This is a genomic window from Actinoplanes sp. CA-142083, assembly GCF_050942195.1.
Classification (GTDB): Bacteria; Actinomycetota; Actinomycetes; order Mycobacteriales; family Micromonosporaceae; genus Actinoplanes.
The window spans coordinates 8631687-8743877 of sequence record NZ_CP192076.1 but is presented as its reverse complement, the minus strand read 5'-3'; the positions used below and the strand labels follow the sequence as shown (position 1 = coordinate 8743877).

Below are 112191 nucleotides of genomic sequence, written 5' to 3'. Positions count from 1 at the left end.
GGGCGAGCGGGACCCACGCCGGGAGCGCGATCACCGCCAGCACCGCCCAGCAGGCCAGGCCCAGGCGCCAGTCGCCGAACGAGTCGGACAGCGGGACCGTGGCGGCTGCGGCCAGGGTCGCGCCGAGGTTGAGCGCCACCGTGTAGAGGCCGGTCATCGTGCCGACCTGGTTCGGGAACTGCTCCTTGACGATCATCGGGAGCAGCACGTTGACGACCGCGATGCCGGCCAGCGACACGATGCTGAGCAGCAGGAACAGGGCGGTCCCGGGCACGTAGGCGCGCAGCGCCAGGCCGACCGCGAGCACCGCGAGGCCCGCGAGGATCACGCGGGCGGGTCCGAAGCGGCGGGCCAGGCGCGGCGCCGCGAGGCCGAGGATCGCGAAGCAGAACGCCGGAATCGACGTGAGCAGGCCGGCGACCGACGAGCTCATGCCGAGCCCGGAGCGGATCTCGCTGAGCACCGGGCCGACGCTCGTCACCGCCAGCCGCAGGTTGACCGCGGCCAGCAGCAGGGCACCCACGGCGATCAGACGCGCGCGGGTTTTCCCGCTACGAGCAAGTGTCAGCTCCTCTTCAGCAATCACCACTTACACATCATCGGCATTACCGGCCGGAAACGCCTGGCCGAGTAAGGGCTCTCACACCCCCTGCTCCTTCTCGACCTGCTGGTTCCACTCGCGCTTCGACGACTGCCAGCCGTCCTCGTTCAGGCCGAGCCGCCAGTAGCCCGAGATCGACAGCTGCTCGAGCGGGATCGCGCAGTCCTTGCGGAGGTACGCGCGCAGCTCCTTCACCAGGCTCGCCTCGCCGTGCACGAACGCGTGCACCTTGCCCTCGGGGAACTCGCAGTCGCGGACCGCGGGCACCAGCAGCGAACCCGGGCGGGCCGAGCCCCGGTGCAGCCAGACGATCTCGGCGTCGGCGACGGTCTCCAGCTTCTGCTCCTCGTCGGGGCCGGACACCTCGATGAACGCGCGCACGGTGGCGCCGGCCGGCATGCCCTCGAGCGCTGCGCCGATCGCCGGCAGCGCGCTCTCGTCGCCGGCCAGCAGGTGCCAGGCCGCCTCCGAAGAAGGCGCGTAGGCGCCGCCCGGGCCCATGAACAGCACCTGGTCGCCCGGCTTGGCCTGTGCGGCCCACGGCCCGGCGATGCCCTCGTCGCCGTGCACCACGAAGTCGAGCCACATCTCGGGTACCGAGGGGATCCACTTGCGCACGGTGTAGGTGCGCACCACCGGCCACTCCTCCGCCGGCATCGTCTCGCGGATCACGCCCTGGTCGAACGGCTCCGGGTAGGTGACTCCCGGCCGGGGGAACAGCACCTTCACGTAGTGGTCGGTGTACTCGCCCGCCGTGATCGCCCGGAGCCCCTCGCCGCCCACGACCACACGGATCATGTGGGGGGTGAGCTGCTCCACGCGGGTGACCGTCGCCCGGTGAGCTGGCCGTGCCGGCCTGTTCGGCATGCTGGTCCTCTTCCGCTCGGATGATCGCCCGCCTCGTCGTCGGTAAGGCTACCCTCACATGCGGAAGGGCGGCCCGCCGAACCGGCAGGCCGCCCTTGATCAGGCTGTTTGATCTACTCCCAGGGTGTCCCCGGGCGGCGGCGCCGGGTCAGCGCCATCACCGTGAGGCCGGCCAGCATCAGCACCACCGCGGCGCCGAGGAAGGCGACCGTGTTGCTGCCGGTCAGCGCCAGCACCCCGCTCTTTTCCTCGCTGGTGGTCTTGGCGGCCACCTGCTGGGCGGTCGGCGGCTCGAGGCCGGAGTTCAGCTGACCGTCGTCGTTGGAGTAGGTGATGTCGTCGGCCGCCTCGGTGCTCTTGCTCGCCTTCGGCTTCGGCTTCGCTTCCGAGGTCTCCTCGCTCTGAGTGTCGTCGGTCGCGGTTTCGTCGTTGGTCGCCGTCGCGTCGCTTTCTTCCGTACGGGTGGAGGTCGGCGCCGTCGTCTTCGGGGCGGACTCGGCCTTCTTCGTGCCGGTCGTGGTGGCCGGCTTCCTGGTGGTCGGGGTCGCCTTCGGCGTGAAGTCGTCCTTGGTGGTCGGCTGGGTGGCCTGGGTCGTCGGGGCGGTCGTGGCCGGGGCGGTCGTGGCCGGGGCGGTGGTCGGAGCCGTGGTCGCGCCGCCGCCGTTGTTGTTCCCGCCGGTGTTCCCGCCGCCGGTGTTCCCGCCGTTGTTGCCGCCGCCGTTGTTGCCGCCGCCGGTGTTCCCGCCAGTGTTGCCGCCGCCGTTGTTGCCGCCGCCGCCGTTGTTGCCGCCGCCGCCCTGGTTGGCGCCGCGGACCGTGATGCGGACGGCGTCGATGGCCGGCGTCTCGTTGGCGCGCTCCATCATCGGCACCCGGTGCGAGCCGTCACCGGCCCACGAGGCGCACTGGGCGGTGCCGATGGCCGGCATGCCCGGCACCTGGATGGTCACCGTGTCGGGGGCCTTGCCGCCCTTCTGGTCCTCGGTCGCCACGAAGAACGCGGGGACCGGCGCGGGGTCGGGCGCCTCCCGGGTGCTGGTCAGCATGCGGCAGGCGGTGTGGAAGTGGCCGCGCTCGATGCCGTTCTGCAGGACCGAGCTCTCCACGTAGTACCCGCCCTTGCCGGCCGCGAGGAACCGGTCGCGGATCAGGTTCCGCGTGCTGACCTTGAGCGTGAACGGCGTGTTGACCGTGACCGTGCGGGGCGCCTGAGTGATCAGCAGCGACGAGTTGTTGGCCGCGCTGGACACCTCACCGAACTCGGTGGAGACGCAGCGGTCGCCCAGCTGGAAGCCGTCGTGCTGCGGGAGCTTGGAGTCCACGCACGTGTCGGTGAGGATCACCTGGCCGTTGACCACCTTGCCCGCGCCGCTGCCCTCGGGGGCGTCGTTCTCGGCGGCGCTGGAGATCGTGGTGAACGCGACGACCGCGCCCAGCGCGGCGATGACCGCACCGACCGCGAGGAGCCGCCGGTTGCCGCCGGATGGTGCGGCAGCACGGCGGTAAGCCGACCTACGCATGCGCGATACCTCTTTTTCGAAGAATCCGTCCGGCCCCTGAAACCGGCCTTCGAACGGTATGAGTCGCGCCGCGAAATAGCAATTCAAGCTGCGAATTTGATGAATTCTTGTCCCAAACTTAAAGAAGAAATATGGCGCCGCCCGCGAACCCCGAGCATCCTCCGAACGGATGATGTCCGGGGTTCAACAAGATCACGAGATTTTTCGCTGACCAGCGAACTTAGATGAACGACAATCTACGGACCGTCACCGGTCGGCTCCGGCATTCAATGTAACCCAAGATCGGCTTCCGGTGCCTCAAAAGCACCTGTGAGTGTCGCCGCCTAATGGTGTGGCCAAAGGCCCCGTGATTCGTATGCCTTTCGCAATGCCGGCAGATCGTCGGTCATGATGCCGTCCACGCCGAGGTCGATCAGGCGGGTCATCTCGGCGGGCTCGTCGATCGTCCACACGTGCACTTGCAGGCCGAGCCGGTGGCAGTGGTCGACGAACCGGCGGTCGACCACGGTGACCCGCCCGTGCCGCACCGGCACCTGGGCCGCCACCGCCGTGGCCGGCAGCCGCAGCGGCGCCCGGCCCCACGACGCCAGCCGCAGCAGCGCCACCGAGCGCATCCCGAGCGACGTGGCGACCCTCGGCCCGGCCAGCTTCCGCAGCTGGGCCAGCCGCGCGTCGCTGAACGACGCGAGCAGCACCCGGTCCTCGGCGCCCGCGCCCCGGATCGTCGTCACCGTGGGCTCGACGCCGTTGCCGGCCTTGACGTCGATGTTGAAGCGGACCTCGGGCCAGGCCGCGAGCGTCTCGTCGAGGCGGGGGATCGCGGCCGCGCCGGCCACCCGGACCGTGGCGAGGTCGGCCCAGCTCAGGTCGGCGACCCGGCCGGGGTGGCCGGTCAGCCGGGCGAGCGTGTCGTCGTGGAAGACGACGGGTACGCCGTCGGCGGTCGCGTGCACGTCGGTCTCGATGTACCGGAAGCCCAGCCGGACCGCGCGGGCGAACGCCTCGGCGGTGTTTTCGTCGCCGATCGCCGCGCCGCCGCGATGGGCGAAGGCCAGCGGAGTGGGCGCGTCCAGATAAGGGAGCACGCGGGGATCGTACGGTGTGAAGATGGCTAGTTTCGACGTCATCGTGGTCGGCCTGGGCGGGATGGGGAGCGCCACCGCGCTCCGGCTCGCTTCCCGGGGCGTACGTGTGCTCGGCCTGGAAAGGTTTGATCCCGCCCACGCGAGGGGCGCCAGTCACGGCGGGTCACGGATCATCCGGCAGTCCTACTTCGAGGGCGCCGAGTACGTGCCGCTGCTGCTGCGCTCCTACGAGCTGTTCGAGGAGCTCGCCGCCGACGCGGGACGCGACGTGATCAGCCTGACCGGCGGCCTGATGATCGGCCTGCCGGAGAGCCGCACGGTCGCCGGCAGCCGGGCCAGCGCCGAGCGGTGGGGCCTCGACCACGAGATGCTCGACGCTCAGGAACTTCGCCGCCGTTACCCGACCCTGGCGCCGCAGCCCGGCGAGGTCGCGCTCTTCGAGGCCAAGGCCGGTTTCGTCCGTCCCGAGGCGACCGTCGCCGCGAACCTGGAGCTGGCCGCGCGCCGCGGCGCCGACCTGCGGTTCCGCGAGCCGATGACCTCGTGGACGCGGGACGGAGACGGCGTGCGCGTGGTGACCGCCGAGGGCGAGCACACCGCCGGGCATCTGGTGATCACGCCGGGTCCGTGGGCGCCCGAACTGCTCGCCGACCTGGATGTGCCGTTCCGGATCGAGCGGCAGGTGCAGTTCTGGTTCCGGCCGCGTGGCGGGGTCGGACCCTTCCGGCCGGAGCGGCATCCCATCTACATCTGGGAGGACGCCGGCGGCGGCCAGATCTACGGCTTCCCGGCGATCGACGGGCCGGACGACGGCGCCAAGATCGCCTTCTTCCGGCGCGGAACGGAGACCACGGCGGACGCCTTGGACACCGCGGTGCACGACGATGAGATTGCCGAGATGGCCTCATATTGCGGGGTGCGCCTGCCCGATCTGCCGGGCGAGTTCCGGCGCGGCGAGCCCTGCCTCTACACCACCACGCCGGACGAGCATTTCGTCATCGGTCGGCACCCCGAGCACCCGGCCGCGGTGACCGTGGCCTGCGGTTTCTCGGGGCACGGATTCAAGTTCGTCCCGGTGGTGGGCGAGGTCGTGGCCGACCTGGCGACCACCGGCACGACGGCGCATCCGATCGGACTCTTCAATCCGTCGAGATTCGCCGGGAATCGTCCAATTTGAGGTAAATAAACCGGACTCGCTTACGCGGCTCTGCGCACTGTCCTACCTTGGGGCACGTCCAAGTGGGGCAAATCATCCGAAATGGAGCGCAGAACTGTGTTCTCATCACGTTCCTCTCGAGTCGCTCGCGGCGGCCTGATCGCCGCCCTCGCCTTGTCCATAGCAGGGGGCGTCTCGCCCTCCGGCGCGTTCGCCGCGGACGACGAACCGCTGATCTACTACCCGACCTTCTCCGGGGCCTCCAAGACGCTGGAGCGCAACGGCAGCGCCGACATCCTCACCTCGTCCGGCCGCCTCCACCAGCGCATCCTGCGGCTCACCGCCGGCGGGTACCGGCAGGTCGGCTCGGCCTGGTCGCGGACCAAGCTCGACCTCGGCGAGTCGTTCGAGTCGACGTTCAAGGTCTACCTGCACCACTTCCAGCCCGGCGCGGACGGCATCGCGTTCCTCGTGCAGGACGACGGCCCGCGGGCGCTCGGCGGCTGGGGCGGCGGCCTCGGCTACCGCGGCATCGTGCGCAGCGTCGCGGTCGAGTTCGACACCTTCCAGAACTCCACCGACCCGAGCAACAACCACCTCGCCGTGGTCATGGGCGGCAACCCGGACCACCACTCGGCGGTCGGCGAGCCGTCGATCCCGCTGTACGGCAAGCCGTTCCTGGCCCGGGTCAACTACGACGCCGACAGCAACGACCTGCGGATCTACGTGAAGTCGCTGCGCGCGGGCTCCGAGGAGGAGCTGGCCCTGCAGACCACCGTCGACCTCGCCGACGAGGTCGGCTCGAGCTCGGCCTGGGTCGGCTTCACCGCCGCGACCGGCAACGCGCTCTCGAAGCAGGACATCTACTCGTGGACGGTCGACGGCTCCGGCGCCTGATCGGCCTCATCGCGGCCGGGGTCCCCGGCGGCGCCGGCCGCGCCTCCTGCACCACCTCGCAGCACCCCACTGAGCCTTGGAGAACTGCCATGTCCACGGTCCCCTACGTCAGCCCATCGGCCGGAACGGAGACCGAGCTACCCCAGGTGGTCGTCCCGTCGGGCGAGCCCCTGGTCAGCGTCATCGTCCCGGCCCTCAACGAGGCGCGGAACCTGCCGTACGTGCTGGCCCGCCTCCCCGAGGTCGACGAGGTGATCCTGGTCGACGGCGGGTCCACCGACGACACGGTCGGCGTCGCCCGCCGCCTCATGCCCGGCATCCGGGTCGTCACGCAGAACCGCCGGGGCAAGGGCAACGCGCTGGCCTGCGGTTTCGCGGCCGCGACCGGCGACATCCTGGTGATGATCGACGCGGACGGGTCGACCGACCCCAAGGAGATCCCGAGCTTCATCGCGGCGCTGCGCGGCGGCGCCGACTTCGCGAAGGGCTCCCGGTTCCGCGGCTCCGGCGGCAGCGCCGACATCACGCGCCTGCGCCGGGCCGGCAACAAATGCCTGAGCATGCTGGTCAACGCCATGTTCCGCACCCGGTACAGCGATCTCTGCTACGGATACAACGCCTTCTGGGCCCGGCACCTCGACGTGTTCGGCCTGGACAGCACGACGCCGGCGCCGGTCAGCGGCGACGGCCGGCTCTGGGGCGACGGCTTCGAGATCGAGACCCTGCTCAACCTGCGCGCGGCCCGCGCCCGGCTGCGCATCGTCGAGGTCGCCAGCTTCGAGCAGGCGCGCATCCACGGCGAGAGCAACCTCAACGCGATGACCGACGGCCTGCGGGTGCTGCGGACCATCGCCCGGGAATGGCCCCGGCGCAACCGCTCGGCACGGCGGTCGGCCCGCCTCGCGGAGCGCGCCCGGTGAGGATCGGCGTCGTCACCAGCGCGTACCACCCCGACGTCGGCGGAGTCGAGACGCACTGCCGGCGGCTCTGCGCGGCCCTGGTCGCGGCCGGCGACCAGGTCGAGGTGCTCACCCAGCACGTCACCGCGGTCGAGGAGACCCTCGACGGGGTGCTGGTGCGCCGCTTCCCGCTGACCGTGGCCGCGTCGAACTACCGCTTCTCGCGGGCGCTGTGGCCGTGGCTGCGCGCCAACGCCGGCCGGTACGACCTGCTGCACGCCCACAGCTACCACGCGCTCGCGGCGCTGCCGGCCGCGCTCACCAACGACACGCCACTGGTCTTCACCCCGCACTACCACGGCACCGGGCACAGCCTGCTGCGCGCGGCGCTGCATCCGATCTACCGCCCGGTGGGCCGCCGGATCGTCGCCCGGTCCGACCGGCTCATCTGCGTCACCCGGGCCGAGCGCGAGCTGCTGACCAAGCACTTCCCGGAGGCCGCCGACCGGATGGTGGTCATACCGAACGGCACCGACCCGGTTCGCGTGGCCGAGGCCACCCCGGCAGACAAGAAGGGGCGCAGCATCCTCTGCGTCGGGCGGCTCGAGCGCTACAAGCGGGTCGACCGGGTCATCCGGGCGATGGTCCACCTGCCCGCCGACCACCGGCTCGACGTGGTCGGGTCGGGCCCGGCCCGCGAGGAGCTGGAGCAGCTGGCCGGCCGGATCGGCCTCGGCCGGCGGGTGGTCTTCCACGGCCGGCTGGCCGACGACGCGTTCGCGGTGCGGATGGCGGTGGCCGCGGCGGCCGTCTCGGCCTCCGGGCACGAGGCGTTCGGCATGGCGGTCGCGGACGCGCTGACGGCGGGCATCCCGACCGTGGCGTCGTTCATCCCGGCGCACCGGGAGCTGGCCGCGATGGCCGGCGACGGGGTTCCGCTGTGGCTGGTCAACCCGGACGACGAGGCGGCGCTCGCCGACGCGCTGCGGGTCGCGGCGTCCACCCGGCGGGTCGCGCACGGCAGCAACGCCCTGCCGACCTGGAGCGATGTGGTGCTGTCCACCCGGGAGGTGTACGCGAGCGTCGCGCCCCGGATCCGGCTGATCCAGCAGGGGGCCGGCGACCGATGACGCTGACCGCTCCTCGGGTCTCGCCGGCGGAAATCTCCGAAAAATCGCCCAAGTCCTGGCAGCCTGCGGCCTGCGCCGCCTCCCTGACCGCCGCGGGAGCGGCCGGGGCGGCGGCGCTGGTCACCGCCGACCGCGCCGCCGAGTGGGGGAGAGGTGGCGCGTTCGGCTGGTTCTGGCTCGGCATGCTGGTCTTCACGCTGCCGGCCGTCTGGTGGGCGTGCCGCCGCGCCACCGGCCCGATGCTGCGGGTCGCCGTGCTCGTCGCGTACGCGTGCTTCACCTATCTGCCGAAACTCCTGCGCAACCCGACCGGCCCGCTGTACCACGACGAGTTCGCGCATTGGCGGCAGAGCCGCGAGATCCTGCTCGACGGCCGACTCTTCGACCCCAACCCGATCGTCCGGGTGATCGGCGACTTCCCCGGCCTGCACGCCATGGTGGCCGGCATCTCCGCGCTGACCGGCGCGTCGACCTGGCATGCCGCGCTGCTCGTGCTCATCGCCGCGCACGTGCTCGTGGTGCTCGGCGTGGCAGTGCTCGCCGAGGAGCTCTGGCGGGACCGGCGGATTGCGGCGGTGGCCGCGATCGCGTACACGCTGAACAGCTCTTTCTTGTTCTTCGACACCCAGTTCGGGTACGAGTCGCTGGCGATACCCCTGATGATCTGGACGCTCGTCGGGCTGCTGCGCGCGATGCGCGGACCGCGCGCCGACTGGATCGTCACCACGCTGATCCTCGCCGCCGCGACTGTCGTCACCCACCACCTGACCGCGCTCGGCCTGGTCGCCATCATGATCGTCTTCGCCGCCGCGATGACCGGGCGCCGCGGCGCCGCCCCCGCCGCCTGGACCGCGTGGGCGCTCGCCGCCGCCACCGCCGGCATGGTGACGGCCTGGCTGTTCTGGGTCGCGCCGAAGACCGCCGGCTACCTCGACCCCTACCTCGGCAAGGCGCTCGACCAGATCGCCGGCATGCTCAACGACAGCGGATCGGGCGGGCGCACCCTGTTCAAGCAGTCGGTCGCGCCCTGGTGGGAGCAGAAGGCCGCGTTCGCCGCGCCGATGCTCGCCCTGGCCGCCATGATCGCCGCGGCCTGGCGGCTGCGCGCGCGCCGCTCGGCCGACCCGCTCACCCGCGGCCTCGCGCTGGCGGCGTTCCTGATCGGCGCCTGCTACTTCCCGGCCGCCGTCCTCATCCTCACCCCGTCCGGCGCCGAGGGCGCGCGCCGCTCGTGGGCGTTCAGCTACCTCGGGATCGCCCTGGTCGTGGCCCCGCTTGCGGTCGCGCTGCTGACCCGGGCCGCCCGGTTCGCCGGGCCCACACTGGTCGCGCTGTTCGCGGTCATGCTGGTCGGCAACACGGCCGCCGGGATGAACCCGTCCTACCGCTTCCCCGGGCCGGCGGCCTACGGCTCCGACACGCGCTCGCTCACCCCCGAGGTGGTCGCCGCCTCGAACTGGCTGCGCGCCACCCAGGGGCGCGGCCTGCGGATCGTCGCCGACCGTTACTCCGGGCTCATCTTCGGCTCGTTCGGCGGGCAGTTCCCGGTCACCGGCTCGGTCACCTTCCCCACCTACGACCTGTACCTGGCGCAGCCCGGCACGCCCGTCCCGCCGGGGCTCATCACGCAGCTGAGCTCGTGGAACTTCCAGTACCTGATCGTCGACCGGCGGATGGCCCGGGAGGTGCCGGAGATCGGCATCTACTTCGAGACCAACGAGCCGATCCCGCACGACGGGCGGCCGGCCTTCACGCTCGGTCAGCTCACGAAGTTCGACCACCTGCCCTGGACCATCAAGATCTACGACAGCGGGGACATCGCGATCTACCGCTTCGACTTCTCCCGGGTGGCGTCGTGACGACCCCGCGGTTGCTCGGCGCGGCCGGCCTGTCCCTCGGCGCGCTCGCGTTCTGCGCGCTCACGCTCGGCCGGTTCTGGCTGATGGGTCTCTTCCTGGCCGGGGCGCTGTTCGCGGCCGGTGAGCTGTGGGTGCGCGCGCTGATCCGCTCGACGCTGCCGGCGCTGTTCCGGCTCGGGCTCGGCGTCACGGCCGGCCTGATCAGCCTGCCGCTGGTCGCGCTGGTGCTGCACCTGACCGGCGTGCCGATCCGGGGACTCTCGCTGACCGCCGGGCTGGCCGCGCTGACGGCCGGGCTGGGTGGGGTGGCGCTGCTGCGGGAACGGTCCGGCGCCGCGGTGGCCGATCCGCGCTTCGCGCGCACGCTCGCCGCGGTGGCGATTCCCGGGGTGGTCGCGCTGGTCGTCGGGGCTTCGGCCGCTTTCGCGTACGTCCGGATGCCGCGCCCGCCGCAGGCCGGTTTCACCAGCGTGGCGCTGGGCGGGTGGGCCGCCGACATCTCCCGCCCGGTGACCATCCCGGCCCGCGGCCTCGACGTGCCGATCCGGGTCTCGAGCGCCGGCCGTCCCGCTGCCGTCGGGGTCCTCGCGGTGCGCATCGGCGATCTGCCCGCCGGGCCGCCGCAGCAGGTGATGCTCGATGCGGACAGCACCCGCGCGGTCCAGGTGCACGTGCCGGCCCCGCCTCTCGGCTGCCCGCACCGGGTCGAGATCGCGCTGGGACCGGCGAGCACGGTCTTCTGGGCCCGCGCGCGGGGGAGCGGGCCGTGTTAGGGCGGGTGGGGCGGGACTCGCTGGCTCGTAACAGTGTGCTGATCATGGCGAGCACGGTCGGCACCAGCGGGCTCGGCTATCTCTACTGGATGGTCGCCGCCCGCGAGCTGCCCCGCGCCGCGATCGGCACCGCCACCGCGCTCATCTCGGCGGCCACGGTGGTCAGCATGATCGCCAACCTGGGCCTCGGCCACATGTTCATCCAGCGCCTGCCGGGTGTGCCCGCCGCCGCCTGGTCCCGCATCGTCAGCGCCGGCCTGCTCCTCGGCTGCGCAGCCACCGCCGCCGCCTCCATCGCGGCCGTGCTCGTGCTCCCCCGGCTGGCCGGCAACTTCGGTTTCCTGCACGAGCCGGCCGGCGCCGCCGCGCTGATCGCCACCGCGGTCGCCCTCACCGCGTCGATGCTGCTCGACTACGTCTTCGTGGCCCACCGGGCCAGCCAGGGCATGCTGTGGCGCAACCTGGCGCTGGCCGGCGGCAAGGTGCTGGCCCTGCTCGGCCTGACCGCCGCCGGCCTCTCCACGGCCTCGGCGGTCGTGCTCGCCTGGACGCTTCCCTCGCTGGCGGTCAGCGCCTACACGCTGAGCCGCAGCCTGCCCCGCCTGCGCCCCGGATACCGGCTGGCCGGCGCGGGCCTGGCCGCCGAGTTGCGGTACGTGCGCGGCTCGCTCACCGGCCACCATCTGATCAACCTGGCCCAGGCGGGCCCGAGCGCCGTGCTCCCGGTGCTGGTCACCGCCCGCCTCGGCGCCGCCGACAACGCCCACTTCTACATGGCCTGGATGACCGCCTCGGTGCTGTTCATGGTGTCGCCGGCGGTGGCCGCCGCGCTGTACGCCGAGCGCACCAACGCCGCCGGCCGGTCGGCCTCGCTGCCACGTGCCGCCCTGGTCGTGCTGGTCGTCATCGGCGCCCCCGCCGCAGGTCTCTTCCTGGCCGGCGGCCGGATCCTCGCGCTGTTCAGCCCGGCCTACGCCGCCGGCGGCGGGATCCTGCTGAAGATCCTGGTCCTGGCCGCGATCCCGGACGCGATCACCAACCTGGCCGTCGCGCACTGGCGATCGCAGGGCGCGCTGCGCCGCTGCCTGCGCCTGAACCTGCTGATGGCCGCCACCTGCCTGGCCCTGACCTGGCTGTGGCTGCCGTCGCTGGGCATCGAGGCGGCCGGCTTCGCCTGGCTGACCGGGCAGGCCGTCGGCGCGCTGATCGTGGTCGCGCACGCCGTCCACTCCCGGCTCGTCCGCCGGGAAGCGCCCGGCCCGATGCCTCGCCCCCGGCCGGCGCGTGGCCATCGGCCACCGGTGCACCCGGTCGTGCGCGGGCGCCCCGCCATGCAGCTCAGCAACCGCAACCGCCGCCCCTCGCCGCACTCCCGACCCCGTTCGCGAACATGGAGGGCCCCGTGAGGATCCTGCAGCTGGCCAATCTCTACGCGCCCGTGATCGGCGGGCTCGAGCGCAGCATCGCCACCAGCAGCGAGGAGCTGGTGCGGCGCGGGCACGACGTCACGGTGCTCACGCTGGCCACGGCCGAGGCGCGGGACGGCGAGACCCGCAACGGCGTCCGCGTGATCCGAGTCCGCAGCGTCGCCAACACCCTGCTGCCCCGGATCAACCAGGACCCGGCGAAGCCCTTCCACCCGACCGCGGCCGACCCGCTGACCACCTCGGACATCCGGCGCGAGCTGTGCGGCGGCGACTACGACGTGGTGCACAGCCACGACTGGCTCATGTACTCCTACCTGCCGCTGCGCTTCCGCAAGGAGGGGCGGCCGCACGTGCACACCGCGCACGACTTCGGGCTCGCCTGCGTGAAGAAGACTTACGCGCGCAACGGCGGCGGGTGCCTGCCCGGGCCGCGGCTCTCGCGCTGCGTCTCCTGCGCGGCCGGTCAGTACGGACGGCCGCGGGCGGCGGCGCTGACCGCGGCGCTGCGGGCGCACCGGCATCAGGGGATCGACGCGCTGACCGCGATCTCGCCGTCGGTGGCCGAGGCGCTCGACCGCGCCCGGCTCCCGGAGGGCCTGCCGGTGCGGGTGGTGTCGAGCCTGGTGCCGGACGGGCTGGACGAGCTGGCGCGCAACACGCCGCGACCGGCGTGGCTGCCGGGCCGGCCCTACCTGCTGTTCGTCGGGGCGCTCGGGCCGCACAAGGGCGTGGACGTGCTCTTCACCGCGTACCGGAAGCTGGTCGCGACCATGGACGACGCACCGGACCTCGTCTGCGTGGGTACCCCGCGGGCCGACACCCCGCCGATCCCGCCGGGCGTGCACGTGCGCCACGACGTGCCGCACGCCGAGGTGATGGCCGCCTGGCACGGCGCGGCGGCCGGCGTGGTGCCGTCGATCATGGAGGCGATGGGTCAGGTGGCGGTGGAGGCGCTGCTCGCCCGGACCCCGCTGATCGCCTCCCGCACCGGCGGCCTGGCCGACATGATCCGCGACGGGGAGAGCGGCCTGCACGTCCCGCCGGGCGACGCCGAGGCGCTCTACGAGGCCCTGATCCGGCTGCTCACCGAACCCGCCCTCGCCGATCGGCTGCGCTCGGCCGGATACCGGCGGGGGCTCGACTACACGGCGGCCCGCGTGGTCCCGCAGATCGAGGAGATCTACCGTGCCTGCATCGCGTGACCTCAAGCGGATCCTGGTCGTGGGCTCCGGCTGGCGGTTCACCTCGGGGATCAGCTATTACACGTGCCGGCTCGCCAATGCGCTGAGCAGCCGGTATGACGTCGGGGCGATCCTGATGCGTCAGCTGTTGCCGACCCGCCTCTATCCGGGGCGTGCGCGCGTCGGCGCGTCGCTTCACTCCCTCAGCTACGCCTCGCAGGTCCAGGTTTTCGACGGCGTCGACTGGTGGGGGCTGCCGAGCCTCCTGCGCGCCGTCCAATTTATCCGGAAATTTCGCCCGGACGTCCTCGTGCTCCAATGGTGGACCGGGGCCGTTCTGCACTCGTACCTCGCCCTCTGCCTCGCCGCCCGGCTGAGCGGCGCCCGGGTGGTGATCGAGTTCCACGAGGTGCAGGACACCGGCGAGGCCGCGCACCGCTGGGCGTCGCTCTACGTGCGCAAACTCATCAAACCCCTGCTGCGCGCGACCGCCGGCGTCGTCGTTCATTCACGCTTCGATCAAGAGCAAATGCAGCGCACGTACGACTTGAGCACCGTCCCCCAGGTGATCGCGCGCCATGGCCCGTACGATCATCACGAATCGACGGCCCGGCGGCCGGTCGCCCAGGGTGAGCCCCGCCGCCTGCTGTTCTTCGGGACGATTCGGCCCTACAAGGGGCTCGAGGACCTGATCGACGCCTTCGCGCTGCTGCCCGGCGACTGCCGGCTGACCGTGGTCGGCGAGACCTGGGAGGGCTGGCAGCTGCCGCTCGACATGATCGCCGTCTCGCCGGCCCGCGCGCGGATCGAGCTGGTCAACCGCTACGTGAGCGACGCCGAGGTGAACGACTTCTTCGCCGCCGCCGACGTGGTCGTGCTGCCTTACCGGCGCAGCTCGGCGAGCGGCCCGCTGCACATCGCGATGAGCCACGGCCTGCCGGTCGTGGTGACCGCGGTCGGCGGCCTGGTGGAAGCGGCCGGCGACTATCCGGGCGTGCGTTTCGCCGAGCCGGGGGATCCAGCGGCCTTGGCCACGGCGATCCGGGAGGCGTTCCCGCTGATCGGCACGCGACACGCCGACCCGTGCACGTGGGAGAGCACCGTCGCCGCCTACGACAAGCTCCTCACCGAGATCGGCGTCCACGCGCCGTCGTCTGCGCCCGTGCCCGCGCCGGCTCCCGTGCCCGCGCAGGCTCCCGTGCCCGTGCCCGCCCCCGCGCCTGCTCCCGTGCCCGCGCTGGCTCCCCTGCCCGTGCCCGCCCCCGCGTCTGCGCCCGCGCCGGCTCCCGTGCCCGCCCCCGCGCCTGCGCCCGCGCAGGCTCCAGATCTTGATGAGTTGCCGCGCGAACCGCACCCCAGCTCATCGGTGATGACTTCGCGCTCGGAGCGCGCCGCGACCAATCAACGCACCTAGAGGCTGTCAGGCCAAGATCGCCGGTCCGCCGCCTGTGGACGACCGCGCAAAATTGTCATAGCCGACTGCTTCACTGGCGCCCCACCCAGTGCCGGGGCGGGGGAGGCTTGTGGGCGCCGCGGAGATCAAAAAAGCTTGGCGGGCGTGGGCGGCGGCGCGGGCGTGGGCGGCGGCGCGGGCGCTTGTCGGCGTAGGCACGGCGGGCTTGCGTTCGGTGGGGGATGCGCCGCCCACCGGCTGCTGAGATCTTGAGGAACTGCGGTTCGGGGTTCGCGCGAACTCAACACCGTTCGACGCCAATCGTGGCCGACGCCCGGAAATATGCGGTTATTTCTGGTGGGGAACCCGTCGTTGTCCCGCAGCGTGACCGCTATGTCCACTGGCCGGGAAAGTCAGCCGGAATGCGGGACACGGTCCCATCATCTGGCAGTTGTCACCACATGGCGGGATCCGTGAGCTCTGGTCCGAAGCCGCGCCCAGCCATGGCAAACAAGCCGGCCTATCACCGCGGACGGCGGACCTGGGCGACGGAACGTCCTTGGAACGCGGCGCCGCCCGCCTCCGGATTCGGAGGCGGGCGGCGTCTTTCGAGGGTGTGCCCGGTCAGGAGGCGGTGACCAGCACGTCGTCGAACCAGACCGTGCCGGTGTTGGCGCCCGACTTCAGGTGGATCTGCATGCTGGCCGAGCCGGCCGGGGCCACGCCGTCGATCGCGAGCTTCGTCCAGCCGGTGGTGCCGGCCGGCAGCGAGACCGACGAGCCGCCGCCGAGCCACTTGTCGTTGATGTCGAACCAGCTCAGCGCGATCTGCGTGGCGCCGGTCGCCGCGTTGCCCTTCGCCCACACCTCGCCGTGCCACTTCTGGCCGGGCTGCACGGGCGTGATCGGCGCGACGCGGAAGGACGGCGAGCCGGCCGAGTTCTTGCCGGTGTTGGTGAGCGTGACCGACCACTTGCCGGTGCGCGCGGCACTCGTGGTCTTCACCGCCTGACCGAGCTCCGGCATGAAGGCGCGCCACGGGGTGAGCCCGGCCGCGTTCTCGAAGCTGTTGTCGCTGAGCGTGGCCGGCATGGCCGTGTTTGTCCACGCCGCCTTCACCACGGCCGCGGCCGCCTTCGCGGTGCCGTTCGTGCGGTACAGGCCGTAGTTGTACTGGGCCTGGAGCTTCGCCACCGACGAGTCGGGGATCGCGCCGGGCGCGAAGTCGGTCAGGGTCCACGGCGCGACCGAGTCGACGCCGGCCACGTCGGCGGCCTGGAAGACGCGGGCCAGGAACGCCGCCTGCTCGCCCTCGGTGTTCTGCAGCGTGTTGAGGCCGGCCTCGCCGATCACGATGGGAGCGGGGGAGACCGCGGACTGCGCCTGGCGGATCATCGCGAGCGCCCGCTCGGAGTTGCCGTAGAAGTGGAAGTCGTAGTAGTCGATCGGGGTCGCCGCCAGCGCCGCCTTGATCTTCGCCATCCCGGTGGCGCCGGCCGCGCCGTCCACCGAGAAGGTCAGCGGCATGGTCGGGAACGCCGAGCGCATGGCCGGGACGATCTTCTTGGCCCAGCCCACCGCGGCGGCGTTGGTGGCGTCGAACTCGTTCTGCAGCTCGACCGAGATGACCCGGGCGTCGTCCTTGTACGGCTTGAGGAGCGCGGTTGCCCAGGCGGTGCTGCCGGCCACGTCGGAGTAGCCGTCCCACCAGTCGAAGAGCGTGAACTTGACGGTCAGTCCGTGCGCGGCGGCCAGCTTCACGAAGGTGGCGAGCCGGTCGGTGTAGGTGGCGCTCGGCGCCGGGTAGCCGAACGTCGACGGGAAGATGATGGCCCGCACGCCGGTCGCGCCGAGCGCCTGCGCCTTGGCCAGGTCGGCGTCGACCTTGGTGGCGTCGAAGCTGCTCCACATCTTCGACCAGCCGGCCGTCGACGGGTAGTAGTTGATGACCTTGGCGGTCTTGACGGCGGCGAGGCGGGTCGCGAGCGTCGGGGTCGCCGCGGTCTTGACCACCGGCTTGACGACCGGCTTCGCGGCGGGCTTCGCGACCGGCTTCGCGGTGGGTTTGGCGGCCGGCTTGGAGGCGGTGGGCTTCGCGGCCGGCTTGGCCGCCTTGGCGAACGCCGGGGTGTTGGGAAGGGCAAGGCCCAGCATGACCGTCGAGGCGATGACTGCGGCGCGGCGGCGGGAGAGCTTCACTCGGGGGGCCCTTCGTTCAGGTATCAGTTCGGGAGCGGCCACTCCAATCGGCGGGTTGCATCTGGGGTGTCGAGGTTTGCTGATTGCATCGACGGTGCGGCTCGGTGGCGGGAAGGTTGTCCGCACCACAAACGACATCGGTACGTCGATTTCTCGTGTGCCCTGAGCTGCGGCGATGTGCCAGAAGTCGGTGATTTCCGGCAGAGCCCGCCGGTTGCGGGCCAGTTGCGGGCACGCCGGATCAGCCCGTGGCGGTCCGGTTTACGGCGCTTCGGGTGCGGTGTGGACGGCGAACGGTTGCGAAAAGGTTCGGCGGTCAGAGCTGCGGATAGGTTCGTGGCGTATAGACGCGGGCCGAGCCGTCGGCGCCCGCGACCGCGCGGGTCTGCGTCGAGCCGATCAGCAGCAGGCAGCGCATGTCGACGGTCGCCGGGTCGAGGTCGGCGAGCGTGGTGACCCGCACCGACTCGGTGGGGCCGCCGACGTCCCGGCCGATCACCACCACGGTTTGCGGGTCGCGGTGCTCCAGCAGCAGCGCGCGGGCCCGCACGAGCTGCTCGGTGCGCGACTTCGAGGCCGGGTTGTAGATCGCGATGACCAGGTCGGCGCTCGCCGCCGCGACCAGCCGCCCCTCGATCACCGACCACGGTTTGAGCCGGTCCGAGAGCGAGAGCACGCAGAAGTCGTGCCCGAGCGGCGCGCCGACCCGGGAGGCGACCGCCTGCGCGGCGGTGAGCCCCGGGACGATCCGCACCGGCACGTCCTTCCACTCGGGGTCCTCGGCGACCTCGAGCACGGCCGCGGCCATGGCGAACACCCCCGGGTCACCTGCCGAGACCACCGCGACCCGGCGCCCACGCTTGGCCAGATCGAGCGCGAACGCGGCCCGCTCGGCCTCGACCCGGTTGTCGGACGGGTGCCGCCGCTGCCCCGCCCGCAACGCGACCCGGTCCAGGTAGGGCCCATAGCCGACCAGGTCGTCGGCCTCGCCGATCACCGCGCGCGCCTCGGGCGTGAGCCAGCGCGGATCCCCCGGTCCGAGCCCGATCACGGCGACCCCGCCCGTTGGCGGAAGCAAGCTGTCCCCGCCGCCCGCGAGAGGGCTGTCCCCGCGAGCCGGGCGCGGGCTTACCAAGCCGGGCGCGAGCGGGCTTACCAAGCCGGGCGCGGGCGCCGGCTCGGGTGACGGGAGGGAGGCGGCGACGAAGGCGGTCGCGGCCGGGCTGGGTAGCAGTGCGAGGGAGAAATAGGGCACCGAGTCGGGTTCAACCTCGGCTAACGGCGCCGTGCGCTCTCCGGCGGTGGTCGCGCGCTCGACATACCAGGCGTCGTCCAAGCGGCCCGCCCGCTCAAGGGCCTCGCGCACGTTGGGGAAGGTGCGGCCGAGCTTCATGACCGCGGCCGACTCGGTGCCGGCGAGGCGCGCGGCCAGGTCGGCCGCGGGCAGGGTGCCCGGCAGGATGGTCAGCACCTCGTCGCGTTCCATGAGCGGCCGGCCCAGCGCGGCCGAGGCGGCGCTCACCGACGTGACGCCCGGGACGACCTCGGTCTCGTAACGGCCGGCCAGCCGCTTGTGCATGTGCATGTAGGAGCCGTAGAAGAACGGGTCCCCCTCGGCCAGCACCACCACGTCGCGCCCGGCGTCGAGGTGCGCCGCGAGCCGCCCGGACGCCTCGGCGTAGAAGTCGTCGATCGCCCCCTGATAGCCGCCCGGGTGGTCGGTGGTCTCGGTGGTGACCGGGTAGACCAGCGCCTCCTCGACCTGCCCCGGCCGCAGGTACGCCTCGGCGATCGCCCGCGCGTTGCTGCGCCCGTGCCGCGCCGAGTGGTAGGCCACCACGTCGGCCGCGCCGATCAGCCGCGCCGCCTTGACCGTGATCAGCTCGGGGTCGCCCGGGCCGACGCCCACACCGAAGAGCCTTCCTGGCATGGGTGTCACTCCGCTTCCGAGGCGAGGGCGTTGACCGCGGCGGCCGTGATGGCACTGCCGCCCCGCCGGCCCCGCACGATCAGATACTCGAGGTCGGAGGCCGCCAGCGCCTCCTTGGACTCGGCCGCACCGATGAACCCGACCGGAATTCCCAGCACCGCCGCCGGCCGCGGCGCGCCCTCCGAGATCATCTCCAGCAGCCGGAACAGCGCCGTCGGCGCGTTGCCGATCGCCACCACGGCCCCGCCGAGCCGGTCACCCCACAACTCGAGCGCCGCCGCGCTGCGCGTGGTCCCCAGCTTCTCGGCCAGCCCCGGCACCGCCGGATCCCGCAGCGTGCAGATCACCTCGTTGCCCGCCGGCAGCCGCTTGCGCGTGACCCCCGAAGCCACCATTTCGGCATCACACAGAACCGGCGCCCCATCCAGCAGAGCTTTCCGAGCCACCGCCGCGACGTCAGCGCTGAACCCGATGTCCCGGGTCAGATCGACCATCCCGCACGCATGGATCATCCGCACCGCCACCCGGGCCACGTCATCGGGCATGCCAGAAAAATCCGCCTCGGCCCGAATCGTGGCGAACGACCGGCGGTAGATCTCCGCCCCGTCGCGCTCATATTCCCGATGCATCTAACTAACCCCTCCGCGCCGAGGTGATGATCTCCGCCAGGCGGCGGTGGGTGGATATGTCCCGTTCCGGCCGTGCGGCGCCGGCCTCGTCGCCAGGGCCCGCGCTGCCGCCGGCCCGGACGACGGCGTAGCCGGGAGGGGTAGCCTCCACCCGCACATGTGCCACCGAAGGCGAGCCGCATCCGCGTGGGCAGCCGACCCAGTGCACGGGCAGCCCCTCGTCGAAGCGGGTGGTGGCGAGGGCGTCGGCGCGCACATCGGCAAGCGACTTGGCGCACCCCGGCCGTCCGGCGCAGGCAGTCACCCCCGACCAGCGCGAATCCGCCTCGACCGCCAACCCCGCGTCGGCCAGCGCACCGAGCCAGGAACCCGCCGCCTCCGGCGACAAATCGGGAATCACGACCCCACGCGAGGCGGTCAGCGCAAGCCTGGGCGCATCACTCAAAACCTTCATCTGTACGCCGGTGAGCCGCCCCAAAGGCACGATCGCCCCCGCGGCCACCAGCCCGCCACCCTGCTCCACGACACCCACCAGCGAGCGCTGTTGTGGTATTTCGTATTTTTCCGGTTCGGTGCACGGCAGGCGCAGGGCTGCGGCGACGTCGGTGGCGATGCGGCGTGGCCCGTCGGGGATCTCGGCCAATCTCCAGGCCGTCACTCCGGCTGCCGCGCGGGCCGCGAGGAAGGCGTGGGCTCCCGCCAACAGCGCCTCCACGACGCGGTCGGCGGGAACACGCAGGCCCACGTCACGCCCGGCGAACACGATCGCGAAGTCGTCCGCGAACGGTGACGGTGACCCGTCGGGTCGGGCCGCGGTGTCGGACAGCGCGGGCGAGGGCGCGGCTGCGTGGGGCCGTGCGGCCGTTTGGGCGAGGGCGGCGATGTCGGCGATCAGGGGGACATCGCCGATCGCGAACAGGAAGCGGCCGGGGAGGGCGGCCAGGGCCGGGTCGGCGCACAGGGCCTGGTCGAGCGACTGCACGAGGGCGCGGAGAGTGGCGCTCGCGAGCGGGGGTGCGGCGATGTTCCGTACGGTCTCGTGGGTTTCTGAAGGCAGCAAGCCGGCGGCGTGAAGCCGGGCCGCAAGTTGCGCCGGGTCTGCCCCGTTCAGGGCGCGCAGCTGGACATTTGCCCGGGAAGTCAGCTCCAGGCCGCCGTCGCCCCACTCTTCCGCGATCTCGGCCAGCGAAGACAACTGGGCGCCGGTGAGCATGCCGCCGGGCAGGCGGACGCGCGCGAGCGGGCCGTCGGCGGCGGCGTGCAGCCGCAGCGCGCCGGGGCAGGCGTCGGTCTCGGATGCTCGGATGGGGCGAGTCACGGCCCGGATACTACGAGGGAGGACCGACAAGAACGCAGCCTCGGGTCGGCATCGTCACACACGCGACCCCGGCTTGACGGCGCGTGGCGCGGCCCGGAAGGCTGGGGCCCACGAGCGGCGACGCCGCGGAGGAAGCCGGTGTGAGTCCGGCGCGGTCCCGCCACTGTCACCGAGCCCACCAGGCCCGGGAGCCAGGAACTCCGGTCGCTGCTGTTCCTACTATCCGGGGCGCGGACCCCGGTGGGGAGTGCGCGTGTTCCTGCTGCTGTCGACCTCCGACACCGATCTGCTCAGCGCCCGGGCCGGCGGCTCGCACTGGCACCTGGCCAACCCGGCCCGCACGAGCGCCGACGACCTGCCCGCGCTGCTGGCCGATGCCGAGCTCGTCGTGGTGCGCATCCTGGGTGGGCGCCGGGCCTGGGAGGAAGGGCTCGACGCGCTGCTCGCGGGGCCCGTCCCGGTGGTGGTGCTGGGCGGCGAGCAGGCGCCGGACGCCGAGCTGATGAAGCTCTCGACGGTGCCGGCGGGAGTGGCGGCCGAGGCGCACAAATACCTCGCCTACGGCGGGGCCGCCAACCTGACGGCGCTGCACGACTTCCTCTCGGACACCGTGCTGCTGACCGGGAACGGCTTCGCGGCGCCGGCCCCCTCGCCCGACTGGGGTGTGCTGCCGCGCGAGGCGGCCGAGATCGACGGGCCGGTGGTCGGGGTTCTGTACTACCGCGCTCACCACATGGCCGGCAACACCGCCTTCGTCGGGGCGCTGTGCCGGCAGATCGAGGCCAAAGGCGCGCGCCCACTGCCCATTTTCACCGCATCATTGCGTACGGCGTCGGAAGAGCTCCTCGCCGAGATGCGCAAGGCGGACGCCCTGGTCGTGACCGTGCTCGCCGCAGGCGGCACGAAGCCCGCCACCGCCGGAGCCGGCGGCGACGACGAGGCCTGGGACGTCGGGGTCCTCGCCGGGCTGGACGTGCCGATCCTGCAGGCGCTGTGCCTGACCAGTGGCCGCGCCGCGTGGGAGGCGAGCGACGACGGGCTCACCCCGCTGGACGCGGCGACGCAGGTGGCGATCCCCGAGTTCGACGGGCGGATCATCACGGTGCCGTTCTCGTTCAAGGAGCTCGACGAGGACGGGCTGTCGGTCTACGTGGCCGACGACGAGCGGGCCGCCCGGGTGGCCGGCATCGCGGTGGCGCACGCGCGGCTGCGGCACATCCCGCCCGCTTCTCGGCGCATCGTGCTGATGCTGTCGGCTTACCCGACGAAGCACTCCCGGATCGGCAACGCGGTCGGCCTGGACACCCCGGCGTCGACGGTCGCGCTGCTGGCCGCCTTGAAAGACGCCGGCTACCAGATCGGTTCCTTCGGGGAGTACGACGGGGACGGGCTGATCCATGCGCTGATCGCGGCGGGCGGCCAGGATCCGGACTGGCTGACCGAGGAGCAGCTCAGCGGCAACCCGGTGCGGATTCCTGGGGACGCGTACACGGCGTGGTTCGCGACCCTGCCGCAGGATCTGCGCGAGAGCGTCGAGCGGCACTGGGGGCCGCCGCCGGGCGAGCTCTACGTCGACAACGGCGACATCGTGCTGGCCGCGCTGCGCGACGAGAACATCGTGGTGATGGTGCAGCCGCCGCGCGGCTTCGGCGCCAACCCGGTGGCGATCTACCACGACCCCGACCTGCCGCCCTCGCATCACTACCTGGCGGCTTATCGCTGGGTGGCCGACAGCTTCCGGGCCGACGCGGTGGTGCACGTCGGCAAGCACGGCAACCTGGAGTGGCTGCCGGGCAAGAACGTCGGCATGTCCGCTTCGGACGGTGTCGACGCGGCGCTGGGCGACCTGCCGCTGATCTACCCGTTCCTGGTCAACGACCCGGGGGAGGGAACTCAGGCGAAAAGGCGGGCGCACGCCACGCTGGTCGACCACCTGATCCCGCCGATGGCGCGGGCCGAGTCGTACGGCGACATCGCGCGCCTGGAGCAGCTGCTCGACGAGCACGCGTCGATCGCGACGCTCGACCCGGCCAAGCTGCCGGCGATCCGGGCGCAGATCTGGACGCTGATCCAGGCGGCCAGGATGGACCACGACCTCGGGCAGTCGCTGCGGCCGGCCGACGAGGAGTTCGACGAGTTCATCCTGCACATCGACGGCTGGCTGTGCGAGGTGAAGGACGCGCAGATCCGGGACGGCCTGCACGTGCTGGGCCTGGCGCCGGCCGGCGAGGCGCGGGTCAACCTGGTGCTGGCGATGCTGCGGGCGCGGCAGATGTGGGGCGGCCAGGTGGCGGCGCTGCCGGGCCTGCGGGAGGCGCTGGGCCTGAGCGAAGGCGCTTCGACGGCGGAGACCGACCGGGTCGAGCAGCAGGCCCGCGCCCTGGTGACGGCGATGGAGGAGGCCGGCTGGCCGCTCGACGCCGCCGCTGTGCTGGCCGCCTCGGGCGACATTTCGGAAATGTCCGGACCGGCCAGAGCGGGTGAAGGCGGCGCGGTCGAGGGCGGCGCGGTCGAGGGGCGCGTGCGGGCGGTGCTCGAGTTCGCGGCGCGTGAGATCGTGCCGCGGCTGGCGAAGACCACCGACGAGATCGGGAACGTTCTGCATGCGCTCGACGGCGGCTACGTGCCGGCCGGGCCCAGCGGCTCGCCCCTGCGCGGCCTGATCAACGTGCTGCCGACGGGGCGCAACTTCTACTCGGTCGACCCCAAGGCCATTCCGTCCGCGCTGGCCTGGGAGACCGGTCAGGCGATGGCCGACTCGCTGCTCGCCCGCTATCGCGCCGACTACGGTGACTGGCCCCGCTCGGTCGGCCTCTCCGCCTGGGGGACCAGCGCCATGCGCACGGCCGGCGACGACATCGCCGAGATCCTCGCCCTGATCGGCGTGCGCCCGGTCTGGGACCCCGCCTCCCGCCGGGTCACGGGCCTCGAGCCGATCCCGCGCGAGGAGCTGGGCCGCCCTCGGGTCGACGTCACGGTCCGCATCTCCGGGTTCTTCCGCGACGCCTTCCCGCACGTCGTGGCGATGCTCGACGACGCGTTCCGGATGGTCGCCGAGCTCGACGAGCCGGACAACCACGTCCGCGAGCACGCCATGCGCGACCGCGACCAGCACGGCGACTGGCGACGGGCCACCATGCGCATCTTCGGGTCGCGCCCCGGGGCGTACGGTGCCGGAATCTTGCCTTTGATCGACAGCCGCAACTGGCGCGACGACGCCGATCTGGCCGAGGTCTATGCGGTCTGGGGCGGTTACGCCTACGGGCGCGAGCTCGACGGTGTGCCCGCCCGGCCGGACATGGAAAACGCCTATCGCCGGATCGACGTCGCCGCGAAGAACATCGACACCCGCGAGCACGACATCGCCGACTCCGACGACTACTTCCAGTACCACGGCGGGATGATCGCGACGGTCCGTGCCCTCACCGGGACGGCGCCCGCCGCGTACGTCGGCGATTCCACCAACCCGGACGCCGCACGGACCCGCAGCCTGACCGAGGAGACCGCGCGGATCTTCCGCGCCCGCGTCGTGAACCCCCGCTGGATCGCCGCGATGCGGCGGCACGGCTACAAGGGAGCGTTCGAGCTAGCCGCCACCGTGGACTATCTCTTCGGCTACGACGCGACGGCCGGCGTCGTGACCGACTGGATGTACGAGCAGCTCGCCGCCACCTACGCGCTGGACCCGGAGAACCAGAAGTTCTTCCAGGAGTCCAACCCGTGGGCGCTGCACGGCATCACCGAGCGCCTGCTGGAGGCCGCCGACCGCAAGCTCTGGGCGGCGCCGGCGCCCGAGACGCTGAGCGCGCTGCAGGAGCTCTACCTGTCCACCGAGGGCGACTTGGAAGACAACGAGTAGGGGTCCTCGGCCGGCACCCAGACGCCGGGCTCGTCGAGGCAAAGCCGGCCGACCGAGCGGGTTAGCGCGTCGGCGAGCGCCCGCACCGCCGGCCGCTGCTCGTCGAGGCGGCTGACCAGCGACCACGTCCAGTACGGCTTCGGCTCCTCGATCGGCCGGATCACCAGGTCGGGCGGGATCGGGGCGTTCTGGCTCTTGGGGTTGTTGACCACCGGGCGGCGCAGCCGGCGCACGTGCTCGAAGAACGCGGGCCCGGTGACGCCGCCCTCGGGGACGCGCACCGCGTGGGCGCCCGTCTCGGCGGCCATGGCCGCGGCCCAGCGGTTCCACGACGACCAGCTGGTCTCGTCGGCGTCGATCAGCACGACCGTGTCCTTGGCCCGCACCGCCGCGTCGTCGGCGCCGGTGCTGATCGCGTAGAGCCGGTCGACGCCGAGCAGGCGCGCCTCCAGCTTGCCGTCGTGCAGCGTCTGCGCCGGCGCCCAGCAGATCGCCAGGTCGAGGGCGCGCTCGGCGACCCGGGCGGCCTGTGCGTGCGAGGGCATCACCCACGCGTCGACCACCAGGTGGGCGACGCCGGCCGCGCGCTCCTCGAGGTCGGGCGGCCGCCAGTTCACGTAGCCGAGGCGCACCGGCTCACTGGCGGCCAGCCCTTGCGCCGTACGCCGCAATTGGTCGGCTTGTTCGAGAAGCGCCACCGTGCGCGGCAGCAACGCCGTCCCGGCCGCGGTCAGGACCACCGTGCGCCGGTCGCGGTCGAAGAGCCGGGTGCCCAGATCGCGTTCCAGGGCCTTGATCTGCTGCGACAGCGACGGCCCGGCGATGCGCAGTCGCTCGGCCGCCCGGGCGAAGCTCAGCTCCTCGGCGACCGCGACGAAGTAGCGCAGCTGGCGTAGCTCCATCCCGCCAGCGTACGGCGCTGGTAGGCGCAGCCTCTCAGCCGAGAGAAAAGTAGACGTGTCAATCACTTTGCGGCGACCGATAGTCGACTCAGATCCGAGATCGAAGGAGCAGGACATGTCCAAGGTTGCCGTCGTCACCGGTGCTTCGCAGGGCATCGGCGCCGCCACCGTCGCCGCCTACCGCAAGCTGGGCTGGAACGTGGTCGCCACCTCCCGCACGATCAAGCCGTCCGACGACCCGGGCGTGCTCGCGGTGCCGGGCGACATCGCCGATCCGGCCGTCGCCGCCCGGGTGATCAGCGCCGGCCTCGCCGAGTTCGGCCGCATCGACACGCTGGTCAACAACGCCGGCGTCTTCATCGCCAAGCCGTTCACCGAGTACACCGCCGAGGACTTCGACCAGATCACCGGGGTCAACCTGCGCGGGTTCGTCGCGATCACCCAGCCGGCCGTCGCGGCCATGCTCGAGCAGGGCGGCGGTCACGTCGTCACGATCAGCACCACGCTGGTCGACCACGCCAACAGCAACCTGCCGTCGGTGCTGGCGTCGCTGACCAAGGGCGGCCTCAACGCCGCGACAAAATCCCTGGCCATCGAGTACGCGGGGCGCAAGGTCCGCTTCAACGTGGTGTCGCCGGGCATCATTCGTACGTCGATGCATCCGGCCGAGACGCACGAGTTCCTCGCCGCGCTGCACCCGGTCGGCCACATGGGCGACGTCTCTGACATCACCGATGCGATCCTCTACCTGGAGAACGCCTCGTTCGTCACGGGCGAGGTCCTGCACGTCGACGGAGGTCAGAGTGCCGGTCACTGAAGCCCTCGACGCCTGGCAGCGCGGCATCGCGGCGCACGAGCCGCACAAGGTCGCGGCCCTCTTCACCGAGGACGCGATCTTCCAGGGCTTGAAGCCGTACACCGTGGGCCGCGACGGCGTTGCCGCCTACTACGACTCACAGCCGTTGGGGATGACCGTCGACTATCGGGTCATCACCGAGAAGGCGCTAGGAGACGTCGTCGTCGGCTGGGTGGAAGCCGACTTCCACTTCACCGACGAGGACCCGGTCCTGCTCAACCTCACCGTGGTGCTGAAAGACGGCCTGATCACTCACTACCACGTGAGTCATCGCGTCTAAGTAGGTACGTATCCATGATCCAGCCGTGGCGCTCGCGTGCCGCGGCCCGGGTCTTGGCGATCTCCTCGCCGACATCGCCCACCCGGCCGGAGGCGAGGATCTCGTCCTCGGTGCCGATGTAGGCGCCCCAGTAGATGTCCGCCTCGGGGTGGGCGGCGAACGCCTGCTGCGCGTCCAGCATGACGACCACGTCGTCCACCCCGTCCGGCCAGCCCTCGGCGAGCCGCCGGCCGGTCGTCACCTGGAACGGCTGCCCGACCCGGTTCAGCCCGATCCGGTGCTTCGCGGCGAGCGCCGACACGCTGCTGATGCCGGGGACGACCTCGTACTCGAACAGGGTCTGGCCGCGGTCGAGGATCTCCTCGAGGATCGCGATCGTCGAGTCGTACAGCGACGGGTCGCCCCAGACCAGGAACGAGCCGGTCTCGCCGTCGAGCAGGTGCTCGCTGATCAGCGCCTCGGTGACCTGGGAGCGGCGGCTGCGCCAGTCCGCGACCGTGCCCTCGTAGTCGACCGGCCGGCGGTCACGGTCGGGGTCGCGCCCCTCGGCGATGCGCCGGCTGGGCCGCCCGTACGCCTTCATGAGCCGGCGCCGCAGCTCGATCATGCTCTCCTTGGCCTCGCCCTTGTCGAGCACGAAGAACACGTCGGTCCGCCCGATCGCCTTCGCGGCCTGCAGGGTGAGGTGGTCCGGGTCGCCCGCGCCGATCCCGATCACGTAGATCTTCCGCACGATCGCACGTTATCCCGCCAGCGCCCGAAGCGCCCGAGCGGACCGGCTCCCGGCGTCAGCCGTCACGAACACGACCTGCTGATCATCGTCCGGCACGGCCAGCACGTCACAGTTGACCCGCAGCCGCCCGGCGACCGGGTGATCGATGGTCTTGCTCCGGTGGCCGGGTTGCCGCACCGGGTCGCTTGCCCACAGCGAGCCGAACTCGTCGCTGCGCCGGAGATCGGCGATCAGGCCCGCCAGCCGCTCGTCGCGCGGATAGCGCCGGGCCGCCGCCCGCAGTCGGCTCACCGCGATCGCCCCGAACTCCTCGGCGCCGCTGGTCTCGAACGGCACCCCCTCCAGGAACCGCCGCCGCGCCAGGTTGCGCGTCGGCCGGAAACCACCCAGCAGGCGCTCGGCCAGCGGATTCCAGGCGATCACGTCGTAGGTGGCGTCGGTGACGATGGCGGCCTCCTCCACGCGTCCCAGCATGGCGGCGATGTGCGGTCGCACGCGCCGCGAGGGCCCATCGGCGGGCGCCGGCGGCCTGCCGGCCAGGCGGAAGAGGTGGTTGCGCTGGGCGGGATCCAAGCGCAGGGCGGTGCTCAGGCCTTCCAAGATCCGAGGCGACGGGTACGGGCCGCGGCCCTGTTCCAGACGCACGACGTAGTCGACGGACATGTGGGCCAGCGCCGCCACCTCCTCGCGCCGCAGGCCCGGAGTCCGACGCAGGCCGTCGCCGGGCAGACCCGCGTCGGCCGGGCTCAGCCGCTCGCGGCGGTCGCGCAGGAAGCGGGCCAGTTCTGCTCTCGCCATCTCCGCCTCCCTGGTATCGGTCGTCCCTGGCAGCGATTCCGTGGCCGGGGCATCGTCGTCGCCATGACGAAGACTTCCACGGCGCTGGTGACAGGTGCCAACAAAGGGATCGGGTTCCACATCGCGCGGCTGCTTGCCGATGCCGGCGTGACGGTCTACGTGGGCTCGCGTGACGCCGAGCGGGGCTCTCGCGCCGCCGCTGAGATCTCCGGGGAGCTGGTCGTTCTGGATGTCACCGATCCCGGCAGCATCGAGGCGGCCGCGGCGCAGGTCGGCGAGCTCGACATTCTCGTCAACAACGCCGGGATCCTGGTGGACGGCGAGGCGCCGCCCGGCAGCAGCGTGGACGCCTTCCGGCGCACGTACGAGACGAATGTCTTCGGTGTTCTGGCCGTCACCAACGCGTTCCTGCCGGCGTTGCGCCGGTCGCCGCACCCGCGGATCGTCAACATCTCCAGCGGCACCGGCTCGATCGCCGGGAGTGCCGATCGTCCGGGCAGCGGCGGGTCGGCGGCCGCCTACCGGTCGTCCAAGGCGGCTCTCAACGCGCTGACCCTCTTCTACGCGCAGGCGCTGCCCTCCTTCCGGGTGAACGCGCTGGCGCCCGGCCTGCGCCGTACGGATCTCAATGATCGTGCGAAGAACGCCGACGGTGACCCATCGGAAGCCGCCGCGGGGGCCGTGCGTCTGGCGCTGCTGCCGGACGACGGCCCGAACGGCGGTTTCTACTCGTGGGACGGAACCGCGATGCCGTGGTGAGTTTCAGTACCGTCGATGTCCATGGGGAGCGAGCCGACCGCCGGGGCACTGCTCGCCGCGGGGAGCGAGGCCCTCGTCGAGGCCGCGTTCCGCACCGGTGACTACCTGCCCGCCCGCCAGTTGCTGGAGGCCGCCCGGCTGCGTGCGCGGGAGAACCGCGACCGGATCGACGAGGCCGCGGCGCTGACCCGGCTCGGCATGCTGCTGCACTTCCAGGCGCTCGGCGGCGACCTCACCCGGGCCGACTGGGCCGCCGAGGAGCGCCTGTTCCAGGAGGCGCTCGCCATCCAGCGCGAGGCGGACGACCCGGCCGGAGCCGCCGAGGCGCTTTTAGGGCTGGGGCTGGTGCATCAGGTGCTGCGCGGCGACTGGCAGACCGCGCTGCCGTTCTACCAGGAGGCGCTCACGCTCGCCGAGCGGTACGCCGACGAGATGGTGCGCTCCGAGGTGCACCGGCACCTCGGCTTCTACTACGTCTACGCGGCCGGCGACCCGATCCAGGGACTGCGGCACCTGCGCATGTCGCAGGTGCTGCGGGAGAGGTACGGCGATCCGCGGCGAGTCGCCACCGGGACGCTCGCGCTGGGGGAGGCCGAGCTGGCCGCCGGCAACCGGGCCGAGGCGCTGCGGCTGCTGCGGGAGGCGGTGCACCAGGCGCGGTCGGCCGGCCTGAGCGCGCAGCGGATCGGCTGGGCGTCGCAGGCCCTGAACGACGCGCTGGACGCTAGAGATCCTTGATCATCTGCTCGGAGGCCAGGCTCATGTCGAGCGAGTCGGCGAAGGCGAGGGCCTCGACGCGGCCGGGGACGCTCAGGCCGATCCGGGGCACGCCGTGCCGGGCCAGCTCGGCCTCGGTCGCGGCCATCACGCGGCGGCCCAGGCCCTGGCGGCGCCGCTCCCGGGCGATCTCGAGGTGCAGGACCAGGCCGATCGTGGGGCGGTCGGGGGTGGGCAGCGAGCACCACACCCAGCCGACCTCGTCGCCGTCGATATGCGCGGTGCGCAGCAGGATGCCCTCGGTGGCCACGCCGGCGGGCGCTGTCCGGCCGGCCGTCCGCATCGCCCGCTCGGTGTCGGCGGACGGGTCGCGCACGAGGGCGAACGGGTCGTTGGCGGCGAGGTCGGCGACGTGCTCCTCGTACGTCCGCTGGGTCATCGGCGTCAACGTGAGATCGCCGTCGCCGGCTGTCTCGGGGACGATCGGGCGGGCCCGCACCTGGCTCATGATGCGGTAGCCGAGCCGCTGGTAGAGGCGGCGGGCGCCGACGTTGTGGCCGAATACGTGCAGGCCGATCCGCTTGACGCCCCGGGCGGACAGGTCGGCCTCGGCGGCCTCGATCATCCGGCTGCCGTAGCCGCGGCCGCGCAGCCCGTCGGCGACCTCGATCTCGGAGAGCCAGGCCATGTCGGGGTAGACGGTGCCCGGCATCGACATCCACAGGAAGCCGACCTCGTCGCCGCCGTCGACCGCCTTGCGCAGCAGCTGTCCCTCGGTGGCGACGCCGTCGGGCAGGCCGGCGCTGATCTGGTGGGCGGACTGGCCGAGCGCCCGATCGGGGTCGACCCCGAAGTTCTGCACGACGTCGCGGGCGAAGTTCGCCGCCATCGCCGGGCGGCGGGCCTCGAGCTCGTCCGGCGTCAGATCGATCAGCTCAACCGCCATGAGCATGAACTCTTTCACGTCCCGCCCCGGTCGGCGACCCGGCTGTCCAGCGTTCGTCGGATGCACGACTGATCGACCGTGGTCAGTACCGCGACATGTGTAACTTGACCGACAGACAGCTGGTCATAGGGGGCGGCCTTGACCCAGCAGACCTCCTACCATCCGGTCATCGGCATCGACCTCGGCACGACCTCCTGCACCATGTCCGTCTGGAACGGGAGCGAGCCGGTCGTCATCCCCGACCCGCTGTCCTCCATCGTGACGCAGGACGCGGCCGGCCAGATCGTCGTCGGCCGCCAGCCCGAGGACGACGCCCAGCCGGTGATCGCCGGCATCAAGCGTGAGCTCGGCAGCGACGAGCGGGTCCGCCTGCGCGGCCGGCAGTACCGCCCGCCCGAGATCTGCGCGTTCCTGCTGATCGAGCTGAAGCGGCGGGCCGAGGCGTTCCTGGGCGGCCCGGTCCACGACGCCGTCGTCACCGTCTCCGGGTCGGCCGGCGAGCCGCAGCGCCGCGCGATCCGGGAGGCGGCCGGCCTGGCCCAGCTCAACGTGCGCCGCCTGCTCGACGACCCGGTCGCGGCCGCCGTGGCCCTCGGCGCGGACGACCGGGAGCGCACCTACGCCATCTACGACCTGGGCGGGGGCACCTTCGAGACCGCAATCGTGCGGATCAACCCGGACGGCGTGGCGGTGCTGGGCGGGGCCGGCGACCCCCGGCTGGGCGGCGACGATTTCGACGAGCACATCATCGGGTACGCCCTGCGGCAGATCCGCGAACGGCACCACGTCGACCTGAGCCGCGACGACCACATCCGTACCCGCATCCGCCGGGAGGCCGAGCTCCGCAAGCGCGAGCTCTCCACCGCCGTGAGCACGGTCCTCGAGCTGCCGCTGCTGACCGCCACCGTGAGCGCCGGCGTGTCCCTGTCCCGCCGCGGCTTCGAGGCGATGATCGAGCCCGACGTGACCAAATCTCTCGGCCACCTCACCGCCGCCCTCGCCTTTGCCGAGGCCGAGCACGGCGTCGGCCGCGACGGGGTGGACCAGGTGGTGCTCTCCGGCTGCTCGACCCGCGTCCCGGCCGTCCGGGACCGCCTCTGCGGCTACTTCGGGCTGGGCCCGGGCGACATCCGCACCGACCTCGACCCCGGCCACCTGAACGCCCTCGGCGCCGGCCTGATCGCCCGCGAGTTCGAGCCCGCCGTCACCTTCGAGGGCTCCCGCCCCGGCCTGCTGGGCGCCAACCTCCGCCTGCGCGCCGAGATGGCCGACCCGAGCCCGGCGCCGTCGCCCGCCGCCCCGGGCCCGCCCGACCTGCTGCCGGGCGTGCCCGCCGAGACACCCGCCGACTTCCGCCCGGTCGCCGACGCCACCCACCGGCTCCTGGCCGGCGACGGGACGCGCCCGGCCCTGCGCGCCGCCTACCTCTCCTTCGTCGCGGCCATCCACGCCGCGGCCCCCGACGACCGCCTGGCCGAGCTGGGCGACCTCCTCACCGCCGAGTTCGCCCGGCTACGGTGAGCGCATGTTGATCAGCTGTGGTCTGCCGGTGTCCGGAGCGTGGGCCACGCCCGCGTCGCTCGGGCGGTTCGCGAGGCTCGCCGAGGAGCTCGGATATCACGGACTGTGGTCGTTCCAGCGGCTGCTCGCCGGGCGCGAGCAGCACATGGCGCCCGTCTACCGGAGCGTGCTCGACCCGCTCGTCGCGCTCGGCTACGCCGCCGCGTGCACGGAGCGCATCCGGCTCGGCGTGTCGGTGATCAACCTGCCGTACGTGTCGCCGGCCTATCTCGCCAAGCAGGCCGCGACCCTCGACGTGCTCTCCGCGGGACGTCACGACCTCGGGCTGGGCACCGGCTGGTCGGAGCCCGAGTTCCGGGCGACCGGCTCGCGTCCCGATCCGCGCGGCCGCCGCATCGAGGAGTACCTCGCGGTGCTGCACACGCTCTGGAACGACGAGGTGGCCGCCTTCGACGGCGAGCTCTACCAGGTGCCCCCGAGCACGATGCGGCCGCGGCCGGTGCAGGCGGGCGGCCCGCCGGTGCTGCTCGGCGGGACCGCGGACGCGGCGCTGCGGCGCGCCGGCCGGATCTCGGCGGGCTGGGTGACCAGCAGCCGGAGCAGCCTGGACGACGTCGCACGCGGGGTGCAGATCGTGCGCCGGGCCGCCGAGGAGGCGGGTCGCGACCCCGACCTGGCCCGGATCGTGGTCCGCGGGAACGTGCAGGCCGGCCGCCGGGACGACGCGATGCCGCTGTCGGGCGGCTGGGAGCAGATCCGCGGCGGCGCCCAGCTGTACGCGGAGGCGGGCGTGACCGAGCTCTTCTACGACCTGAACTGGGATCCGCTGATCGGCGGGCCGGACGCCGACCCGGTCGCGGCGGGGGAGCGGGCGGAGGAGATCCTCACCGCCCTCGCGCCGATCAACTTCGGGGAGTAGGGATGACGCGCGTCGAAGTCCGGTAATCGCCGGGAATGGCGACCCAATCGTAATCGGAATGGCGCGGCGGCCGACTTCATGGAGTAACGGTGATCAACACGGAACCGTGCCTCGGCGGGGCCTCGCGCCGTCGATCCCGCCCCCGTCCCGTCGATCGGCCGTAGATCTTCCGTGTGGAAGCGCTCACCGCCGCAGGATCCGACGGTGGGGGGTCCCCATGATCGACATCACGGCGAAACCCGGGCGAAACAGCGAGCCGCAAACGCAGGAACCGGACTTCGATGACTTTGCGCAACAGTACGATTGCCCTTTGAGTTGTGATTTCGGACATACCACCCAGTCTTGATCGTCAAGATAGGCGGTTTGTCTACTCAAGTAAGTGTTCGTGCCCTGCTAGGAGGACGCCCGGTGTGATCCGGGTGACGAGCGGCTTTCAGCGGGCTGTTATTCATTCGATGCGTCAACTCATTTCCTACGAGCCAGTTCCGGACTAGTTTGCCAACCGCAGCATCCGAATACCTCTCACGCACGACGCATGTGAGGGTGTGTCGTTCATGGAGGTGATCAAGCGTGGAACCGCTGATCGAAGAGGCGGGTGTGGAGCGCGTCGGCGCCCCTATCGACGCGATGACCACGCCGACCGGCGAGGCGAAAAAGGTGGAGACCCGGCGTAAGTCGCCGACCCAGATCGCCCTGGCGCGCCTGCGCAAGGACCGGCTGGCCATGGTCTGCCTGGGCATCTTCCTGTTCTTCGTCGCGATCGCCGTGTTCGCGCCGCTGCTGGCCAAGCTCGAGGGCCAGGACCCCACCACGCTGCACCAGGACCTGCTCGACCAGTACGGCCTGCCGACGATCTCGGCGACCCCGGACCACTGGTTCGGCGTCGAGCCCCGGCTCGGCCGCGACCTGTTCGCAAGGTTCGTCTACGGCGCCCGGCCGTCACTCATCGTGGCGATCTCGGTTACGGTGATCACCGGCGTGGTCGGCGTGATCATGGGTCTGCTCGCCGGCTTCCTCGGCGGCTGGGCCGACCGGATCATCTCGTGGATCATCGACTTCGTCCTGAGCCTGCCCTACCTCCTCTTCGCGATCGCCGTCCCGGCCGTGCTGCTCACGATCTTCGTGGGCGACGCCACCGAGGCCGGCACGAGTGACGTCACCAAGGCGCGGTTCGCGTCGCTGATCCTCGTGCTCTCGTTCTTCGGCTGGGCCAGCCTGGCCCGCCTGATCCGCGGTGAGGTGCTGTCCCTGCGCGAGCGCGAGTTCATCGCGGCCGCCAAGGTGCTCGGGGTGCCCACCCGCAAGGTCTTGTTCAAGGAGTTGCTGCCGAACCTGGTGGCGCCGATCATCATCTCCACTTCGCTGGCTCTGCCGACCTACATCGTCGCCGAGGCGGGTCTGACCTTCCTCGGCGTGGGTCTGGTCGAGCCGACCCCGTCGTGGGGGCTCACGATCGCCTACGCGACGACCTACTACCGGGCCGACCCGCTCTACCTGTGGCTGCCCGTCCTGGCGATCAGCATCCTGGTGCTGGCGCTGAGCTTGCTCGGTGACTCGATCCGAGACGCTTTCGATCCCCGCACCCGACGGTGACCCCGTCGACGCCCTGTAAAGAAAGAGGAGAAATGGCAAGGCGCTTCAAGGTGGCCGTGGCGGCGACAGCAGCCGTGGCCCTCGGACTGTCGGGCTGTGGTAGCCCGTCGTCCAAGAATGATTCGGGTAAGGCCGACACCGGCAAGATCTCGGCGCAGCAGAGCGCAACCGACCCCAACGCCAAGGGCCCGGCCCCGGAGGCGCCCGGCGTCCACAAGGGCGGCACGATCACGATCTACGCCCAGTCGACGCCGTCGACCTTCGACCCCACCGACACGTACTACACCGACTCGAACGAGATCGAGAAACTGACCTTCCGTACCCCGACGCAGTACGCGGTCCGGAACGGCCAGCCGGTCCTCGTCCCCGACCTGACCGACCTCGGTACGGTCTCGGCGGACAAGCTGACGTGGACCTTCAAGATGACCGGCACGTACAAGTACGAGGACGGCACGGACGTCAAGGTCGAGGACCTGGCGTACGCGATCAAGCGCTCGTTCGCCCACGACGTCTTCCCGAACGGCCCGGCCTACCAGCTGAGCTACTTCAAGGACGGCGACAAGTACAAGGGCCCGTACACCGACGGCGACACCTACGCCGGCGTGGAGACCCAGGGCACCGACACCCTGATCATCCACCTCGCCAAGCCGTTCTCGGACCTGCCGTTCTACATGACCTTCCCGATGTTCACGCCGATCCCCAAGGCGAAGGACACGAAGCAGGACTACAAGAACCACCCGCTGTCGACCGGTCCGTACATGTTCGACCAGTACGTCGCCGGCACCTCGCTGACCCTGAAGAAGAACCCGAACTGGGACCCCAACACCGACGCCGTGCGCCACGCGTACGCCGACGCGTGGAGCTTCAAGTGGGGCGGCGAGCTCGTCTCGACCCAGCAGAAGGTTCTGAACAGCAACGGCGACGACGCCAACGCGCTGCAGTACGAGGAGATCGACGCCTCGCTGATCCCGCAGCTGACCGGCGACAAGGCCAACCAGCTGATCAAGGGTGAGAGCCCCTGCCTCTACGTGCTGAACATCGACACCCGCAAGATCACGGACCTCAAGGTCCGCCAGGCGATCGCCAAGGCGATGCCGTGGGACGCGCTGTCCAAGGCGAACGGCAACAACGACTACAGCGCCGAGCCGGCCAGCACCTTCCTCCCGCCGGGCGTTCCGGGCCACACCAAGTACACGCCGTACCCGGACCTGACCGGCACCGGCGCCGGTGACGCCGCGGGCGCCAAGGCGCTGCTCACCGAGGCCGGCAAGGTCGGCTTCGAGGTCAGCTGGTACTACGACAACACCAAGCCGCTGCCGCAGCAGATCTCGAACATCCGCGCCGACGCCCTCACCAAGGCCGGCTTCAAGGTCAAGGCGATCGGTGTGGCCACGGCCGACCTGCGCGCCAAGATCTCGGACTACAGCGCCCCGGTGAACCTGGCTCAGGGTCCGCGCGGCTGGTGCTCCGACTGGCCGACCGGCTCGTCGTGGCTCCCGGTGCTGTTCGAGTCCCGCTCGATCAGCGACGGCATCAGCTGGGGCTTCCAGCAGGACGCCGCCCTCGACAAGAAGATCGAGGACGTCGCGGCCCTGCCGACCGACGAGGCCACCGCCAAGTGGGCCCCGCTGGACCAGGAGATCATGGGCAAGTACGTCGCGCTGCCTTGGTACTACACCAAGATGGCCGTCATCGCCGGTAGCAACGTGGGCGGCGCCGTCGGCGACGCCACCGTGGGCATGCCGTTCTTCCCGGAGATGTACCTGAAGAGCTGACCTCGGTCAGTCCTTCAGCCGGTGGCTCGGCCGCTTCGCGGCGGCCGGGCCACCGGTAACGCCTACCTTCGTTCCCCCAGTTCCCGATCTCTACATCTCCAGAGGTGCCCGCCGTGCTGCTGTACATCCTGCGACGCGTGATCAGCGCGATCTCGGTCGTGATAGTCACAGTGGTGGCCAGCTTCTTGCTGTTCTTCGTCGCGCCGACCGACCCGGCCGGTGTCATCTGCGGCCCGCGGTGCACCCCGGAGCGGCTTCAGAACATCACCGACAGCCTCGATCTCGACGAGCCCGTGGTCACCCAGATCACCTCGTACTTCAAGGGCATCGTCGTCGGCCGCGACTACACCACCGGCGGCGTCACCCGGCACTGCGATGCGCCCTGCCTCGGCTACTCGTACGTGCTCGGCGTGCCCGTCACCGACATCCTCGCCAAGGCCGTCCCGGTCACCCTCTCGATCGTCATCGGCGGCGCCACCATCTATCTGCTCTTCGGCGTCCTGATCGGCACGACCGCGGCCAGACTCAGAGGGACCACCCTGGACCGCGTCGCCGTCGGCGGCTCGCTGGTCCTCGGCTCGGTCCCGTACTTCATCGTCGCCCTGGTCATCGCCCTGTACGCCACGTTCCTGCCGAAGACGCAGTACACGCCGTTCTTCGAGAATCCGGTCTCGTGGGCCAGCGGTCTGCTCGCGGCCTGGCTCTGTCTCGGCCTGACCAACTCGGCCTCGTACACCCGGTACTCCCGGGCCTCCATGATCGAGGCCCTGGGGCAGGACTACACCCGTACGGCCCGGTCGAAGGGCATCTCGGAACGGCGCGTGGTCTACCGGCACGGCCTGCGGGCCGCCATGACCCCGGTCATCACGATCTTCGGTGTCGACGTCGCCTTCCAGCTGGTCAACACGATCTTCACCGAGCGCATCTTCCAGCTGCCCGGCCTCGGCCTGCGCCTGCTCAACGCGTTCAACCAGTACGACCTGCCGGTCCTGATGGGCGGCGTGGTCGTTGGCGCGACGGTCCTGGTAGTCATGAACCTCGCGGTCGACATCCTGTACACCGTCCTCGACCCCCGGGTGCGGCTCGGATGAGCGGCCCAGCACAGCAAGGCGGCAACATGACCGATCAGACTGTCCGGGCCCCGCAGACGGTCACCCGCGAGCCCCGCGCCCGCCGTGAGGGCGAGGAGGCGTACCTCGAGGTCCACGACCTGCACGTGCAGTTCCCCACCGCGGACGGCAAGGTGCAGGCGGTCCAGGGCCTGAGCTACTCGCTGCCGCTGGGGCGCACGCTCGCGATCGTGGGCGAGTCCGGCTCCGGCAAGAGCGTCTCCAGCATGGCGATCATGGGCCTGCACGACCGCAAGTCGACCTGGATCTCCGGGTCGATCAAGGTCGGCGGCAAGGAGGTCGTCGGCATGTCGGAGAAGGAGCTGATGACCTTCCGGGGCGCCGACGCCGCGATGATCTTCCAGGACCCGCAGTCCTCGCTGCACCCGTTCTTCACGATCGGCGACCAGATCACCGAGTCGTACAAGGCACACAACAACGTGTCGAAGAAGGCGGCCAAGGCCCGCGCGGTCGAGATGCTCGGCCGGGTCGGCATCCCCAACCCGGCCCGCCGCGTCGACCAGTACCCGCACGAGTTCTCGGGCGGCATGCGGCAGCGCGCGATGATCGCGATGGCGCTGGTCAACGACCCCAAGCTGCTGATCGCCGACGAGCCCACCACGGCGCTCGACGTGACCGTGCAGGCGCAGATCCTGGACCTGATCGCCGACCTCCAGCGCGACTTCGGCTCGGCGGTCGTCTTCATCACCCACGACCTCGGGGTGGTGGCCGAGATCGCCGACGACATCCTGGTGATGTACGCCGGCAACGCGGTCGAGCACGGGCCGGTCGACAAGATCCTCGGCACGCCGCTGCACCCGTACAGCTGGGGCCTGCTGGAGAGCATCCCGGCGGTCTCCGGCACGCCCGGCCCGCTGCACCCGATCCCCGGGTCGCCGCCGAGCCTGCTCGCCATGCCCAGCGGCTGCGCGTTCCACCCGCGGTGCGAGTTCCGCGAGCGGGTGGGCGGCGACCTGTGCCGGACCCTCAAGCCCGAGCTGATCCCGCGGACCGCGGACCAGGGCCGCACCTCCCGGTGCCACCTGAAGGAACCCGACAAGGTGTTCGAGACCGAAGTCCTGCCCCGGCTGCCTTAGGACCACTGACGATGACCACTCCTACCACCACCGCCAAGTCCGGCGTCCGCTCGGTGGAGGGCGCGCCCCTGCTCGAGCTGAACGACGTCAAGATGCACTTCCGGACCAAGGGCGACGGCCTCCTGGCCCGCGGCACCAAGTGGGTGCAGGCCGTGGACGGCGTCAGCCTGACCGTGCAGCCCGGCGAGACGCTGGGCCTGGTCGGCGAGTCCGGCTGTGGCAAGTCCACGACCGCGCGGCTGATCACCCGGCTGCTCGAGCCGACCGCCGGCGCGATCAAGTATCAGGGCGTCGACATCGCGCACATGTCCGAGCGGCAGCTGCGGCCGTACAGGCGCGAGATCCAGCTGATCTTCCAGGACCCGTACTCGTCGCTGAACCCGCGGCACACGGTCGGCACGATCGTCGGCACCGCGCTGCGCACGCACGGCATGGTTCCCAAGGCCGGCGAGCTTTCCCGGGTGCAGGAGCTCCTCGAGGTCGTGGGCCTCAACCCCGAGCACTACAACCGCTATCCGCACGAGTTCTCCGGCGGTCAGCGGCAGCGCATCGGCATCGCCCGCGCGCTCGCCGCCCGGCCCAAGATCATCGTGGCGGACGAGCCGGTCTCCGCGCTCGACGTGTCCATCCAGGCCCAGGTGATGAACCTGCTGGAGAACCTCCGCAAGGAGCTGGGCATCGCGTTCGTCTTCATCGCCCACGACCTCGGCGTGGTGCGGCACTTCTGCGACCGGGTAGCGGTCATGTATCTCGGCCGGGTGGTCGAGGAGGCGCCGCGGGACGCGCTCTACGAGAAGCCGCAGCATCCGTACACGCAAGCGCTGCTCTCCGCGGTGCCGGACATCGCCGTGGTCCGCGGCGTGCCGCCGAAGCAGCGGATCCGCCTGGTGGGCGACGTGCCCAGCCCGGTCGACCCGCCGTCGGGCTGCCGCTTCCGCACCCGGTGCTGGAAGGCGCAGGACATCTGCACCACCCAGGACCCGGCTCTCGAGGTGAAGGCGCCCAACCAGGAGGTGGCCTGCCACTTCGCCGAGCCGCCGGTCGAGTCGATCGTCGCCGAAGCGGTCTAGTGGTCGCTCCGCCGAATCCGTCCGTCTACCGCACCCGGGCCTACCGCACTCGCCAGCGCGTCATCTACGCGCTGGCGGCGGTGGGCCTGGTGCTCGTGGGCTACTTGATCGGGCGCTGGCAGGACACGCCGGCGCCGGCCGCCGCAGTGCCCGTTTTGTCGGCATCGTCCGCGCCGCCTCCCGAGACGCAGGCCCCGACGACACCGCCGCCGTCACCGACGGTCTACGAGAAGCTCCAGGCCGAGTCGGGCGGGCTCACCGGCATCCAGGCCCAGGAGACCACCGACGAGGGCGGCGGGCAGAACGTCGGCTGGATAGCCAACGGCGACTCGATCCGGTTCGACGGCTACGACTTCGGGCCGGTGCCGGCCACCAAGGTCGACGTGCGGGTCGCGTCGGCGGCCGACGACGGCGGCCGGATGGACATCCGTCTCGACGCGCCCGACGCGACGCCGATCGGCACGATGCGGGTGACCCGCACCGGCGACTGGCAGCAGTGGCGTACCGACGAGGTCACGCTCACCCCCGTCACGGGTGTGCACACGGTCTATCTGACCTTCGCCCGCGACGGGGACGGCGAGTTCGTCAACCTCAACTGGCTGCGGTTCCAGCACTGACCTCGATCTTCCGCGGCGCCGCCTTCTCCTTGACCGGAATGCTCAGCGTGAGCACCCCGTTCTCGTAGCGGGCGTCGAGCCGGTCGGTGTCGAGGGTGTCCGAGAGGAACACCTGGCGGCTGACCGGGCCCACCGGGCGCTCGGCCGCGACGTACTGAACGTTCTCGCCCTCGGCGCGCTTGCGCTCGGCGCGGACGGTCAGGACCTTGCGGTCCACGGTGATGTCGATGCCGGCCGGGTCCACGCCGGGCAGGTCGATGTCGATGTGGAAGGTGTCGTCGATCCGGTACGCGTCGAGACGCGCGCCGGTGCTGCGGGACGACGAGTTGATCACGCGGGCCGTGAGCCGGTCGAGGTCGCGGACGCTCGCGCTTGTGAGCAACATGGGTGGTTCCTCCAGCTTCAAGAGTTGAGCGGGGTGGGCTCAACCTCCGGCTTCAACCGAGATTCTCGCTGTGGAATTCCCCAGGCACGCGCGTGGGGCGGGTCATCGTGACCCGCCCCACGTCGTGGAAAGAACGAACTACTTGAAGAACGCCGGACCGGGTACGCCGACGCCGGTCTCCGCGTCGTAGCCCCGCGTGCTGTGGATCGTCGTCGTCTGCACGTCGACGGTCTGCAGCTGGTAGGTCTTGCCGTCGGCCGCGTCCACCCCGTTCACGAAGTTGGCGCGGGCCTGCAGCACCGGCTTCTTCGGCGCGGTGATGTCGGTGATCTTGTTGGTGTTGATCGCCCGGTAGTAGGCCGGGTTGGCGAAGCCGACCGGGTGGCGCAGCTTCTGGCTCTGCACCGCCTGCAGACCGGCCAGCAGCGGCGACGCCAGGCTGGTGCCGCCGATGCGGTACTCGTCGTAGTACGTCCCGTCCGGGAACTCCTGGGTCTGCCCGACCCGGAAGCCCGTGTTCGGGTCGCCCGGCATCGAGATGTCGGGGACGGTGCGCATCCGGGTCGCCCCGAAGTACTTCGAGATCGAGTCCGGTACGACGCCGCGCTGGTAGAACGGCTGCGCGAACAGGATGCTCGTGCCGCCGCCACCGCCCGAGGAGTACGCGGGGGCGCCCCACGACTTACCGTCGGCCGACAGCGCCTGGTACGCGCTCTGCCAGCCGTGCTCCCACACCCGCTTGCCGTGCTTGTCGATGCCGACGCTGGTGCCGCCGACCCCGGTCACGTACGGCAGGTCGGCCGGGAAGTCGACCGTCTTGAGCTCGGGGTGGGTCCCGCCCTGGGTCTCGTCGCCGGCGTCGCCGCTGGAGAAGTCGACGGTGATGCCGGTGAGCGCGGCCTCGAGCGAGAACTGCTGGTAGAAGTCGATGTACTCCTGGCCCAGGTCGGCCAGCTTGTCGGTGCCGGTGCCCCACGAGTTGGTGACGATGTCGGCCACGTGGTTGTCGATCGTGGTGGCCCACGCCTCGTCGAGGCCGGTGGAGCAGTCCGCGCCGCCCACGTAGACGATCCGGGCGCCCGGGGCCATCGAGTGCACGGCCTCCACGTCCAGCGTCTCCTCGCCGTACCAGCCGGCGCCGCCGCACTCGTCGATCAGGCCGTAACCGTCGGCGGGCGGGGTGATCTGCGAGAACTGGTGCCGGCTCACGGCCGGGAGGCCGTGCTTGCGGGAGTACGTCGCGAGGTCGCGCTCGATGGTCGGCGAGGCGAACGCGTCGGTGATCGCGACGGTGACGCCGCGACCGTCGACGCCGTGCTTGATCAGGTCGCTCACGCCGTACGCCGACTGGTACTGCTGCGGCTCGTAACCGCGGACCACGTACGGCTGCTTCTTGCCGTTGGCGGCCGGCAGGGTGGTCGCCGTCTTCTCGCCGTAGTACGCCGAGGACGGCGTGCCGGGGCGGAAGCCGGCGTCCGGGCCGGGCAACGTGTCGCCCGGGGTCTTGAGCGCCTGGCCCTGGTCGAGGCCGAGCACGCCGGAGACGACGCCCAGCACCGCGGACGGGGTGTTCTCGGGCAGGGAGAGCGAGGTGCTGTTCGCGTGCACCGTCTTGCCCTGATAGACGTAGTTCTTCAGCGTGGTGCCGAAGACCTTGTCGATCTGGGCGGTGCTGCCGGACGCCTCGACGTACATGCCGCCGAGGGTGTCGCGCAGCGCGAAGCCCTGGCCCTTCAGCCAGGAGCGCACCGCGTCCACATCGGACCGCGCCGGGGCGTACGCCTGCTTGAACTGGCTCGTGGAGAGCCATTTGCCGTAGGAGGCGCTCGCCGGGTCGGAGATCGAGGCGAGGGTGGCCTCGGCCGTCGCGGCGTCGCGCAGTTTGAGCAGGATGCCGAACTGGATCTTGTCGGCGGCGGCGGGGGCGCCGCCGGTGGCACGGGCCCGGGACAGCCATCGAGGCTGGCTCCCGGAGAGGGCGTGCCGTCCGGGACGGTCCGCGGCGGTGGCCGGGCCGGCCCCGAGGACCGAGGCCGCGGCGGTGCCGAGTGCGACCACCAGCGCCAGCCGCGACCTCATGGTCGATCTGATCACTTTGCCTCCACATTAGTGGCCAGTGAAGTGGATGAACCTCCCCACATAACGCCCGCAGATGTTCACCGGTCAATACTCTGCAGATAAATTCCTCGATCTTTTATGGCTGCCTAGACAAACGTCTCCGCAGGTAGGCTGGCCTATGTCGTACAGATGTTCTAAGATGCGGAGCGTGACGATCCTGCATGCGGATCTCGACGCTTTCTACGCGTCGGTCGAGCAGCGCGATGATCCTTCGCTGCGCTGTCGTCCGGTGCTGGTCGGCATGGGCGTGGTCCTCGCGGCCAGCTATGAGGCCAAGGCGTGCGGCGTCCGCACGCCGATGGGATTGACTCAGGCCCGGGCGCTTTGCCCGCGCGCCGTCGTGGTTCCGCCCCGCATGCACGCGTACGCGGAGGCCAGCCGCGCGGTTTTCGACATCTTCCGTGACACCACCCCGCTCGTCGAGGGCATCTCGATCGACGAGGCCTTCCTCGATGTCACCGGCCTCTACAAGATCCGGGGTCCGGCGCGCGACATCGCGGCTCAGCTACGTCTTGCCGTTCGTGAAAAGGTCGGCCTGCCGATCACGGTCGGCATCGCCGGCACCAAGTTCCTGGCCAAGGTCGCCAGCGGCGTCGGCAAGCCCGACGGCCTGCTCGAGGTGGCGCCGGGCAAGGAGCTGGAGTTCCTGCATCCGCTGCCGATCGAGCGCCTCTGGGGCGTCGGCCCGGTCACCTCCGGCAAGCTGCGCAAACACCAGATCACCACGGTCGGCCACGTGGCCCGCCTCGGCGAGGCCACCCTGGTCAGCCTGCTCGGCGCCCACCACGGCCGGCACCTGCACGCGCTCGCCCACAACCGCGACCCCCGCCGGGTGCGCGTCGGCCACCGCCGCGGCTCGATCGGCAGCCAGTGCGCGCTGGGCCGCCGCCCCCGCCCGTTCACCGAGATCGACGCCACCCTCGCGGCGCTGGTCGACCGGGTGACCCGCCGCATGCGCAACGCCCACCGCGCCGGCCGCACCGTGACCCTGCGCCTGCGCTTCGACGACTTCGGCCGCGCCACCCGCTCGCGCAGCCTGCTGAAATCCACCATGCAGACCCGCGCGATCCTCGACACGGCCCGCGCCCTGCTGGTCGAGGCCCGCCCGCTGATCGAGACCCGCGGCCTCACGCTGGTCGGGGTGGCGGTCAGCAACCTCGACAGCGAGGCCAACGTCCAGCCCTCACTTTTCGACGACCTGCACGACGACAGCCTCGACGTGGCGATGGACGCCGTCCGCGACCGCTTCGGCTCCAAGTCGCTGACCCGGGCCGCGACGCTGGGCCGCGACCTCAACCCGTCGGTGCCCATCCTGCCGGACTAGCGCTTGTACCAATCGAGGACTCGTTGCGCCCGCAGCGTGTTCCACCGGCTCGGCTTCCCGTCACCGTCGTCGAGATCGAAGTGGACCGCGCCGCGATGGGTGTGCTCCAACGGCCATGTGCCGTCCGGTTGCTGCTTGGCGCGCACGATCTCGACCGCCTCGGCCACCCGCGGGTTGGGGGCGTCGCCGGCCTCGCGGAAGTACTCCAGCGCCCGCAGCACGTCGTAGTGCCAGCGCGGCGGGAACGAGAGTTGAAGGTACTCCGGCTTGACGACCTCGCCCGTGCTGAGACGGCGGAACAGGCGACGCTCCAGCAGGTACTCCTCGGCGCGGCGGCGGGCCGCGATCGACTCCGGGGTGCCGCCGGTCGCCCGCTCGTGGGCCAGCAAACCCTCCATCACGTTGATCGTGGTGTCGAACGAGGAGCGGACCGAGCCGTTCTCGGCCTCGCAGTTCCACCCGCCGTCGTCGAGCTGTTCGGAGACGAGACGCGCGACGATCCCGTCGGCGTTCTCACCGAAGTAGACACCGAGGGCGACGGTCCGCCCGTTGATGCAGGGCTCGACCTCCCCGGCGAAGAACGGCAGATCGTCGTACTCCCAACGGCAGTTGACCTTGACCTTGGCCACCGCCCGGCGGACACGCTCGTCGCCCGGCTCGGCCCCGAAGGTCCGCAGCATCGTTAGTGTCGGCTCGGTCGCGGTCCACGGCTGCCCGTTCGCCAGGCTGGTCGTGCCGGCCGGGAAGAGCGCGCCGCCCGCCCAGAGCCCGTCCTCGCCCTGCAGCGCCAGCAAACGCGCACCCCAGCCCTCGCCGGCGACCCGCGCCCGCTCGGCGGCCACGACGTCGTCGCGCGCACCGGTGAGGTCGCGCAGCACCTGCCAGCGGATCGACGGGTCGCCCTCGAGAAGCCATTCCAGGGTGGTCATCGATCGATCGTCTCATGCATGACGAGTTAGCATTTGGCTCTACCTGGGCGAGGGGAAGCGGTAGGTGCAAGTCCTCAGTCAGTTCGGCATCCTGCAGAAGCGCGACCTGCCGGCGGTGACGCAATCGGTCGACCTCGACCGGGAGGAGGGTCGCGAGTTCGCCGGCGACGTGCTGCGGCACCTGCGAAACGTCGCCGGGTGGGTCGGCCGGGTCCACCAGTTCAATCCCCGGGTCAGCCGGGGGATCGCGGCGCCGCAGCTCGGCATCTGCTACAAGATCGCGATAGTGAGCCGCCCGGACGTCCCGGACGGCTACCTCGAGCTGATCAATCCGCGCGTCGTCGAGGTGACGAACGAGGAGGTCGCCGACTACGAGGGCTGCCTGAGCTTCTTCGATGTCCGGGGGCGGCTGCTTCGCCCGTACGGGATGAAGGTCTCTCTTGATGGACGCTCGGAGCCGCGGGTCTTCACCGGGTCGCTGGCTCGCAGCATCGCCCATGAGATCGATCATTTGAACGGCAAGGTCTACACCGACAGGGCCCTGATGCCCCCCATCCCGGTCGCCGAATATCAGCGGATGCGGGAGGAGAACCGGATCGCGGCGGCGCCGGTCCCGTCCCGGCTGACGTGGCTTGTACTCTGACCCGAATGACGTCTCAGATCGTCACTTACTCCGTGGACGATGTCGCGGTTTCGTTCGAGATCCAGCCGGTCGACGGCTTCGTCCCCGCCACCTCCGCCGAGGAGGTGATCGGCCGGGTCCGCACCGCCATGGCCCCGGCGGTGGCGGCCGCCCGCGCGGTCCTCGACCAGGTGAAGGAGATGGCGCCCGACCGGGTCGAGGTGAAGTTCGGCATCAAGGTCACCGGCACCACCAACTGGCTGGTGGCGAAGGCCGCCACCGAGGGAAACTTCGAGGTGACGCTCGCCTGGGACCCGCGGGGGACTACGCCGAATCCCTGATCACCAGGGTCGGCTGGAAGGTCACCGACCGCGGCAGCCGTCCCGGGCTGGCGATGTGCGCCAGCAGCACCTCGGCCATCTCGGCCGCCATCTCCTCCACCGGCTGGCGCACGGTGGTGAGCAACGGCCGGCAGTCCAGCGCGGCGCTGCTGTCGTCGAAGCCCACGACCGCGATGTCGTCCGGCACCCGGCGGCCCAGGTCCTGCACCGCCCGCAGCGCGCCCTCGGCCATCAGGTCGTTGCCCACGAACAGGCCGTCGATGTCGGGGTGCCCGGCGAGCAGTTGCCGGGCCGCCACCTCGCCGCCGGAGCGGGTGAAGTCGCCCTCGATCGTCGGTACCGGCGAGAACCCGCGCGACGTCAGGTAGTCGCGGAAGCCCTCGAGCCGGTCGAGCCCCGACGGGATGTCCAGCGGCCCGCTGATCGTCGCCAGCCGTTGGCAGCCCCTGTTCAGCAAGTGGTCGGCCGCCAGCCGGGCGCCCAGCCGCTGGTCGACGTCGACGTAGCTGACCGCGATCGGCGAGGTGGGCCGGGCCGACACCACGGCCGGGATGCCGAGCTCGTGCACCTGCCGCGGCAGCGTGTCCTGCTCGTGGCTGCTGATCAGCAGGACCCCGTCGACGTGGCCCTGGCGCAGGTAGCGCACCACCTGGTGGTGGTCGGTCGAGTCGGTGGGGATGACGACCAGGTGGATGTCGTGCGGGCGCAGCGCGCTCGTCGCGCCGGCGGTGATGCGGCCGAAGTACGGATCCGTGAAGATCCGGTTGAGGAACGAGTTGTTGTCGGGCCGGTCGGGCTCGCTGATCACCAGGGCCACCGAGTTGGAGCGCCGGGTGACGAGGCTGCGGGCGGCGACGTTCGGCACGTACCCGGTCTGGGCGATCGCCCGCTCGACCATCTCGCGGATCTTGGCGTCGACGCTGGGCGCGCCGTTGATGACGCGGGAGACGGTGGCCCGGGAGACGCCTGCGGCCTCGGCCACCTGGTCCATCGTCGGGTGCTGGCCACCGCGGGCGGGCCGGGAACTCATGCGGTCTGTTATAGCACCGCCCGGAACGGCCCGGAGAGCGCTCTCATGGCGTGGGGCGCCGCCGTCACCCGCGGCGGCGCCCCTGCTCATCTCAGGGCCGTCCGTCGGCGCCGCACTTGACGATGATGCGGATGCAGTTGGTGACCCGCCGGGCCATCTCGTCGGCCGGCCAAGCGTTGAAGAAGTCGCCGTGCATCGTGTATCCGGGTCCCGACGCCAGCCGGAAGCCGGCCGGGTTGCCGCTGACCGGGTAGCGCATGACCTGCCGCAGCTTCGGCACCACGACCGGGTGGCTGGCCGGGCAGCCGTTGTTCACCGGGTACGCCATGTGGCTCTTGTGATCGGCCGAGTCCAGGTGGACGCCGTCCCAGCAGTGCGGGAAGTCCAGGTAGGACTCCAGCATCGAGCCGGCCGGGCAGGTGACGAAGTTGCTGGACGGGTTGACCTCGCCGTGGCCCAGGCAGGACCAGCGGGCGATCGTGTTGTCGGCGGGGCCGGTCGCCTTGGCGTTGCCGGCGACGATCCGCAGGCCGAGCGGGAACGGCTGGGTCTGCGCGATCAGGGCGTCGCTCACGCCCTCGCCGAGGTAGTAGAAGACGCCGGTGGTCGGTTCTACTGGGACATCATTGTTGTAGAACGTCGGGATCCAGTAGGCCGACTTGTCGACGCTCGGGTTGCAGTTACTGTTCGCGTTGAGCAGCGTGTCGACTGTCGAGTAGGCGTTCGTCCCTACGCTTCCGAAGAAGCTGTGCATGTGCGATGCACCGGGCATATTCGGAAAAATGATGGGATCATCTGGCAAGCGATGACTTGCCGGGCAATCGGCGAGGAACTCGGCCACGCGGACGGCGCCCGGCGGGATGGTCGGGCCGCCTGTGGCGCCGCCGCTGCCGAACACCTGGAACTCGTTGAGCGACACGCCCCACTGCGTGGCCCTGACCGTGGTCTCCAGCCGGACATATCGCCCCGAGCCGCTGACCGTCAGAGTCTGGCGACCGCCGGCCCCGGAGGTGGTCGAGTAGAGCGTGCTCCACGAGCTCCCGTTGGACGAGATCCGGACGCTGAAGCTCCGGGCGTACGCGGCTTCCCAGTCGATCAGTACCGATGTGACAGTCGCCGAGGCGCCCAGATCGACCTGAAGCCACTGAGGATCGCTGAACGCGCTCGACCAGCGCGTCCCGAAGTTGCCGTCCACGGCGTTCGAGGCCGGGAACGCCCCCGACTCGGTGGACGAGGCGGTGGCCGTCTTGCCCTGGGAGATCAGGGTGTCGGCGGCATTGGCACTGGTTGTGGGGATGATCAGAATAGCGGCGGCAGCCAGCACCACCGCTGCGACAAGCTTGCGCATCGGTGCACCCTTCGTGGATGGGGCGGGGCCTTTTGAGAAGGCCCCGCCCCGAGCCGTCACTGGTAGACGCGGACGTAGTCCACGAGCATCTGCGAGGGGAACGGCGTAGTGGCGTCGACCGGACCCGGCCAGTCACCGCCGACCGCGAGGTTCAGGATGAGGTAGAAGGGGTGGTCGTAGATCCACGCGCCCCGGGTGTTCTCCACCGTCTCCTTGCTGGCGTAGAAGACCTGGGTGTTGTCGAGGAAGTACTTGATGCCCTTCGAGTCCCACTCGGCGGCCCAGGTGTGGAAGTCGCCGGAGAGGTCCGCGCCGCCGGCCGCCTTGTACGAGCTGCCGTAGCCGCCACCGCCGTTGTACATCGGCGCGTGCAGCGTCGAGTAGCTGGTGAACGTGTCCTTGCCGAGCACCTCCATGATGTCGACCTCGCCGTTGTACGGCCACGGACGCCCGGTGAGGAAGTCGGCGCCCATCATCCAGAACGCCGGCCAGAAGCCCTGGCCCTTCGGCACCTTGATCCGCGCCTCGACCCGGCCGTACTGGAAGGTGAACTTGCCGCCCGTGTTCATCCGGTGTGAGGTGTAGTCGCGGCCGCCCACGGCCTCCTTGCGGGCCGTCATGACCAGGTGGCCCTGGCCGTCCATGGCCGCGTTGTCGCCGTTGGTGTAGTACTCCTGCTCGCCGTTCTGCCCGGTGCCCGGGTCGATCGTCCACTTCGACTGGTCGACGCGCGTGCCGGAGCCGCCGTTGAACTCGTCGGAGAAGACCAGCCGGGTGGCCGGGAAGGTCGGGTCGGCGGGCTTGGCGGGCGGCGTCGTCGGGTTGCCGCCGGTGCCGTACACGCTGAACTCCCACAGCGAGTAGCCGTAGGCGCTGCTGCGCGCCGTGCCGTACATCCGGACGTAGCGCCCGCTGCCGGTGGCGTTGATGACATCCTTGAAGCCGTCACCGGTCGTGGTCGAGTAGATCGTCGACCAGTTCGCAGCGTCGCCGGAGACCTGGATCTGGTAGGCCCGCCCGAACGCCGGGTCCCACTGCAGCACGACCTGGCTCACCTGTGCGGTGGCGCCGAGGTCCACGTAGATCCAGCCCGGGTCGACCCAGCCGCCGGTCGGGTTGGTGGCCCAGCGGCTCGCCGGGTCGTTGTCGAACGCCTTGTCGGCCGTGCACGGGTTGCAGTTCGCGTCGTTCTGCTCGGACGATGCGCGCGCCGGCTTGTTGTAGGACAGCAGCTTCGCCCCGCCGCTCGAGGTGGGCGGGGTGGTGGTCGGCGTGGTCGGCGGCGTCGTGGTGCCACCCGAGAAGACCTGGAACTCCCAGAAGGAGTACCCGTACGCCGCCAGCGCCCGCGTCGTCAGATTGATCCGGACGTACCGGGCGCTGCCGGTGACCGCGATGCTCTGCTGACCGCCGGTGCCGGTGGTCGTCGAGTACGCCTGCGTGTAGGCGGACCCGTTGGTGGAGAACTGAATCGTGAAGGCCGTCGCGTACGCGGCCTCCCAGTTGATCGCGATCCGGCTGACCGAGGTGGTCGCGCCGAGGTCCACCTGCCACCACTGCGTGGCCGACCACGTGCTGGCCCAGCGGGTGCCGTTGTTGCCGTCGTTCGCCTCGGTCGCCAGGTAGGCGCCGGCGACCTCGGTGGACGACGCCGTGGCCGGTTTGCCCTGCGAGACGACCACCTCGGCGGCGTTCGCGTCGGGCGAGGCGGCGAGGAGGAAGGTGGCCAGCAGGCCGGCCAGCCCGGCGGTGAAGGCGAGGAATCGGGTCGGTGACGGCCGGCGCCGGCGCGTCCCGAGCCCGTCCAGGACTGGGGATGTCATGGGGCGACTCCTGGTTGGGGGATGTTTCCGAGCAATGTCCCGTCGGGGAACGGGCTGTGAAAGCGCTCTTCGATACGACACTGTGAACCGCTGTTTCTACGCCTGTCAATGCCTGCTAGCGGCTCAGGAAGCGCTTTCTGATCTTGAGGTGTGATGACCGCGCAGGTCGGCCACGAGATCGGGCCACGGTTCCGGAACTTTCCCTAGACTCGCGGGGTGACGTTCCGTGGCTGGCCGAGTGAGGCGCTCGAGTTCTACGAAGGCCTCACCGCCGACAATTCCAAGACCTACTGGACCGCCCACCTCCCGTTCTACGAGGAGCAGGTGCGCGGCCCCATGCTGGAGCTGCTCGCGGCCCTGGAGCCGGAGTTCGGGCCGGGGAAGATCTTCCGGCCGTACCGTGATGTGCGGTTCAGCAACGACAAGTCGCCCTACAAGACGCACCTCGGGGCCTGGATCGAGCGGGGCGGATACATCCAGCTCTCCGCGGACGGGCTCGCGGCCGGCTGCGGGATGTACCACCTCGAGCCCGACCAGCTCGACCGCTACCGCAAGGCCGTCGCCAACGACCGCACCGGCAAGCAGCTGACCGACCTGATCGCGGGCATCGAGAAGGGCGACGTCGACATTCACGGGCACAGCAGCCTGAAGACCGCACCCAGGGGCTATCCGAAGGATCACCCCCGGGTGGATCTCTTGCGCCACAAGGGACTCACCACCTGGACGGAATGGGAGCCCGCCGCTTGGCTGGGCACGTCGGAAGCCCAGAAGCGACTTGCCGGATTTTTCCGGACAAGTTGGCCTTTACGGGAGTGGCTCGACGACCACGTCGGCCCGCACCGGATCTGACGACCGGGCCGCCAGGCCGAACAGCGCCACCGCCGGCAGCAGGAACAGCCCCGCCACCGAGATGCCGGCGCCGATCGAAGCGCGCTGGGCCACCACGCCGACCGGAGGACCGCCGGCGATCTGGCCCAGCGCATCGGCCTGCGCCTGGATCGAGAACACCGTGGCCCGCGACCCCGCCTCGGTCGCCGACACCAGCCACACGCTCATGATCGGGTCCGCGGCGTCCCGCAGCAGCCGCACCAGCAGATACAGCGGCACGGCCACCCACCACTGCCCCGACAGCCCGAAGCCGATCATGGCAGCCGCGGTGACCCCCTCGACCACGGCGAGCAGCCGTCCGACCCGCCGCGGATGCCCGTCATGCAGCCGCCGCCCGACCAGCCCGGTCACCACGATCGACCCGAGCGCCGCCACCATCGCGAGCCCGCCGAAGACCAGCTCGATCGGCCGGTCGCCGACGAACGGCAGCAGGAACGGCTGACTGAGCCGATCAAAACCCTCACTGCTCAGCCCCGCGAAGAACGTCCCGGCCACGATCCCCGCCAGCAGCGTGCTGCCGCGGACCGCGCGGCCTCCGGCCACGACCTGCCGTCGCATCGAGTGGGTGGTCGCGGTGGGCGTCCAGCGTTCCTCTTTCATGAAGACCATGACGAGTACGCCGAGAGCGAGCGTCAACGCGCCACCCACGACAATCGGCACCGCCAGTCCGGCATAGGCGAGCACGATGGCCGCCAGGATCCCCAGCAACGATCCGGCCTGCCCGACCTGACCGCCCCGCACGAAGGCGCTCGTGACCCGGTCGGGCTCGATCTCGTCGGCGGCCCACGCTTCCTCGGCCCCGTCGACGCAGACCGCCCCGATCGACCAGATCACGTTGGCCACGAGCACCGCCGCGAACGAGGGGAACAACCCCCAGACGAGCAGCCCCACCCCCATCAGCAGATACCCGACGATGACCGACAGCCGCCGGCTCACCACGTCGGCGATCACACCGGTAGGCACCTGGGCAACGAAGCAGACCCCTTCCATCACGGTCCCGACCAGCACCAGCTGAAGCGGCGACAGCCCGACGACGGTGGCCTGATAGACGAGATTGAGGGTGAAGGCGGTCCGGCCCGCGAACGAGCCAAGACCACAAACAAGCAGATACAAACGGTACGGCGACATGCGAAGTCTCCGGGATCGAAAGGTCCCGGTGCGTCAAGTGGTGCGCGCCGCTCGCTAGAGGGTCATCAGCCCGGCAGCCCGCGCACAGCACCGGAGGAACACACGATGCGGTGCGGGGTTGTCATGGCGAGGAGTCTGTCGACGCCCGGCATCCCGGTCAAGCGATTTACGGGCGCGCCCGAGAACGAGGTCGGCGCGCGAGGCGGCGGAGGCCGTCCCGTCAGTGAGCGAGGCGGCGGAAGATGTGCGGGGCGGTGTTCAGCCCGGTCCAGACGACGACGGCGGTGACGCCGAGGACGAGGCTGGCGGCGCTGGCCACGGTGCCGATCGCCGAGGCCGCGACGAGCATCGGCAGCGTGCGCACGGCGATCGCCCCGCCGAGCGCGCGCACCGACGCCGCGTAGGCGAGGTTCCGGGTGAGCGACTCGCGCGAGGCGTCGGCGGCCACCCGGGCGTCCATGTCACCCTCGAACGCCGTCTGACTCAACCCCGCCAGGAACTGCGCGACCAGCACCATCGGCGCGAAGGCGGGCGCCAGGATCCATCCGGCCAGCATCCCGAGCCCCCAGAGCGACCAGCGCAGCACGACCGGCAGATGCAGCTTGCCGATCCACTCCACCGCGGTCGTCGAGAGCAGGCACCCCAGACTGAACGCCACCGCCGCGCCGGCCACCCACCCGTCGCCGTGCAGTTGCTCGGTCACCGGGATGGCAAGCAGAGCCGGCCCCGCCGCGAGCAGCATGACACCACCGCCGGCCCCCAACAGCCGCGGCGAGGGCAGGCGGAAGGGTTGCCGCCTTGAATGCCGGAACCGCTCGACCACGGGACCTCCGGCCAGGCCGTCAGGAGCACCGAAGCCCGGCCCGCTCGCCGTGCCCGGCCCGCCCGCCTCGCCCGACCCAGTGGCCGTGCCCGGCCCACTCACCGCGCCCGAGCGGGTCGTCGTGCCCGAGCCGGTCGCCGTGCCCCAGCTGCTTGCGGTGCTCGAGTTGCTCGCCGCGCGGGGATGGGCCGCTATCCGGGCGCGCCGGGCGGTGAGCACGGTGGGCAGCAACGAGCCGATGTAGACGATGAAGACCGCGTGGAGCAGCCAGCCGGTCGGGTAGCCGTCGGGGCCGTTGGGCAGCAGCGCGGCCAGCGCGGTGCCGGCCGCCTCGACGCCGGCGATGCACACGGCGTAGCGGGTCATCGAACGCGGTGAGGCGTCGACGGCGCTGACCTCGGCGCGCATCCCGGCGAAGCCGGCCCACGCCGCCACGTGCATGAGGACGATCCCGGCGGCGATCGCGGCGGGTGGCGCGCCGGCGACGAGGCCGCCGAGCACCGCGAAGCGCAGGACAGCCTCGACCCCGGCCGCGCGGCGCAGCAGCGACCGCCCGTTCAGCCGCCGCGACAGCCAGCCGGTGACCGGCGCCGACAGCACGACGCCGCCGAGCATGGCGGCGTTGTAAAGAGCCGCCTCGGCCAAGCCGCCGCGCGCGGTCGCGAGCAGCACGATGACGGTCCAGCCCAGCGCCATCCCGAAGGAGTCGACGATCCCGGAAACGAGCAACTCACGCACCCGCCCGGCCCGCCGCATCCCGCCAGGCCCGGCCCGCCGCCGCCCACGCCGCCCACTCCCACCCACCGACACGGCCCGCGGCGCGGCCACCGACACGGCCCGCGGCGCGGCCACCGACACGGCCCGCGGCGCGGCCGCCGCCGCGGTGCGCGACTCGGCTGCCGCCGCGGTGCGCGACTCGGCCAACGACGCGGTCAGCGGCCCGGCCGAAGGCAGGGCGGGCCGTGCCGCCTCGGCCGGCGCGCGGTGCGAGGTGGTCAGCTTGCCCGGCGGCGAGGGCGCCGCCCGTGCATCGCGGGTTGATTAGTCGCCGTTCGCGGCGAGCGGCAAGTCATCAACGATCGCCGGCGGCAAGACGTCGGCTTGCGGCACAGCATCAACGGTCGCCGCCCACGAACAGCGGGGTGGGCGGGGGGAAACCGTTGAAGGACGAAGCGTACGCCAGGGTGTAGGCGCCCGCCGATCCGAAGTAGACGACATCCCCGACCGCTAGGGTGGCCGGCAGCTCCACCCCGTACGCGATGGTGTCGGAACTGTCGCATGTCGGCCCGGTCAACGTGTAGCGCAGGCGGGGCGCCGAAGTGTGGTCGGCGAGTGACGTCCACATCGGATAGTCCCAGCCGCCGGGGGTCTGGATCGGCTCGATCAGGCCGTGGTAGGCGCCTACCTCCAGGAAGAGCCAGTGCTCGTCGCCGCGCATCTCGCGGCCGATGATGGTGGCGGCCATGACCGACGACTCGGCTACCAGGTGGCGGCCGGGCTCGGCGGCGATCAGCGCGGGGCGGTAGGGGAGGACCTCGATCTCGCCGGCGATGACCGCGCCGATCTGCTCGATGGAGGGCTCGGTGGCGAGGTAGCGGGCGGGGAAGCCGCCGCCGAGGTCGAGCATCTCCAGCGTGATGCCGTCGGCCAGCAGGCGCTCCATCAACTCGCCGGCGGCGCGGATCGCGGAGCGCCACGCGCTGGTGCTCTCGCACTGGGAGCCGACGTGGAAGGTGACGCCGTACGGCCGCAGGCCCATCCGGTCGGCGAGCAGCATGAGGTCGTAGGCGTCCTCGACGTCCGTGCCGAACTTCTGGGACAGCGGGAAGACGCTGGTGGTGTCGTCGACGCGCAGGCGCACGTAGACGGCCGCGCCGGGGGCGGCCTCCGAGATCTTGGCGAGCTCGCCGGGGGAGTCGACGGCGAAGCGCCACAGGCCGGCGGCGGCCGCGGCGGCGATGTGGCCGACCGGCTTGACCGGGTTGCTGTACAGCACGCCCGCCGGGTCGACGCCCTGCGCCTGGAGCATCCGCAGCTCGCCGATCGACGCGACCTCGAAGCCGGCGCCCGAGTCGGCCAGCGTCCGGAGGATCTCGGGCGACGGGTTGCACTTCATCGCGTAGAAGGTCGCCACCCCGGGCATCGCCGCGGTGAACGCTTCATACCGGGCCGCGACCGTTTCGAGGTCGGTGACCAGGTACGGCGTCGGCACGTCGATGAGGCGGAGGGCGTCCGGGGACAGGGACAGCCCGGGCGCGATGGTGCCCGTGAACATGGAACTCCTCGGGGAAGAGAACTCGGAGGGAAGGGGCGGATCAGCGGACGGCGTCGGCGCCGTCGAGGAACAGGCGGCCGGCCTCGTCGGCGGGGACCGGGCGGGAGAAGTAGTAGCCCTGGGCGAAGTGGCAGCCCATCTCGCGTAGCGCCGCGAGCTGGCCGAACTCCTCGATCCCCTCGGCGACCGTGGCCATGCCGAGGCTCTTGCCGAGCTGGACGATCGTGTCGGCGAGCGCGGTGTCGTCGGTGAGGGCGCCGAGGCGCTCCACGAACGAGCGGTCGATCTTGAGGGTGTCGACCGGGAAGCGGCGCAGGTACGCCAGCGACGAGTAGCCGGTGCCGAAGTCGTCGATCGCCAGCGTCACGCCGAGGGCCTTGAGCCGCAGCAGCTGCTCGAGGTTGTCGTCGGTGTCGGTCATCAGCACGCTCTCGGTCATCTCGAGGCAGAGCTGGTCGGCCGGCATGCCGGTCTCGGCGAGGATCCCGGCGACCACCTCGACGAGGTCGGCCCGGTCGAACTGGCGCACCGAGACGTTGACCGCCATCTTGACCTTGCGGCCGCCCGACTGGGCGCTCCACTCGACCGCCTTGCGGCACGCCTCGCGCAGCACCCAGCGGCCCAGCGGCACGATCAGGCCGGTCGCCTCGGCGATCGGGATGAACTCGGCCGGCGGGATCATGCCGCGCTCGGGGTGCTGCCAGCGGGCGAGCGCCTCGAAGCCGATGACCTCGCTGGTCGCCAGGTCGACAGTGGGCTGGTAGTGCAGGTGCAGCTGGCCGCGCTCGAGGGCGAGCCGCAGGTCGGCCTCCAGTTCCAGCCGCGCGACGAGGCCGGCGAGCATGTCGGGGTGGTAGGCGGCGTAGCAGCTGCCGCCGGCCGACTTCGCCTTGTACATGGCCAGGTCGGCGTTGCGCATGAGCTGCTCGGCGCCGTCGCCCTCGGGCTCGCCCAGCTTCGACGCCGAGGCGAGGCCGATGCTGGCCTGCACGTGGATGTCGCGGGTGTCGCTGCCGAACGGCTGCTCCAGGACCTCGACGATGCGCTGCGCGACGCGCTCGGCGTCGTCCCCGTCGTGATCGGCCCGGATCAGCACCGCGAACTCGTCGCCGCCGAAGCGCGCCACCAGGTCGCCGTCGCGGACCGATGCCCGCAGCCGGTCGGCCACCTGCACCAGCAGCTGGTCGCCGGCCAGATGCCCCAGGCTGTCGTTGACCTCCTTGAAGCCGTCCAGGTCGAGGAACAGCACCGTGACGTCGTCGGAGGAGGACGGGATCCGGTCGCGCAGCGCCTCGGCGACCCGCTCGCGGAACAGCGCGCGGTTGGCGAGCTGGGTGAGCGCGTCGTGGTACGCCTCGTGCACCAGCTGGGCCTGCAGTTCCTTGCGCTCGCTGATGTCGCGGGTGTTGAGCACGAGCCCGGCGACGCTGGGGTCGGAGAGCAGGTTCGTGATGGTCATCTCGGCCTGGCGGACCCGGCCGTCGCGGTGCCGCACCGGCAGTTCGAGCACGGTCGTCGCGTACGGCCGGCCGGCGACCTGCCGCAGCGCCTGGGCGAGCCGGACGGCCGACTCGGGGTCGACGAGCTTGGTGAGCCGCCGACCGGTGAGCACCCGCGCCGGGTAGCCGAAGACCCGCTGCACCGACTCGCTCTGGTAGAGCACGTCGGCCTCGGGCGAGACCACGGTGACGACGTCCGAGCTGTGCTGCACGAGCGCGTGGAACCGCTGCTCGCTGGCGAACAGCTCGGCCGTGCGATCGGCGACGCGGGCCTCGAGCGTACGGGTGAGGTCGCGGTTCTCCCGGAGGGTGAGCAGCTGCCGGCCCACGATCAGCAGGATCAGCGCCGACCGGGTGTAGGCGACGAAGAGGTTGCTGTGCCCGGTCTTGGCGTACCAGATGACGGTGGTGAACAGGGCCGCGAGCACCGCGACGTAGGGGAGCAGGATGCCGATCGGCTGGCCGCCGTCGGTGGTGGCGTCGTCCTCGTCGGTGGCCGGCGGGACCGGCTTGGTGGCGGCGAGCAGGATCAGCGAGAAGCCGGCGAACCAGCCGATGTCCGTGATCCCGCCGGACGAGTACTCGCCCTTGAGGTTGAGGTAGGCGTACGCGATGTCGGAGACCGCGAACGCGACGATGCCGCCGCCGACCAGGGCGAGGTGCGAGAACGTACGCCCGCGCCGGCGCTGCTGGGCGAGCATGTAGATCACGATGGTCGTGATGACCACGTCGCCGAGGGGGTAGGTCAGGCTCACGTAGAGGGCGAGCGCGGTGTCCTGCCCGGCCTCGATCAGCGGCGAGACCACGAAGATCCAGGCGATCAGCACGAGCGAGGCGGCGACCATCAAGCCGTCGAGCACGCTGCGGACGCGGTTGGCGAGCGCTTGCGTACGGCTCGGCATGATCAGCAGGCCCACCGGGGTGAGCGCGACCATCAGGAGGTAGCCGGCGTCGGCGATCGACGGGAACGGCGCCTCGACGCCGCGGAAGGTCTCCAGGTAGACCCAGGAGGCCTGGCCGATTCCCCAGCTGAGCACGCCCAGCCCGATGAACGCCCAGCCGCCGCGCATCCGGCCGCGGAACTGGTGCGCCCGCAGCAGGCAGGCGACGGCCGCGCTGATCGCGGCGTAGCAGAGCCCGAAGTTGGAGACCAGCTGCGCGGTGCGGGCGCCGCCGACGGCCGCGCCGAGGACCACCGCGAACGCCACCACCACGGCGCCGACCACGAGGCACAGCCGCGCCCAGCGGCTCAGTGCAACCCTGCCTGTCATCGGCGCTCCGTCGGTGGATGTCCGTCCCGGGATGGACGGATGTACCGGAGATCGGGATCACCGCGCCGCGCTTGAGGGTTTCCCTGGGCAGAACCTGTGGCGCCGGGTGCAATTCGGGTGCAGCTCCATTGACATTCGTCTCTGTTGCGACAACGTTGTCATAGAGACGGAAGATCACCGGAGGTTGCGATGCTCCCCTCAGTCACCGCCGTCCTGCTCGCCGCCACGATGGCTGTGGCGCCGTTGAACAAAGCGCCCGCGGACCCTGTTGATCTTGTCAACCCGTTCGTCGGCACCGAGAACTTCGGCAATACCTTCCCGGGCGCGAGCGCACCCTTCGGCATGGTGCAGGTCAGCCCGGACACCGGCGGCCAGGGCGGCTACGACTACCGGCAGACCTCGATCTACGGCTTCAGCCAGACGCACCTCTCCGGGGTCGGCTGCGGCGTGGCCGGCGAGCTGCCGATCATGCCGACGACGGGCGCGATCACGAGCGTCGACCCGGCCGCCTACCGCTCGGCCTACTCGCACGACGACGAGGAGGCCACGCCGGGCTACTACCGGGTGGGTTTGACCAAATATCAAATATCAGCGGAGCTCACCGCGACCGCGCGCACCGGCTGGCAGCGCTACGCGTTCCCGTCCACCACGGCGGCGAACGTCCTGTTCAACACCGGAAAGGCCAATCAGTCCGTCTTCGACTCCGAGATCCACGTCGTCGGCGACCGGACCGTCGAGGGGCGCGTGCACGCCGGCAACTTCTGCGCCGGCAAGGACGACCACACCGTCTACTTCACCGCCCAGTTCGACCGCCCGTTCGCGTCGTTCGGCACGTGGCGCGGGTCGACCCTCTCCACCGGCAGCAGGGACGCGTCCGGATCGGGCGGTAACGGAGCCTCCGTCACGTTCGATGCGTCTTCCAGCAACACCGTCACGGTCAAGGTGGGTCTGTCCTACACCGGCGTCGCGGGCGCCCGCGCCAACCTGGCCGCCGAGACCGGCGACACCTTCGACTTCGACCAGGTCCGTGCGTCGCTGCGCGCCAAGTGGGTGGCCGCTCTTGCCAAAATCAAGATCGACGGGGGTACGGACGAGAGGCGCGTCGCCTTCTACACGGCTCTCTACCATTCCCTGCTGCACCCGAACCTGGCCGGCGACGTCGACGGTTCGTACGTCGGATTCGACCGCGCCGTGCACAAAGCGGACGGCTACACGCCGTACCAGAACTTCTCGCTCTGGGACACCTACCGCCCGCAGAACCAGCTGCTCGAGCTGCTCACCCCGGACGTGGCCCGGGACGTGGCGCTGTCCGTGGTGGCGATCGGGCGCGACGGCGGGTGGCTGCCGCGATGGGCGCTCGCCGACAGCGAAACCAACATCATGACCGGCGATCCGGTCACGCCGTTCCTGGTGGAGGCGTGGTCGAAGGGGTTGCTGCGGGGGCACGAGGAGGAGGCGTACGCGCTGCTGCGCGCCAACGCGACGAGCCAGCCGCCGGCGTCGTCGCCGTACAACGGGCGAACCGGGGTCGACTACTACAGCGCCCGCGGCTACATCCCGTCCGGCCTGCGGCTCGGGACGGACTGCGTGGCCAAGGGCGGCGACAACGACTGCCAGCACCCGGCCTCGGCCACGCTCGAATACGCGGCGGCGGACGCGGCCCTCGCGCTGATGGCCCGGGGCCTGGGCAAGACGGCCGACGCGGCGATGTTCGCCGGGCGCGGGCAGTGGTACCGCAACCTCTGGGACTCCTCGATCAAGCAGTTCCGGCCGCGCACGGTGGCGGGCACCTGGCTGACGCCGTACGACCCGGTCGCGGCGGCCGAGCAGTTCCATGAGGGCGGGGCGTATCAGTACCAATGGCTGGCGCCGCAGGATCCGGCGGGGCTGGTGGGGCTGATGGGCGGGCGCAAGGCCACCGAGAAGCGGCTGGACGACTTCTTCGCGTACCCGTCGCTGCTGACCGACCCGGCGGGAACCGCCCGCAACCAGTGGATCGCCAGCCCCTACGACTATTACGCCAAGCCCACCTACAACCCGAACAACGAGCCCGACCTGCTCGCGCCGTACACGTACCACTGGGCCGGCGCGCCGGCGAAGACCGCGACCGTGGTGCGCGCCGCGATGACCCTGTTCACCACCGGGCCGGACGGGATGACCGGCAACGACGACCTCGGCACGATGAGCGCCTGGTACGTCTTCTCGTCGCTGGGCCTCTACCCGACGATGAGCGGGGCGAACTTCCTGGCGGTGTCGAGCCCGCAGTTCCCGTCGGCGCTCGTGCAAGTCGGGGCCGCCACTCTCACGATCACCGCGCCCGGCGCCTCGGACGCCAACCGCTACATCCAGCGGGTCAAGGTCAACGGGCGTGCGCAGTCGCGGAACTGGATCCCCTGGTCGGCGATCGGCTCGGGCGGGACGATCGCGCACACCCTCGGGACCACGCCGTCGTCGTGGGGCACCGCGGCGGCCGACCAGCCGCCCTCGGTCAACCAGGCCCCGGCCGACTCCCGCACCCACCTGGACGCCTCGGTCCGGCCCTCGTCGGCGGCGCTGGCGCCGGGCGGCAGCGTGACCTTGACCGTGGACATCGTCGGGCAGGCGCCCGGCGTGCTGCACCCGCGTCTTGCGGTGACCGCTCCCGAGGGCTGGCAAGTTTCCGTCCGCCAGCCGGGGCCAATCGTCTCCCATCGGAGGCCGACCGCCGCCTCAGGGACGGTGACGGTGTCGGCTCCGGCGGGGACGGTGCTCAGCTCGTACCCGCTGAAAGTGACGGTGAGTGGCGCCCAGCCGGTGGAAACGACGGCGAGCTTGGTCGTCAGTAAGCCTTTGACCTGCGCCTTTGTCAGTGACTCCCGGTGCGCCGTGTCGCTCGGCGGTCGGCTCGACCGCGACGGGACCGCGACCGTCTCGTCGCCCGCGGAGGGAAATTTCGACGGCGGCGGCTGGAGCTACGACGCGGCGCTGCTGCCCGCCGCCGGCCCGGTGACGTGGGGAGGCGTGCCCTTCGACGCGCCCGACCCGACCGGGACGGCGCCGAACTTCGTGCAGGCGAAAGGCCAGTCGCTGCTGCTTCCGGAGTCCGCCGCAAGATCCGTACATTTTATTTTGACCTCGCACAACGGCCCGGTCGGCGGCGCGATCACCCTCGGCTACGAGGACGGGACGAGCGCCGACGTGCCGCTCACGGTGGCCGATTGGTGCGGCAGCGCGACCACCGGCACGACGACCGCGCTGGCGATGGACCACCGAATCAAGGCCGGCCAGGGCGTCGACGGCCCACCGGTGAGCCTCTTCGAGGCGACGATCCCGGTGGGCGCGGGCCTGCGGTCGGTCACGCTCCCGTCGGAGCAGCGCCTCTTCCTCTATGCGCTAACCCTGGACCCAGCCGTATAGGTGCTCGACGTGGATGCGGACGACCAGCCGGCCGTCCGCCACCATGGCCCGGCGGTAGTCGTCCCAGTCCGGGTGCTCCTTGCCCGCGATCAGCCGGTAGACCTCGATCAGCTCCTCGACCACCGCGTCGTCGAGCGCCCACGACACCGCGCTCAGCTCGGCCGTGCCCTCGGCCACCGCGTACCCGTAGCCGTCCGGGGCGGTCACCTTCATGCTCACCCGGGGGTCGCGGCGCAGGTTGTGCACCTTCGCGAGCGCCGTCCGGGTGGAGAAGCGGATGAGCCGGTCCGCGGCGTGGAAGCTGACGTCCGACAGCTGCGGCCGCCCATCCTTCTTGATCGTCGCCACCGTCCCCAGCGAGCCGGCCGTGATGACACCCCAGAGGAGATCTTCTGACATGATCCGAACCATAACTCGGTAAAAAGGACCAGACCGGCGATCGCTCTCGACGGCGATGTGCCACGCCGCCGCCGTCCGTAGCGTCCCGCTCATGGATTCGCGACCCCTCGCCACCAGCTCGCTGATCGCCGGCCTCCTCAGCTTCCTGCCGGCCCCGGGCCCCCTCGCCGGCCTGATCGCCATCGTCCTGGGCCTGCTCTGCCCCACCGATCACACCGGCCGCCGCCCGGCGCCGGCCCGCGCCGGCATCGTCCTCGGCGCGGTCAGCGTCCTGCTGCTGGCCGCCTTCTGCTTCGTCTACTTCGGCTTGCTCGGCTACCCGTTCCCGCACATCGAGCCCTACCAGGGCGAATGACCCCTCCGGGGCAGCGTGGCGATGCCCTCCTCGAAGGCGTAGATCACCGCCTGCACCCGGTCGCGCAGGCCGAGCTTCGCGAGGATGCTGCCCACGTGCGTCTTCACGGTGTGCTCGCTGACCACGAGGTCGGTGGCGATCTCCGCGTTGCTGCGCCCGCGCGCCAGCGCCACCAGCACGTCGACCTCCCGCGGCGTGAGCACCGCGCTGGCCCTCGTTTCGGGCCTCGGCGCCGTCTTCACGAACTCCGCCAGCAGTCGCCGGGTCGCACTCGGCGTCAGTAGCGCATCCCCGGCCGCCACCACCCGCACGGCGTCGATCAGGCCCGCCCGTGGCGTGTCCTTCACGAGAAACCCGGAGGCCCCGGCCCGCAGCGAGTCGAGCACGTGCTCATCCAGGTCGAAGGTGGTCAGCATGATCACCCGTGGCTCCGGGCTTCCGGCCACGATCTCGGCGGTCGCCCGGATGCCGTCGACCTTCGGCATGCGGATGTCCATGAGCACGACGTCGGCTTCGGTCGCCCGTACGAGCGCGGCCGCGCCTTCGCCGTCGCCAGCCTCCCCGACCACCTCGATGTCGGGCTGCGCCTCCAGAATCATCCGCAGCCCGACCCGTACGAGCTCCTCGTCGTCGACCAGCACCACCCGAATCATTCGTCAGCTCCGTCTGCCCCGCCCGACCGAAGCGTCACCCGCCACGTCTCCCCGTCCCGCCCGCACTCCAGCTGCGCCCCGATGCTCGCGGCCCGCTCCCGCATGTTCCGCAACCCCCGCCCGCCGGTCTCCCTCCCGAGATCATTCCCGGCGCGGTTGGTCACCGTCACGACCGGTCCCTCGGCGATCTCGACCGTGACCGGCTCGCCCGGAGCGTGCTTGCGGGCATTGGTCAGCGCCTCCTGAACTATCCGGTAGACCGCAAGCCCCACCGCCCCGCCGACCGCGCCGGGCAGGCTCGAACGCAGCTCCACCGTCATGCCCGCCTCCCGCACCGTCTCCACCAGCGCCGGGAGATCATCGGTGGTCGGCAGCGGCCGGCGCTCATCGTCCTGGCGCAGCATCGCCCGTAGATCGGTCATCGCCTCCCGCCCGGTGGCGGCGATCCGCTCCAGCGTCTCCGGGCTCGGATCGCCGGTCTCGGCGCGAGCGGCGGCGCCCTCGGCGAGCACCACCATCACCCCCACCGAGTGCCCGAGCAGGTCATGCATCTCGCGCGCGATCCGGTTGCGCTCCTCCGCGACCGCCCGCGCCGCCTCGGCCTCGTGCCGGGCCCGCTCCGCCGCGGCCCGTTCCTCGCGTTGCCGTTCCTCCCGCTGCCGCGACCGGCTCAGCGTGCCGGCCAGCCAGGCGACCCCCGCGGCGAGCGCGACGTTCAGCCACTCGTAGGGCTCCGCCTCGGCCGGCCGTGACAGCAACACGACCGGCGTCCCCAGCAGCGCCAGCGCCAGGAAGAAATAGGACTGCGCCCGGCTGCCGTACGCCGCGATCGCATGCAGCCCGACCAGCGCGCCGAGCGGGACCAGCGGGCTCGGCCATCCGGCGAAGCCGTAGGCGATCGCGCTCGGCGCGATCAGAATGTTGGCCAGCAGCGGGCTCTGCCGGCGCAGCACCAGCGGCAGCGTCTGCCCGGCCGCCGCGACGTAGGCCCACGGCGTGACCGAATCCGCCGCGCTCAGCGGCAGCAGGGTGAGCCCGAAGAGGACGAGGGCGAGCAGCCCGTCGACCATCAGCCGGCTCCGCGTGGTGGCGGCGGCCCCGGTCTCGAACTGCCGGCTCACCCAGGACAGCTGCATCGCGTGACGCTATCGGAGCGCGGGCCCATCCGAACAGCGCCGTTACTGTGGAACGGTGCCCAAGATTCGAGCCTTCGCGCTGAGCCTCATGGCACTGACCACCCTCGCCACCTTTGCGGCCCCGAAACCCGCCGCCGCGTCGATCGCGGGCCCCGATCCCGGCTCCTCCGCCATCGACACGCTCGCCGGCACCGCCGATCGCACCGACCTCGACGTGATGACCTTCAACCTCCGGTACGCCGGGAGTGTCCCGCCGAACTCGTGGGCGCAGCGGCGCCCGGTGATGCGGACGCTGCTCACCGCCGAGCACCCCGACCTGATCGGCACCCAGGAGGGGCTTGCCGGCCAGCTGCGCGACGTCCGGAGCGACCTGGGCGAGGGCTACGACTACATCGGCGAGGGCCGCGAGGGCGGCGACCTCGGCGAGCACATGGCCATCTTCTTCGACAAGGCCCGGTTGCTGCCGCAGAAGTCCGGCAACTACTGGCTCTCCCCGACCCCGCAGGTCCCCGGATCGATCGGCTGGGGCTCGGCCCACCGGCGCATGGTTACCTGGGTCCTCTTCGCCGACCTTGAGACCGGCCGCCACTTCTACGCGGTCAACACCCACCTCGACAACGTCAGCGAGTACGCCCGCCGCCAGGGCGCGACGCTCATCGGCGACCGGCTCGCCGAGCTCGACCCGCTGCCGATCGTGATGACCGGCGACTTCAACAGCGCCGCCGAGCCGGAGAGCGAGGTCTACCGGCTCATGGTCGAGCGGGCCGCCCTCCGCGACACCTGGACCGAGACGCTGCGCCGGGGCCCGGCATGGGCGACGATCCACAACTACCAGGCTCTGGTACGCGACGGCGAGCGCGACGACTGGATCCTCGCCTCGCCGGGAGTCACCGCGCTGGCCACCTTGGCCAACACGTACCGCGACGGCAGCCAGTACCCGAGCGACCACCTGCCCGTCCAGGCCCGCCTCCGCCTGCCGTAAGGCCGCGAAGAGTCCGAGATCTACCAGCGGAAACGGCCGTCCGGCCGAGGGTGCGTCCCCGCGCGCCGGAGCAGCGTCGTCGCTGGAATCCGGAACAAAGCTGAAACCCGGAACAAAGGGGAGGGAGTTCGTCATGAGCACTGTCCGCCGCGTCGCGGTGGCGGCCGCCGCCGTCGCTCTGATCCCAGCGTTTGCCGGGCCGGTGGAGGCGTCGCCTCCGCCCGAGACGGCATCGGTGATCTCCGACTGGAACGCGATCGCCACGACGACCCTGCTGGGCGACACCGGCGAGGCGCCGCAGGAAACCTTCATCTACGTCGCGTTCACGCACGCCGCCATGTATGACGCTGTCGTCGGCGTGCATCCGCGCTACGAGTCCTACCGCCGGCACGCTCCCGCCCCGCGGCGAGCGTCGGCCACCGCGGCCGCTGCGGCAGCAGGACACAAGATTCTGGAAACCTATTCACCGTACGCGCAGTCCGCGCTCGACAGCGCTCTTGCCACCTCGCTGGCGGGGGTGCCCGACGGCGCCGCCAAGACGGCCGGGATCGCCTACGGCGAGCAGGTGGCGCAGGACCTGATCGACCTGCGCGCCAACGACGGCCGGTACGCGCCCGTGCAGTACACCCGCGCTCCGGCGCCGGGCGTCTGGCGGCCCACCCCGCCGTTGAACGCGCCGATGGCCGTGCCCTGGCTCGGCGGGGTGACCCCGCTGCTCGCCCGGAACGTGGCCCAGTTCGCCCCGCCCGCGCCGCCCGCGCTCACGTCGCGCCGGTACACCCGCGATCTCACCGAGGTGAAGGCGCTCGGGTCGGCCACCTCCACGGCCCGCACGCCCGCGCAGACCGACACCGCGCTGTTCTTCTCCGGCAACGTCGCGGTGCAGGTCAACACGGCGCTGCGCGACCAGGCCGCGACGCGCCACCTGGACATCGTGGACGCCGCCCGGATGTTCGCGGCGGTCAACATGACGGTGCTGGACGCTTTGATCGTGACCTGGCAGACCAAGCTCGACCGCGCCTACTGGCGGCCGATCACCGCCATCCAGCTGGCCGACACGGACGGCAACCCGGCGACCGCCGCCGACCCGTCCTGGACCCCGCTGCTCACCACGCCGAACTACCCCGACTACGTGAGCGGCTACAACGCGGTGATCGCCTCGTCCTCCCGGACGCTGGAGAACGTCGTCGGCTCCCGGCTGAACCTCACGCTGACCTCCACCGCGGTGCCCGGCGCCGTCCGGCATTACGACGACGGCCGGGTGCTGCGCGCCGAGGTGGTCGACGCCCGGATCCTGCTGGGCATCCACTTCCGCACCGCCGACACCGAGGCCCGCACGCTCGGCGTCGACCTGGCCGACTGGGTGAACTGCCACTACTTCCGCCCCACCGGCCGGCGCGGCTGAAGCGGCATGATCGGGGCATGACGGCGACCCTGTGGTTCGTGGGAGTGTCGACCGGCCGGTCTCTGGTCAACGCGGCCTTTCCGCTCTGGATGGCCGACCTGGGCCGTGAGATCCGGCTGGTCGGGCGGGACGTGCCGGTCGGCGCGCCGGCGGGGACGTACCGCGCTCTGCTCTCGGAATTGAGGACGGGCGCGGCGCGGGGCGCGGTGATCACCTCGCACAAGGTCGCGGTGCGGCGCTCGGCCGGGGACCTCATCGACTGGCTCGACCCGATGGCGAACGAGTGCGGCGAGGTGAACGCGCTGCGGTGGGCGGACGGGGTTCTGTCGGGCTTCGCGCGCGATCCGATGTCGGTCGGGCGGGTGGTCGACGAGATCTGGCCGGGCGGCGAGCAGGTGGTGTGCCTCGGGGCCGGCGGGAGCGCGATCGCCCTGGGCCGTCACCTGCTGACCCGCCCGGAATCGCCGCGGCGGATGGTCTTCGCCGATCGGAGCGATGCGGCGGCGGGCCATCTCCGGACGGTCCTGACGCCGTGGGCGGAGCGGATCAGCGTGCACGTCGGCGCCGGGCCGTGGGACACGCTGGTCGCGAGCAGCCCGAGCGGCACCCTCGTGGTCAATGCCACCGGGCTCGGCAAGGACCGGCCGGGCAGTCCGCTCTCGGCGGACGTCACGTTTCCCGGGGCGGCCGTGGTGTGGGACCTGAACTATCGCGGTGACCTGGCCCTGCTCCGGCAGGCGCGGCGGCGCGGGGATCTGGTGGCGCACGACGGGTGGCAGCTGTTCTGCCACGGGTGGGCGGCCGCCCTCGCCCCCATCCTGGACCTGCCCGGCGAGCCGGCGATCGCACGCCGGTTCGCCGAGCTCGCCGCGCCGCTGCGGCCGGCCGGGCCATAGCGACCCGGCCGGCTGTCTACGGCTTGCCGAGCAGCTCCACCTCGGCGAGGCTGCCGGTCAGCTCCAGCGCGTAGTACTTGTACCGGCCCGGTGAAGCGATCTTGAAGGGCCGGGTCTGCAGGCGCCAGTCGAAGGTCTGGCCGGCGCGCCGGTCGATGGTGGTCCAGGTGGTGCCGTCGTCGGAGCCCTTCAAGCTCCAGGCGGCCGGGTCGGTCCCGGTCGTGTCGGCCGAGGTGAGGGTGTAGTAGGTGGCCCGCTCGCCGGCGTTCGCGAAGGTGTACGCGAAGCCGCCGTCGACCGCGGCCCGGGTCGTGCTGGTGTCGTCGACGAGAGCGGGGATCGACGCGGTGCCGGTGCCGGGGGCGGCCAGGTCACGCAGCGGAGTCGCGATGGCGTCGCCCTTGGTGAGCGACGGCGGCGGCGAATCGGCGCCCAACGACGACGGCTTCGAACCCATCGCGAAGTCGAGAACGGCGCCCTTCGCCAGCAGGGAATGCGGCAGCGACGTCGACTTGTAGGCCTTGCCGTTGACCTTCAGGCCCTGGATGTAGACGTTCGCAGCGCTGTTCCGGGGCGCGTTGACGACGATTTTCCGCCCGTTCTCGAGGTGGACCGTGGCCTTCTTGAACAGCGGCGAGCCGATCGCGTACGCGGGGCTGCCCATCTGCAGCGGATAGAAGCCGAGCGCCGAGAACACCTGCCACGCGGACATCTCGCCGTTGTCCTCGTCGCCGGGGTAGCCCTGCCCGATCTCACTGCCCAAATAGAGCCGCGACAACGCCTCTCGCACCAGCGCCTGCGTCTTCGAAGGTTGGCCGGCGTAGTCGTACATGTAGAGGATGTGGTGCGACGGCTGGTTGCTGTGGCCGTACTGACCCATGCGCACGTCGCGGGCCTCGAGCATCTCGTGGATGGTGCCGCCGTAGGAGCCGGGGAATCCGGCCGTCTCCGGGGTGTCGAAGAACTGGTCGAGTTTCGCGGCGAGACCGGCTTTCCCGCCGTACAGGTTGGCCAGTCCCTGACCGTCCTGCGGCACGTGGAACGCCATGTTCCAGCCGTCGGTCTCGGTGTAGTCGTAGCCCCACACCCGCGGGTCGTACTGGTCGGGGGTCCGGCGCCACTTGCCGCTCGAGTCCTTGCCTTGGAAGAACCCGACCGAGGGGTCGAACATATTGACGTAGTTCTGTGCCCGGTTGCGGAAGTACTCGGCTTCCTCCCGGTGTCCCAGGGCCGCCGCCATGTTCGCGATGCCGAAGTCGTTGATGTAACCGTCCATCGCCCACGACATCGCCTCGCCGGTGGCGTCGCTCGGCGTGTAGCCCTTGAAGATCGACGACGCGAGCGCCTTGCGCCCGACGTTCTGATTGGGCGGGGTCACCGTCGCGTTCTTCAGCGCGGCCCGATAGGCCGCCTCCACGTCAAAGCCTTTGACCCCCTTCAGGTACGCGTCGGCGAAGGCCACATCGGAACTCGTGCCGACCATGAGGTTCGCGTATCCGGGCGCCGACCACCGCGAGATCCAGCCGCCGTCCTTGAACTGCTGCACGAACCCGTCGACCATCTCGCCGGCCTCGCTCGGAGTCAGCAGCGAATAGGCCGGCCACGTCGTGCGATACGTGTCCCAGAAACCGTTGTTGACGTACACCTTGCCGTCCTTCACCGGCGCCCCGGTCTCGGTCGGCGTGCTGGACGGCGAGGTCACGGCCGACTGCACGGTGTGCTTGTAGACCGGCTGAGCCGAGGTTCCCGTGTTCTCGTAGGCCGAGTTCGGGTAGAGGAAAAGCCGGTACAGGTTCGAGTAGAGCGTGGTGAGCTGGTCCTCGGACGCGCCTTCCACCTCGATGGTGCGCATCTTCTTGTCCCACAGGCGCTGGGCCCAATCCCGCACCGATTCCACCGTGTCGCCGGCCGCGAGCTCCAGCTCGAGATTGTGCTTGGCCTGCGTCACGCTGATCAGCGAGGTCGCGATCCGCAGATTGACGGTCTTGCCGGAAAGCTTGAGGTATCCGGTGGACGGCCGATTGCCGGCCGGCAGCATTCCGCTCGCGGTGATCGGGGCATCCACCGTCGCGTAGACGAACATGCGGGTGTAACCGGCGGAAAGGCTGCCGCTGTTGACGTCGGACCAGCCGGAGAACGCCTGGTTCGCGGCGTCGATGGTGAGGCCCGAGTTGCCGTTGACGTTGTCGAGGATCAGGTTGCCGGCGTCCCCGGTGAAGGTGAAGCGGAACAGCGCCGCGTGGTCGGCCGGGGCGAACTCGGTCTTCATTCCGTTGTCGAAGGTGACTCCGTAGTAGTACGGCTTGGCCACCTCGTTGTCGTGGGTGAAGGCGAGCGCCCGATTCGCGCGAGTGGCGTCCGGAACGCCGGTGGCCGCCGATGGCATCACTTGGAACGTCTGCCGGTCGCCCATCCACGGACTGGGCTCGTGACTGGCCGAGAACGCCTGAATCGTGGGCCGGTTCGCCGCGTTGTTCTGCCGCGCCCACTGGTAGAGCCAACTGGTCGTGCCGGCGTCGGTCACCGGCGTCCAGAAGTTGAAACCGTGCGGCACCGCGGTGGCGGGGAAGTTGTTGCCCCGCGAGAAATCACCGGACGACTGCGTTCCGCGACGCGTGTCCGCGTACTCGGAAAGGTGGGCCTTGGGCCTCGCGGGCGCGACCTTCGCGATCGAGATGTCGTCGAACCAGGCCCGGAATTGCGTTGGCCCGCTCGGCTTGTCGTAACCGACCAGGATCCGGTCGATGGTCTTACCGGCCGCGACCGCGCCGATCCGCGACTTCCGCAGGTTCCACTGCGCGGTGTAGAGCGTCTTGGACGCGCCCTGCGCGGCCGGGCTCACCACGATCCCGTGCTGGTCGACCGCTTTGAGACCGGAGAGATAGGTGCCGTCGGTGAAGGCGAGATCTACCGCCGTGTACGTCGCGGGATTGCTCAGATCGGTCCGGTTGAGTTCCGGGAACACCAGATAGGACAGCTCGGTGTCGGCACGCACGGTCACATCGACGTCGAAGACCTTCGCGTACGCGTAGCCGCGCCCCGCCGCCGTGTGCCGCCCGGCCAGCGTGAACGCCTTGAGCCCGGTGTACCCGGCGCCGGCCTTGGCGGTCGGCGAGCTGGCCGGCCCGTTGCCCACCCGGCTCTGCGGCGGCCCGGACGGGGGCGGCGCGGTGTTGGCGTCCGCGAGCTCGAGATCGGCGAGCTGGGTGAGGTTGCCCGACGGGTGCCCGGTGATCGTCAGCCGGTAGATCGGGAACTCGGCCGGCGTCGCCACGTCGTAGACCTTGGTCTGGAACCGCTCGCCGAACGTCTCGCCGGCGCGGGTGTCGACGGTGGTCCAGGTCGTGCCGTCGGCGGAGCCCTGCAGCGTCCAGTCCCGCGGGTCGCGCTCGGGGGCGTCGTTGGCGCTGGTCAGGGCATACTTCACGACTGTCGCGGGGGCGTCCAGCGTGTACTGCGCCCAGCTCGGCGAGGTGTCCACCAGCCATTTCGTCGCGGCGTCGCCGTCGTTGAGGTTGTTGCCGTTCTCGCCGGCGTTGGGCTGCGCGTTCACCGCGATCGCGGTGACGTGCGCGCGCAGGCTGCCCGGCATGCCGGCACTGATGACGCCGTCCACGCCGTCGGCGCGCTCGGGGGTGTCGGTCCAGTCGGGCTGCGGGTCGCCGGACTCGAACGACGAGCCGAACGAGGCGCCGGCGGCGCGCGCCGGGCTCCCGATCAGCACGGCGCCCAGCAGGCTCAGGGCCATCGAGGCGACTATCCATCGTGGTCGGCGCATCCGGGCTCCTTCGATCGTCTGCGTAACCTCGCTCCAGACATCGTTACCGGTAAATATCTTTGCGGACAAGGGTTGTTCGCACATAAACGCCCACTGATTGACATCGATGTCAGCGAACCTCTTGTCCGAGCCTCCGGCTTGTCATAGTGTCGGGAAGGACGGATCGGGCCGCCTCCGGTCGGTGTGCGATTGTGTGCGTTTATTCATGCTCCCTGAGTGGCTCGCGTCCTGGTGCCGCACCCATCTCGGCGCCGCGCCGGCCGAGGTGCTGCACGAGTCCGCCCACATGTCCGAGGTCTACGGTCTGCGCCTCACCGACGGCCGCACCGTTGCCGTCAAGAGCCGCCCCGACCAGAGCGGTCGCGAGGCCACCTGCGTCGAGGTGCAGCGCTTCGCCGTGCTCAACGGCTTTCCCGCGGCCGCCCCGATCACCGGCGTGACCCTGCACCGCGGCCGCGCCGTGCACGCGGAGCAGTGGCGGCCCGGCGGCGATGTGCTGCGCGACGACGATCGCGCGACCGCCCGGCTCTTCGCCGCGCCGCTGGCCCGGCTGGTCGGCATAGCGGCCGACATCGAGATCGGCGGCGCCGAGCCGGGCGCGGTCGAGCCGCCGCTGCCCAACCCCGAGTGGACCCGCTGGGACCACGACGAACCCGGCGTCTGGCCGCGCATCCCGTACTTCGAGGGGCACGACGAGTCGCGGGTGCCCGGCTTCGTGGTCGAGGCCGCCGCGCGGATCCGCGACCGGCTCTCCGAGATCTACCTGCCGCGGGTGCTCGGCCACGCCGACTGGGAGTCGCAGAACATCCGCTGGCAGGGCGGCGCGCTGTGGGCGGTGCACGACTGGGACAGCATCGCGTGGCTCCCCGAGGCCGCGATCGCCGGCGCCGCGTCCGGGGCGTTCGCCAGCCACGCCGAACCGACATTGGCGCCGATCACCTCGTCGGAGGCGTTCCTGGAGACATATCAGGAGGCGCGCCGCCGCCCCTTCGACGACGAGGAGATCGCGGTCGCGTGGGCGGCCAGTCTGTGGCTGGCATTGCACAACGCGCGCGCCGAGGCGCTGAACGAGCGCAAGCCGGTGGCGCTGAACGCGGTCGCGTCCCAGGCCACCGAGCGCCTACGGCTGGCGGGTGCCTAACGTGGCCAGCCAGCTCTCCAACTCGCGCGGGGAACGGATGAGGATCGTCTCGGGGAAATCCGGGTCGGCGTGCCACTGGCGCATGCGGCGCCGCTTGCGCTTGAACGAGCGGAAATGCCACACCAGGATCGACTTGCGGTCCAGGAACGCGTTGCGCCACGTCTCGTAGTTGCCGTTGCAGGTCGCCTCGTGGCGGGTCACGTTGCGCAGGGTGCGGCGCAAAAGACGGGAAAAAGAAAGCCAGCGGGGGAGATCCAGGCCGACGATCAGATCGGCGCGGGCGAGGGGGATTTCACGCCACATCCCGTACGCGGAATCGATCACCCAATCGTCGGTGGCGCAAATTTCCCGTACGCGATCGCGCTGCACCTCCGCACTCACCGGAACCCAGCCGGGATCCCAGGTCAGGTCGTCGATCGCATGGTAAGGGAGGCCGAGACGCCCGCCGAGACGGCGTGCCAGCGTCGATTTGCCGGAACCGGTGACCCCGTAGACCAGAATCCGTCGCACCCGGTCACCTTACGATTCTTTGGTGTTCACCGTTGTCCATGCGTGCCTGCGGAACGGGCGAGGCGGCAGCCCGACCGCCGTGCTCGACGAGTCGCCGATGCCGGACGAGGAGCGCCGCCTGCTGCCGGGGCGGGCCGGGGCGTCACATGCGGTCCTCATCGCGGAGGATGGGGCGCTGCGTTTCTTCACGTCCGAGGGAGAGTTGCCGGCTTGCGGGCACGGGACGGTGGCGGCGCTGGCGTTGCTCGCCCACCGCACCGGCCGCGCCGAGCACCTGCTGCGGGTGGGTGGTCGCACTTTTTGGGGGCGGGCCTTGGTCGGCGAGGACGGGCTCTTCGACGCGGCCTTCGACCCCGGCCCCATCAGCGTCCGTGACCCATCATCAGATGAGATTTCGGAAGTGTCCGAAGCGCTGGGCCTGGCGCCGACGGGCACGGCTTGTGTTGCCACCCTTGGGCGGCCCCGGCTTCTTCTCCCGGTGGCCGACCGGGCGACCCTCGCGGGCCTCGCCCCCGACCTCGACCGGCTGCGGGCCGCCTCGGAGCGGTTCGGGCTGCTCGGCTGTTACGTCTACTCCGTGCCGGACGCCGAGGGGCGGGCCGCTGCCCGGATGTTCGCGCCGGCCATCGGCGTACCGGAAGACATCGCCAACGCCAACAGCACCGCCTGCCTTGCCGCCCACCTGGGTCTCGACCTTCGGGTCGACATGGGCGACTCGCTCGGTAGCCCGGCCACCGTCGTCGCCACGACCCAGCCCAGCGGCATCCTGGTCGGTGGGGCTGCCGTGATCGACCCGTGATCGACCCGCAGATCATGATGATCTGCCGTGAAGCCCTCGCGGCAAGTCATCAAGGCTCAGGAGCTGACCAGGCCGTCCTCGAAGGCGATGATCACCAGCTGGACGCGGTCGCGGACGCCGAGCTTGGCGATCGCGCGGGTGATGTGGGTCTTCGCGGTCAGCGGGCTGATGAACAGCTCGCGGGCGATCTCCTCGTTGGACAGGCCGCGCGCCACCAGGCGGACGACCTCGCGCTCGCGCTCGGTCAGCACCGCCAGGCGATCGCCGCCGGAGGCGACGGCCGGCACCGGGCGGTTCGCAAACTCGCCCACGACCCGCCGGGTCACGCTCGGCGACAGCAACGCGTCACCGCGAGCGACGATCCGCACCGCCTCGCGCAGGCCCTCGGGGCCGATCTCCTTGGTCAGGAAGCCGCTCGCGCCGGCCGCGAGCGCCGCGAACACGTACTCGTCGGTCTCGAAGGTCGTCAGGATGATGACCCTCGTCTCGGGCAGCGCCGCCAGCACCTCCCGAGTCGCCGCGATCCCGTCCATGCCGGGCATCCGGATGTCCATGAGGATCACGTCGGGCCGCAGCTCGCGGGGCGGTGCGGACGGCCTCGTCGCCGGTGGACGCCTCGCCGACGACCGCGATCTCCCGGTCGCGCCGCAGCAGGCTGCGGAAACCGGCGCGGACCAGGTGCTGGTCGTCGGCGAGGAGAACCGAGATGGTCACTAGTGCACCCTCTTCCGTGCGGGCCCCTGGATGGGGCTTGTGGTAGGAACTAGGCGGAAGTCGGGGTGACGGCCTTTGATGGTTGCCCCTTGTGGGCTTCGATGACACTGCCGCCCCCGGCTTCCCCGGAACCGCTGATCGATGACAGAGGGACGCGCCGCAGAGCGCCGGTTAGTGACCGCTCGACAATCGGTTCCTTCGCCTCCGCCTGGCTCCTGCCTGTTGCTGCGAACGGGAAGGCGACGAGGTTGTCGCTGCAAGAGGGGCCGTTGTTCTTCGTCGGGATCGACTGGGCGACCACCGAGCATGCCGTGTGTGTGCTGGACCAGGGTGGCCGCAAGGTCGCGGCGTTCACCGTCGAGCACACCGCTGCCGGGTTCGCCAGGCTGGTCGTGCGGCTGGGCAAGCTCGGCGACACCGAGTTGACGCCGGTGGCGATCGAGCGTCCGGATGGGCGTCTGGTGGACGCTCTGCTGGAGGCTGGGCATCCGGTGATGCCGGTCAAGCCGAACGCGATCAAGGCCTGGCGTGAGGCCGAGGTTCTCTCCGGCGCCAAATCCGACCCAGGTGACGCACAGGTGATCGCTGATTACCTGCGCGTGCGGATCCACCGGCTGCGGCCGGCGGTCCCGTATTCGGGGCCTACCAAGGCTTTGCGGACGGTGACCCGCAGCCGCGGTGACCTGGTCGAGGCCCGGGTGGCCGCGGTCAACCAGCTCGCCGCGCTGCTGGACGCGCACTGGCCCGGAGGCAAGGCGATCTTCGCCAGCCTGTCCTCGGCGATTGCGCTGGCTTTCCTCACGAAATACCCGACCGCCGTGTCGGCAGCCCCCTTGACCGAGGCCCGGCTCGCCGCGTTCTGCACCAAGCAGAGTTACTCCGGCAAAAGGCCCGCGGCGGTTCTCCTGACCCGCCTGCGCTCGGCGCCGGCCGGCACCACCGATCCTGACCTGTGCACGGGAGTCCGTGCGGCGGTGCTGGCCCAGGTCAGCGTGATCAAGGCGCTCAACACCGCGATCAAGGACCTCGACCGGGCCATCGCCGAGAAGATGGACACCCACCCCGACGGGAAAATCTTCCAGTCCTTCCCCCGCGCCGGGACCGTCAACGCCGCCCAGATCCTGGCCGAATGGGGTGACGCAAGGGCCGCGTTCGAGCATCCCGACGCCATCGCCGCGCTGGCCGGGATCACCCCCGTCACCAAGGCATCCGGCAAACAACGCGGCGTGTCGTTCCGCTGGGCCTGCAACAAACGGCTCCGCCAGGCCATCACCACGTTCGCCGACAACAGCCGCCACGCCAGCCCCTGGGCCGCCGACATCTATGACCGGGCCCGCGCCAGCGGCAAAGACCACCCGCACGCCACCCGCATCCTCGCCCGAGCTTGGGTCCGCATCATCTGGCGCTGCTGGCAGAACAACACCACCTACGACCCGGCCCTGCACGGGAACGCACGGCACAGCACCGAACAACAGCTCGCGGCCTAATTCCGATCTACAGGTGGACACAGGGGGTGTCATCGGGACGCCCTTCAAGCGGTGATCGGGATCGTTGCGCGTACGGTGAAACCGGTCTTGCCCGGACCGGCCGTGAGCGCACCGCCCAGCGCGGCCACCCGCTCGCGCATGCCGGAGATGCCGTGCCCGTCGGCCATCTCGGCGGCGCCCGTGCCGTCATCCTGCACATCTACCACGACGCTGGCCGGAGCGTAACGCACGGTGACCGCCACTCGGGAGGCCCCGGCGTGACGCACGGTGTTCGTCAACGACTCCTGCACCACGCGGTACACCGCCGTCGCGACCGGCGCCGGCACCTCGGACCGGTCGCCGAACTCGTTGAGCGACACCTGCAGCCCCGCCGCCCGCACCTGATCGGCGAGCCGGTCCAGGCCGGCCAGATCCTCCACCGAACCGTCCCGCAGCACCCCGACCAGCGACTTCAGGTCGGTCATCGCCCGGCCACGCACCTCTTGGGCGAGCCGCAGCGACTCGCGCGCCTCGGCGGGATCCTCGTCGAAGGCGTCGAGCGCGACGTTGAGGTGGACGCCGACGACCGCGAGCGTGTGCGAGACGACGTCGTGCAGATCCCGGGCGATCTCCACCCGCTCCTCGGCGCGACGGCGCCGGGCGTCGAGCTCACGCTCGTGCTCGTCCTGCGCCAGGCGGTGGGCGACCTCGCCGCGCCAGCGCAAGGTGTTCCGGTATGCCGTCGCCACCGCCAGCACCGCGGCCATCCACAACGTCTCGCCGCCGACGTGCGCGAGCGCCCAATCGCCGCCGTGGTGGACGTCGATGAAGCCGTCCCAGGCGAACCCGAAGAGCAGCCCGAGGCCGACCGTGATCAGCGCGGCCCGCAGCCGCCCGGCCAGGACGAGCGCGACGGCCGCGGCGGTGGCCGGCCAGACCCAGCCCGACCCGATGAGGTTGGCCGTGCGCCAGGCGATCACGCTGAGCACCGACACGATGAGCACGGTGAGTGGCCAGCGCCGGAGGAAGAGGGCGAAGATCGCGAGCCAGATCCCCAGCGTCACGGTCATCAAGGTCTGAACGTTGCCGTCGGTGATGGCCAGCCCGGCCGGCACCCCGACGAGGGTGAGCAGAACAGCGATTCTCGTCATGCCCGGAACGCTATTTTCGCCCGGGGCCCCGCCGCGTCGTCCCGCCGCCGTCACCCGCACGGACGCCTCCCGAGTAGGCGACTACTCCATACGATGTAGGCAGGCATCGATAGGGTGGGCCGGTGACCGCCGCGGAAACCCTCGCCGCCTCCGGCCGATTCACCATCGCTGCCGGCCTCACCCACGACGAGCTCACCGCCATCGAGCGCGAGTTCGGCTTCACCTTCGCCGCCGACCACCGCGACTTTCTCGCGGCCGGCCTGCCCACCGGCCGCGGCTGGGTCGACTGGCGCAACCCCGATCGGGCCACGCTGCGCGAACGTCTCGCGATGCCGGTCGAGGGCGTGCTCTTCGACGTCGCGGAAAATGCTTTCTGGTACGGAGGCTGGGGCCCCCGCCCCGCGGAAACCGGCGCCGCCGTCACCACCGCGCGGGGATACCTGATGACCGTCCCCCGGGTGATTCCGGTGTACTCGCACCGCTATCTCCCGGCCGCCGTCCCCGGCCAGCCGGTGCTGTCGATCTACCAGACCGACGTGATCCACTACGGCAACGACCTCCTCGATTGGCTCAACCGCGAGTTCTCCCTCGGCTCGCCGGACGGGTCAGCTGTCCGGCCCACCGTCGCCTTCTGGCGCGACCTTGTCTGATTCTCTTCTGGCGCGGGCTCGCCTTTTGCCCTCGTGCATCGCCTGCACCCGGGCGACCGGGATGGTGTGACCCTCCTCGATCAGGCCCGCCTCCAGCACCTGCGGCGAGGGCATCGCCGCGGCCCACGGGTCCCTGTCGCCGAGCAGCTTCGGAGCGGTGCGGATGGTGAAGTCCTCGGGGGTGACGTCGTCGAGGTCGTCCCAGGCGACCGGGAACGAGACGCGCATGCCGGGCCTAATCCGCGGGCTGTAGGCCGCGACCACGGTGGCGCCGCCCGAGCGGGTCGCGTCGAGGAACACCTTGCCGTGGCGGTCCTCCCGGATGAACGCGGTCGTCGCCAGCTCGGGGTCGAGCCGCTCGGCGCGAGCGGCGACCGCCCGCGTCGCGGCCGCCACCACGTCGGCCGGCGCGTCCTTGATCGGCACGAAGATGTGTACGCCCTTCGAGCCGCTGGTCTTCACCGCGCCCGCCATGCCCACGTCGTCGAGCACCCGTTTGATCAGATGGGCGGCCTTGGCCACGACCTCGAAGCCGGCGCCCTCGGGCGGGTCGAGATCCATGATCAGGTGGGTGGGGTGGTGGTCGCCGGCGTGCATGAGCGCCGGGTGGTACTCGATCGCGCGCTGGTTGCCGAACCACAACAGGGTCCGCCAGTCGTTGCACAACGCATACGTCACGTTCCGGTGGGACGCCTCCGCCCACACCTCGGCGCGGGGCACCCAGTCCGGCGTGTATTTCGGTAGATTCTTCTGCATGAATGCGTCCTGGCCGCGCAGCAGCCGGATCACCGACAGCGGCCGGTCGCGCAGCACCGGCAGCATCCGGCCGCTGACCGCGTCGAGATAGTCGATGAGGTCGCGCTTGGTCGCCCCCGAGCCCTCGAACAGCTCCTGATCGAGGTTCGTCAGCTTGACGCCGTCCCGTTCCTCGCCCTTGTCCGCCATAGTCACCCATCCTGCCCCAGGACCTCATGCGATCTCGCCCCCTTCTGCTCGTAGCAGCCGCCGCGACGGCCACCGCGGTCCTCGGCGCGCTGCTCGGCTCCCGCCCCGCCCTCGTCGTCGGCAGCCTGGTCGCGCTGCTCGTGCTGGCCGGCGATCCGGCCCTGCGCGACGTGCCACGCCCGACCCGCCTGCTGCTCTGGGCGGGTATCGCGTGCGTGGGCGGCGTCGTGCTCGTGACGGCCTGGAACTGGGCCGACGCCGGCGCCCCCTGGACCGCCGAGGACTTCCGCGGCGCGTGGAAGGCGCCGCTTGCCTTCGCCGTTCTCGAGGCGTCGGCCTGCGTCTGTCTCGGAGTCGCGGTGGCGCACGCGCCTCGTGAGCGGCTTCAGCAGCAGGGGCCCGCCCTGCTCGCGGTGGTGGGGCTGCTGGCGTTGGGCGCTCTGGCGTGGGTGGACGCGTGGACGGCGTGGAACAGCCGGCCGCATTTCGACGACGATCTCGCGGTCTTCGTGGTGGCCGGCGTCCGGACGACCGGGCCGTCGCTCGACGTGTTCGGCGCGCTCACGATGGGGACGATGCTGGCGGGGGCGGCCCTGACGGTCCTGGCCTGCGCGAGACTCTCCCGCTAGGCGCCGGCGTGGAGATCACCGGGCGGGTGGCGGAGGCGTTCGGGCTCGGCCGCGTGCTGGACTGCCGCCCGATGACCGACGGCGTCATGAACCTGAGCTGGCGCCTCACCACTCCCGCCGGCACGTTCGCGGTCAAGCAGCTCCGCGACCGCACGCCCGGCGAGCTCCGCCCTCTCCTGGAGATCCTGCCGCGGCTGGCGGCCATGGGCTTCCCGGTTCCGTTGCCGTACCAGGCTCCGATGTGGATAGACGGCGATTGGTATGCGGTCGCCTCCTGGCTGGACGGCGCCTACCCGGCCGATCTGGCGCCGGCCCGCTGCGCCGAGCTGGGGGAGCTGGTGGGCCGCCTGCACCTGGCGCTGGCCGAGCTCTGCCCGCCGGCGCCACCCCATCTGCCCGGCGTCTGCGATCCGATCAACAAGATCAAGACCGATCTTCACGGGTACGCGTCCCGCCCGCCGGCCGACGATTTCGACCGTCACGTCCAACAGGAGATCCGCTGGCGGCTGGACGTGCTGGCGAACGCCGACCCGCCCACCGACGCCGACCTCGCCCCCTGCGGCTGGACCCACGGCGACCTCCAGCCCTACAACCTGCTGGTGGACGCCGACGGACGGATCACCGGCATCCTCGACTGGGACCGCCTGGGCGTACGCCCCTACGGCCTCGAGGTCGTCCGCACCGCCACCATCACCTTCGGCCGCTCGACCGGGCGCATGGCCGCCTTCGTCCGCGGTTACCGCACCCACATCCCCATCAGCGGCGCCCAGCTGGCCGACGCCGCCCACCGCCGCTGGTGGACGCTGCTGACCGAGGCGTGGCCGCTGGACCGCCATTACGGCGACAACGACCACACCTGCGACCACCTGTTCGTTCGCCGATGCGAGTACCTCCGCTGGTGGACCGCCCACCGCGCGGAGGTCTCCGCCGCCCTCAGCTGAGGCGGCGCACGTCAGACGCTGAAACCGCGGTGACGTCGCACCAGCTTGCGCAGCATGAAGACGGTCTGCGCGATCGTGGCGATGTACAGCACCGGCCAGCCCAGCGACAGGATCGCCGACTGCACGCCCACGCTCTGCTGGCTCCAGGCGTAGATCGCCCCGCCCATGACGGCGAGCAGCACCACCAGCGGCATCACGTAGGCCGAGCCCTTGCCCTTCTCCGCGTTCGCCTGCGCCGCCCAGTTGTCCTTGTCGGTCTTGGCGAGGAATTGCGCCCAGGCGGAGACGAAGTGCCCCATCCGGATCCACATGTACAGCTCGGCCGGGATTATCAGCACGGCGTACAGCAGGTCGGAGGCGCTCTTGTCCTTCATCGCCATCGCCAGGCGGAAGTTCAGCACCATCGCCACGACCGGCGGGATCAGCCAGATCGGGTTGAACACGAAGGCGTGGATCGACAGCGCCGCCACCAGCAGCAGCAGGAAGCCCAGCCGCGAGCCGATGTTGAACACCATCGAGATGTTCTCGTACCAGCGCAGCCGCAGGTTGGGGTGCATCGGCTGGCCCTGGTTGTCGCCCCGGGTGCCGGGCCAGAACAGGTCGATGGCGCCGAAGTTCCACTTGACCTGCTGACCGTGCAGCGCCCGGAGGTTGGTCATCGGGCCGACGTACGCCCGGGCGCTGGCGCTGATCTTGGTGCTGAAGCCGGCGTCCTTGATCTGCAGGGACAGCTTGCTGTCCTCGACCTCGCTGTCGCGGACCCACGGCGCCTGCTGGTGGTGGCGGATCATCACCGTCTCCAGCGCCCGCATGTTGAACAGGCTGCACTGCCCGCCCAGCACGGCCATGTTGCGTCCGCGCAGCAGGTTGTCCATGTTGAACGCGGCGAACTGCGCCCGCTGGCCGGCGATCAGGAAGCGCGCCATCGCGCCCTTGAAGCGGCTCTTGTCGATGCTGTAGATCGCGCTCAGCCCGCCGATGCGCGGGTCGTCGGTCATCTCCAGCTCGAGCCGCTCCACCGCGTCGCGGGCGAGGGTGGTGTCGCCGTCCACACCCAGGACGTAGTCGAAGCCGCGGGAGAGGAAGTAGCCGTAGTTGAGCGCCCCGACCTTCTTGTCGGGGTTGGCGCCCATGTCATGCACGTGGACCGTGGTGACGAACTCCTCGCCCTTCACGCTCCGGGTGTGCCGGCCCTCGAAGCCGCGGGCGATCTCGGGGGTGTCGTCGTCGGTGTTGTTGATGATGACGTGGATGACGTCCGGCAGCCGGGTCTGGCTGAGCAGGCTCTTCAGCACGTCGGCGATGGTGTCCTGCTCGTTGTAGCAGGGAATGATGCAGCTGATCGTGGCGTGCCGGGGGCCGCCGGCGGCAACCGCGGTGGCGATCTCACCGGACACCGCCTCGACGCTCTCCAGCGCCGAGAGCCGTGGCGGCGCGGGCGGCAGGGCCAGCGGCCCGGCCTTGGCGCTGCGGGGCAACAGGATCTGTCGGTCGGTGGCGCGGCGGAGGCCGGGGCTGAGCTCGGTCATTCTTCAGGCACCGTTCGTGAGCAGCGGCAAGGTCAGGGTGTCCAGAGCGGTGGAGCGGTAGTAGCTGTTCGACTCCGGGGCGGTCTCCACGAGGAGATCCAGCCGCACGGTCAGCGTGAGCTTCGTTGCTCCGTCCGTGGCCGCCGGCAGTGTCACCACGGTGTTGTAGGGATACGGCGGGGTGACGTCGAACTTGCCGTTGTCGGTGGCGGCCACCACCCGTTTCGTGCCGTCGTCCTGCGTCACCTGGAAGGTGCTGACGGCGATCCGGTGGGTGCTGTCGGCGTCCTCGATGTGGGCGGCGACGTTGATGGTCTTGACCGTGCCGGCGGCGTACAGCTTCGCGTTGTCGGACGTCCAGTAGGTCAGCTGGACCGTGAAGGTGCCCTGCTTGAGCCGGTGCACGACGCTGCCGGTGTCCAGCGGGCCGCTGGGCCGCTCGGGCAGTTTCGCCACGACGGCCGTACCGGTCGCGGCCGCCGACGCCGACGGCGATGCCGACGGCGTGGCTTTCGGCGAGGCGCCGGCCAGGGGTCTGCTGCTGCTGGTCAGCTCTTTCAGGCTGCTGCAGCCGGTCAGGCCGCCGCAGAGCACGGCGGCTGCCATGCCCACGGCCAGACTTCGGGGGATTATTCGGGGGAGTCTTCCGGGGAGACGAGTCATTGAAGTCCTGCGGTTCGCGGGGGTCGGTGATCGGAGACCACGTCGGCGGCGCGAACCGGCAGTTGAGAACTTCGGGGACGGCGACTACGTCACAGGCGGGACAGCGCGACGGCCGGCAGGACCATCAGCAGGGTCAGCACGATGTATCCGCCGCCGAGGCCGAAGCGGTGGTTCTTGGTGGCGATGACCGCCGCGACGAAGGGCCCGAGCAGCGTCAGGAGCGCGGCCAGATCGAGCAACCCCGAGATCGACAGCAGCGGGACGGAAACCAGCCAGGCGAGCGTCACCGCGATCAACTTCAAATGCAGATGGGTACGGCGTGGCGCCTCGAGCGGATCTGTCTGGCGGGCGAAGGCCATCCGCGCGGCGAAGCCATTGGCCGGCTGGTCCTCGGTGGTCACGGATTCACCCTATTGGTCCGGCGGCCGGCTCGCCTCATCCGTACCGGACAATTCACCCGCCCCGGCACGCCGTTACCGGCGTGCCGAGGCAATCGTGATCAGCTCTTTACCGAGCCCGCCATGAGGCCGCCGATGAACCAGCGACCGAGCAGCACGTACACCACCAGGGTCGGCAGCGACGTGATCAGCGCGCCCGCCATCGAGGCCGCGTAGTCCGGCGACTGGGCGCCGGCCAGAGCGTTCAGGGCGATCGTGATCGGCCCGTTCCGCGTGTTCGACAGGAAGATCGCGAACAGGTAGTCGTTCCAGGCCGAGGTGAACTGCCAGATGATCGTCACGACGAAGCCGGGGATCGAGATCGGCAGGATGATCCAGCCGAACGTCCGCAGCAGCCCCGCGCCGTCGACCCGGGCCGCCTCGATGAGCTCCTCCGGAACCGTCGTGGCGTAGTAGTTCCGGAAGATCAGCGTGCAGATCGGGATGCCGTAGACGCAGTGCACGAACACCAGCGTCGGGATGCCCGGCGGGATCCCCAGCGTGGTGACGATGTCCCGCAGCGGGATCATGACCGCCTGGTACGGGATGAACATGCCGAACAGGATCAGCGTGAACACCACGTCGGCGCCCGGGAAGCGCCACCGGGACAGCACGAAGCCGTTGGCCGCGCCGATCAGCGACGAGATCAGGGCGACCGGGATGGCCAGCTGGAACGTACGGAAGAAGGAGTCCTGCAGCGACGTCCACGCCTTGCCCCAGGACGCCGTCGTCCAGTGCTCGGGCAGGTTCCACTGACTGGTGACGCCGATGTCGCCACCGGACTTGAAGCTCGTCACGATCAGCACGTACAGCGGCATCAGCACGATCAGCAGGAACAGGATCGCCAGGGCGTACTTGACGATCGACCCCGGGCCGAACGGGCGCCGGGCCTTGCGCTTGGGCGCGAGCGTCTCGACCGCGGGCGGCGGCGCGGTGACCGTCGTCATGAGTTCTTCTCCGCCCGGTTCGTGTAGATCAGGTACGGGACGATGACGACGGCGACCAGCAGGAGCAGCACGATCGAGATCGCCGCGGCCTTGGCGTAGTCACTGGTCAGCAGCGTCTGCCAGACGTAGACGGCGGGCACCTCGGTAAGCCACTGCGGGCCCGAGACGCTCATGATCAGGTCGAACATCTTCATCGACATGTGGCCGAGGATGATCAGCGCGGACAGCGCGACCGGGGTCAGCTGCGGGAAGATCACGTTCCGGTACAGGCGGTAGGTGCTCGCGCCGTCCATGGCCGCGGCCTCACGCAGCTCCTGCGGAATGCCGCGGAACCCGGCGAGGAACAGCGCCATCACGTACCCGGAAAGCTGCCAGATGGCCGGCATGGCCATCGCTGCCATGCCCCAGTTCGGGTTGGTCCACCACTTGTTCTGCAGGAAGTCCAGGCCGACCGCGCCGAAGAGGGCGTTGATGCCGCCGGCGTTGTCGCCCGTGTTCGGGTTCATCAGCCAGCGCCACACCACGCCGGAGGCGACGAAGCTGACCGCCATCGGGAACAGGTAGATGGTGCGGAAGAAGCCCTCGGCGCGGACGCCCCGCTCCAGGATGAGGGCCCAGATCAGGCCGAACACCATGGCGCCGACCAGGAAGACCACCGTGAAGATCAGCAGGTTCTTCAGCGAGTGGGTGAACCGGTCCTGGATGTCGTTGGTGAACAGGTTCTTGTAGTTGTCGAGCCCGACGAAGCCCTTCGACCCCAGCGCGTCGTGCTGGTCGGAGACGGACACTTTCGTGGTCCAGGCGATCAGCCCGTAGACGAAGACGGCGAGCAGGACGAGCGAGGGGGAGAGCAGGAGCAGGCCCGGTCCCCAGTGCCTCAGGCGGCGCATCAGGGCTCCTCTTGGAATGCACCCCGGGCGGGACGGCTGTCTGCCGCCCCGCCCGGGATCCGGAACAGAAGAATTACTTCGTGACGAACTGCGACGCGGCGGTGGCCATGGCCTTCTGCAGGCCCGCGACGTCCTGGTTGGTGCTGAACGCGCCGAGCGCGGAGTTGGCCGCGCCCTGGAAGCCCTGCGAGCAGGCCGAGCCGTGGGCGCAGGACGGAACCTGGGTGGCGGACTTCCAGTCGGCCATGGCGGCCTGCTGGTACTTCGGGTAGTCCGTCGGGTTCGCGTCGGTCCGGGCCGGGATCGAGCCCTTCTTGGTGTTGAACGCCTTCTGGCCGTCGGCCGAGCCGACCGTCTTCAGCCAGCACTTGGTGCCTTCGACGTTCTTGGCGCCCTTCGGCAGGACGAACGAGTCGGCGAGCCACTGGAAGGTGGTGCCGTTGCCCGGGAAGGTGAACCAGCCGTAGTCGGCGAACTTCTTGGCGTCGAGGTCGGCGGCCTCCCAGTCACCCATCAGCTGGTACGCGGCCTTGCCGTCCATGACCAGCTTCTCCGCGTCGGTCCAGTCGAGGGCGTCGCGGTCGGTGTTGGTGTAGGTCAGCAGCGTCTTGAAGTCGTTGATGCCCTTCGTGACGTCCGCGCCGTTCCAGTCGGTGGTGCCGTTCCACAGGCCGGTGAACTTCTCGGCGCCGAGGTCGGTGATCAGCACCGACTCGAGCAGCATGAGCTGCGTCCAGTCCTTGCCGACGGCCAGCGGGGTCTTGATGCCCTTGGCCTTGACCTTGTCCAGGTCGGCGATGAAGCCGGCCATGTCCTTCGGGTCCGACGTGATGCCGGCGTCGGTCAGGACCTTCTTGTTGGTCCAGACCACGTTGGCCCGGTGGATGTTTGCCGGCACCGAGTAGATCTTGCCGCCGACCGTGAGGTTCTGGATCAGGCCCTGCGGGAACGCGGACTTGAGGCCCCACGTGTCGTAGTCGGCGCTGATGTCCTCGATCTGGCCGGCCTTGATGTAGTCCTGCAGCTCGGCGCCCGCGTGCGCCTGGAACGTGTCCGGCGGGTCGTTCTGCTGCAGGCGGGAGGCGAGCACCTGCTTGGCGTTCGCGCCCGCGCCACCGGCGACGGCGCCGTTCACGAACTCCTGGCCGGCGCAGTCCTTGCCGAACTGGCCGACGAGGCCGTCGAGACCGGCCTTCTCACCGCCGTCCGCCCACCAGGTGAAGACTTCGACCTTCTTGGAGCCGGAGCCCCCGTCGCCGCCGTCGTCGCTCGACCCGCAGGCCGTGGCCGTCAGCAGCGCGGCGACACCGACGACGGCCACTGCGGCCCGTCGAGTGAAGCGCATGGCTATCTCCCATCAAGAGATTGACATCGTTGTCAAATACGTCGGGGAGTACCGTGCCGCCTCAACCGCACACGTGTCAACGGCTGTTTCCGTGTCGTTACGTGCGAACCTTTGTGGTCACCGTGGTGAACGTTCACCTGAGCCGCGGGCGATGATGGATGTAGAAATGACGATCGTTCGAGCCGGGCCAGTATGCCCGCTTATGCGCTCGTACGCGAGCCTGGCCGCCTCTCGTCCGATCGCGCTCATGTCGTGAGCAACGACCGTCGTGCCGAGCACGTCGGCGAGGTCGAAGTCGTCGAAGCCGACCAGCGCCGGGGGAGTCCGCTGGTCACGCAGCGCGCGCAGAGCTCCCGTGGTGAGCCGGTTGTTGGTCGTGAAGATCGCCGTCGGGGCCGGGTCGAGCGCGAGAAGCTCCCGGACGGTTCGCTCCGCATGTCGCACATCGTGCACATCCGTACGCAAATACGGCTCCCACGCCGTGTTGCCGGCCGCCCGCATCGCGCTCACGAACCCGTCGATGCGCGCCCGCTGCGGCGCCATCCGGGCCAGGTCGGCGACCAGCGCGATCCGCCGGTGGCCGTGGGCGAGCAGATGGTCGCCCGCCGACCGCGCCCCGCCCGCGTTGTCGATCAGCACGGCGTCGGCCGCCAGCCCGTCCGGCGGCCGGTCGAGGAAGACGAACGGCACGCCACGGTTGCCCTCGATCGCCAGGTACTCGTGGTCGTCGGCGCTGGGTATCACCAGCAGCGCGCGGACCCGTCGCTCCAGGAACGCGTCGACCAGGCTGCGCTCGAGCTCGGCGTCCTCGTCGTTGTTCGCCGTGATCAGCAGCAGGCCGTGCTGGCGCAGCTCACGCTCTATCCCGCTGGCCACGGCCGAGTAGAACGGGTTGGCGAGGTCGCCGCTGACCAGGCCGACCAGGGCGCTGGTGGCGCCCCGGCGCAGCTCGCGGGCGATCCCGTTCAGCCGGTATCCGAGCACGTCGGCGGCGTCGCGCACCCGGCGACCGGTCGAGGGCGCGACGTTGGGCTCACGGTTCAGCGCGCGGGACGCCGTCTTGAGGCTGACCCCCGCGAGCGCGGCCACCTCGGTGAGCGTCGGCCGGCGGACGTTGGCATCGTCGGAGGGCATTTCTCTCCGAGGGCTCGGCGGCGGGACGGTTCAGATTATGACATCGATGTCGGCAAAGCCTATCCATGAAGTCGCGTGGCGACTTCTGAGGGTGACATGCCCACTGTTTGTGCAGACACAGTCTTACGTCTTACACAGTGTGATGACAGTGGCGCCCCAGAGGCTCTTGGTTCGCTGCAATCCGGCACCCACACCTTGGAGGCGAGCATGCCGGATCCGGACCTCGACAACGCAGCCTACGTGCGGCGAGTGCACGACAAAGGTCTGAGCTTCGACCTGAGCACCATGAGCCGGCGGCGAATGCTCGCCGTCCTCGGCGGCGCCGGCGCGGCCATCGCCGTCGGCGGCCTCACCGGGGGCGCCGCGTCCGCGGCCACGCTGGAGGAGGTGGAGTCGGAGACCGCCGGGCCCTATCCCGCGGACGGGTCGAACGGGCCTCCCGACGTGCGCACCCTCGACGGGATCGTCCGCCGGGACATCCGCTCGTCGTTCGGCACCGCCTCGGGCACCGCGTCCGGGGTGCCGCTGGAGTTCTCGCTCACGGTGGTCGACCTGTCCGGTTCGCCGGTGGCGGGCGCGGCGATCTACGCCTGGCACTGCGACCGGAACGGGAACTACTCGCTGTACTCGACCGGGATCAGCCACCAGAACTACCTGCGCGGCATCCAGGTGACCGACGCGACCGGCACGGTCACCTTCACCAGCATCTTCCCGGCCTGCTACTCCGGCCGCTGGCCACACATCCACTACGAGGTGTACTCGTCACTGGCGAACGCCACGAGCGGCGACGGCCCGATCGTGAAGACGTCGCAGATCGCGATCCCGGAGGCGGCAGCCGACCTGGTGTACGCCACGGACGGCTACTCCCAGAGCGTTTCGAACCTCTCCCAGGTCTCGCTCGCCACCGACAACGTCTTCGGCGACGACTCCGCGGCCCGCGAGCTCGCCACCGTCGCCGGCGACGTGACCGCCGGCTTCAAAGCAACCCTCACAGTCGCGGTAGACCCGTCGGGAACCGAGGAATCCGGGGGCGCGGCCCCGTCGGGCGGCACACCCCCAGCGGGCGGCGCCGCACCGTCCGGCGCCCCGCCGACCGCAACAGCCACACCGGCCGCAACGGCCACGGCGTCCCCCTCGGCCACCGCGAGCGCCACAACCAAGAAGAAGCGTCACTGGTGGTGGCCGTTCTCCTGGTGACCGCGCGGCCCGGGCTTCCGCCAAAGCCCGGGCCGCGGGACCGCACCACGGGTGGCAGGCCGGCGCGTGCGATCCCGCCCCGACCGGCATTCGGAGGCGCTCTGTTACTCCGGATGCCGGCAGTCCTCACGGTTTGTGGGTTGAGGGTGACCACTCACGCAGAATGAAGGGCAGGGCCGGCGAAGCTGGGCCCCGCCCGGCCTCGGCGGGAGCGACGTCTCGTACCCACCACCCACGCACGACATCTTGAATTTGAATTTGACTCGGACCGTCAGACCTCGGCGGTCACTTCGTACACCTCGGTCGTCGGGTGGCCGGCGCGCTCGTGGATGCGCATGATGGCTTCCTTGCTCGGGCCCGTGCTGAGGCAGAACACCTTTCCGGATTCGGAGTCGAGCCAGGCGCGCTCGAAATGCACGCCCTCCTCGCCCTCGATTTTCAGGTCGGCATCGTGGGCGTCGGCGAGCTGTTCCGGCGTGACGCCGACGAACCCGCTGTGCACGTCCATGAATCTGGCCATGATTGGTGATTCCTCCTGATCGCGATGGTGCTGACAGGAAGAGACTGCCGCGGCGAGTGCAGTCGGACATCGGTCATTGCACCTAGGAAGGCCCTGCTCGGTGACCTAAAGTCGCGGGCGTGGACAGCGCGCTGAGCAGCCCGATTCTCGTCGGGCGCGACGATCTGGTCGCGCTCGCCGAGCGGCGGCTGGCGTCCGCGGCCGAGGGGCGCGGGGAGCTGTTGTTCCTGGCCGGCGAGGCGGGCATCGGCAAGTCGCGGCTGCTCGCCGAGATCGTGCGGCGGTCCGAGGGATTCACCGTGGTCACTGCCGGTGCGTCGCCGGGCGATGCCGAGGTGCCCGGCGGGCTGCTCGCCGATCTCGGGTCCGAGCTGCGGCGGTGCTCCGCGGTGGCCGAGGTGGGCGCGCGGGTGGCGTCGCGGCTGCGCGAGTTCGCGGACGGTGACGCCGAGCGCCAGCGCAGGCTGCTCGTCTCCGACCTGACCGAGATGATCGCGGTGGCGGCGGCGGGCCCACTGCTCGTGGCGATCGAGGACCTGCACTGGGCCGACGACGTGACCCTCGACGTGCTCGGCCGGCTCGGCCGGCGGGCGTCGTCGCTGCCGATGCTGCTGGTGGGGACGTATCGCAGCGACGAGCTCTATCCGCGGGTGCCGATGCGGGCGTGGCGGGCGCGGCTGCTGACCCAGCGTCACGCCGAGGAGGTGCGCCTCGGCCGCCTGAGCCTGGCGGACACGGCGGTGATGGCGAGCGCCATCACCGGGAGTGCGTTGCCCGGCGCCGTGACCGGCTCGGTGTATGCGCGGAGTGACGGGATTCCGCTGCACGTCGAGGAGTTCCTGGCGGCCCGGGAAAGCGTTCCCGACACGCTGGCGGACGCGGTGCTGGCCCGAGCCGAGCAGCTCTCACCCGGCGCGCGCGGGCTGGCCGGGGTGGCGTCGGTGCTAGGGCGCTCGTTCGATCTGGACCTGCTGACCGCCATTACCGGCGACGGACCGGCCGCCGTCGACGACGGATTGCGGGAATTGACGGAACGCTTCTTCGTGCAACCGCATCCGGACAGGTCCACATTCGACTTCCGGCACGCGCTCATCCGTGACGCGCTCTATGCGGATCTGACTCCGCATCTGCGCCGCGATTTGCACGCGCGGGCCGCGGCGACCGCCGTCGAGTCGGGTTTTCCGGCGGCGTTCGTGAGCGACCAGTTCGAGCGCGCGGCGCTTCCCGGCCCGGCTTTCCATTACGCGATGACGGCGGCGCACGAGGCGGCCGGAATGTCGGCGCATCGCGAGGCGGTGGAGCTTTACCGGCGCGCCGAACGGACGGCGCCCGCCATTCTACCGGAGGCCGAGCGCGCCGCCCTCCTGACGGCTCTGGCCGCCGAGCTGGCGGCGGTCGACGACAACGAGGGCGCGGCGTCCTGCTATGAGGCGGCGTACCGGCTGCGCCTCCGGCTGGACGATCCGCTGGCCGCGGCCGGGCTCGTGCCCGACTGGGTGGCGGCGCGGCACCTGCTCGGCGCGAGCCTCGAGGAGCGGGCGGCGACCCTGCGCGGCGCCCTTCCGCTGATCGCCTTCCGCACCGACGACCCCGCGCAGGAGGTGCGCGCCAACATCCACGCCGCACTGGCCGCCGCCTACATGCTCGACCGCCGCCTGGCCGAGGCGATCGAGGACGGCGAGCTGGCCCGCTCGATCGCGGTCGAGGACTGCGACCGCGCGATGCGCTGCAACCTCGACGCCACGCTGGGCTCGGTGTTCCTCTTCGCGGGCCGCCTCGACGAGGGCCTCGAGCTGCTGCAGGGCTCGATCTCCCGGGCGTCCGCCTGGCGCTTCGAGCACCAGACGGCGCGCGGCTACCGCATGCTCGGGACGAGCGCTTCCGTGCTGGTCGAGTACGACCTGGCCCTGCGGTGGCTGCCGGACGGCATCGCGTATGCGGAACGGGTCGAGCAGTTCAACGATCTGCACTACCTGAAGGCCCACCTCGCGCACGTGCTGTGGGCGACCGGCGACTGGACGGGCGCCGAGGCGGAGGCCCGCCGCGCCCTGGCCGACGGCGGCGGCATCACCACCCGGATCACCGCCCTGCACGTGCTGGGCTTCGTCGCGATGGGCCGCGGCGCGCCGGCCACCGCCGTGCAGCACCTGGGCGAGGCGGCCGAGCTGGGCGCCGGCATGCGCGAGCTCCAGCGGATGTCGCCGGCCTGGTGGGGCCTCGCGGAGGTGGCCTTGCACAGCGGCGATCTCGACCTGGCGATAGCGCGCTGCGAGGAGGGATACGAGGCGTCCGCGCGCGTCCGCGACGCGGCCTACCTGTTTCCTTACATCATCACCGGCGTACGTGCCCACCTCGCTCGCTCCGGCAGCACCGCCGCACGCGAGTGGCTCAAACGCGCCGGCGAGCTCATCGGCGAACGCGGCATCCCCGGCACGCTCGGCTCGCTTGTGCACGCCCAGGGCCTGATCCACCTGCACGAGGGCCAGACCGGCAAGGCGCGCGACGAGCTGGCCCGGGCCGGCGCTTTCTGGCAGGCCCGGCGGCGTTTCTGGGAGGGCACGGCCGCGCTGGTCGACCAGGCACGGTGCGCCGCGCGCAGTCGCAGACCGGCCGAGGCGGCGGCTTTGATGCAAGAGGCGATTCACGCGTACGCCGTGGCCGGCGCGCCCGTGCCCACCCACCTGACGCCCTCGGACTCCCTGGTAGCCGCCGCCACCCCTCGTCCAGCCGATTCCCCGTCGTCGTCTTCCCTGTCGCCGCCTTTCCCGTCGCCGTCCGCTCTGCCGCCGTCCTCCCTCTCGCCGGCGCTCGCGTCGGCCTTGTCGAGCCGCGAGCTCGAGGTGGCCCGCCTGGTGGCCGCCGGGATGACCAACCGCGAGATCGCCGCCGAGCTCACCATCGCCCCCAAGACCGCCGCCGCCCACGTGGAGCACATCCGCACCAAGCTGGGCGTCTCCCGGCGAGCCCAGATCGCGGCCTGGGTCGCCGGCCAGGGCTGACCCCTCATTCGATCGGGGTACGTCAAACGGGCCATAGCTGTTTATCGATCACTTTGGCCACAATCGAGCCCATGACCGCTCCAGGCAACTCGGCTCTGGTCTTCACCCTGCTTGCCGTCTTCCTGGCCTGCTCCGGCTACGCCGCCGGCCGCCTCCACCAGCGATACCAGATGGAGCGCGACCGCGAGGAGGCCTACCGCGACGGCTACGACACGGCCACCCGAAGCATCTTCAGCCTGGCCGCCCGCCTGGTAGCCCCCCGCCGAGGCACCCGCCCCACGCCTCGCCCGGTCGTCGACGGCGCCCTCGTGCCCGAGCCTTCCGCCCTCCCCGCCGAGGCCGTTTCCGCGGCGGAGGCCCTCGCCGATCCTGCGCTCATAGCGCCCGCTGCTCTCTCGAGTCCAGCGCTTGCCGATCCCGCTCTCGCAGATCAGTCCGCGCCCGTTCCGGCCTGGACCACCCCGGCTTCCGACTCAGTCGACGCACCGATGTTCTGGCCCGACCTGAGCCCCTCCGACCCGAAACCCAGCCCCGGCCCCGGCCCCAGCCCCAGCCCCAGCCCCGGCCCCGGCCCCAGCCCCGGCAACGCCCGCTTGCTCCGCCGCGCAGGCATACCCGGCGCCTCACCCGTGCCGCCACCCCGCCGCGCGCCCACATCCTCGCCACACGACGCCGCCTCACTGGGTTTCCCCGTCCCACCGCGCCCGCCCTCCCGCGTAGTCGGCGAACCAGCCGCCTACGGCGGCGTCGTCTACCGCCCCTTTCCCGACCCACGCCTGATCGGCAACGCCGAGCCGCTGCCCGCCGACCGCGGCTCCTACCGCATGGCGCGCCCGCCCTCGCCGACGCCGTCACCAGAGCCCGCCTCCGAGGCTGCGTCGCACCCGGCGCCGCACCAGTCGCCCGACGTCGAGCCCGCGCCGGACCACTCCGCTGTCGCGTCCTCCTCGTCGGGCCGCCACACGGTCCCGGAAGAGCTGGTCCAGGCGGAGACCTATCGTCTGCCGCCCGACCGGGTGTTCCGGGCCAAGGTCCCCGAACCCGCCGAGCACCCCGCCCTGACCGAGGAATCCACCACACGCCTCTGGGTCCCGAAGCCCCGCCAATCCTGACCGCCGGAAAAATGTCATACCCGGGGCGTAGGTTCCCCGCATGGTCACCGTCGATGACGTGCGCGAGGTCTGCCGAGACCTCCCGCGCAGCGAGGAGCATCTGATACGCGACCGCGTCAAGTTCCGGGTCGGCAAGATTGTCTATGTCGCCTTCTCCCGGGACGAGACGGTCATGGGCTTCGGCTTCCCCAAGGAGGAGCGCCTGGCCCTGGTCACCGCCGACCCCGGCACCTTCCACCTCCCACGCGCGTCCGACCTCCGGTTCAACTGGGTGCAGGCCTGGATGTCCGAGCTGGACGAAGATCAGATGACCGAGCTCGTCCTCGACGCCTGGCGCATGGTCGTACCCAAGAAGGTCTGGTCCGCCTACCTCCCTCGCCTGGCGTAACACAAGCCTCGTCCGGCGTGCCGCGACCCCGGTGCGGGCGCGGCCGGCCGACGAAAGGCGCTCCCGCACCCCCGATCGTGGGATGGCTCGCGCTCGGCGCCCACGTGTTCAGTGAACCCATGCGCAAGATCTCGCAGGCCAGCCTGAGGCGCGTGCAGACCAGCCTCAGACGCGTGCAGGCCGGCCTCAGGCACCTGCCGGCCAACCTCGGGCGTCTGCGGCCCAGCCGCTGGGGCTCACCGGCTGACCTTGGGCGCCCGCAGGCGGGCCTCAGGAGTCGGCCTGCCGGCCATGGGCGTCTGCCGGGCTGGCTCGGGCGTCTGCCGGCCCGGTTCAGGAGTCGGCCGGCGAGCTTCGGGCGCCTCCCGGCCGGCCTCGGGCGCCTCCCGGCCGGCCTCGCGCGCCGGCCGGTCCGGTGGAGCGCCTTCGTCGCCGTGCTTCTCGTTCTGGTGGGCGGCGGCGTCGGGATCGGCCTGGCCACCGCCGGAGGCAAGCCCGAACCCGTGAGCGCGCCGGCCACCTCGAACACCGACCCGCCGACGCCGCCCGCGGATGCCGCCACGCCGGACGTCACGGAACCGCCCGGCGCGGCCACCGATGACGACTCTGCGACGTCCGACGACGATGCGTCCGACGATGATGACGAGGACGCGTCCGACGATGAGGACGCTGACGAGGACGCTGACGACGAGGACGCTGACGACGAGGACGCCTCCGACAGCGACGACGAGGACGCCTACGACGACGATGATGAGGACGCCTCCGACAGCGACGACGCGACCGACGACGACTCCTCGAGTGACGCCGACAAGGACTGTCGCACCACCAAGTACATCCCCACCGAGGCGATGGCCTTCGAGCAGGACGGCGACCGCGTGCGGATCTGGCGCGACTACAGCTACGGCTGGCGGATCAACTACCGGGTCAACGGCGGCGAAACCTACTACGTCGACGTCCAGAAGCAGCTCCTGAAGGGCAACACCCCGGGCATCTACGGCACCGACGTCGACGACGGCGACTTCACCGTCAGCGTCGTCTCCAAGCTCGGCACCGGCATCTGGAACGGCGAGGTCACCCTGACCCAGACCAAGTTCAAGATGGTCCTCAACGTCTGCGGCGACTGGGAGTACGTGGAGGGCTTCACGAACGTGTGGTAGGCACCTCCACCGGGATCTCGGGCACGTGCGGCGAGCCGTTGAGCGGCGTCGTGTCGGCGTACTTGATCTCATAGGACCGCTCGACGAAACGCCAGCCCTCCTCGGTCCGGCGGTAGCGATCGTGGTAGATCGCGTAGTTCTGGTGGGAACTGCCGTCCTGGAAGCGGCCCAGCTCGGCGACGTAGGCCCGCCCGATCGCGGTGTCGCCGTCCACGATGATCGTGCCCGGGTGGGTGTTCTGGATGAAGAACTCCCACTGGGCTTGCATCCGCTCGAGCCCGACCCGGATTCCCTCGCGCGTCACCAGCTCGATGTTGGCCTGCGGGATGCGCCAGACGGCGTCCGGCACGAACAGCGCGGCCAGCCGGTCGTAGTCGCGCATCGCGCCGGCGTCGGTGAACTCCCCTCTCAACGCGTCGATCTCGAACCGGTCCAGGACGTTCTGCAGGTTGATACTCATGGATCTACTCCCAACAAGTCAGACGAAAAGGGCCCACGCCACGAAGGCGGACAGGCCGAGGAAGACCGCGTTCACCGCGAGCGGCTGCATCTCGTGCCGCCGCACGTGGGTGACGATCGCGCCGGCCATCAGCAGCGCCAGGCCGGTCGCGGCCAGCGGCGCCAGCACCGGCGCGATGTCGAGCGCGGCGGGAACCACCAGGCCGACGGCCGCGAGGATCTCCAGGACGCCGATGGCCTTCACCGACCGGTCGCTGAACTGCCCGGCCCAGGCCATCCCGGAGGCGACCAGCCGCTCCCGCGACCACATCAGCTTCAGCACGCCGCTGCCCAGGAATGCCGCCGCCAGCACCCCGGCGAGGATCCAGAGGAATATGTTCATACGGACCTGACGAGACAGCGCCGCCGAATGTCAGGCGACCTCACAAATGGAGTCCCTGTCTCGTCGACATGAGTATGGAACGAGGCATGAGCGAACGCCGACAGCTGATCAACGTGGCCTACCGGCTGCTCGGGTCGCTCGCGGACGCCGAGGACGTGGTCCAGGAGACGTACGCGCGCTGGTATGCCCTCACCCCGGCGCAGCGCGACGAGATCGAGTCGCCGCCCGCCTGGATGACCCGGGTCGCGAGCCGCATCTGCCTGGATCTGCTCGGGTCGGCCCGCGTGCGGCGGGAGCGCTACGTCGGCGAGTGGCTGCCCGAACCGGTGCCCGACGAGTGGACCCCGGCCGACGCCGCCGACCCGGCGGACCGGATCACCCTCGACGAATCGGTCAACATGGCGTTCATGGTCGTGCTCGAGTCGATGACCTCGGCCGAGCGGGTCGCGTTCATCCTGCACGACGTCTTCCGGTATTCGTTCGCGGAGGTTGCCGAGGTCGTCGGCCGTACTCCCGCCGCCTGCCGCCAGCTCGCCTCGTCGGCCCGCCGGCGGGTCCGCACCTCGCCCGCGCCCGCCGCGACGCCACCCACCCGGGCCGGCGCGGTCGTCCGCGACTTCAAGGAGGCCTGGCAGGCCGGCGACATCAACGCTCTGGTCGCGCTGCTGGATCCGGATGCCCGCGCGGTCGCCGACGGTGGCGGCCTGGCTGAGGCCACCCTCCACCCGATCACCGGCGCCGAACAGATCGCCCGCGGGCTGCTGACGATCCTCGCCAAGCTGGGGGACATGCGGATGCTGGTCCGCACGGTCAACGGCCGGCCCGGCCTCGTCCTCGAGCAGGACGGCGTCATCGGAACGGTCATGGCCTTCGACATCGCCGGCGACCGCGTCACCCGGATCTGGGCGATCCGCAATCCCGAGAAACTGCGTCCCTGGAAAGGCTGAAACTCTCCCGCCTGCGGGTCATTTCGCGCCGCCGCGCATTGGCCGCGGCGGGGTGAGGCGGAAACCTGGGCACACCAGCGGAATGTGCCAGGGAGGAAAATGAAGGGCCTTTGTTTTGCCGGGCTCGGACTGCTCGTCGCGGTCGGCGGTTGCGGCTTCTCCGGCGGGGGCGGCGGCGAGCATGCGGCGGCGGCCGCGACCGTACGGCCGTCCGCGGTCAGCGGTCTGGGCTCCGTCAAGGATTCCGGCGACATCCCGGATCCGTGCACGCTGCTCAGCCGGGAGGACGTCCTGTCGCTCACCGGCCGGGCGATCACCCAGGTCGATGAGGACGGCGGGTCGGCCGGCGACACCACGCGGTTCTGCCAATGGCAGCAGGACGGCGGCCAGCTGGCGCTGTTCCTGTCGCGCACGACCAAGGACGATTTCGAAACCGCCGTCGAGGGCGCCGAGCCGGTCAAGGACGTCGGCGAGAGCGCGTTCCAATTGGCCGGGCATCTCTACGTGCTCTACGGCAGCGTGCAGATCGACGTCTATTCGCGCGGCGGTTCCGATGAGCAGAACCTCACCGACGCCGAGGAGGTCGTCGAAGCCGTGATGCCGCGCATCTGAGTGCGGTAAGAAGGGTCAGCCGCCCGGGCAGACGTCGTTGCTGCCGCTGTGAACCTGGCAGGGCGGGTTGGGGTCGGGCACGCGGCGCATCTGGCGGGCGTGGTCGCCGGCTATGTGGGACTCGCGGACCACGAGCGCGCTCGGCGCCAGCAGCAGCACGAGCAGCACCGCGCACGCCCAGCGCAACGCGCGCCGGGGCAGGAAAACGACACCCGCGGCCGGCAGGGCCAGCATGGCGACCGCGCCGACGTTGAGCATGGTGGCCCGGTGGTCGAGGTCGTCGGCCGTCGGCGTCTCTTTGAAGAGATGGTTGATCGCGCCGTCGGGGAGGAGCCCCACCAGCAGGTCGGGCTCGACGAAATACATGGCCAGCGCGACCACGCCCAGCACCGCCAGCACCAGCGCGGCGATCGCGAAGCCCTGGGAGAGCCGCCCCCGCGTATCGTCGTCGGCTGATGTCATGGGCGACACCTTACGGAAACCGGGCCGGCCAGGCTGCCCGTATCTCCGCGACGAAGAGCCCGGGCTGCTCGAGCGCGGCGAAGTGCCCGCCGCGGGCCGGCTCGTTCCAATAGCGGATGTCGGGGAACCGCCGCGCCGCCCACCGCCGCGACGGCCGCGGATTTTCGCGCGGGAAGACCGAGCAGGCGGTCGGCACCCGGATGACGTCGGTGGCGCCCTCCCGGAACAGCGTCTGCACCTCGGCGAAGCTCTCCCGGTAGAGCCGGGCCGCGGAAGCCCCGGTCGCCGGCAGCCAATAGAGCATCAGGTTGTCGAGGAACCTGTCGCGGTCGACCTCGCCGTCGGCCCAGGCGTGGAACTTCTCGGCGATCCAGGTGCAGAGGGCCGCGGGCGAGTCGACCAGCGCGTAACCGATCGTCTGCGGCCGCGTCGACTGCACGAACGAATAGCCGTCGCCGGAGGCGGCCGCGCTCAGCTCGTCGATCGCGGCCCGCTCGGCGTCGGTGAGATCGTCGAGCGTCGCCGGGTCGGGCGCGACCAGCGGCGGCATCAGGTGGATCCCGATCAGCCGGGACGGATGCCGTGCCCCGAGCGCCGCGCTGACGCTCGTGCCCCAGTCGTGCCCCTGCGCGATGAAGCGGTCATATCCCAGCCGCGTCATCAGCACGGCCCACGCGTCCGCGATGCGCTGCACCGTCCACCCCGGACCCACCGGCTTGCCGCTGAACCCGTAACCGGGCAGCGACGGACACACCACGTGAAAGGCCGGCTCACCCGGCGACGGGTCGGCCAGCGGCCCTGCCACCTCGGCGAACTCGGCCACCGACCCCGGCCACCCGTGCGTCAGCACCAGCGGCATCGCATCGGCCCGCGGCGATCGCACATGCACGAAGTGGATCGCCAGCCCGTCGATCACCGTGCGGAACTGCGGATGCCGATTGAGCCGCTCACCCGCCGCCGCGAAGTCATAGCCGTCCGCCCAATAGGAGCAGAGCCCTTTCGCGTACGCCAACGGCGTCCCCTGTTCCCATCCGGGCGTCGTCGCCTCCTCCGGCCATCGGGTGCGCCGCAGCCGCTCCCGCAGGTCGGCAACGGCCGCGTCATCGACCACCACCCGGAACTCGCTGATCAAAGCGAACCCCCGGGCGGTCCGGCCGCGATGCGGGCGCGGATCTCGGCCATGCGCTCGGCGGAGTGGTGGGGCATCTCCCAGCGCGTCTCCATCCACCACGTGCAGCCCGCCTCGGACCACGGCGTCACCAGCTCCACGGCCCGGGCCGGATCGTCGGCCGGCGTCTCGCCCTCGGCGAGGATGTCCATCGTGGACGGCGCGCCCTGCGCCGCCAGCCAGGCGCGGATCTCCCGGATCGCGTCGGTGCTCGGCGCGTGGCCGGGGATCACGCCGTCGCAGCGCAGCACCCGGCGCATCGATTTGGGGCGGGGCCACACCGCCACCACCCAGATGGGGATGCGCTCCTGCACGGGACGGGCTACGTCGCCCAGGTCGTCGCGGTCGGTCTCGTATTGATAGTGGGCGCCCGAATACGTGCGCGCGCCGGACCAGAGGGCCCGGATCAGGTCGATGCCCTCGTCCATCATCTCGGCGCGCAGGCGCAGGTCGGTGGGCTCGCCGGTGACGGGCAGATCGGTGGTCAGCGCGCCGACCCCGATGGCCAGGACGGCCCGGCCGTTCGAAAGCTGGTCGAGCGTGGCGACCTGGCTTGCCACCTTCCACGGGCGGCGCCATGGCAGGGGTGTCAGCATCGTGCCGAGGCGGACGCGGGTGGTGCGGGCGGCCATCGCGGCGAGCAGCGACCAGGCATCGACGCCATAAGCCGCCTCCCACACGAAGACGCCGTCCCACCCCGCCTGCTCGGCGAGAACTGCCAGCTCGAGCTGCTCGCCGGCGGTGCCGCCGGGGAGGATCACACCGAACCGTAGGGTCATGCGTCCTTGCTATCAGCACCCACCGACAATTTCCGGCCGAGCAGCAGCAGGATCTCCGCGAGCGGGTCGGCCTCCGCGGGAACCGGCAAAGCGGGCGCGAAGGCGGCGCCGGGCGCGAGGCGGGCCGGGCCGTCGGGAACCGCGCGGGCGATGGGCAGCGTGGCCGCCAGCACGGACGCGTCCACGGAATACGGCCGGCCGAGCGAGGTGGCCACGTCCCAGCCGTGCACCACGTAGTCGACCAGGTGGAAGCCGATCGCGAGGCGGCCGGGGAAGGAAGCGCCGAAGTCGGGCAGCTCGAACGTCCGGTCGAGGGCGCCGGGAGCCGCGAAGGCGGCCAGGACCAGGTCGGCGGACGCCGCGTAGTCCCGTACCGAAAAAGGCGTCAAGGACCAGGCGGCAAGGTCGCCACCGTGACCCGACGCCGCCGCGGCAAAGCCGCGATGTTGCGCCGTCATGTGCGTGAGCAGCGCACCCAGGTCCCACTCCGCGCATGGGGTCGGCCGGGACAGGTCGGCGGCGGTGATGCTCGCGACGAGCTGGACGGTCTTGCGGACGGCTAGGGCGTCAAGAGCGATCAAATCTGTAGGCATACGCTTATCATCTACATGAGCTTACGATTTGGCAAGCGGAGGAGGATGCCGGATGTGGCGGAGACCGAGCGGGCCGATCTGGGTGCGATGGTGATGCGGCTGGGGCGCCGGCTGCTCGCCATGGAGCAGCCGATCCTCGAGCACCATGGCGTGAGCATGTGGGCCTACGTCGTGCTGACCGCGCTGCGCGACGGGCCGGCCCGCGCGCAGGCGACCCTCGCGGCGGCGATCGGCGCCGACAAGACGCGGCTCATCCCGATCCTCGACGACCTGCAGCGACGCGGCCTCATCGAGCGCGATCCCGACCCGGCCGACCGGCGCGTGCGCCTGCTGCAGCTCACGCCGGAGGGCCGCCGGCTGCAAAAGGCGATTCAGAGCGAAATAAGAAGTGCGGAAGAAACGATCTTGGCAGAAACAGCGGATCGCGCGGCGTTCATCAGGGCGCTACAGGCGCTTTCCTAGGGCCTCGGAAAGACCGCGGGCGGCCAGCCGGTCCGCCCGCTCGTTCTCGGGATGGCCCGCGTGCCCCTTCACCCAGTGCCACTGCACGTCGTGCCGGCGCACCGCCTCGTCCAGGCGCTGCCACAGGTCGACGTTCTTGACCGGCTGCTTGGCCGAGGTCAGCCATCCGTTGGCCTTCCACTTCGGGAGCCACTTCGTGATCCCGTCCCGCACGTAGATGCTGTCCGTGTACAGCTTGACCGTGAGCGGCGCGCGGGTCAGCGCCTCGAGCGCGCTGATCGGCGCCATCAGCTCCATGCGATTGTTGGTGGTGGAGTCGGCCGTGCCGCCGCACATGTCCTTCTCCCGGCCGCCGTATCGCAGCACGGCGCCCCAGCCGCCGGGCCCCGGGTTGGGCACGCACGCCCCATCGGTGTAGATCTCCACCACGGTCATGCGAGCACCCTACCGACGGGGGAGAGTGAGGTCGGCCATCGGCGGGGCCGCCCTCAGCGGGGTGTCAGCGGCCGGCACGTAAGGTGGCCGGGTCGGAAGGGGCCAGCGGGTGAGTGACGGCGCGGTCGAGGTGTCGGATGTCGTCGTGCGCTACGGCGCCAAGACCGCCGTCGGCGGCGTGTCGCTGATGGTCCCGCGCGGCCGTGTCCTAGCCCTGCTCGGGCACAACGGCGCCGGCAAGACGAGCCTGCTGCAGGTGTGCGAGGGTTTCCGCCCGCCCGACCAGGGGACCTGCCGGGTGCTCGGCCTCGACCCGATCGCCGATCACGACGCGCTGATGCCGCGCCTGGGCATCATGCTGCAGTCCGGCGGCTTCTACCCGTGGGCGACCGTCGGCGAGCTCCTGCAGCTCTACGCTTCCTTCTCGGCCAACCCGATAGATCCGGACATGCTGGCGGAGCGCCTCGGGCTGCACAAGACGGCCAAAACGCGGTTCAGGCGGCTCTCCGGCGGCGAACAGCAGCGGCTGAGTCTCGCGGTGGCGCTGATCGGCCGCCCCGAGCTGGTCTTCCTCGACGAGCCCACCGCCGGCATGGACACCGAGGCCCGGCACACCACCTGGCAGCTGATCGAGGAGCTGCGGGCCGACGGCGTGAGCGTCCTGCTCACCACCCACCTGCTCGACGAGGCCGAGCGCCTCGCCGACGACGTCGTCATCATGCGAGAAGGTCAGGTGGCGGCAACCGGCACGCCGGGCGAGCTCACGGCCGCGGCGGGCATAGACCTTCTGGAGGTACGGGCCGACCCGGGCCTCCAGCCCACCCTCCCGTTCAAGGTCGCCGAGACCTCACCGGGCGAGTACACGATCACCGGCTCCCTGGATGCCGCCGCGATCGCCGAGGTCCTCGCGTGGTTCGCCCGTGCCGGCGCCCAGGTCACCGCCGTGAACACCCGCCGGCGCACGCTCGAAGACGTCTATCTGGCCCTCACCGTGGGCAAGGCGGGAGCCGTCCGATGACCACCTTCGCCCCCGCGCCCGCGCGCAACACCACCAAGGCGATCCTCCGCAGCCAGATCCGCATGGAGCTGATCCTCACCGCCCGCCGCGGCGAGGCGGTCGTGCTCGCCATGGGGGTTCCGCTGCTGGTCCTGCTGGGCGCCGGCCTCACCGACGTCACCAACGTTCCCGGCGGCGACCGCCTGGCGTACGTGGTTCCCGGCGTCCTCGCGCTGACGGTCATGTCGACCGCGTTCACCGGACAGGCCATCACGACCGGGTACGAGCGCAGCTACGGCGTCCTCAAACGACTCGGCGCCTCGCCGCTGACCCGGCCCGGACTGCTCTTCGCCAAGACCGCCGCGGTCCTCGCGCTGATCGTCGTGCAACTGCTGGTGCTGGCCGCGGTCGGCGTGGCCGTCGGCTGGCATCCGCATGCCGGCCAGCTTCTCCCCGCGCTCGGCGTGACGGTGCTGGCGACCGCGGCGTACAGCGGCCTGGCCCTGCTGCTCGCCAGCGTGCTCAAGCCCGAGACCACGACCGGCCTGGCCACGCTGATCTACGTGCTGATGCTGGCGGCCGGCGGCATCATGTTCGCCGCGCCCGGCCAGATCGCCGAGTTCCTGCCGCTGGCCGCGCACGCCGAGGCGCTGCGCGCGACGCTCTCGCACGACCAGCCGGTGCCGCTCGGCTCCTGGGCCGGCCTCGCCGTGTGGGCCGCGGTCTGCGTCGTGGCGGCGGCAAAGAAGTTCCGCTGGGAGTAAGACCCGCTGTCCATCGATCGGTTGACAACCGCTGACCGTCGCGCGGTCGTCCCGCGCGACCATGGTCGACCAGCACGATCAGATCCATGGACGCCATTGAAGTCAGGGGACTTCGCAAGACATACGGATCCAGCGAGGCCGTCCGCGGCATCGACCTCACCGTCACCCGCGGCGAGGTGTTCGCGCTGCTCGGCCCGAACGGCGCCGGCAAGACCACGACCGTCGAGATCCTCGAGGGCCACCGCCGGCGCAGCTCCGGCGAGGTCCGGGTGCTCGGCGACGACCCCGGCACGGCCGGCCGCGCCTGGCGGGCCCGCATCGGCGTCGTCCTGCAGGACGCGGACGACGCCGCCGACCTGACCGTCGCCGAGATGGTCGGGCACGTGGCCGGCTTCTACCCCGATCCGCGCCCGGCCGACGAGGTGATCGAGCTGGTCGGGCTCACCGAGAAGAAGCGCAGCAAGATCCGTCAGCTCTCCGGTGGCCAGCGCCGCCGGGTGGACGTGGCGCTCGGCATCGTCGGCCGGCCCGAGCTGCTCTTCCTCGACGAGCCGACCACCGGCTTCGACCCGGCGGCCCGCCGCCAGTTCTGGGACCTGATCCGCGACCTCGCCGCCGAGGGCACCACGATCCTGCTGACCACCCACTACCTGGAGGAGGCCGAGGCCCTGGCCGACCGCCTCGCGGTGCTGGCCGGCGGCCGGATCGTGGCCGAGGGCACGCCGGCGACGCTGGGCGGCCGCGCGGCCGCGGGGGCCAACGTCAGCTGGCTCGAGAACGGCGTCACCAAGACCGAGCAGGTGGCCGACCCCACCGACCTGATCAAGCACCTGATCAAGATCGAGGCCGATCTGAAGAGCCTCACGATCACGCGACCGACCCTCGAAGACGTCTACCTCAGCCTGATCGGAGCCGGTCGATGACCACCGCCGCCATCCTGCCGTCGACCGCGATGACCGGCCTCTCCCGCGGCCGCGTCGAGGTCCTCCAGTTCCTCCGGGACCGCACGGCCGTCATCTTCACCCTCGCCTTCCCCGCGATGCTCCTGCTGCTGTTCGGCACGATCTTCGGGGACTCCTACGACGAGACCGGCGTCAGCGCCAGCCAGGTCTACAGCGCCAGCATGATCGCGTACGGGATTCTCAGCACCGCCTTCGTCACGATGGGCTCGGGCGTGGCGATGGACCGCGAGGACGGCACCCTGAAGCGGCTCCACGGCACACCGATCACTTCATCGGCGTACATCATGGGGAAGTTGATTTTGGTGTTGGTCCTGGGCGTCGCGGAGGCCGCCTTCCTGATCCTGGTCGGCATCGTGGTGTTCGACATGCCGGTGCCGGATGCGGCGCACTGGGTGACGTTCGCCTGGCTGTTCCTGCTGTCGACCTTCGCCTGCACGGCCTGCGGCATCGCGGTCAGCGCGATCGTCAAGCACGCCCGCACCGCCGGCGCGATCCTCAACGTGCCGCTGGTGGCGCTGCAGTTCATCTCGGGCGTCTTCATCCACCCGATCACCCAGCTGCCGTCCTGGCTGATCACGGTGGCGTCGATCTTCCCGGTCAAGTGGATGAGCCAGGGCTTCCGCTACGTGTTCCTGCCGGACAGCATGAAGCAGTACGAAGCGGCCGGGCAGTGGGAGCTGGGCCGGACCGCCTTGGTGCTCGGCGCGTGGTGTGTGATCGGATTGGTGCTGTGCCTGGCGACGTTCCGATGGACCGAGAAGGATCGGTGACCGTCGGCGAGGCCCACGTGCGTTACTCACAGTGGTGGGAAGCGTTCTTCGGAGTGGTCGCGGTGGCGGTGGCCGCCGCGATCCTCTTCAACGACAGCAACCCGCTGTGGCGCCGGCTGGTCGCGGTCGGCGCCATCGCCGTGATGGCGATCCTGCATCTGGTGATCGGCCGGCGACTTGTGCGGCGCGATGTCGAGTCGGTCTACCTGGCGATCGTCCAGATCGTCCTGTTCGCTGTGGCGGCCGCGGCCATCCCGTTCGCGACCTGGCTGCTGTTCGCGATGATCCCGATGATCTTCATGCTGACCGACCTGAAGAAGGCCATCCCGCTGGTCATCGTGGTCAACCTCGTGACGCCCGCGATCGACGTCTTCCAATCGCCGGAGAGCCTGCGGGCCGACCTGATGATCGCGCTGATCTCGGGCGCCGCCGGCATCTGGCTGGGCTTCTGGATCATCCGGGTGATCGAGCAGAGCATGGAGCGCGGCCGGCTGATCGCCGAGTTGGAGGCCTCGCGGGCCGAGGTGGAGCGCCTGTCGCACGAGGCCGGGGTGGCGGCCGAGCGGGCGCGCCTGGCCGGCGAGATCCACGACACCCTCGCGCAGGGCTTCACCAGCATCATCACGCTGCTCCAGGCCGCCGACCCGGCGCTGAGCGACGAGCGACTGGCGCTCGCGGTTCGCACCGCGAAGGAAAACCTGGCCGAGTCGAGGGCCCTGGTCGCCGCGTTGGCGCCGGCTGCGTTGTCCGAGGGGTCACTTCCCGATTCCGTACGCCGTCAGGCGGCGCGCTTCGCGGAGGAGACAGGCACGCCGGCGACCGTGCGCGTGACCGGTGACGAACGTGCGCTGCCGACGAAGGTGGAGGTGGTGCTGTTGCGCGCGGCCCAGGAGGCGCTGACCAACGTCCGCCGCCACGCCCAGGCGCGGGAGGCCGCGGTGCTGCTCGCCTATGCTCCGGCGTCGGTGCGGCTCGTGGTGCGCGACGACGGCCGCGGTTTCGACCCGGCGGCGGCCGACGGCTTCGGGCTGAACGGGATGCGCGCCCGCGCGGCCCAGGTGAGCGGCACGCTGACCGTGCGAAGCGACCCCGACACGGGCACGACGATCGAGTTGGAGGTGCCGGCGTGATCCGGATCCTGCTGGTTGACGATCACCCGGTGGTGCGCCACGGCTTGCGCGGCATGCTCGACGCGGAGCCCGACCTGACCGTCGTCGGCGAGGCCGGCTCGGGTGACGCGGGTGTTTCCCTGGCCGCCACGGAACGGCCCGACATCGTGCTGATGGACCTGCGCATGCCGGACGGCGACGGGGTTTCGGCGACCGAGCGCATCCTCGCCACCGTGCCCGGCGCCAAGGTGATGGTGCTGACCACTTACGAGGCCGACCGCGACATCCTGCGCGCCATCGAGGCCGGCGCCTGCGGCTACCTGCTCAAGGACGCCTCGCCGGCCGAGCTCGCCGACGCCGTGCGGGCCGCCGCCCGGGGCGAGACCGTGCTCGCCCCGAGCGTCGCGTCCACTTTGGTGCGTCAGGTGCGCCAGCCGGCGCCGCCGGCCCTGTCGTCCCGCGAGACCGAGGTGCTGCGGCTGGTGGCGAGCGGCCTGACCAACGCCGACATCGGCAAGCAGCTGTTCATCTCGGAGGCGACCGTCAAGACCCACCTGCTGCGGGTCTTCAACAAGCTGGACGTGGCCGACCGCACCGCCGCGGTGACCACGGCGATGCGGCACGGCCTGCTGTAAGCCCTTACCGCTCGGAGTGCCGCTGCACGAAGGCCAGCGCCGTGTTCGCGACCTCGAGCCAGCCGCTGTCGATCGTCAGCGAGTGCCCGCGGCCGGGGATGCTCGCGAACTCGGTCACGCCGCTGTTCTTCTGCTGGATCTTGTAGTTGGCCTCGGAGATCGCCGGCGGGACGGTGTGGTCCCGCTCGCCCGAGATGATCAGCATCGGCCCGCGGTACGCGTTCTCGTGGTCGACCTTGACCTCGCTCCACGGGTTGAAGTTCGCCACCGCGCCCTGGAAGAGCGGCGCGCCCGGGGCCGGGACGGCGAACTCCTCGTACAGCTTGTGGGCCTCCTCCTCGGTGACGGCGTTGGCGAACGCGTACCGGAACTGCTCGAAGGTCAGCGGGATCGCCTTGCGGTAGTTGGCCGGGTTGGAGAGCACCGGCCCGGCCGAGCGCAGCGTCGAGATCGGCAGCGGCAGCACGCCCTGGAACGGCGCCGCGTCGATCGCCACGGTCGCGTTGGACAGGCCACGCCCGGCGAGGATCTCGGCGAGCAGTCCGCCGAACGAGTGCCCGATGATCGCCGGCTGCTTGTCGAGCTTGCCGATGATCTCGGCGTAGTGGTCGGCGACCTGGCCGACGGTCTTGCCCGCCATCACCTCGGGGTGCGCGTTGGCCTCGGCGACGGTGTCCGGGTCGTCCGGCCAGCCGGGCGAGAGCGGCGCGTAGCCGGCCGCCCGGAACACCTCGGCCCAGCGGTCCCAGCTGCTCGGCAAAAGCCAGAGCCCGTGGATGAACACGACCGGGGTGAGGCCGGTGGCGTTGGCCTGCTCGATGTCGTCGAGCGTGTGCTGCGGAATCTCGGACATTGTGGACTTTCCCCCTTGATCTCTTTGCTTCGAGGATCAACTTAAGGACGCGGACGCCCTCGCCGATACCGTCATTCGACCTACTTCTCGTTTCACAGGGATTGCGAAGGATCGGCACAGGCCTTCGCGAGACCCCGCACGCAGGATTCCTTTCGTCGTCAACGAAAGGGGGATCCACGCATGAAGCGGGAGATCGGACTGCGACGGACGTCGCTGATCACCGGCGCCCTGGTCGCGGCGAGCGTGGCCGGCACGGTAGTGGTCGGCGTGGCCGCCCACGCCGCCGACACGGCCGCCGACTCGGCCCAGACGTCCACCTCATCCACGACATCCACCACCTCCGACGATTCGTCCTCGTCGTCTTCGTCCTCGTCCTCGTCGAGCGATTCGTCGTCTTCGGGTGATTCGCCCACGCTCTCCTCGGGCGGCGACAGCGGCGGCCAGGCCACCTCGGGGGGTTCCTGACATGCCGCTGATCGAGACACTGCCGATCGGCGCCGACACCGCGCAGTGGCCCGTCTGGGGCACAGTCGCCCGGATCGTCGTCACCGACCCACGCCGCCTCCCCGAGGCGACCGACCTGGTCAAGGCCGAGCTCGCCGCCGTGGACGCCGCCTGCAGCCGCTTCCGCGAAGACTCCGAACTACGCGCGGCCTGCCGCTCCGGCGGTCGCCCGGTCGCGGTCTCCCCGCTGCTGGCGCACTTGGTGGCCGCCGCCCTCGAGGCAGCTCGCGAGACCGACGGCGCAGTCGACCCGACCGTGGGCGCCGCCCTGTGCGGCCTCGGCTACGACCGAGACTTCGCAGCCCTGACCGGCCGGGAGGTAGCGCCCGCGGTGCGCGTCTTCGCCACCCCCGACTGGCGAGCCGTGCGCCTGACTCGCATGCCGCCGATCGGGACCAACTCGGCGGGCGCCGACCTGGCGGGCGCCGACCTGGCGGGCGCTGAGGTGGCGGGCGCTGAGCTGACCGTGCCCGAAGGGGTGCTGCTCGACCTGGGCGCGACTGCGAAGGCGGTAGCAGCCGACCGAGCCGCCGCCCGGGTCGCCGAGCGGCTCGACGTGGGCGTGCTGGTCGCGCTGGGCGGCGACATCGCCACCGCGGGCCCAGCCCCAGCGGGCACCGCATTCTCCGGCGGCACCGCCCTGGGCAGCGGCTGGCGGGTCCTGGTTCAGGACCGTCCCGGCGATCCCGCGCAAACCATCCTTCTCCCGCCCGGCGCCGCCCTCGCCACCTCGAGCACCGCCGGCCGCACCTGGGGCCGCCCCGGCGAACTGCTGCACCACATCGTCGACCCCCGCACCGGCCGGCCCGCGCCGACCGTGTGGCGGACCGTCTCCGTGGCCGCCTTCAGCTGCCTGCGGGCCAACACCCTCAGCACCGCCGCGATCGTGCGTGGCCACGCCGCTCCCGACCTGCTCGGCCGGGTGCCGAGCCGGCTCGTCACGCCGGACCTCGACGTGCTGCGGCTGGGCGGGTGGCCGTCGTGACCGACGCGCTCTGGTATTTCGCCCGCGGCTCGGGTGTCGTCTCGCTCGTGCTGCTCACGGTCGTGGTCGCGCTGGGCATCGGCGCCAGGTCCGGCAAGCCGGCCTTCAACCTGCCCCGCTTCGCGGTCAGCCTCCTGCACCGCAACGCGACCCTGCTGGCGGTCGTCTTCCTGGCCGGCCATGTGATCAGTCTGCTCTTCGACCCGTACGCCCAATTGCGCCTTTTTGACCTGATAGTGCCCTTCGTCGGGAACTATCGTCCGGTCTGGCAGGGCCTCGGCACGCTCGGATTCGATCTCCTGGTCGCGATCGTGGTCACGAGCCTGCTGCGCCACCGCCTCGGCGCCCGGGCCTGGCGGGCGGTGCACTGGCTGGCCTATCTGTGCTGGCCGGTCGCGCTGCTGCACGGTCTCGGCACCGGATCCGACAACGGCGCCTGGTGGCTCTGGACGATCTCCCTGACCTGCGCCGGCGTCGTCGTTGCCGCCGTGGCCTGGCGCCTCTCGCCGGCTTTCGCCCGTTTCCCGGCCCGGAAGGAGCGCCGCGTGGCGCCCCGGCTCCAGCCAAAGACAACGCCAGAGCTCGAGGAGATCTCCCGATGACCTGCGTGACCGAAGCGCCCAGCCACCTCCTCGCCGGCGACGGCAGCCTCGACGGGCACCTGGCCCGCCACGGCCGCCTCCCGCTGCTCGACGGCAGCCAGATCGTCGGGATGGCCCGCGACTCCGGCCTGACCGGACGCGGCGGCGCCGGCTTTCCCCTCTGGCGCAAGCTCGCCGCCGTGACCGAACCGGCCGTGGTGATCGCCAACGGCGCCGAGGGCGAGCCGGCCAGCGCCAAGGACCGCCTGCTGCTGACCCGCCAGCCCCACCTGGTGCTCGACGGCCTGCACCTGGTCACCCGCGCGACCCGCGCCCGCGCCGCCCACCTCTACGTCCCCCTCGCTCTGCACCACGACTTGCGCGAAGTCCTCGCCGCCCGGCGCGGCGCCGGCCTCGACTCGCTGCCGGTCACCCTGACCGCTGCTCCCGACGCTTTCGTGTCGGGCGAGGAGACCGCCGCGGCATCCGCGATCGCCGGCGGCGGCGCCACGCCCGCCGACAAGCGCGTCCGGATCGCCGCGACCGGCACGCTCGTACAGAATGTCGAGACCCTCGCCCACCTGGCCCTGATCGCCCGCTATGGCCCCGGCTGGTTCCTCGCCGCCGGCACCGCCGACGAGCCCGGCACCTTCCTGGCCACGGTCAGCGGCGCGGTCGCCCGGCCCGGCGTGATCGAGGCCGGCTACGGCGTGCCGCTCGGCGACCTGATCGCCGCGGCCGGGGGAGCGACCGCCGATCTGCAGGCGCTGCTGGTCGGCGGCTATCACGGCGGCTGGGTGCCGGCCGACCCCACGCTTCCGGTGAGCCGGCGGGCGCTCGCACCCTTCGGAGCGTCGCCCGGCGCCGGTGTCGTCGTCGCCCTGCCCACTCATGCCTGCGGCCTCGCCGAGACCGCCAAGATTGCCGGCTATCTCGCCGACCAGGTCGCGGGGCAGTGCGGCCCGTGCGTCAACGGACTGCCCCGCATGGCTCAGACGCTGCGGGAGCTCGTCGCCGGGCGGGGCCGTCCGGCCGAGGTCGAGCGCCTCGCGCGCCTGGTGACCGGCCGGGGCGCCTGCCGTCATCCGGACGGAACCGCCCGGCTGGTCCTCAGCGCGATGCGCGCCTTCGAAGCCGACGTCGCGGCGCACCTCGCCGGTCGCTGCCTGGCCACCGCCGGAGGTTGGCGATGAGTCGCCTGCACATCGACTGGACGGCCTGCGACGGCCGCGGCGTCTGCACCGAGTTGCTCGAGGAGATGCTGGTCGAGGACGACTGGGGCTACCCGGTCGCCCGCGACAGCCGGACCGAGCCGGTGGTGCCGCCGCCCCTGGAGGCAGCGGCGAAGCAGGCGGTGGATCGCTGCCCGATGCTCGCGCTCCGCCTGCTCCGCCGCTGACCGGGTGTTACTTCAGACCCAGGGCCCGCTTCATGGTGAAGAACAGGTCGGTCTGGTTGGTCACGCCGAGCACGTTGGCCGCCTGCGGGCCGCCGGCGGCGATCCGCACCTCGGTGCCGGTGTGCTGCTGCGAGCCGGTGATCTCCGCGGTGGCGTAGCTGATCGTCATGTTGGCGTTGTCCGCCGTGATCAGCGTGGCCGTGTAGCCGAGCGTGGTGGTCTCCACGATCTGGCTGGTGTGGCCGTGGTCGGCGGTGACGACCACCAGGGTGTCCGGGTGCGAGCGTTGGTAGTCGAGGACCTTCTTGATCGCGGCGTCGAACGCCACGGTCTCGCCGATCTGGCCGCACGGGTTGGCGGCGTGGTCCTGCTTGTCGATCGAGGCGCCCTCGACCTGCAGGAAGAAGCCCTTGTGGCTACCGCGGGTCTGGTAGTCGAGCACGTCCAGGGCCTTCGTGGTCATGTCGACCAGGTGCGGCTGCGTGGCCGTGCGGGCGGTGTTCACCGCGCACTTGGCCGGCGCGGTGCCGGTCTTGGTCGGGGTCGGGCCCACCCACTCCAGATCCATGTTGTTCTTGGCGAAGGCGCCCAGGATCGGGCCCTTCCTGCTCGCGGCGGACAGGCCGGCCGCGTCGGTGACGATCTGGTAGCCGTTCACCTGCGCCTGCTGCGCGACCGTCAGGCCCTTGTACTTGCCGGCCTTCACGGTCTGGTCGAAGAACTGCTTGCCACCGCCCAGCAGGACGTCCGGCTTGGTCTGCACGAGCTGCTCGGCGATCGAGCCGGCCCCGCCGTTGACCTTGTCGTTGACGGCGCACTCGGCCATGGCGTCCGGGCCCTTGCAGTTCCGGCTGATCACGTGCGAGCCGAGCACGGCCGGCGTGGCGTCCTGCAGCTCGGCGGTCGAGACGTCGCCGGTCTTGTAGCCGGCCGCCTTGGCCAGCTCCAGGATCGTCGGGATCGGCTTCTCGCTCGGCAGCACCGAGATGGCGCCGTTGTAGGTCTTGTGCCCGGTCGCCCAGCCGGTGCCGGACGCGGCCGAGTCGGTCACGTACTCCGGCAGCGCCGGGTTCGCCTTCTGCACCGCGTAGGTGGTGTACGCGCCGGTCAGCGGCAGCTTGTCCATGGCCAGGCGCCCGTTCGCGCCGACCTGGTAGTTGCGGGCGATGGTGATCTCGCTGTCGCCCATGCCGTCACCGATGAGCAGGATGACGTTGCGCGCCTTGCCGCCCTGGATGGCGTGCTTGGCGGCCTGGGTGCGGTCCTGGTGCGCGTCGGAGGCCAGCGCGACCGTAGGCGCCGCGACGAACGCGGTCGCGGCCAGCGCCAGCGCGATGCGCCCACGACGGGAACGCAGAACATTCATGGATGCGCACTCCAATACCAGTGAATTATCGGTCACCCCCACGCCACCATTCACAGGTTTCTTTCAGATGGATCTAGGTCGACGTGTCGGCGAACTCACCCGCCTTCTAGGATCTGTCGATGGCTCGGGTGGGACGCGTGGCGCGGCTTGCAGCCGCGATCATCATCGGCGTGGTCGCGCTGGTCGCCGCGGTCCGGCTGGTCGCTCCCGCACAGACCACTGATTCCGTACGGCGTCAGCAGACGTTCCTGCGTGCCGCGCTGGAGGACGGCGCCGCCACCCGCGCGCAACAGCAGTTCCCCGAGGGCTACTTCTTCTCGTACGCGCTCTACGGCCTGACCGCCGTCAACCTCGGCGACCTCGACGAGGCCCGCTGGGCCCTGACCCACCTGGACTCGCCCACGGCACGTGAGCCCTTCGACGCCGGCCTCAGCCCTCAATACGGCGTCTTCTACCGGGGCTGGCTCAACTACCTGCGCGGCGC

104 protein-coding genes, 1 pseudogene and 1 riboswitch (2 of these 106 running past the window's edge) are annotated in these 112191 nt (G+C 70.9%); of the genes and pseudogenes, 58 read left to right on the top strand and 47 right to left on the bottom strand.

All coding sequences use genetic code 11. From position 1 onward, the window contains the following. The 4 genes from ACQPZX_RS40010 to ACQPZX_RS39995 form a co-directional block, all read right to left on the bottom strand. Window positions 1-589: the start of a CynX/NimT family MFS transporter gene (locus tag ACQPZX_RS40010; RefSeq protein WP_433367648.1), read on the bottom strand. Its footprint begins 611 nt before the window's first position; the window shows 589 of its 1200 coding nt (coding positions 1-589); it begins with the start codon at window positions 587-589; its stop codon lies beyond the left edge, outside the window. Between the two features lie 51 nt (window positions 590-640). Further along, window positions 641-1468, bottom strand: a complete 828-nt coding sequence (locus tag ACQPZX_RS40005; RefSeq protein WP_433367645.1) for a siderophore-interacting protein — start codon at window positions 1466-1468, stop codon at window positions 641-643. Between the two features lie 113 nt (window positions 1469-1581). After that, window positions 1582-2988, bottom strand: a complete 1407-nt coding sequence (locus tag ACQPZX_RS40000) for a hypothetical protein (RefSeq protein ID WP_433367642.1) — start codon at window positions 2986-2988, stop codon at window positions 1582-1584. Between the two features lie 323 nt (window positions 2989-3311). After that, window positions 3312-4115 (bottom strand): glycerophosphodiester phosphodiesterase, encoded by an 804-nt coding sequence (locus ACQPZX_RS39995; RefSeq protein WP_433367639.1) that lies wholly within the window; start codon window positions 4113-4115, stop codon window positions 3312-3314. On the opposite strand from ACQPZX_RS39995, the gene solA reads away from it, so the two are divergent. The 9 genes from solA to ACQPZX_RS39950 all read left to right on the top strand — a co-directional run bounded on the left by solA (window position 4096) and on the right by ACQPZX_RS39950 (window position 14809). Further along, window positions 4096-5250: an N-methyl-L-tryptophan oxidase gene (gene solA / locus ACQPZX_RS39990; RefSeq protein WP_433367636.1), complete on the top strand. Its 1155-nt coding sequence runs from the start codon at window positions 4096-4098 to the stop codon at window positions 5248-5250. The two genes, ACQPZX_RS39995 and solA, sit on opposite strands and share 20 nt — an antisense overlap. Before the next feature lie 81 nt (window positions 5251-5331). Further along, window positions 5332-6126, top strand: a complete 795-nt coding sequence (locus ACQPZX_RS39985; protein ID WP_433367633.1) for an L-type lectin-domain containing protein — start codon at window positions 5332-5334, stop codon at window positions 6124-6126. An 89-nt stretch (window positions 6127-6215) separates the two neighbouring features. Further along, on the top strand, window positions 6216-7046 hold the full coding sequence (locus tag ACQPZX_RS39980) for a glycosyltransferase family 2 protein (protein ID WP_433367630.1): 831 nt from the start codon (window positions 6216-6218) through the stop codon (window positions 7044-7046). Next, entirely contained in the window at window positions 7043-8155 is a 1113-nt protein-coding gene (locus tag ACQPZX_RS39975) for a glycosyltransferase family 4 protein (RefSeq protein ID WP_433367627.1), read from the top strand. The genes ACQPZX_RS39980 and ACQPZX_RS39975 overlap by 4 nt, the downstream gene beginning before the upstream one ends. Further along, window positions 8152-10014, top strand: coding sequence for a hypothetical protein (locus ACQPZX_RS39970; RefSeq protein ID WP_433367624.1), 1863 nt, complete (start codon window positions 8152-8154; stop codon window positions 10012-10014). The genes ACQPZX_RS39975 and ACQPZX_RS39970 overlap by 4 nt, the downstream gene beginning before the upstream one ends. Then, a complete protein-coding gene (locus ACQPZX_RS39965; RefSeq protein ID WP_433367621.1) occupies window positions 10011-10787 on the top strand; it encodes a hypothetical protein in 777 nt (258 codons plus the stop codon). Before ACQPZX_RS39970 ends, ACQPZX_RS39965 begins: the two co-directional genes overlap by 4 nt. Before the next feature lie 44 nt (window positions 10788-10831). After that, window positions 10832-12193: a lipopolysaccharide biosynthesis protein gene (locus ACQPZX_RS39960; RefSeq protein ID WP_433367618.1), complete on the top strand. Its 1362-nt coding sequence runs from the start codon at window positions 10832-10834 to the stop codon at window positions 12191-12193. Next, entirely contained in the window at window positions 12190-13416 is a 1227-nt protein-coding gene (locus tag ACQPZX_RS39955; protein WP_433367616.1) for a glycosyltransferase family 4 protein, read from the top strand. The genes ACQPZX_RS39960 and ACQPZX_RS39955 overlap by 4 nt, the downstream gene beginning before the upstream one ends. Continuing rightward, complete coding sequence (locus ACQPZX_RS39950) at window positions 13400-14809, top strand: glycosyltransferase (RefSeq protein ID WP_433367613.1); 1410 nt, start codon at window positions 13400-13402, stop codon at window positions 14807-14809. The genes ACQPZX_RS39955 and ACQPZX_RS39950 overlap by 17 nt, the downstream gene beginning before the upstream one ends. Before the next feature lie 603 nt (window positions 14810-15412). Here the strand turns inward: ACQPZX_RS39950 and ACQPZX_RS39945 are convergent. The 4 genes from ACQPZX_RS39945 to ACQPZX_RS39930 form a co-directional block, all read right to left on the bottom strand. Further along, window positions 15413-16987 carry a cellulase family glycosylhydrolase gene (locus tag ACQPZX_RS39945; RefSeq protein ID WP_433367610.1) on the bottom strand — a complete coding sequence of 525 codons (1575 nt, stop codon included), beginning with the start codon at window positions 16985-16987 and terminating at the stop codon, window positions 15413-15415. 316 nt (window positions 16988-17303) lie between these two features. Further along, on the bottom strand, window positions 17304-18917 hold the full coding sequence (locus ACQPZX_RS39940) for a precorrin-2 C(20)-methyltransferase (protein ID WP_433367608.1): 1614 nt from the start codon (window positions 18915-18917) through the stop codon (window positions 17304-17306). A 5-nt stretch (window positions 18918-18922) separates the two neighbouring features. After that, window positions 18923-19546: a precorrin-8X methylmutase gene (locus tag ACQPZX_RS39935; protein ID WP_433367605.1), complete on the bottom strand. Its 624-nt coding sequence runs from the start codon at window positions 19544-19546 to the stop codon at window positions 18923-18925. A gap of 4 nt (window positions 19547-19550) precedes the next feature. Continuing rightward, a complete protein-coding gene (locus tag ACQPZX_RS39930) occupies window positions 19551-20864 on the bottom strand; it encodes a precorrin-3B synthase (RefSeq protein WP_433367603.1) in 1314 nt (437 codons plus the stop codon). A 128-nt stretch (window positions 20865-20992) separates the two neighbouring features. Next, window positions 20993-21065: riboswitch (cobalamin riboswitch) on the top strand. A 52-nt stretch (window positions 21066-21117) separates the two neighbouring features. Here ACQPZX_RS39930 and cobN point away from each other — a divergent pair. Then, complete coding sequence (cobN, locus tag ACQPZX_RS39925; RefSeq protein ID WP_433367600.1) at window positions 21118-24723, top strand: cobaltochelatase subunit CobN; 3606 nt, start codon at window positions 21118-21120, stop codon at window positions 24721-24723. Here cobN and ACQPZX_RS39920 read toward each other — a convergent pair. Next, window positions 24684-25625 (bottom strand): LysR family transcriptional regulator, encoded by a 942-nt coding sequence (locus ACQPZX_RS39920; RefSeq protein WP_433367597.1) that lies wholly within the window; start codon window positions 25623-25625, stop codon window positions 24684-24686. The genes cobN and ACQPZX_RS39920 overlap by 40 nt on opposite strands. Before the next feature lie 115 nt (window positions 25626-25740). Between ACQPZX_RS39920 and ACQPZX_RS39915 the strand changes: the two genes are divergently transcribed. Together ACQPZX_RS39915 and ACQPZX_RS39910 are read left to right on the top strand one after the other, a co-directional pair. Beyond that, window positions 25741-26442, top strand: a complete 702-nt coding sequence (locus tag ACQPZX_RS39915) for an SDR family NAD(P)-dependent oxidoreductase (protein WP_433367594.1) — start codon at window positions 25741-25743, stop codon at window positions 26440-26442. Next, window positions 26429-26761, top strand: coding sequence for a YybH family protein (locus tag ACQPZX_RS39910; protein WP_433367591.1), 333 nt, complete (start codon window positions 26429-26431; stop codon window positions 26759-26761). The genes ACQPZX_RS39915 and ACQPZX_RS39910 overlap by 14 nt, the downstream gene beginning before the upstream one ends. Here the strand turns inward: ACQPZX_RS39910 and cobF are convergent. After that, on the bottom strand, window positions 26730-27494 hold the full coding sequence (gene cobF / locus ACQPZX_RS39905; RefSeq protein WP_433367589.1) for a precorrin-6A synthase (deacetylating): 765 nt from the start codon (window positions 27492-27494) through the stop codon (window positions 26730-26732). The two genes, ACQPZX_RS39910 and cobF, sit on opposite strands and share 32 nt — an antisense overlap. A 9-nt stretch (window positions 27495-27503) precedes the next feature. Then, the gene (locus ACQPZX_RS39900; protein ID WP_433367586.1) at window positions 27504-28292 is read right to left on the bottom strand and encodes a helix-turn-helix transcriptional regulator; all 789 of its coding nucleotides are present in this window, start codon (window positions 28290-28292) and stop codon (window positions 27504-27506) included. A 63-nt stretch (window positions 28293-28355) separates the two neighbouring features. Here ACQPZX_RS39900 and ACQPZX_RS39895 point away from each other — a divergent pair, with 63 nt between their 5' ends. Both ACQPZX_RS39895 and ACQPZX_RS39890 read left to right on the top strand, forming a co-directional pair. Continuing rightward, entirely contained in the window at window positions 28356-29051 is a 696-nt protein-coding gene (locus ACQPZX_RS39895) for an SDR family oxidoreductase (RefSeq protein WP_433367583.1), read from the top strand. 21 nt (window positions 29052-29072) lie between these two features. Continuing rightward, window positions 29073-29789 carry a tetratricopeptide repeat protein gene (locus tag ACQPZX_RS39890; protein ID WP_433367581.1) on the top strand — a complete coding sequence of 239 codons (717 nt, stop codon included), beginning with the start codon at window positions 29073-29075 and terminating at the stop codon, window positions 29787-29789. Here the strand turns inward: ACQPZX_RS39890 and ACQPZX_RS39885 are convergent. Continuing rightward, window positions 29776-30714, bottom strand: coding sequence for a GNAT family N-acetyltransferase (locus tag ACQPZX_RS39885; RefSeq protein ID WP_433367578.1), 939 nt, complete (start codon window positions 30712-30714; stop codon window positions 29776-29778). The two genes, ACQPZX_RS39890 and ACQPZX_RS39885, sit on opposite strands and share 14 nt — an antisense overlap. A gap of 138 nt (window positions 30715-30852) precedes the next feature. Between ACQPZX_RS39885 and ACQPZX_RS39880 the strand changes: the two genes are divergently transcribed. From ACQPZX_RS39880 to ACQPZX_RS39845, 8 genes are all read left to right on the top strand, one after another. Then, on the top strand, window positions 30853-32235 hold the full coding sequence (locus tag ACQPZX_RS39880; protein WP_433367575.1) for an Hsp70 family protein: 1383 nt from the start codon (window positions 30853-30855) through the stop codon (window positions 32233-32235). A 4-nt stretch (window positions 32236-32239) separates the two neighbouring features. Next, entirely contained in the window at window positions 32240-33154 is a 915-nt protein-coding gene (locus ACQPZX_RS39875; RefSeq protein ID WP_433367572.1) for a TIGR03619 family F420-dependent LLM class oxidoreductase, read from the top strand. Between the two features lie 570 nt (window positions 33155-33724). After that, entirely contained in the window at window positions 33725-34747 is a 1023-nt protein-coding gene (locus ACQPZX_RS39870; RefSeq protein WP_433367569.1) for an ABC transporter permease, read from the top strand. Window positions 34748-34779: 32 nt separating this feature from the next. Beyond that, window positions 34780-36522: an ABC transporter substrate-binding protein gene (locus ACQPZX_RS39865; RefSeq protein WP_433367566.1), complete on the top strand. Its 1743-nt coding sequence runs from the start codon at window positions 34780-34782 to the stop codon at window positions 36520-36522. A 113-nt stretch (window positions 36523-36635) separates the two neighbouring features. Further along, window positions 36636-37613: an ABC transporter permease gene (locus tag ACQPZX_RS39860; RefSeq protein ID WP_433367563.1), complete on the top strand. Its 978-nt coding sequence runs from the start codon at window positions 36636-36638 to the stop codon at window positions 37611-37613. 26 nt (window positions 37614-37639) lie between these two features. Continuing rightward, entirely contained in the window at window positions 37640-38728 is a 1089-nt protein-coding gene (locus ACQPZX_RS39855; RefSeq protein ID WP_433367560.1) for an ABC transporter ATP-binding protein, read from the top strand. 11 nt (window positions 38729-38739) lie between these two features. Then, the gene (locus ACQPZX_RS39850; protein ID WP_433367558.1) at window positions 38740-39798 is read left to right on the top strand and encodes an ABC transporter ATP-binding protein; all 1059 of its coding nucleotides are present in this window, start codon (window positions 38740-38742) and stop codon (window positions 39796-39798) included. Then, window positions 39798-40415 (top strand): carbohydrate-binding protein, encoded by a 618-nt coding sequence (locus ACQPZX_RS39845; protein WP_433367555.1) that lies wholly within the window; start codon window positions 39798-39800, stop codon window positions 40413-40415. Before ACQPZX_RS39850 ends, ACQPZX_RS39845 begins: the two co-directional genes overlap by 1 nt. Here the strand turns inward: ACQPZX_RS39845 and ACQPZX_RS39840 are convergent. Together ACQPZX_RS39840 and ACQPZX_RS39835 are read right to left on the bottom strand one after the other, a co-directional pair. Then, window positions 40390-40800 carry an Hsp20/alpha crystallin family protein gene (locus ACQPZX_RS39840; protein WP_433367552.1) on the bottom strand — a complete coding sequence of 137 codons (411 nt, stop codon included), beginning with the start codon at window positions 40798-40800 and terminating at the stop codon, window positions 40390-40392. The two genes, ACQPZX_RS39845 and ACQPZX_RS39840, sit on opposite strands and share 26 nt — an antisense overlap. Before the next feature lie 138 nt (window positions 40801-40938). Further along, window positions 40939-42894, bottom strand: coding sequence for a S53 family peptidase (locus tag ACQPZX_RS39835; protein WP_433367549.1), 1956 nt, complete (start codon window positions 42892-42894; stop codon window positions 40939-40941). A 163-nt stretch (window positions 42895-43057) separates the two neighbouring features. On the opposite strand from ACQPZX_RS39835, the gene dinB reads away from it, so the two are divergent. Beyond that, window positions 43058-44242 carry a DNA polymerase IV gene (dinB, locus tag ACQPZX_RS39830; RefSeq protein ID WP_433367546.1) on the top strand — a complete coding sequence of 395 codons (1185 nt, stop codon included), beginning with the start codon at window positions 43058-43060 and terminating at the stop codon, window positions 44240-44242. Here the strand turns inward: dinB and ACQPZX_RS39825 are convergent. Further along, window positions 44239-45171, bottom strand: coding sequence for a hypothetical protein (locus ACQPZX_RS39825; protein ID WP_433367543.1), 933 nt, complete (start codon window positions 45169-45171; stop codon window positions 44239-44241). The two genes, dinB and ACQPZX_RS39825, sit on opposite strands and share 4 nt — an antisense overlap. Window positions 45172-45235: 64 nt before the next feature. Between ACQPZX_RS39825 and ACQPZX_RS39820 the strand changes: the two genes are divergently transcribed. Together ACQPZX_RS39820 and ACQPZX_RS39815 are read left to right on the top strand one after the other, a co-directional pair. Continuing rightward, the gene (locus ACQPZX_RS39820; protein ID WP_433367540.1) at window positions 45236-45814 is read left to right on the top strand and encodes a peptide deformylase; all 579 of its coding nucleotides are present in this window, start codon (window positions 45236-45238) and stop codon (window positions 45812-45814) included. 5 nt (window positions 45815-45819) lie between these two features. Then, complete coding sequence (locus tag ACQPZX_RS39815) at window positions 45820-46134, top strand: CU044_2847 family protein (RefSeq protein WP_433367537.1); 315 nt, start codon at window positions 45820-45822, stop codon at window positions 46132-46134. Here the strand turns inward: ACQPZX_RS39815 and ACQPZX_RS39810 are convergent. From ACQPZX_RS39810 to ACQPZX_RS39800, 3 genes are all read right to left on the bottom strand, one after another. Then, window positions 46118-47164 carry a LacI family DNA-binding transcriptional regulator gene (locus tag ACQPZX_RS39810; RefSeq protein WP_433367534.1) on the bottom strand — a complete coding sequence of 349 codons (1047 nt, stop codon included), beginning with the start codon at window positions 47162-47164 and terminating at the stop codon, window positions 46118-46120. The two genes, ACQPZX_RS39815 and ACQPZX_RS39810, sit on opposite strands and share 17 nt — an antisense overlap. A 91-nt stretch (window positions 47165-47255) precedes the next feature. After that, window positions 47256-48512, bottom strand: a complete 1257-nt coding sequence (locus ACQPZX_RS39805; protein WP_433367531.1) for a DUF1996 domain-containing protein — start codon at window positions 48510-48512, stop codon at window positions 47256-47258. A gap of 56 nt (window positions 48513-48568) precedes the next feature. Beyond that, entirely contained in the window at window positions 48569-50335 is a 1767-nt protein-coding gene (locus tag ACQPZX_RS39800; RefSeq protein ID WP_433367529.1) for a galactose-binding domain-containing protein, read from the bottom strand. Between the two features lie 216 nt (window positions 50336-50551). On the opposite strand from ACQPZX_RS39800, the gene ACQPZX_RS39795 reads away from it, so the two are divergent. After that, window positions 50552-51184, top strand: a complete 633-nt coding sequence (locus tag ACQPZX_RS39795; protein WP_433367526.1) for a DUF2461 domain-containing protein — start codon at window positions 50552-50554, stop codon at window positions 51182-51184. On the opposite strand, the gene ACQPZX_RS39790 is transcribed toward ACQPZX_RS39795, so the two are convergent. Both ACQPZX_RS39790 and ACQPZX_RS39785 read right to left on the bottom strand, forming a co-directional pair. Further along, window positions 51140-52351, bottom strand: a complete 1212-nt coding sequence (locus ACQPZX_RS39790) for an MFS transporter (protein WP_433367523.1) — start codon at window positions 52349-52351, stop codon at window positions 51140-51142. The two genes, ACQPZX_RS39795 and ACQPZX_RS39790, sit on opposite strands and share 45 nt — an antisense overlap. 220 nt (window positions 52352-52571) lie before the next feature. Then, window positions 52572-53870 (bottom strand): hypothetical protein, encoded by a 1299-nt coding sequence (locus ACQPZX_RS39785; protein ID WP_433367521.1) that lies wholly within the window; start codon window positions 53868-53870, stop codon window positions 52572-52574. On the opposite strand from ACQPZX_RS39785, the gene ACQPZX_RS39780 reads away from it, so the two are divergent. Beyond that, window positions 53848-54219 (top strand): hypothetical protein, encoded by a 372-nt coding sequence (locus ACQPZX_RS39780; protein WP_433367519.1) that lies wholly within the window; start codon window positions 53848-53850, stop codon window positions 54217-54219. The two genes, ACQPZX_RS39785 and ACQPZX_RS39780, sit on opposite strands and share 23 nt — an antisense overlap. A 69-nt stretch (window positions 54220-54288) precedes the next feature. Here ACQPZX_RS39780 and ACQPZX_RS39775 read toward each other — a convergent pair whose 3' ends face one another. Continuing rightward, window positions 54289-55449, bottom strand: coding sequence for a type III PLP-dependent enzyme (locus ACQPZX_RS39775; RefSeq protein ID WP_433367516.1), 1161 nt, complete (start codon window positions 55447-55449; stop codon window positions 54289-54291). Window positions 55450-55489: 40 nt separating this feature from the next. Continuing rightward, window positions 55490-58219, bottom strand: a complete 2730-nt coding sequence (locus tag ACQPZX_RS39770; protein WP_433367513.1) for a putative bifunctional diguanylate cyclase/phosphodiesterase — start codon at window positions 58217-58219, stop codon at window positions 55490-55492. 189 nt (window positions 58220-58408) lie between these two features. On the opposite strand from ACQPZX_RS39770, the gene ACQPZX_RS39765 reads away from it, so the two are divergent. Continuing rightward, window positions 58409-61615 carry a GH92 family glycosyl hydrolase gene (locus ACQPZX_RS39765; protein ID WP_433367510.1) on the top strand — a complete coding sequence of 1069 codons (3207 nt, stop codon included), beginning with the start codon at window positions 58409-58411 and terminating at the stop codon, window positions 61613-61615. On the opposite strand, the gene ACQPZX_RS39760 is transcribed toward ACQPZX_RS39765, so the two are convergent. After that, the gene (locus ACQPZX_RS39760) at window positions 61592-62014 is read right to left on the bottom strand and encodes a PPOX class F420-dependent oxidoreductase (RefSeq protein ID WP_433367508.1); all 423 of its coding nucleotides are present in this window, start codon (window positions 62012-62014) and stop codon (window positions 61592-61594) included. The two genes, ACQPZX_RS39765 and ACQPZX_RS39760, sit on opposite strands and share 24 nt — an antisense overlap. A gap of 91 nt (window positions 62015-62105) precedes the next feature. Between ACQPZX_RS39760 and ACQPZX_RS39755 the strand changes: the two genes are divergently transcribed. Further along, a complete protein-coding gene (locus ACQPZX_RS39755) occupies window positions 62106-62369 on the top strand; it encodes a hypothetical protein (protein ID WP_433367505.1) in 264 nt (87 codons plus the stop codon). Here the strand turns inward: ACQPZX_RS39755 and ACQPZX_RS39750 are convergent. Together ACQPZX_RS39750 and ACQPZX_RS39745 are read right to left on the bottom strand one after the other, a co-directional pair. Then, window positions 62354-63022 (bottom strand): response regulator, encoded by a 669-nt coding sequence (locus ACQPZX_RS39750; protein ID WP_433367502.1) that lies wholly within the window; start codon window positions 63020-63022, stop codon window positions 62354-62356. The two genes, ACQPZX_RS39755 and ACQPZX_RS39750, sit on opposite strands and share 16 nt — an antisense overlap. Then, window positions 63019-64158: a sensor histidine kinase gene (locus ACQPZX_RS39745; RefSeq protein ID WP_433367499.1), complete on the bottom strand. Its 1140-nt coding sequence runs from the start codon at window positions 64156-64158 to the stop codon at window positions 63019-63021. Before ACQPZX_RS39745 ends, ACQPZX_RS39750 begins: the two co-directional genes overlap by 4 nt. Window positions 64159-64213: 55 nt before the next feature. Between ACQPZX_RS39745 and ACQPZX_RS39740 the strand changes: the two genes are divergently transcribed. The 3 genes from ACQPZX_RS39740 to ACQPZX_RS39730 all read left to right on the top strand — a co-directional run bounded on the left by ACQPZX_RS39740 (window position 64214) and on the right by ACQPZX_RS39730 (window position 67441). Next, entirely contained in the window at window positions 64214-65140 is a 927-nt protein-coding gene (locus tag ACQPZX_RS39740; protein ID WP_433367497.1) for an endonuclease/exonuclease/phosphatase family protein, read from the top strand. Between the two features lie 133 nt (window positions 65141-65273). Then, window positions 65274-66545 carry a vanadium-dependent haloperoxidase gene (locus ACQPZX_RS39735; protein ID WP_433367494.1) on the top strand — a complete coding sequence of 424 codons (1272 nt, stop codon included), beginning with the start codon at window positions 65274-65276 and terminating at the stop codon, window positions 66543-66545. 17 nt (window positions 66546-66562) lie between these two features. Further along, window positions 66563-67441 carry a shikimate dehydrogenase family protein gene (locus ACQPZX_RS39730; RefSeq protein ID WP_433367491.1) on the top strand — a complete coding sequence of 293 codons (879 nt, stop codon included), beginning with the start codon at window positions 66563-66565 and terminating at the stop codon, window positions 67439-67441. Between the two features lie 16 nt (window positions 67442-67457). Here the strand turns inward: ACQPZX_RS39730 and ACQPZX_RS39725 are convergent, their stop codons facing one another. Beyond that, window positions 67458-71219: a GH92 family glycosyl hydrolase gene (locus tag ACQPZX_RS39725; RefSeq protein WP_433367488.1), complete on the bottom strand. Its 3762-nt coding sequence runs from the start codon at window positions 71217-71219 to the stop codon at window positions 67458-67460. A 205-nt stretch (window positions 71220-71424) separates the two neighbouring features. Between ACQPZX_RS39725 and ACQPZX_RS39720 the strand changes: the two genes are divergently transcribed. Beyond that, window positions 71425-72360 (top strand): hypothetical protein, encoded by a 936-nt coding sequence (locus ACQPZX_RS39720; protein WP_433367485.1) that lies wholly within the window; start codon window positions 71425-71427, stop codon window positions 72358-72360. Here ACQPZX_RS39720 and ACQPZX_RS39715 read toward each other — a convergent pair. Continuing rightward, window positions 72340-72870: an adenylate kinase gene (locus ACQPZX_RS39715; protein WP_433367482.1), complete on the bottom strand. Its 531-nt coding sequence runs from the start codon at window positions 72868-72870 to the stop codon at window positions 72340-72342. The two genes, ACQPZX_RS39720 and ACQPZX_RS39715, sit on opposite strands and share 21 nt — an antisense overlap. Window positions 72871-72892: 22 nt before the next feature. Here ACQPZX_RS39715 and ACQPZX_RS39710 point away from each other — a divergent pair, with 22 nt between their 5' ends. Next, window positions 72893-73669: a PhzF family phenazine biosynthesis protein gene (locus ACQPZX_RS39710; RefSeq protein WP_433367479.1), complete on the top strand. Its 777-nt coding sequence runs from the start codon at window positions 72893-72895 to the stop codon at window positions 73667-73669. 56 nt (window positions 73670-73725) lie between these two features. Here ACQPZX_RS39710 and ACQPZX_RS39705 read toward each other — a convergent pair. Then, window positions 73726-74383: pseudogene (locus tag ACQPZX_RS39705) on the bottom strand (response regulator transcription factor). Between the two features lie 248 nt (window positions 74384-74631). On the opposite strand from ACQPZX_RS39705, the gene ACQPZX_RS39700 reads away from it, so the two are divergent. Then, window positions 74632-75870 (top strand): IS110 family transposase, encoded by a 1239-nt coding sequence (locus ACQPZX_RS39700; protein ID WP_433361267.1) that lies wholly within the window; start codon window positions 74632-74634, stop codon window positions 75868-75870. Window positions 75871-75914: 44 nt separating this feature from the next. Here ACQPZX_RS39700 and ACQPZX_RS39695 read toward each other — a convergent pair whose 3' ends face one another. Further along, entirely contained in the window at window positions 75915-77000 is a 1086-nt protein-coding gene (locus ACQPZX_RS39695) for a sensor histidine kinase (protein ID WP_433367476.1), read from the bottom strand. Window positions 77001-77122: 122 nt separating this feature from the next. Between ACQPZX_RS39695 and ACQPZX_RS39690 the strand changes: the two genes are divergently transcribed. After that, on the top strand, window positions 77123-77650 hold the full coding sequence (locus ACQPZX_RS39690; protein WP_433367473.1) for a hypothetical protein: 528 nt from the start codon (window positions 77123-77125) through the stop codon (window positions 77648-77650). On the opposite strand, the gene ACQPZX_RS39685 is transcribed toward ACQPZX_RS39690, so the two are convergent. Continuing rightward, on the bottom strand, window positions 77606-78595 hold the full coding sequence (locus ACQPZX_RS39685) for a DNA polymerase domain-containing protein (protein WP_433385725.1): 990 nt from the start codon (window positions 78593-78595) through the stop codon (window positions 77606-77608). The genes ACQPZX_RS39690 and ACQPZX_RS39685 overlap by 45 nt on opposite strands. Before the next feature lie 26 nt (window positions 78596-78621). Between ACQPZX_RS39685 and ACQPZX_RS39680 the strand changes: the two genes are divergently transcribed. Together ACQPZX_RS39680 and ACQPZX_RS39675 are read left to right on the top strand one after the other, a co-directional pair. Beyond that, window positions 78622-79224 carry a hypothetical protein gene (locus tag ACQPZX_RS39680; RefSeq protein ID WP_433367470.1) on the top strand — a complete coding sequence of 201 codons (603 nt, stop codon included), beginning with the start codon at window positions 78622-78624 and terminating at the stop codon, window positions 79222-79224. Window positions 79225-79232: 8 nt separating this feature from the next. Next, window positions 79233-80165: a phosphotransferase gene (locus ACQPZX_RS39675; RefSeq protein ID WP_433367467.1), complete on the top strand. Its 933-nt coding sequence runs from the start codon at window positions 79233-79235 to the stop codon at window positions 80163-80165. Between the two features lie 11 nt (window positions 80166-80176). Here ACQPZX_RS39675 and ACQPZX_RS39670 read toward each other — a convergent pair whose 3' ends face one another. From ACQPZX_RS39670 to ACQPZX_RS39640, 7 genes are all read right to left on the bottom strand, one after another. After that, the gene (locus ACQPZX_RS39670) at window positions 80177-81694 is read right to left on the bottom strand and encodes a glycosyltransferase family 2 protein (RefSeq protein ID WP_433367464.1); all 1518 of its coding nucleotides are present in this window, start codon (window positions 81692-81694) and stop codon (window positions 80177-80179) included. Between the two features lie 3 nt (window positions 81695-81697). Continuing rightward, on the bottom strand, window positions 81698-82300 hold the full coding sequence (locus tag ACQPZX_RS39665; protein WP_433385722.1) for a hypothetical protein: 603 nt from the start codon (window positions 82298-82300) through the stop codon (window positions 81698-81700). 146 nt (window positions 82301-82446) lie between these two features. Continuing rightward, entirely contained in the window at window positions 82447-82758 is a 312-nt protein-coding gene (locus ACQPZX_RS39660) for a hypothetical protein (RefSeq protein WP_433367461.1), read from the bottom strand. A 98-nt stretch (window positions 82759-82856) separates the two neighbouring features. Then, window positions 82857-83741 (bottom strand): carbohydrate ABC transporter permease, encoded by an 885-nt coding sequence (locus tag ACQPZX_RS39655; protein WP_433367459.1) that lies wholly within the window; start codon window positions 83739-83741, stop codon window positions 82857-82859. After that, window positions 83738-84631, bottom strand: coding sequence for a carbohydrate ABC transporter permease (locus tag ACQPZX_RS39650; protein ID WP_433367456.1), 894 nt, complete (start codon window positions 84629-84631; stop codon window positions 83738-83740). Before ACQPZX_RS39650 ends, ACQPZX_RS39655 begins: the two co-directional genes overlap by 4 nt. A 73-nt stretch (window positions 84632-84704) precedes the next feature. Continuing rightward, window positions 84705-85976: an ABC transporter substrate-binding protein gene (locus ACQPZX_RS39645; RefSeq protein ID WP_433367453.1), complete on the bottom strand. Its 1272-nt coding sequence runs from the start codon at window positions 85974-85976 to the stop codon at window positions 84705-84707. Between the two features lie 117 nt (window positions 85977-86093). After that, window positions 86094-87110, bottom strand: a complete 1017-nt coding sequence (locus ACQPZX_RS39640) for a LacI family DNA-binding transcriptional regulator (RefSeq protein WP_433367450.1) — start codon at window positions 87108-87110, stop codon at window positions 86094-86096. Window positions 87111-87317: 207 nt separating this feature from the next. On the opposite strand from ACQPZX_RS39640, the gene ACQPZX_RS39635 reads away from it, so the two are divergent. After that, on the top strand, window positions 87318-88307 hold the full coding sequence (locus tag ACQPZX_RS39635; RefSeq protein ID WP_433367447.1) for an intradiol ring-cleavage dioxygenase: 990 nt from the start codon (window positions 87318-87320) through the stop codon (window positions 88305-88307). Between the two features lie 271 nt (window positions 88308-88578). On the opposite strand, the gene ACQPZX_RS39630 is transcribed toward ACQPZX_RS39635, so the two are convergent. Continuing rightward, window positions 88579-88827 (bottom strand): SCO4226 family nickel-binding protein, encoded by a 249-nt coding sequence (locus ACQPZX_RS39630; protein WP_433367444.1) that lies wholly within the window; start codon window positions 88825-88827, stop codon window positions 88579-88581. Between the two features lie 119 nt (window positions 88828-88946). Here ACQPZX_RS39630 and ACQPZX_RS39625 point away from each other — a divergent pair, with 119 nt between their 5' ends. The 4 genes from ACQPZX_RS39625 (at window position 88947) to ACQPZX_RS39610 (ending at window position 94483) form a co-directional block, all read left to right on the top strand. Continuing rightward, complete coding sequence (locus ACQPZX_RS39625) at window positions 88947-91826, top strand: helix-turn-helix transcriptional regulator (protein WP_433367441.1); 2880 nt, start codon at window positions 88947-88949, stop codon at window positions 91824-91826. A 71-nt stretch (window positions 91827-91897) separates the two neighbouring features. Beyond that, on the top strand, window positions 91898-92938 hold the full coding sequence (locus ACQPZX_RS39620) for a hypothetical protein (RefSeq protein WP_433367438.1): 1041 nt from the start codon (window positions 91898-91900) through the stop codon (window positions 92936-92938). A 40-nt stretch (window positions 92939-92978) separates the two neighbouring features. Then, window positions 92979-93326, top strand: a complete 348-nt coding sequence (locus ACQPZX_RS39615) for an MmcQ/YjbR family DNA-binding protein (protein ID WP_433367435.1) — start codon at window positions 92979-92981, stop codon at window positions 93324-93326. A gap of 434 nt (window positions 93327-93760) precedes the next feature. Next, entirely contained in the window at window positions 93761-94483 is a 723-nt protein-coding gene (locus ACQPZX_RS39610; protein ID WP_433367432.1) for a hypothetical protein, read from the top strand. On the opposite strand, the gene ACQPZX_RS39605 is transcribed toward ACQPZX_RS39610, so the two are convergent. Next, window positions 94467-94943 (bottom strand): nuclear transport factor 2 family protein, encoded by a 477-nt coding sequence (locus ACQPZX_RS39605; protein ID WP_433367430.1) that lies wholly within the window; start codon window positions 94941-94943, stop codon window positions 94467-94469. The genes ACQPZX_RS39610 and ACQPZX_RS39605 overlap by 17 nt on opposite strands. An 18-nt stretch (window positions 94944-94961) precedes the next feature. Beyond that, complete coding sequence (locus ACQPZX_RS39600) at window positions 94962-95324, bottom strand: DoxX family protein (RefSeq protein ID WP_433367427.1); 363 nt, start codon at window positions 95322-95324, stop codon at window positions 94962-94964. A gap of 86 nt (window positions 95325-95410) precedes the next feature. On the opposite strand from ACQPZX_RS39600, the gene sigJ reads away from it, so the two are divergent. Together sigJ and ACQPZX_RS39590 are read left to right on the top strand one after the other, a co-directional pair. Further along, entirely contained in the window at window positions 95411-96271 is an 861-nt protein-coding gene (gene sigJ / locus ACQPZX_RS39595; protein ID WP_433367425.1) for an RNA polymerase sigma factor SigJ, read from the top strand. Between the two features lie 99 nt (window positions 96272-96370). Further along, window positions 96371-96883, top strand: a complete 513-nt coding sequence (locus tag ACQPZX_RS39590; RefSeq protein WP_433367422.1) for a DUF3558 family protein — start codon at window positions 96371-96373, stop codon at window positions 96881-96883. A gap of 15 nt (window positions 96884-96898) precedes the next feature. On the opposite strand, the gene ACQPZX_RS39585 is transcribed toward ACQPZX_RS39590, so the two are convergent. Genes ACQPZX_RS39585 through ACQPZX_RS39570 form a run of 4 tightly spaced genes read right to left on the bottom strand, consistent with a single transcriptional unit; the run spans window position 96899 to window position 99885 of the window. Further along, window positions 96899-97345, bottom strand: coding sequence for a hypothetical protein (locus tag ACQPZX_RS39585; RefSeq protein ID WP_433367419.1), 447 nt, complete (start codon window positions 97343-97345; stop codon window positions 96899-96901). A 10-nt stretch (window positions 97346-97355) separates the two neighbouring features. Then, window positions 97356-98459, bottom strand: a complete 1104-nt coding sequence (locus tag ACQPZX_RS39580; RefSeq protein WP_433367416.1) for an epoxide hydrolase family protein — start codon at window positions 98457-98459, stop codon at window positions 97356-97358. 14 nt (window positions 98460-98473) lie between these two features. Further along, a complete protein-coding gene (locus tag ACQPZX_RS39575) occupies window positions 98474-99292 on the bottom strand; it encodes an LLM class flavin-dependent oxidoreductase (protein WP_433367413.1) in 819 nt (272 codons plus the stop codon). Continuing rightward, window positions 99289-99885 (bottom strand): TIGR03086 family metal-binding protein, encoded by a 597-nt coding sequence (locus tag ACQPZX_RS39570; RefSeq protein ID WP_433367410.1) that lies wholly within the window; start codon window positions 99883-99885, stop codon window positions 99289-99291. Before ACQPZX_RS39570 ends, ACQPZX_RS39575 begins: the two co-directional genes overlap by 4 nt. A 45-nt stretch (window positions 99886-99930) precedes the next feature. On the opposite strand from ACQPZX_RS39570, the gene ACQPZX_RS39565 reads away from it, so the two are divergent. Continuing rightward, entirely contained in the window at window positions 99931-100347 is a 417-nt protein-coding gene (locus ACQPZX_RS39565) for a MarR family winged helix-turn-helix transcriptional regulator (protein WP_433367408.1), read from the top strand. On the opposite strand, the gene rnhA is transcribed toward ACQPZX_RS39565, so the two are convergent. After that, a complete protein-coding gene (gene rnhA / locus ACQPZX_RS39560) occupies window positions 100330-100782 on the bottom strand; it encodes a ribonuclease HI (RefSeq protein ID WP_433367405.1) in 453 nt (150 codons plus the stop codon). The genes ACQPZX_RS39565 and rnhA overlap by 18 nt on opposite strands. Before the next feature lie 109 nt (window positions 100783-100891). Here rnhA and ACQPZX_RS39555 point away from each other — a divergent pair, with 109 nt between their 5' ends. The 6 genes from ACQPZX_RS39555 to ACQPZX_RS39530 all read left to right on the top strand — a co-directional run bounded on the left by ACQPZX_RS39555 (window position 100892) and on the right by ACQPZX_RS39530 (window position 106019). Then, window positions 100892-101800, top strand: coding sequence for an ABC transporter ATP-binding protein (locus ACQPZX_RS39555; protein ID WP_433367402.1), 909 nt, complete (start codon window positions 100892-100894; stop codon window positions 101798-101800). Beyond that, window positions 101797-102543: an ABC transporter permease gene (locus tag ACQPZX_RS39550; RefSeq protein WP_433367399.1), complete on the top strand. Its 747-nt coding sequence runs from the start codon at window positions 101797-101799 to the stop codon at window positions 102541-102543. Before ACQPZX_RS39555 ends, ACQPZX_RS39550 begins: the two co-directional genes overlap by 4 nt. Before the next feature lie 86 nt (window positions 102544-102629). Then, entirely contained in the window at window positions 102630-103466 is an 837-nt protein-coding gene (locus ACQPZX_RS39545) for an ABC transporter ATP-binding protein (RefSeq protein ID WP_433367396.1), read from the top strand. Beyond that, complete coding sequence (locus ACQPZX_RS39540) at window positions 103463-104275, top strand: ABC transporter permease (protein WP_433367393.1); 813 nt, start codon at window positions 103463-103465, stop codon at window positions 104273-104275. Before ACQPZX_RS39545 ends, ACQPZX_RS39540 begins: the two co-directional genes overlap by 4 nt. After that, window positions 104272-105405 carry a sensor histidine kinase gene (locus tag ACQPZX_RS39535; protein ID WP_433367390.1) on the top strand — a complete coding sequence of 378 codons (1134 nt, stop codon included), beginning with the start codon at window positions 104272-104274 and terminating at the stop codon, window positions 105403-105405. The genes ACQPZX_RS39540 and ACQPZX_RS39535 overlap by 4 nt, the downstream gene beginning before the upstream one ends. Further along, a complete protein-coding gene (locus ACQPZX_RS39530) occupies window positions 105402-106019 on the top strand; it encodes a response regulator (RefSeq protein WP_433367388.1) in 618 nt (205 codons plus the stop codon). The genes ACQPZX_RS39535 and ACQPZX_RS39530 overlap by 4 nt, the downstream gene beginning before the upstream one ends. Before the next feature lie 4 nt (window positions 106020-106023). Here ACQPZX_RS39530 and ACQPZX_RS39525 read toward each other — a convergent pair whose 3' ends face one another. Further along, the gene (locus ACQPZX_RS39525; protein WP_433367385.1) at window positions 106024-106872 is read right to left on the bottom strand and encodes an alpha/beta hydrolase; all 849 of its coding nucleotides are present in this window, start codon (window positions 106870-106872) and stop codon (window positions 106024-106026) included. Between the two features lie 180 nt (window positions 106873-107052). Here ACQPZX_RS39525 and ACQPZX_RS39520 point away from each other — a divergent pair, with 180 nt between their 5' ends. From ACQPZX_RS39520 to ACQPZX_RS39500, 5 genes are read left to right on the top strand one after another with little or no spacing between them, the layout of a single operon-like run. Then, window positions 107053-107337 (top strand): hypothetical protein, encoded by a 285-nt coding sequence (locus ACQPZX_RS39520; protein ID WP_433367382.1) that lies wholly within the window; start codon window positions 107053-107055, stop codon window positions 107335-107337. Window position 107338: 1 nt separating this feature from the next. Beyond that, a complete protein-coding gene (locus ACQPZX_RS39515) occupies window positions 107339-108361 on the top strand; it encodes an FAD:protein FMN transferase (protein WP_433367379.1) in 1023 nt (340 codons plus the stop codon). Next, window positions 108358-108963, top strand: coding sequence for a ferric reductase-like transmembrane domain-containing protein (locus ACQPZX_RS39510; protein ID WP_433367376.1), 606 nt, complete (start codon window positions 108358-108360; stop codon window positions 108961-108963). The genes ACQPZX_RS39515 and ACQPZX_RS39510 overlap by 4 nt, the downstream gene beginning before the upstream one ends. Further along, window positions 108960-110135, top strand: coding sequence for an NADH-ubiquinone oxidoreductase-F iron-sulfur binding region domain-containing protein (locus tag ACQPZX_RS39505; RefSeq protein WP_433367373.1), 1176 nt, complete (start codon window positions 108960-108962; stop codon window positions 110133-110135). Before ACQPZX_RS39510 ends, ACQPZX_RS39505 begins: the two co-directional genes overlap by 4 nt. Then, entirely contained in the window at window positions 110132-110341 is a 210-nt protein-coding gene (locus tag ACQPZX_RS39500; protein WP_433367370.1) for a ferredoxin, read from the top strand. Before ACQPZX_RS39505 ends, ACQPZX_RS39500 begins: the two co-directional genes overlap by 4 nt. A gap of 7 nt (window positions 110342-110348) precedes the next feature. Here ACQPZX_RS39500 and phoA read toward each other — a convergent pair whose 3' ends face one another. Next, window positions 110349-111707: an alkaline phosphatase gene (phoA, locus tag ACQPZX_RS39495; RefSeq protein WP_433367368.1), complete on the bottom strand. Its 1359-nt coding sequence runs from the start codon at window positions 111705-111707 to the stop codon at window positions 110349-110351. 119 nt (window positions 111708-111826) lie between these two features. On the opposite strand from phoA, the gene ACQPZX_RS39490 reads away from it, so the two are divergent. Beyond that, window positions 111827-112191 carry the start of a hypothetical protein gene (locus ACQPZX_RS39490; protein ID WP_433367366.1) on the top strand. 829 nt of this gene lie beyond the right edge of the window, so the window shows 365 of its 1194 coding nt (coding positions 1-365); the start codon lies at window positions 111827-111829; its stop codon lies beyond the right edge, outside the window.

Excerpts from the sequence above, each read along its gene's own strand:
- ACQPZX_RS39620 (WP_433367438.1), top strand. The coding sequence starts at position 91,898 with ATGACCGCTCCAGGCAACTCGGCTCTGGTCTTCACCCTGCTTGCCGTC.
- ACQPZX_RS39590 (WP_433367422.1), top strand. The coding sequence starts at position 96,371 with ATGAAGGGCCTTTGTTTTGCCGGGCTCGGACTGCTCGTCGCGGTCGGC.
- ACQPZX_RS39875 (WP_433367572.1), top strand. The coding sequence starts at position 32,240 with ATGTTGATCAGCTGTGGTCTGCCGGTGTCCGGAGCGTGGGCCACGCCC.
- ACQPZX_RS39570 (WP_433367410.1), bottom strand. The coding sequence starts at position 99,885 with ATGCCTACAGATTTGATCGCTCTTGACGCCCTAGCCGTCCGCAAGACC.
- ACQPZX_RS39935 (WP_433367605.1), bottom strand. The coding sequence starts at position 19,546 with ATGCATCGGGAATATGAGCGCGACGGGGCGGAGATCTACCGCCGGTCG.
- ACQPZX_RS39525 (WP_433367385.1), bottom strand. The coding sequence starts at position 106,872 with ATGTCCGAGATTCCGCAGCACACGCTCGACGACATCGAGCAGGCCAAC.
- ACQPZX_RS39575 (WP_433367413.1), bottom strand. The coding sequence starts at position 99,292 with ATGACCCTACGGTTCGGTGTGATCCTCCCCGGCGGCACCGCCGGCGAG.
- ACQPZX_RS39520 (WP_433367382.1), top strand. The coding sequence starts at position 107,053 with ATGAAGCGGGAGATCGGACTGCGACGGACGTCGCTGATCACCGGCGCC.
- ACQPZX_RS39670 (WP_433367464.1), bottom strand. The coding sequence starts at position 81,694 with ATGACCGAGCTCAGCCCCGGCCTCCGCCGCGCCACCGACCGACAGATC.
- ACQPZX_RS39540 (WP_433367393.1), top strand. The coding sequence starts at position 103,463 with ATGACCACCGCCGCCATCCTGCCGTCGACCGCGATGACCGGCCTCTCC.
- ACQPZX_RS39770 (WP_433367513.1), bottom strand. The coding sequence starts at position 58,219 with ATGACAGGCAGGGTTGCACTGAGCCGCTGGGCGCGGCTGTGCCTCGTG.
- ACQPZX_RS39720 (WP_433367485.1), top strand. The coding sequence starts at position 71,425 with ATGCTCCCTGAGTGGCTCGCGTCCTGGTGCCGCACCCATCTCGGCGCC.
- ACQPZX_RS39865 (WP_433367566.1), top strand. The coding sequence starts at position 34,780 with ATGGCAAGGCGCTTCAAGGTGGCCGTGGCGGCGACAGCAGCCGTGGCC.
- ACQPZX_RS39745 (WP_433367499.1), bottom strand. The coding sequence starts at position 64,158 with ATGCAGCTGTCCTGGGTGAGCCGGCAGTTCGAGACCGGGGCCGCCGCC.
- ACQPZX_RS39900 (WP_433367586.1), bottom strand. The coding sequence starts at position 28,292 with ATGGCGAGAGCAGAACTGGCCCGCTTCCTGCGCGACCGCCGCGAGCGG.
- ACQPZX_RS39640 (WP_433367450.1), bottom strand. The coding sequence starts at position 87,110 with ATGCCCTCCGACGATGCCAACGTCCGCCGGCCGACGCTCACCGAGGTG.
- ACQPZX_RS39600 (WP_433367427.1), bottom strand. The coding sequence starts at position 95,324 with ATGAACATATTCCTCTGGATCCTCGCCGGGGTGCTGGCGGCGGCATTC.
- ACQPZX_RS39850 (WP_433367558.1), top strand. The coding sequence starts at position 38,740 with ATGACCACTCCTACCACCACCGCCAAGTCCGGCGTCCGCTCGGTGGAG.
- ACQPZX_RS39735 (WP_433367494.1), top strand. The coding sequence starts at position 65,274 with ATGAGCACTGTCCGCCGCGTCGCGGTGGCGGCCGCCGCCGTCGCTCTG.
- ACQPZX_RS39815 (WP_433367537.1), top strand. The coding sequence starts at position 45,820 with ATGACGTCTCAGATCGTCACTTACTCCGTGGACGATGTCGCGGTTTCG.
- ACQPZX_RS39550 (WP_433367399.1), top strand. The coding sequence starts at position 101,797 with ATGACCACCTTCGCCCCCGCGCCCGCGCGCAACACCACCAAGGCGATC.
- ACQPZX_RS40005 (WP_433367645.1), bottom strand. The coding sequence starts at position 1,468 with ATGCCGAACAGGCCGGCACGGCCAGCTCACCGGGCGACGGTCACCCGC.
- ACQPZX_RS39810 (WP_433367534.1), bottom strand. The coding sequence starts at position 47,164 with ATGAGTTCCCGGCCCGCCCGCGGTGGCCAGCACCCGACGATGGACCAG.
- dinB (WP_433367546.1), top strand. The coding sequence starts at position 43,058 with ATGCGGAGCGTGACGATCCTGCATGCGGATCTCGACGCTTTCTACGCG.
- ACQPZX_RS39775 (WP_433367516.1), bottom strand. The coding sequence starts at position 55,449 with ATGTTCACGGGCACCATCGCGCCCGGGCTGTCCCTGTCCCCGGACGCC.
- ACQPZX_RS39630 (WP_433367444.1), bottom strand. The coding sequence starts at position 88,827 with ATGGCCAGATTCATGGACGTGCACAGCGGGTTCGTCGGCGTCACGCCG.
- ACQPZX_RS39635 (WP_433367447.1), top strand. The coding sequence starts at position 87,318 with ATGCCGGATCCGGACCTCGACAACGCAGCCTACGTGCGGCGAGTGCAC.
- ACQPZX_RS39685 (WP_433385725.1), bottom strand. The coding sequence starts at position 78,595 with ATGGCGGACAAGGGCGAGGAACGGGACGGCGTCAAGCTGACGAACCTC.
- phoA (WP_433367368.1), bottom strand. The coding sequence starts at position 111,707 with ATGAATGTTCTGCGTTCCCGTCGTGGGCGCATCGCGCTGGCGCTGGCC.
- ACQPZX_RS39680 (WP_433367470.1), top strand. The coding sequence starts at position 78,622 with ATGCGATCTCGCCCCCTTCTGCTCGTAGCAGCCGCCGCGACGGCCACC.
- ACQPZX_RS39565 (WP_433367408.1), top strand. The coding sequence starts at position 99,931 with ATGCCGGATGTGGCGGAGACCGAGCGGGCCGATCTGGGTGCGATGGTG.
- ACQPZX_RS39825 (WP_433367543.1), bottom strand. The coding sequence starts at position 45,171 with ATGACCACCCTGGAATGGCTTCTCGAGGGCGACCCGTCGATCCGCTGG.
- ACQPZX_RS39605 (WP_433367430.1), bottom strand. The coding sequence starts at position 94,943 with ATGAGTATCAACCTGCAGAACGTCCTGGACCGGTTCGAGATCGACGCG.
- ACQPZX_RS39970 (WP_433367624.1), top strand. The coding sequence starts at position 8,152 with ATGACGCTGACCGCTCCTCGGGTCTCGCCGGCGGAAATCTCCGAAAAA.
- ACQPZX_RS39940 (WP_433367608.1), bottom strand. The coding sequence starts at position 18,917 with ATGCCAGGAAGGCTCTTCGGTGTGGGCGTCGGCCCGGGCGACCCCGAG.
- ACQPZX_RS39730 (WP_433367491.1), top strand. The coding sequence starts at position 66,563 with ATGACGGCGACCCTGTGGTTCGTGGGAGTGTCGACCGGCCGGTCTCTG.
- ACQPZX_RS39655 (WP_433367459.1), bottom strand. The coding sequence starts at position 83,741 with ATGACGACGGTCACCGCGCCGCCGCCCGCGGTCGAGACGCTCGCGCCC.
- ACQPZX_RS39840 (WP_433367552.1), bottom strand. The coding sequence starts at position 40,800 with ATGTTGCTCACAAGCGCGAGCGTCCGCGACCTCGACCGGCTCACGGCC.
- ACQPZX_RS39695 (WP_433367476.1), bottom strand. The coding sequence starts at position 77,000 with ATGACGAGAATCGCTGTTCTGCTCACCCTCGTCGGGGTGCCGGCCGGG.
- ACQPZX_RS39765 (WP_433367510.1), top strand. The coding sequence starts at position 58,409 with ATGCTCCCCTCAGTCACCGCCGTCCTGCTCGCCGCCACGATGGCTGTG.
- ACQPZX_RS39885 (WP_433367578.1), bottom strand. The coding sequence starts at position 30,714 with ATGGCGGTTGAGCTGATCGATCTGACGCCGGACGAGCTCGAGGCCCGC.
- ACQPZX_RS40000 (WP_433367642.1), bottom strand. The coding sequence starts at position 2,988 with ATGCGTAGGTCGGCTTACCGCCGTGCTGCCGCACCATCCGGCGGCAAC.
- sigJ (WP_433367425.1), top strand. The coding sequence starts at position 95,411 with ATGAGCGAACGCCGACAGCTGATCAACGTGGCCTACCGGCTGCTCGGG.
- ACQPZX_RS39960 (WP_433367618.1), top strand. The coding sequence starts at position 10,832 with ATGGCGAGCACGGTCGGCACCAGCGGGCTCGGCTATCTCTACTGGATG.
- ACQPZX_RS39890 (WP_433367581.1), top strand. The coding sequence starts at position 29,073 with ATGGGGAGCGAGCCGACCGCCGGGGCACTGCTCGCCGCGGGGAGCGAG.
- ACQPZX_RS39645 (WP_433367453.1), bottom strand. The coding sequence starts at position 85,976 with ATGCGCTTCACTCGACGGGCCGCAGTGGCCGTCGTCGGTGTCGCCGCG.
- solA (WP_433367636.1), top strand. The coding sequence starts at position 4,096 with ATGGCTAGTTTCGACGTCATCGTGGTCGGCCTGGGCGGGATGGGGAGC.
- ACQPZX_RS39515 (WP_433367379.1), top strand. The coding sequence starts at position 107,339 with ATGCCGCTGATCGAGACACTGCCGATCGGCGCCGACACCGCGCAGTGG.
- rnhA (WP_433367405.1), bottom strand. The coding sequence starts at position 100,782 with ATGACCGTGGTGGAGATCTACACCGATGGGGCGTGCGTGCCCAACCCG.
- ACQPZX_RS39725 (WP_433367488.1), bottom strand. The coding sequence starts at position 71,219 with ATGCGCCGACCACGATGGATAGTCGCCTCGATGGCCCTGAGCCTGCTG.
- ACQPZX_RS39500 (WP_433367370.1), top strand. The coding sequence starts at position 110,132 with ATGAGTCGCCTGCACATCGACTGGACGGCCTGCGACGGCCGCGGCGTC.
- ACQPZX_RS39995 (WP_433367639.1), bottom strand. The coding sequence starts at position 4,115 with ATGACGTCGAAACTAGCCATCTTCACACCGTACGATCCCCGCGTGCTC.
- ACQPZX_RS39780 (WP_433367519.1), top strand. The coding sequence starts at position 53,848 with ATGACGGTCCAGCCCAGCGCCATCCCGAAGGAGTCGACGATCCCGGAA.
- ACQPZX_RS39790 (WP_433367523.1), bottom strand. The coding sequence starts at position 52,351 with ATGTCGCCGTACCGTTTGTATCTGCTTGTTTGTGGTCTTGGCTCGTTC.
- ACQPZX_RS39920 (WP_433367597.1), bottom strand. The coding sequence starts at position 25,625 with ATGGAGCTACGCCAGCTGCGCTACTTCGTCGCGGTCGCCGAGGAGCTG.
- ACQPZX_RS39665 (WP_433385722.1), bottom strand. The coding sequence starts at position 82,300 with ATGGCAGCCGCCGTGCTCTGCGGCGGCCTGACCGGCTGCAGCAGCCTG.
- ACQPZX_RS39755 (WP_433367505.1), top strand. The coding sequence starts at position 62,106 with ATGGATTCGCGACCCCTCGCCACCAGCTCGCTGATCGCCGGCCTCCTC.
- ACQPZX_RS39615 (WP_433367435.1), top strand. The coding sequence starts at position 92,979 with ATGGTCACCGTCGATGACGTGCGCGAGGTCTGCCGAGACCTCCCGCGC.
- ACQPZX_RS39980 (WP_433367630.1), top strand. The coding sequence starts at position 6,216 with ATGTCCACGGTCCCCTACGTCAGCCCATCGGCCGGAACGGAGACCGAG.
- ACQPZX_RS39895 (WP_433367583.1), top strand. The coding sequence starts at position 28,356 with ATGACGAAGACTTCCACGGCGCTGGTGACAGGTGCCAACAAAGGGATC.
- ACQPZX_RS39805 (WP_433367531.1), bottom strand. The coding sequence starts at position 48,512 with ATGCGCAAGCTTGTCGCAGCGGTGGTGCTGGCTGCCGCCGCTATTCTG.
- ACQPZX_RS39855 (WP_433367560.1), top strand. The coding sequence starts at position 37,640 with ATGACCGATCAGACTGTCCGGGCCCCGCAGACGGTCACCCGCGAGCCC.
- ACQPZX_RS39505 (WP_433367373.1), top strand. The coding sequence starts at position 108,960 with ATGACCTGCGTGACCGAAGCGCCCAGCCACCTCCTCGCCGGCGACGGC.
- ACQPZX_RS39750 (WP_433367502.1), bottom strand. The coding sequence starts at position 63,022 with ATGATTCGGGTGGTGCTGGTCGACGACGAGGAGCTCGTACGGGTCGGG.
- ACQPZX_RS39545 (WP_433367396.1), top strand. The coding sequence starts at position 102,630 with ATGGACGCCATTGAAGTCAGGGGACTTCGCAAGACATACGGATCCAGC.
- ACQPZX_RS39915 (WP_433367594.1), top strand. The coding sequence starts at position 25,741 with ATGTCCAAGGTTGCCGTCGTCACCGGTGCTTCGCAGGGCATCGGCGCC.
- ACQPZX_RS39785 (WP_433367521.1), bottom strand. The coding sequence starts at position 53,870 with ATGGCGCTGGGCTGGACCGTCATCGTGCTGCTCGCGACCGCGCGCGGC.
- ACQPZX_RS39985 (WP_433367633.1), top strand. The coding sequence starts at position 5,332 with ATGGAGCGCAGAACTGTGTTCTCATCACGTTCCTCTCGAGTCGCTCGC.
- ACQPZX_RS39760 (WP_433367508.1), bottom strand. The coding sequence starts at position 62,014 with ATGTCAGAAGATCTCCTCTGGGGTGTCATCACGGCCGGCTCGCTGGGG.
- ACQPZX_RS39650 (WP_433367456.1), bottom strand. The coding sequence starts at position 84,631 with ATGCGCCGCCTGAGGCACTGGGGACCGGGCCTGCTCCTGCTCTCCCCC.
- ACQPZX_RS39585 (WP_433367419.1), bottom strand. The coding sequence starts at position 97,345 with ATGACATCAGCCGACGACGATACGCGGGGGCGGCTCTCCCAGGGCTTC.
- ACQPZX_RS39800 (WP_433367529.1), bottom strand. The coding sequence starts at position 50,335 with ATGACATCCCCAGTCCTGGACGGGCTCGGGACGCGCCGGCGCCGGCCG.